We start from the raw sequence: 111,491 nt of genomic DNA, 5'->3' as shown, positions 1-111,491 counted from the left end.
ACCGGACGGGCATCCGTGAGTCCGGTTACCGGCCTGGGCTTCCCCGCTCGGGAGGCAGGGCATAGCGTGACGGCATGGCACCGATTCCGACACCCCCGGCCGAACCCCAGGACAGCCCGGACACCTACGTGGGCCTCGAATCAGGGGCGGCCGAACGGCTCGCCCGGGAGCGCGGCTGGTCGACGGTGCGGTCACTGGCACCGGGAACGGTCATCACCATGGAGTACCGCGTGGGACGCCTCAACTTCGAGGTGAAGGACGGCCGCGTCGCCCGCGCCTGGAAGGGCTGACGCCCGTCAGCTCCCCGACAGGGGGCGCGCGGCCGGGGCCGTGTTGCGCGGGTGGCGGTCGGCGTGCGGTGGCCGGCGGCTGCCGGCCGGCGTCACCGGCGTACGGTCCGAGCGGGTGGTGTGCGGGCCCGGGGCCAGGTGCACGGGCGTCCGGGTCCGGTGCGCGGCGACCGGCTCGCACACCGGGGCCTCCGCCGCCGCGGAGGCGGCCGGCGCGGGGGTCACGGGCACACTGACCGGCTCCTTCGCCGGTACCGGGCGGCGGGGGCGGGCGTACCAGCGGTCGCGCAGGCCGAGGATCCAGGCCTCGGCACGGGTGATCAGCGGCTCGAACCACGGCAGCGCCAGCAGGATCAGCAGCCCCGCCGCCCAGCCGAGGAGCACGTCGCTGAGCCAGTGCGTGCCGAGGTAGACGGTGGACATGCCCACCCCGAGGGAGACGACCGCCGACAGGGCCGACAGCCATCGCCGCGCCCTCGGCGTCGAGGCCAGGTAGGCCAGGATGCCCCAGGTCACGACGGCGTTCGCGGTGTGACCGCTCGGAAATATATCGCCGCCGAGCCACATCTCGTTCGAGCCGATCGTGGTCGCGTAGTGCGGTCCGAGCCGGCCCATGCCGATCTTCGCGGCACCGACCGTGACGTTCAGCAGGAGCAGGGACACCCCGAGCGCGAGCAGGGGGCGCAGGGTGTGCTGCCGCCAGGAGCGCCAGCCGAGCCAGGCCGCCACCATCACCGCGGTGGGGCCGCGCTGGCCCAGGACCACGTAGTAGTCGACGAACGCGTGGATCTCCGGCCACTGCTGGTACGGCCGGAAGAACATGACCTGCCAGTCGAGCCGGACCAGCCACGAGGTGATGAGCACCGCCCACACGATCGCGAGGTAGAACGCGAGGGTTCCGGCGAACAGCGCAATCCGGTGCCGGCTCATCTCCGGCGCGGCAAGGAGGACCGGCCGTTCCGGCTCCCGGTCCAGTCTCGCGAACACCCGGTCCAGACGGGTGTGGCTCCGTTCGATACGCACCCAATCGACGTTACAGCGAGTGAGGAGTGATCCCCGCCGAATCAACGGCTTTGTGATGACGATGTGATGTGGGATTCCTCTCAGGGGGCGGTCTATTTCCGAGGAATCCGCAATCCGGTCCGGCTGCGGACTTCAATTCCTTTGATCGGCCCGGCCGGCGGTTTTATCGTGCTTATGAATTCGTTCACCGAATGCTGGTGCGGAATTGTCCCGGTGGTCACCGTGCGTTTCGGCCGGTCAGGGCGGTCCGGAGCCGTTCAGCCAGAATGCCCCGTACACCGCGGACGCCACCGCCGCACCGCTCACGACCAGCGCCGACCTGGAGGTTCGCAGCCGGGCCAGGGCCAGGGCGAGCGGCAGCAGCAGCGGGAACGCGGGCAGCAGCAGCCGCGGCTTCGAGCCGAAGTAGCTTGACGCGCACAGGGCGAGGGCGACGACGATCCCCGCGTACACCAGCAGCGGGAGCGGCTGGCGCTGCCGTACGCAGACGACGTACAGCCAGAGCAGGAGCGCGACCCCGGCCACCAGGGCGACGCCCGCCAGGGCCGCCGGGAACGAGGTGAACTTGCCGGCCACGAAGCCGGCGAAGGCCACGCCTCCGTCGAAGCCGTTGCGCCAGCCGGCCTGGACGTCGAGATAGCCGAGGGGGCCCTGGCCGGTGCGGTGGCCGACCCACAGCACGTAACCGGCGGCGCCCAGGGGCGCGAGGGTCATGCCGAGCACGCGCCGCGCGCCGTCGCCCAGGGCGCGTTCCGGAACGCGGGCGCCGTCCGGGACGCCGTCGCTCCGGCTCCGTACGAACGCCACGACCGCGGCCGCCCACACCGCCGCCGCCACCGCGAGCCCCACCGGCCGGGTCAGCCCGGCCAGCGAGGCCAGCAGCCCCGCCGTCACCCAGCGCCCGGTCAGCACCGCGTACAGCGACCAGGCGGCCAGCGCCGTGAACAGCGACTCGCTGTACGCCATCGACTGCACGACCCCGACCGGCAGCACGGCCCACAGCAGCACCGCGCACACCCCCGCCCGGCGTCCGTACACGTGCTCCGCGACCGCGAAGATCCCCCAGGCCGCCGCCAGCGAGGCGAGCAGGCTCACCACGAAGCCCGCGTCCGCGTACGACAGCGGCGACACCGCCGCGCCGAGCTGCTCCAGCCAGGGCAGCAGCGGGAAGAACGCCAGGTTGGAGTGCACGTCGCCGTTGGGCAGGCGTACCTCGTACCCGTAGCCCAGCTCGGCGACCCTGGTGTACCAGAGGGAGTCCCAGCGGGCGGTCAGCAGCGTGTACGCGCTCTTGTCGCGCGCGGCGCTCCACAAGGCCAGGACGAGCAGGCCCAGGGCGCGTACGGCCGCGTAGCCGAGGAGCGCCGGGGCGGCCCGGCGCAGGGCACCGGTGCGGCCCTCCGTACGCGTTTCAAGATCGATCACGGGATCGATTATCCGCCGGGCGAGGGCCCGGCCGGACGGCCGGGGCGGACGGGGCCGTGGACGCGGTGGCGCATGCCACACGGGTCACGCGGGATGTGTGAGGCCCACCACGTGTGCGGTGCTCGCTCTCGCGTACCCTGACGAGTCACTCGCGTTCCGTTGCGCGGCCCGGAGACCCCGCTCCTCTCCGGCCGAGCCGCCGGGGAGTCCCCACCCCGCAGCCCGCCGGACGCGAGGGAACATCTTGGAGGTACGTACATGTCCGGGACGACCACGGCTGCCGCCGCGCTGCGCCGTCGGGCGGCCGGGGCCGGTGCCAACCGCTGGGTGGTCCTGGTCGTCCTCTGCGTCAGCCTGCTGCTCGTCGCGGTCGACGCCACCGTGCTGCACGTGGCGGTCCCCGCCGTCACCGAGGACCTCAGGCCCGGCGCGATCGAACTGCTCTGGATCGTCGACGTCTACCCGCTCGTCTGCGCCTCGCTGCTGATCCTCTTCGGCACGCTGGGCGACCGGGTGGGCCGCAGACGGGTCCTGCTCCTCGGCTACGCCCTCTTCGGCGTCGCCTCCGCGCTCGCCGCCCTCGCGGACAACGCCCAGGTCCTCATCCTGGCCCGTGCGCTGCTCGGCGTCGGCGGCGCGATGATCATGCCGGCGACGCTGTCGATCCTGCGGCAGGTCTTCCCCGACCGGCGGGAGCGGGCGCTGGCCATCGGCGTCTGGAGCGCCGTGGCCGCGGTCGGCGCGGCGGTCGGACCGCTGCTCGGCGGCTTCCTGCTGGAGCACTTCTGGTGGGGCTCGGTCTTCCTCGTCAACATCCCGCTGATGCTGGTCAGCCTTCCGGTGGGGCGGCTGCTGCTGCCCGAGTCGAAGGGCGACGGCGCCGGCCCCTGGGACGTGGTCGGCGCGCTGATGGCGGCGGCCGGGCTCTTCGGGCTGGTCCTGGGTGTGAAGCGGCTGGGCGGGGGAGAGCCGGTGGCCAGCGCGTTCACCGTGCTGCCGCTGGTGGTGGGCGCGGGCCTGCTGGCCGCGTTCGTACGGCGGCAGCGGCGGCGTGCGCATCCGCTGGTGGACTTCGCGCTGTTCCGGCGGCCGGCGTTCAGCACGTCGGTGGGGTGCATCGTGCTGGCGATGCTGGCGCTGGTGGGTCTGGAGCTGATCGCGGCGCAGTACTTGCAGCTGGTGCTCGGGCTGTCCCCGCTCCAGACCGGCCTGCGGCTGCTGCCGCTGACCTTCGCGGCGATGGCGGCGGGGCTGGCGGGCGCGCGGATGCTGCGGCGGTTCGGGCCCCGGCGGATGGTGTGCGCGGGGTTCTGCCTGACGGCCTTCGCGGTGCTGCTGCTGACCGCGATGGGACGGACCGACAACTGCGCGCTGCTGGTCTCCGGGTTCGTGCTGCTGGGCTTCGGGCTGGAGACGACGTTGTTCGGGGCGTACGAGTCGATGCTGAGCGAGTCGCCGCAGGAGCAGGCCGGCGGGGCGGCGGCGATCGGCGAGACGTCGTACCAGCTGGGCGCCGGGATCGGGATCGCGCTGCTGGGCAGCGTGATGAACGCGGCGTACGCGCCCGGGCTGACCGGGGGCGTGCCCGGGGTGCCGGCGTCGGCGTCGGCGTCCGCGGGGCATTCGCTGGGGGAGGCGTACGAGGTTGCCGCGCAGCTCGGCGGGCCTGCGGGGGTCGCGCTGCGGCGGGCCGCGGGGGACGCGTTCGTGCACGGGCTGCATGTGACGTTGGTGGTGAGTGCGGGGTTGTTGTTGCTGGGGGCGGTGATGGCGTTGCGGTTGCCGCGGGTGATGCAGTGCGAGGCGGTTGCCGTGCCGGCGCCGCGGGACGCGGTGGAGTCACGCGTCTCGGTGTGACCGCCGGGCGTCTCCCACCCACGCACCACCCGTTCACCGTCTACTGGAGGGTGGACGTCGCCCGTGGGCGGCCGGGCGCCGTCGGCGGCTGCGGGTAGTGGTCCCGATGGGAGGGGCATCCTTGACCACCCCACTCACCGCAAGCCGCCGGCGGTGGATCACCCCCACAGGCGACGTCCATCTCTCTCCTGACGGTGAACGGGTGGTGCGTGGGTGGGAGACGGGCATGGTGGACGTGCGGCACCGCGCGTCGTAACGTCGGCGCGAGAACCGCGACTAGCACCGCTAGTTTTCACAGCCAGCCCCGGAGGGTGTTCCATGGCCGCGTCCCCCAAGTTGCCCGCCTTCGACCCCGCCGACCCCCTCGGCGTCGACGACCTCCTGGAGCCGGAGGACCTGGCCGTCCGGGACACCGTGCGGGACTGGGCCGCCGACCGCGTGCTGCCGCACATCGCGGACTGGTACGAGAAGGGCGAGCTGCCCGGCATCAGGGAGCTCGCCCGCGAACTCGGCTCCATCGGCGCCCTCGGCATGTCGCTCGACGGCTACGGCTGCGCCGGCGCGAGCGCCGTGCAGTACGGGCTCGCCTGCCTGGAGCTGGAGGCGGCCGACTCCGGCATCCGCTCCCTCGTCTCCGTGCAGGGCTCCCTCGCCATGTACGCCATCCACCGCTTCGGCAGCGAGGAGCAGAAGCAGACGTGGCTGCCGCGTATGGCCGCCGGCGAGGTCATCGGGTGCTTCGGGCTCACCGAGCCCGACCACGGCTCCGACCCCGCCGGCATGCGCACCCGAGCCAAGCGCGACGCCGGCGGGGACTGGGTGCTCAACGGGCGCAAGATGTGGATCACCAACGGGTCGGTCGCCGGGGTCGCCGTCGTCTGGGCGCAGACGGAGGAGGGGATCCGCGGCTTCGTCGTGCCCGCCGACTGCCCCGGATTCTCCGCGCCCGAGATCAAGCACAAGTGGTCGCTGCGGGCCAGCGTCACCAGCGAGCTGGTCCTGGACGACGTACGGCTGCCCGCCGACGCCGTGCTGCCGGAGGTCACCGGGCTGCGCGGACCGCTCAGCTGTCTCACCCACGCCCGCTACGGCATCGTGTGGGGGTCCATGGGCGCGGCCCGCAGCTCCTTCGAGGCGGCCGTCGAGTACGCGAAGTCGCGGGAGCAGTTCGGGCGGCCCATCGGCGGCTTCCAGCTCACCCAGGCCAAGCTCGCCGACATGGCGGTCGAACTGCACAAGGGGATTCTGCTCGCCCACCACCTGGGGCGGCGCATGGACGCCGGCCGCCTGCGTCCCGAGCAGGTCAGCTTCGGCAAGCTCAACAACGTGCGCGAGGCCATCGACATCTGCCGGACGGCGCGGACGATCCTCGGCGCCAACGGGATCTCCCTGGAGTACCCGGTGATGCGGCACGCGACGAACCTGGAGTCGGTGCTCACCTACGAGGGCACCGTCGAGATGCACCAGCTGGTGCTGGGCAAGGCGCTCACCGGACTCGACGCCTTCCGCTGAGAGCCCGGCCGGGATGGCGGGGCCGTGGTGTGCGGCCCCGCCTCAGCTCTGGTTGAAGAAACCGTCGGAACGGTGCGCGGCGGGCTCGCCGCTGATGACCTGGGTGTCGGCCGGGCTCAGCAGGAACACCCGGGTGGAGACCCGCTCGATCGAACCGCGCAGGCCGAAGATCAGCCCGGCCGCGAAGTCGACGACGCGCTTGGCGTCGGTCCCCTCCATGGCCGTCAGGTTCACGATGACCGGGACCCCGTCCCGGAACAGCTCGCCGATCGACCGCGCGTCCCGGAAGCTGTCCGGGGTGACGGTCGCGATGCGGCGGCCCCTCTCCTCGGCCACGTCCGAGGCCACCTTGACGCGCGGGTCGGTGACCCAGGCGTCGCCGGGCTCGTTGCCCTCGGAGTAGTCGTCGTCGTAGTAGCGCTCGTCATCGTTGTCGTCGACGAGGCCGAGCCACGCACTCGCCTTGCGTACCGATCCCATGGACGCCTCCTCTCACAGCGGTCTTTCGTGCTTCCGCATCCCTATGGTCATCCATGATGCGGACGTCGCGCCAAGTGGATAGACGCCGCGCGGGGGGTTTGTGACGGTACTGGTGCACAGCGATTCCGTCGAGAGTCCTTGTGTCCCAAGGGTCGTTTCCCAAACGGATGCTGACTGTGAGTGAAATATGATTCTTCTCGGCGGACGGGTGAGAGGGGGTGCGTACGGGTGAACGCGGCAGTCGGTACGATGCCGCAGCTCAGCGTCGTACGCACCACGGGGGAATGTCGTGTTCGGAATCGTCAGGCCGTGCAGGCACCGGCTCGGAGAGAGCCTCACGAGTCAGTGGATGGCGCATTTGTGCGGGCTGTGCCTCGCCCTGCGCAAGGATCACGGACAGTTCGCGCGGATAGTGACGAACTATGACGGGCTGCTCATATCGGTTTTGACGGAGGCTCAGGCGGAGAGGGGCGGCGCGGGCGCCGGCCGGCGTACGGCGGGACCCTGCCCGTTGCGCGGGATGCGCACCGCTTCCGTCGCGCACGGCGAGGGCGCCCGGCTCGCGGCGGCCGTCTCGCTGGTGCTGGCCTCCGCCAAGGTCCGCGACCACGTCGCCGACCGGGACGGGATGCTGGCGCGGCGGCCGGTGGCCCTCGCCGCCCGCCGGATCGCCACCGGCTGGGACGCGGCCGGAGCGCGCGGCGGCAGCGCCGTCGGGTTCGACACCGCCGTACTGGTCGACGCCGTGGACCGGCAGGGCGGCATCGAGGCGCTCGCCGGGCCCGGCACGCCGCTGCTCACCGTCACCGAGCCGACCGAGACCGCGACCGCCGCCGCCTTCGCGCACACCGCGCACCTCGCCGGGCGCCCGCACAACGCCGAACCGCTCGCCGAGGCCGGGCGCCTCTTCGGCCGGCTCGCCCACCTCCTGGACGCCGTGGAGGACAAGGAGGCCGACGCCGCGTCGGGTGCCTGGAACCCGCTCACCGCCACCGGGACGCCGATCGACGAGGCCCGGCGGCTCGCGGACGACGCCGTGCACGGCGTGCGGCTCGCGCTGCGCGAGGCCGAGTTCACCGACGGGCGGCTGGTGCACCGGCTGCTCGTGCACGAGCTGGGCAACTCCGTCGACCGCGCCTTCGGCACCGTCTCCTGCGCGCACGGCGGTCACCCGTACGCCCCTCCCGGGACTCCGGGCGCCCCCCAGGGCCCCGGTGCGCCGCCGCCCCCGGAGCCGCCGCGCGGCAACCGGCGCGGGCTGCTCGCCGGGTGCGCGGTGTGGGCGGGGCTGGCCTGTACGTGCCAGCTGTGCTGCGGCACGTACCACGACCCCTGGAGCGGGGAGCGCAAGGAAGGCACGTGCTCCAACTGCGACTGCAGCAACTGCTGCGACTGCTGCGAGTGCTGCGGCAACTGCGGCGGTGAGGGAGGCTGCTGCGACGGCTGCGGCTGTGACTGCAGCTGCTGAGGCGCCCGGGGAGACCAGAGTTCATTCAAAGATTGACGGCCGAAAGTGCACTCTTGCGCCGACCGGTCGTTCGGCCGAATACTCCAACCTCAGCGCTTGTCAGGGGCACGACGCATTCGGAACCCGGACGTCCGTCCCTGACTGCGCCTCACGGGCCCCCAACCCCACGAGAGGGCCCCCGACTTCCTTTGTGGAGGAACGAAAAGTGAGGATCAAGCGCACCACCCCCCGCAGCGGCATCACGAGACGGACTCGGCTGATCGCCGTATCCACCGGCATCGTGGCCGCAGCCGCGATCGCGATCCCCAGCGCGAACGCGTCCGAGGCTCCCGTCGCCTTCAGCGCCGCCGAGCTGAGCGGCGCCAGTGCCGCCGTGCTCGAGGCGGACGTCCCGGGCACCGCCTGGGCCGTCGACAGCAAGAGCGGCCAGGTGCTGCTCACGATCGACAGCACGGTCTCCCAGGCCGAGCTCGCGAAGATCAAGAAGGAGGTCGGCGACAAGGCCGGCGCCCTGAAGATCGAGCGCACCCCCGGCACGTTCAACAAGCTCATCCAGGGCGGCGACGCCATCTACGCGAGCAGCTGGCGCTGCTCCCTCGGCTTCAACGTCCGCAGCAGCAGCGGCGCCGAGTACTTCCTGACCGCCGGTCACTGCACCGACGGTGCCGGCACCTGGTACGCCAACTCCGGGCGCTCCACGGTCCTCGGCTCGACGGCCGGGTCCAGCTTCCCGGGCAACGACTACGGCATCGTCCGGTACACCAACGGCTCGGTCAGCAAGCCCGGTACCGCGAACGGCGTGGACATCACCCGCGCGGCCACCCCGAGCGTGGGCACCACCGTCATCCGCGACGGTTCCACCACCGGCACCCACAGCGGCCGGGTCACCGCCCTGAACGCCACCGTCAACTACGGCGGCGGCGACATCGTCCGCGGGCTGATCCAGACCACGGTCTGCGCCGAGCCCGGCGACTCCGGCGGCCCGCTCTACGGCAGCAACGGCACCGCGTACGGTCTGACCTCCGGCGGCAGCGGCAACTGCCGCACCGGCGGTACGACGTTCTTCCAGCCGGTCACGGAGGCCCTGAACGCCTACGGCGTCAGCGTCTACTAGACCGTCGGTCCAGGCCGTCGGTCCGTCCACAGAAGCGCAGCCAGCAGCACGACGAGTCCCCGCACACCGGCCGGTGGGCGGGGACTCGGTCTGTGCGCAAGAGGTGAATTCCGGCCAGGCGCGGGCCTGTTCCGCCGGTCACCGGTTACTGGCCCGTAGCGTTTGCTGGAGTGTTCGTCGCGCGAATCCTGCTGGAAGGGACATGAATGGTGAAGGTCGTGTGTGCGCGCTGAACTTGTCGTGCGCACGTCCTGAAGTCGACCTTGTGTGCCCACTGTGAGGTTGGAAGAGTTAGCGCTCGTCAACCAGCCTTCCGGCCCGTGAGGTCCCCACAACCTTCCGGGCCGACCCCCCACAGGAGGACGTGAGTTGAAGCACCGACGCATACCCAGGCGGCGGGCCGCCGTGGTTGGTGCGGGTATCACCGCACTGGTCGCAGCGGGAGTCACCTTCCAGAGTGCGAACGCCAGCGAGGCCCCGAAGGCTTCCGCGCCCGAGACCCTGTCGGTCACGGCGGCCGGAAAGCTCGCCTCCACGCTGCTCGGCGACCTCGGCACCGACGCGGCGGGCACGTACTACGACGCGCAGGCGAAGAGCCTCGTCGTCAACGTGCTCGGCGAGGGCGCCGCGCAGACCGTCGAGGAGGCCGGCGCCGAGGCGAGAATCGTCGAGAACTCGCTCGCCGAACTGAAGAGCGCGCGCACCACCCTCGCCGAGGACGCCACCATCCCGGGCACCTCCTGGGCGACCGACCCGACCACCAACAAGGTCGTCGTCACCGCCGACCGCACGGTCTCGAAGGCCGAGTGGGCCAAGCTGACCAAGGTGGTCGACGGGCTGGGCGCCAAGGCGGAGCTCAAGCGGACCAAGGGCGAGTACAAGCCCTTCGTCGCGGGCGGCGACGCCATCACCGGCAACGGCGGGCGCTGCTCCCTCGGCTTCAACGTGACCAAGGGCGGGGAGCCGTACTTCCTCACCGCGGGTCACTGCACCGAGGGCATCACCACGTGGTCGGACTCCTCCGGGAACGTCATCGGCGAGAACGCGGCCTCCAGCTTCCCGGACGACGACTACGGCCTGGTCAAGTACACCGCCCAGGTGGACCACCCGAGCGAGGTGAACCTCTACGACGGCTCCTCCCAGGCCATCTCCGGCGCCGCCGAGGCCACCGTCGGCATGGAGGTGACCCGCAGCGGCTCCACCACCCAGGTGCACTCGGGCACGGTCACCGGCCTGGACGCCACCGTGAACTACGGCAACGGCGACATCGTCAACGGCCTGATCCAGACCGACGTCTGCGCCGAGCCCGGCGACAGCGGCGGCTCGCTCTTCTCGGGCGACCAGGCCATCGGCCTCACCTCCGGCGGCAGCGGCGACTGCACCTCGGGCGGCGAGACCTTCTTCCAGCCGGTGACGGAGGCCCTGTCGGCCACCGGTACGCAGATCGGCTGAGCATCACCCGCACCTGAGAAGTACCTCCGAGGTACCGCTGAAGTCCCGTCCCGCGCGCGAGGGGCGGGACTTCCGCGTGCGTACGGCGTTGGTTAGCCGGCCTGCGTGGGAAGCTCCGGCTCCTGTCGCCGGACGCGCAGCACGGCCGCCGCGAGTGTGATCAGCGTCCCCGCCACCGCCCACGCCCACAGCACCAGCAGGGGCACGGTCTCGGCGTTGCCCTTGAAGTAGGCGATCGAGCGGGCCGTCCAGGTGCCCGCGCCCGGCGGCAGCCAGGGACCGATCTCCTTCCAGAACGGCGGCAGCATCGGCAGCGGGAAGGCACCGCCCGCGCTCGGGTTGCCCGCGATCACCACCAGCAGGATCGCCAGCCCGATGCCGACGATCCCGAAGACGCCCTGGAGCGCGAGGGTGGCGGCGCCCACCGCGAAGGTGATCAGCGCGCCGAGCCCCCACAGGTCCACCACGCTGCCGGGCAGCGCGCCCAGGACCGGCCCCACGATCACCGCGCCGCCCAGCCCGCCGACGATCGCGACCAGCGCCATCACGATCAGCCGGATCGCCGCGCGGAACGGGTTGGCGGGCCGGGCCCCGGTGCTGATCGCCAGGATCGAGGCGCACAGGTAGCCGCCGACGCACCAGCCCACGACCAGGTAGAAGGACGACAGCCCGTCGAAGTCCCGGGGCGAGGCCGGGGCCACGTCGACGGTCCGCACCGTGCGGCCCTCCGTCCGCTCCACCTCGGAGACCAGTCCCTCCAGGGCGGAGGCGAGGACGGTGCCGCCGCCGGAGGCGACCAGCAGCGTGTCCCTGGTGCCGCCCGGGTTCACGATCAGGGCGCCGTCGATCTCCCGCTCCATGATCTGCCGCCGGGCGCTCTCCTCGCCGGCCACCGTGCGCGGGTCCAGCGGCGCCCCGGGCAGCCGCTCCAGCCTGTCCACCGTCCGCTCGGCCACCGCCGCCGGCGCGACCACCCCGAAGGGCACGTCCTTCGGCTTCGGGTCGTGCAGCGCCCCCACGTAGGAGGCGATGAACAGCAGCTGGAGCGCGAGCACGCCGAGCACGAGCAGGGTGGCCCGCGGGGTGACGGCGTCCTTCACCTCGCCCAGGAAGGAGCCTCTGCGGCGGTCGGTGACCGGGGTGTGCGACATGTCCCCACGGTCCGGGCGGACGGGCGTTTGCGCAGGTGGGGCGGGGCCGAACGGATGTCGCACACGCATTCGAAAAATTGGTCTATGGTGGGGGTGAGGTAGTTGGGAACAGATGTTCGACATGGTGTTCGGCAGGGCATCGGTTCATGAGTTCGGGAGGTGCGTGTGCCGGGTTTCACGCATCTGCACACCGTCTCCGGGTTCTCCGCCCGCTACGGCGCCTCCCACCCGGAGCGGCTGGCCGAGCGCGCCTTCGAACGGGGCATGGACGCCCTCGCCCTCACCGACCGCGACACCCTCGCGGGCACGGTCCGCTTCGCCAAGGCCTGCGCGAAGGCGGGCGTCCGTCCGTTGTTCGGCGCGGAGCTGGCGGTGGCCGCCCCCGAGTCCGGGACCGCCGACCGCACGGAGACCTCCGTACGCCGGGACCGGCGCCGCGCCCCCGTGCGCGGAGGTGCCTTCGTCGACGAGTCGGCCCCACGGGTGACCTTCCTCGCCCGCGACGGCGCCCGCGGCTGGGCCGGCCTGTGCCGCCTGGTCTCCGCCGCCCACACGGCCGAGGACATCCCCCTGCTGTCCTGGGCCGACAACCACGCCGACGGTCTGACCGTGCTGCTCGGCCCCGACTCCGACGTGGGTCGCGCCCTCGCCGCCGGCCGTCCCGACCGCGCGGCGAAGCTCCTCGCCCCCTGGCGGGAGGTGTACGGCGACGCCCTGCGCCTGGAGGCCGTCTGGCACGGCCGTGAGGGCACCGGCCCCGGCTCCCTGCGGCTGGCCGCCCGCACCGTCGGCTTCGCCGCCGAACAGGGCATCCGCCCGGTGCTCTCCAACGCCGCCCGCTACGCCGACCCCGGCCAGGGCCAGGTCGCCGACGTCCTGGACGCCGCCCGCCGCCTGGTCCCCATCGACGCCACCAGGGAACTGGATTCCGGCGAGGCCTGGCTCAAGGACGCCGGCGCCATGCGGCACGCCGCCGAGCGGATCGTCGAGGCGGCCGGCTTCCGGCGTGACACCGCCCACCGCCTGCTGGAGCAGACGCAGGCGACGGCCGCCGAGTGCCTGGTCGACCCCGAGGACGACCTCGGCATGGGCGCCGTCCACTTCCCCGAGCCGCACCTCGTGGGCGCCGGCCGCCGCACCGCCCAGCGGGCGCTCGCCTCCCGGGCGGCGGCGGGCATGGTGCTGCGCGGCTACGACCGGCGGCGCGATCACCGGACCTACTGGGAGCGGATGCACCACGAGCTGGACATCATCGCCCACCACGGCTTCGCCTCGTACTTCCTCACCGTCGCCCAGGTCGTGGACGACGTACGGGACATGGGCATCCGGGTCGCCGCGCGCGGCTCCGGCGCGGGCTCGCTCGTCAACCACCTGCTCGGCATCGCGCACGCCGACCCGGTCGAGCACGGGCTGCTGATGGAGCGCTTCCTGTCCAAGGAACGGGTCGTGCTGCCCGACATCGACATCGACGTGGAGTCCGCCCGGCGCCTGGAGGTCTACCGCGCGATCATCGGCCGGTTCGGCACCGAGCGGGTCGCCACGGTCGCCATGCCGGAGACCTACCGGGTGCGCCACGCCATCCGGGACGTGGGCGCCGCGCTGTCCATGGACCCGGCCGAGATCGACCGCGTCGCCAAGTCCTTCCCGCACATCCGCGCCCGCGACGCCCGCGCGGCGCTGGAGGAGCTGCCCGAGCTGAAGGAGCTGGCGGGGGAGCGGGAGAGGTACGGCAGGCTCTGGGAGCTGGTCGAGGGCCTGGACGCCCTCCCGCGCGGCGTCGCCATGCACCCCTGCGGTGTCCTCCTGTCCGACGCCTCCCTGCTCTCCCGTACGCCGGTCATGCCGACCAGCGGCGAGGGCTTCCCCATGGCCCAGTTCGACAAGGACGACGTGGAGGACCTCGGGCTGCTCAAGCTGGACGTGCTCGGGGTGCGGATGCAGTCGGCGATGGCGCACGCGGTCGCCGAGGTGAAGCGGGCGACCGGCGCCGAGGTCGACCTGGACGCCGTACCCGAGGGCGACCCGGCGACGTACCGGATGATCCGGTCCGCCGAGACGCTGGGCTGCTTCCAGATCGAGTCGCCGGGCCAGCGGGACCTGGTCGGACGGCTCCAGCCGGCGACCTTCCACGACCTCGTGGTCGACATCTCGCTCTTCCGGCCGGGGCCGGTCGCCGCCGACATGGTGCGGCCGTTCATCGAGGCCCGGCACGGGCGGGCGCCGGTGCGCTACCCGCACGAGGACCTGGCGGAGCCGCTGGAGGGCACCTACGGGGTTGTCGTCTTCCACGAGCAGATCATCGACATCGTCGACATCATGACCGGCTGCGGACGCGGCGAGGCGGACCGGGTGCGGCGCGGTCTTTCCGACCCGGAGTCGCAGGGGCGGATCAAGGTGTGGTTCGCCCAGCACGCGACGGCGAACGGGTACGACGCGGAAACGATCCAGCGGACCTGGGAGATCGTCGAGGCCTTCGGGTCGTACGGCTTCTGCAAGGCGCACGCCGTCGCGTTCGCCGTGCCGACCTACCAGTCGGCGTGGCTGAAGGCCCATCACCCGGCCGCCTTCTACGCCGGGTTGCTCACCCACGACCCCGGCATGTACCCGAAGCGGCTGCTGCTGGCGGACGCGCGGCGGCGCGGGGTGCCGATCCTGCCGTTGGACGTGAACAAGTCGGGGGTCGCACACAGGATCGAACTGGTGTCTGAATCACGGCGTTCCGAGGGGACCGTCTGGGGTCTGCGCCTCGCCCTCTCCGACGTGCACGGCATCAGCGATGCCGAGGCGGAACGGATCGCCGAGGGGCAGCCCTACGCCTCCCTGCTCGACTTCTGGGAACGGGCCCGCCCCAGCAGGCCGCTGGCCGGACGGCTCGCCCAGGTCGGCGCGCTGGACGCGTTCGGCGCCAACCGCCGCGACCTGCAACTGCACCTGACCGAACTGCACCGCGGCGCCCGAGCCGGACGCGGCGACCAGCTCCCCCTGTCCGGCGGCCGGAAGACCGCCTCCGCCGGGCTGCCCGACCTCACCTCCGCGGAGAAGCTCAGCGCCGAGCTGGGCGTGCTCTCCATGGACGCCTCGCGCAACCTGATGGACGACCACCGCACCTTCCTGCGCGAGCTGGGCGTGGTGTCGGCCAAGCGGCTGCGCGAGGCCCGGCACGGGGAGACGGTGCTGGTCGCGGGCGCCAAGGCGGCCACCCAGACCCCGCCGGTCCGCTCCGGCCGCCGGGTCATCTTCTCCACCCTCGACGACGGCTCCGGCCTGGTCGACCTCGCCTTCTTCGACGACTCGCACGACGCCTGCGCGCACACCGTCTTCCACTCCTGGCTGCTGCTGGTGCGCGGGGTGGTGCAGCGGCGCGGCCCGCGCAGCCTCAGCGTGGTCGGCTCCGCCGCCTGGAACCTCGCCGACCTGCTGGAGGTCCGCCGGGAGGAGGGCCTGGAAGGCGTCGCGGCCCGGCTGGCCGGAGCGGGCGGAAGCCGGGAGGGCGGCGACCCCGAGGACGGCCCGGCACGCCGTCGTCTCGCCGGTTCGGACGGACAACCCGCGCCGGCCGGTTCCGCGGCCCAGGACCCGATGGAGCGGCAGCGGAAGATCCGCATGTCCACCGGGTACGAGATGCACCCCTGGGCCGATCTGCGCCCCGCGGGCGAAGGGCCCGCGGTCGGAAGGAAGTTGTGGCACCAGAGTCCGGGGAGTGCGGGATGACCATCCTCTGCGTACGTTTCCAGCTGCCGCCCATGTACGAGGCGGCCCTGCCCCAGCTGCTCGGGTTGCTGGAGGAGTTCACGCCGGTCGTCGAGGCGCTGCCCCCCGACGGCGTGCTGGCCGACCTGCGCGGTGCCGAGCGGTACTTCGGGCGGGACGCCGTGGAACTGGCCTCGGTGATCCGCGTCCGCGCCCTCGCGCTGTACGGCGTCGACTGCGTGACCGGCGCCGGTCCGGGCCCGATGCTGGCCCGCATGGCGCTGCGGGACGCCCGGCCGGGGCTGACCCGCGCGGTTCCCGAGGGCGAGGAGCGGGAGTTCCTCGCCGGGAAGCCGGTCGCCGCGCTGCCCGGCGTCGGCACCGCGACCGCCCGCACCCTGTGCGAGTACGGCCTCGACACCCTCGGCCGGGTCGCCGCCGCACCCCTTTCCACGCTCCAGCGACTGGTCGGCGCGAAGGCCGGCCGCGAGCTGCACGAGAAGGCGCAGGGCGTCGACCGCGGCCGGGTGGTCCCCAACGGCGTCTCCCGGTCGCTGGCCGCGGACCGCCCCTTCGACCGCGACGAACTCGACCCCGGCCGCCACCGCCGCGCCCTGCTGTCGGCGGCCGGGGAACTGGGCGCCCGGCTGCGCGCCGTGGACAAGGTCTGCCGCACCCTCACCCTCACCGTGCGCTACGCCGACAGGTCGGCCACCACCCGCAGCCGCACCCTCTCCGAACCGACCGCGCACTCGGCGGCCCTGACCCGGACGGCGTACGACATGTACGAGGCGCTCGGCCTCCAGCGCGCCCGGGTCCGCTCGATCGCCCTGCGCGCCGAGGGGCTGGCCCCCGCCGAACAGGCCTCCCACCAGCTCACCTTCGATCCCGTGGACGAGAAGGTCCGCCGGATCGAGGAGGTCGCGGACCGCGCGCGGGCGAAGTTCGGGCCGCGGGCGGTGATGCCGGGGTCGCTGGCGGCATGAGGCGGCCGGTGCGGGTCAGTTGGCCCACGGGGGAGTGAGCACCGTGCCGTCGGCCAGCTCCGCCGTCAGGCCGACGGAGGTGGTGACCCAGGAGGTCGCGGTCCGGTCGGTGGGGTTCTCGACGGCGAATTCGGCACCGGCGTTGACGATCACCGTGTCCCCCGCGGTGACGCGCTCGGTGCGGCCGTCGAGGGTGACCAGCAGCTCGCCGGTGAGCAGGTGGAAGACCTCCTCCCGGCTGACGGTGTGCGCGGGGGCCTTCGTCCCCGCCGGGATCTCGCCCCGCCAGGCGCAGAGCTCCTTGCCGCCGGTGCGGGGAGCGGCGTACGAGACGAAGCGGGTGCCGTGGATCTCGTGGACGGCGCCTTCGGACGAGCGGACTACGGGCATGACTGTCCCCCAATGCCTATGGTCAAGCAGCTTGACTACATCTCCCGTCCTATGGTCAAGCTGGTTGACCAAAACGTCAAGGGTGTTTCAATGCCACCGTGCAGAACTCCGACGCCATGGCCCTGACCGCCGGCCTGCTCGCCGCGGCCGGCGGTCTCACGCAGCGCATCCACGAGGGTGTCGTCGCCCGCGGCTTCGAAGGGGTGCGCCCCGCGCACGGTTTCGCCTTCACCCGGCTCGCCCCGGACGGTGCGACGGTCACCGACCTCGCCGTGCACCTCGGGGTGACCAAGCAGGCCGCGAGCCAGCTGGTCGAGGAGCTGGACCGCAAGGGATACGTCGAGCGCCGGCCGCATCCCGCCGACGCGCGCGCCCGGCTGGTCGTGCTGACCGAGGCGGGGTGGGCCTGTACGCGGGCCGCCGAGGAGGCGGCGGCGGAGGCCGTGAGCGCCTGGGTCGACGTGCTCGGCGAGGACGGGGTGCGTGCGCTGGCCGACGGTCTGCTGCGGGTGGCGCCGGGCGGGCCGATCCGCCCCGCCTGGTGACGCCGGCCGGCGCTGGTTAGCGCTGCAAGTTTTTACTGACGCGTAACTTCACACCTGCACTACTCGCCCGTAACTTGACGAGTGAACAGCATCCCGTGATCCGGATCACAGGGCGTCCTGCCATCGAAACTCCCCTGCCCCGCAAGGAGATCACCCGATGCTGCCCTGGAGACGCGCGCTACGACCCCTGACCGCCCTGCTGCTGGCCGTCGCGGTCGCCCTGGTCCCCGCCACCACCGCCCACGCCGCCGACGCACGCCCCAGCTCCGGCTGGAACGACTACTCCTGCGAGCCCTCCGCCGCGCACCCCCGCCCCGTCGTCCTGGTCCACGGCACCTTCGGGAACTCCGTGGACAACTGGCTGGGCCTCGCGCCCTACCTGAAGAACCGCGGCTACTGCGTCTTCTCCCTCGACTACGGCCAGCTGCCCGGCGTCCCGTTCTTCCACGGGCTCGGCCCGGTCGACAAGTCGGCGCAGCAGCTCGCCGCCCACGTCGGCAAGGTGCTCGCCGCCACCGGCGCGGCCGAGACCGACATCGTCGGCCACTCACAGGGCGGCATGATGCCCCGGTACTACCTCAAGTTCCTCGGCGGCGCCGCCGAGGTGAACGCCCTGGTGGGGATCGCGCCCAGCAACCACGGCACCACACTGTCCGGCCTCACCAACCTGCTTCCGTACTTCCCCGGCGTCGGGGACCTGCTGAACGAGCACACCCCGGCCCTCGCCGACCAGGTCGCCGGCTCCGACCTCCTCACCAGGCTCAACGAGGGCGGCGACACCGTCCCCGGCGTCCGCTACACCGTCCTCGCCACCCGGTACGACCAGGTGGTCACGCCGTACCGCAGCCAGTTCCTGGACGGGCCCGGGGTGCGCAACGTCCTGTTGCAGGACCTGTGTCCCGTCGACCTGTCCGAGCACCTGGCGATCGGGCTCTTCGACCGGATCGCCTTCCACGAAGTGGCGAACGCCCTGGACCCGGCGCACGCCACGCCCACCACCTGCGCCTCGGTCTTCGACTGACGGCTCACCCGGCGCACCCGGCACACGCTGAACACCACGCGGGGCTCGTCCGGCCTGAGCCGCCGGACGAGCCCCGCGTCCCCCGTCGACCGGGGTCAGCCGCTGTGCCTGCCACCGGCGGCCCGCCGGCGCACGGACGCGAACATCACGGCCGCGCCGACGGCCAGGGCGGCGGCGCCACCGACCGCGATGTAGGGGGTGGTGCTGTCCCCGCCGGTCTCGGCGAGGTTCTCGGTGCCCGCGCCGGCGGCCTTGACCTCGTTGGGCTCACCGGCCGCGGCGGCCTCGGGGGCCGGAGCAGCGGGGTCGGTCGGGTCCGTCGTGGTCTCGGCGTCCTGGTCGCCGTGGCCGTTGTGCTCGATCGTCGACTTGTCGGCGGCGGCCGCGATCTGCTCCTCGGACGGAGCGGACGCCTCGGGGGCCGGAGCGGCGGCGTCCGCGGAGTCACCGGACGCGGAGTCACCGGCCGCCGTGCCGTTGCCGCCGCCGCTTCCGCCTGCGCCGCCGAAGGAGATGTCGGAGCAGGAGTAGAACGCCTCCGGGCTGTCCGAGCGCTGCCACACCGCGTACAGCAGGTGCTTGCCGGAACGCTCGGGCAGCTCGCCGGCGAAGGTGTAGAAACCGCCCGAGGCCGCCGGGTCGGTGGCCGTCGCCACCGGGGCGGACAGGTCCAGGTCGCCCCAGCCCAGCGGCTTGGACGGGTCGTAGCCGGGCTTGGTGATGTACACCTTGAAGGTGCCCTTGTGGGGGGCCGTCACGCGGTACTTGAAGGTGTACGAGCCGCTGCTCACGCTGGTCGCGGGCCAGTCGGCGCGGGCCAGGTCCATGCCCTTGAACGCCGGGTCGTTGGCGCTGCACAGCTTGCCGTCCGGGATCAGTTCCTGGTGCTTGCCGGCGGCGTTGCCGATGCGGATGCCGTTCCAGTCGTAGAGCGCCTGGGTGCCGCCGGCCGCGACGGCCGCCTTGCACGCCGCCGACTTCGGGTTCTCGGGCCCCTCGGCGTGGCACTGCGACACCCGGCTGACCGGGTCGCCCATCGAACCGTGCGCCGACGCGGGGGCGGCGGCCAACGTGGTCAGGACGAGCGGGGCGAGACCGGCGACGGCGACGGCGGCGACCCTGCGGGGCGCGGACGGTGCGGGCATGGGGAACTCCTCGAAACGGTCACTGGGGATGCGGAACTCGGGCCGGAACCCGTGGGGTTGATCAGCAAGCTAGCCCCAAGGAACCGTGAGATCGCCTGTTGGAGGCGGGTGACGGAGATCCTTATGGTCGCGTTAAGGGAGTGCTCAGGCTGGGCTGAGGTAGCTACCGTTCGCGGCATGGAAGAAGAGCCGGTCCGGCAGGCGGTCACCGAGGACGTACCGGCGGTGAAGGCCGTCACCGACGCCGCCTACCGCCCCTACATCGAGCGCATCGGCGTGGTGCCGCAGCCCATGGAGGCGGACCACGCGGCGAACGTGGCCGCGGGCAAGGTGTTCGTCACGGGCGGGCCAGGCGCGGTCGTCGCGGGCCTCGTCGTCGTGGAGGCGTACGCGGACCACCTGTTCCTCGACAGCATCGCCGTCCACCCCGACGCGCGCGGCACGGGCGTGGGGCGGCGGCTGCTGCGGTTCGTGGACGCGCACGCGCGTGCGCTGGGCCTGCCCGAGGTCAGGCTCTACACCAACGCCATGATGTGGGAGAACCAGCAGATCTACCCGAGGTACGGGTACGAGGTCGTGGAGCGGCGGGTGGACGGGCCCTACGACCGCGTCCACTACCGCAAGCGGCTGCTCTGACGCGTCTCACCGCGGCCGGCCGGGTCAGCTGTCCGGCCACCACGTGCGCGCGATGTCCTCGCGGACCTCCGGGCGTCCCGAGGGGCGCTGGTCGGCCTCCTCGCGGACACGGCGGGCGTCGGTCTTCTTCAGGGGCTTCTGCACGGTCAGACGGCGCATGGCTGCCTCCTTACGGATCCACCGGGTTCCGCGTTCTCACGGAGGTAGACCCTTTCCCCGAGACTTGCTCATCGATGCGTCCCTGTCAGTGGCGGTTGTCACGTTCCCGCGCACGGACAACGGCAGTGACGGAGTGAGTGCGTTGAGTAGCGACTCCCGGGTGAGTCGATGAGGTGCTATGCCAGCAGGTCGGGGAAGTCCTTCCCGCGGGCCAGCCGCTCCAGTTCGTCCAGTGCTGCCACGGCGGCGGCAGCGGACTCGGGGTCGCGCTCCGGCAGGCCGCTCTCCGCGAACTCGTCCTCGTCGAGGCGCCGTACGTCCGTGCCGTCCGCGGAGCGCCACAGGTCCAGGTCGAGGTCCTCGACGACCAGTTCGGTGCCGTCGCACACGGCGGGGCGGGTGATGTCGCAGTACCAGCCCTTCACCTCACCGGCCGCCGTCCGGACCTCCTTCACCGCGTACCACCGGTCCCGCCAGTAGTACTCGGTGAAGACGTCGCCGGGCTCGAAGCGCACGAAGCCGAAGTCGCGGACGCCCGCACCGGCCCAGGGGCAGCGGACGGCGAGACGGGTGCCGTCGTCGTGCAGCAGCACGCCCGTGTACCGGATCTTCGTCCGGCCCGCCTTGACGAGCGCGATGCTCAGCTCAGCCGAGTTCGCGGACATGGCGCACCTCCGTCCCGCAGACCTCGTACCCGAGCCACTTGTTGACGGCGAGCATCGGGCCGTTGTCCGTGTCGTTGCCGGTGAACGCCTCCGTGTACCCGGCGGCGCGGGCCCGGCGCAGGGAGTCGGTCTTGGTGAGCTTGGCCAGGCCACGGCCGCGGTGGGCCCGGACCGTGCCGGTCATGGCGGTCGAATAGCGGGTGCCGCCGTCCGTGTGGGCCAGGCTGAAGGCGACGGGGCGGCCGTCGACGACCGCGACCGTGGTCAGCTCGCGGTTCAGCAGCGGGTGCCGCCAGGTGTCCGCCAGCCATGCCTCGTACTCCGTGAGCTCGACGGCGACATCGCTCGGTTCGTCCGCCACCAGTTCCGCGTCCAGCTCGAACAACGGGCGGGGATCGTCGGCGAAGTCGGCGGCGGTGCGGAGTTCGACGCCGCCGGGAGCGGCCGGTGCGCCCGGCAGGGCGGCGCCGGCCAGGTCCAGTCGGAGGAAGTGGGCCGAGCGCCGCCGCTCGTAGCCGTGCCGTTCGGCGAAGGCGAGGTTCGCGGGCTCGTCCAGCACCCACGCGAACAGCTTCGCCGCCCCCTCCGTGGCGAGGTACTCCTCGGACGTGCGCACCAGCAGCCCGCCGGCACCACGGCGGACCCTGTCCGGGCGGACGTAGACGTTGAGGTACGCCTGGCCCGGCTCCGGGCTGTCGTGGGCCAGCCCGAGCTGCGCCGTGCCGATCGTCTCCCCGTCCTCCTCCGCGACGAGGGACCGGCTGCGGCCCTCCGGGGGCGTGTGGACGAGGCGGTGGACGACGGCCTCGGGTGTCCACAGGATGTACGGCAGGGCGAGGTGTCGGACATGCGCGAAGGCGGCGACGTCGGCCGGATCGTCGGGACGCAGGTCGCGTACGAGTACGGTCATGTGGGCGCACGCTACGGCGGGAGGGCTGCCGGGTGCCTCTCATTTTCCGGGACCCCGGGGATACGGGACAATCGCCGGGTGACCTTGCAGATCCACATCGATGACGGCACGCCGCCCTACGAGCAGGTGCGGGCGCAGATCTCCGAACAGGCGCGGTCGGGGGCGCTGCCGGTCGGCTACCGGCTGCCGACCGTGCGCGGACTGGCCGAGTCCCTCGGGCTCGCCGCGAACACGGTCGCCAAGGCGTACCGGGCGCTGGAGGGGGACGGGGTGATCGAGACGCGGGGGCGCAACGGGACGTTCGTCGCTGCCGCGGGGTCGGCGGCGGAGCGGGAGTTGGCCTCCGCGGCCCAGGGGTATGCCGAGCGGGCTCGGCGGCTCGGGGTGGGGGAGGAGGACGCGGTGGCCGCGGTGCGGGATGCGGTGCGGGCGGTTTATGGGGGGTGAGCGTCGTTGGGGTTTCGGCCGGTCGCCGGCTGCGGGTGCGTTGGGGCTGGTCGCGCCCACGCGGCGGAGCCGCACATGTCTCAGCCCCGCGCCCCTAGCGGTGTTCGGGTGACCGTGAGACCAGAAGTACGCGCCAGTCGGGCGAAAGTCTGCGCGTCGCTCACCGCCGCACCGTACGGGTCGTTGTTGAAGTACGCGTAGACGTCCTCTCGGGGCCAGGTGTCCCCGATACGCCGTACCCACGTCGCCAAGGACCGGCGGCCGTAGTGCGGCCAGGCTGCCGCCCGGCCCTGGTGGAAGCGGACGTAGCCCCAGTCGGTGGTGCGCCACAGGGGGGTGACCGGGCGGGCCAGGACGTCCGCCCAGCACAGGGCCGCGCCCCGGGAGAGCAGGACCTCCCGGACCTCGGGTGTCCACCAGGACTCGTGCCGGGGTTCCACCGCCACCCGCGTGCCGGGCGGGAAGCAGGCCAGGCAGGCGTCCAGGAGGGCCGGGTCGGCCCGCAGGGTCGGGGGCAGTTGCAGCAGGACCGGACCGAGGCGGTCGCCGAGGCCCGCCGCGTGGGTCATCAGGCGGTCGACGGGCTCCGCGGGTTCCCGCAGGCGCTTGATGTGGGTGAGGTAGCGGCTGGCCTTGACCGCGACCGTGAAGTCCGCCGGCAGCCGGTCCCGCCACGCCTCGAACATCTCCCGGGACGGCAGCCGGTAGAAGGCGTTGTTGACCTCGACCGTGGCGAAAGCCGCCGCGTACCGCTCCAGCCACAGCCGTACGGGCAGACCGGGCGGGTAGAGCACGTCCCGCCAGTCCCGGTACTGCCAGCCCGACGTGCCGACGAACAGGGGCATATCCCCATCAAAGCAGCTACGGGCTCACAGCAGCTACAGGTAGAGCCCGGCCTCCGCGCCGTCCCGCGGCTCCGGCAGCGTCGTCGGCGAGGTGCCCCGGCGCAGCGCGTACAGCTCCGCCAGCGTGGCGCCCTCGCGGCCGACGCCCTCCTCGGTGCCGAGCCAGCTCACCGCCTCCCGGCGGGTCAGCGGACCGACCTCGATGCGGGCCAGACAGCGGCCCGGGCGGACGACGGCGGGGTGGAGGCGTTCGAGGTCCTCGTTGGTCGTGACGCCGACCAGGACGTTGCGGCCCTGGCCCAGCAGTCCGTCCGTGAGGTTCAGCAGCCGGGAGAGGGCCTGGCCGGCGGTGTGCTTGGCCTCGCCGCGGATCAGTTCGTCGCAGTCCTCCAGCAACAGCAGCCGCCAGCGGCCCTTGCCGGTCGAGTCGTCCTCGCCGATCGCGATGTCCATCAGGTAGCCGACGTCGGAGAAGAGCCGCTCCGGGTCCAGTACGCAGTCGACCTGGCACCAGTCCCGCCAGGAGCGGGCGAGGGTGCGCAGGGCCGAGGTCTTGCCGGTGCCCGGCGGCCCGTGCAGGAGCAGCAGGCGGCCCGCGATGTCCTCGGGTGTCGTCTTCATCAGACCGTCCATCGCGTCCGCGACCGGCGCCGTGTAGTTGGCCCGGACCTCGTCCCAGGTGCCCGCGGAGATCTGCCGGGTGGTGCGGTGCGGGCCGCGGCGCGGGGAGACGTACCAGAAGCCCATCGTCACGTTCTCCGGCTGGGGCTCGGGTTCGTCCGCCGCGCCGTCGGTCGCGTCGGCGAGCACCTTCTCGGCCAGGCCGGCGGTGGTCGCCGTCACCGTGACGTCGGCGCCCCGGTTCCAGCGCGAGACCAGCAGCGTCCAGCCGTCGCCCTCGGCCAGGGTCGCGCTGCGGTCGTCGTCGCGGGCGGTCCGCAGCACGCGCGCGCCGGGCGGCAGCAGCGTCGCCCCCGAGCGCACGCGGTCGATGTTCGCCGCGTGCGCGAAGGGCTGCTCGCCCGTCGCGAAACGGCCGAGGAACAGCGCGTCGACGACGTCGGACGGGGAGTCGCTGTCGTCGACGTTGAGCCGGATCGGCAGGGCGTCGTGCGGGTTCACGGACATGCCGCCATGATCCGGCACCCGGCCGCCGCGTGCACCCTGTTTCCCGGGCACACCCGGCACGGGTGCGGCGCTGTGCGGTGCGGTGCGGAAGGGCCGGGCGGCCGGCGGTTCAGGCGCCGGCCTCCGGCATCCGCCCACGCAGCCGCCCCCGCACCTGCCGCGCCCGGCGGAGTACGGCGTACCCCTTGGTCAGGGCCCGGTCCCGCGCGAACGTGCGGGCGATCGCACGGCCGTCGAGCAGCCGGGCGAACTCCTCCGCCCCCGTCGAACGGCGCACGGTGACCCGGCGCAGGGCGTACGGCCCCTGCGCGCGGCGCGCCAGGCCGTTGCCGACGGCGAGCGCCTGCGCGTACCCCGTCTCGCGCACCGCCCGCCGAACCCGGCGGTCGGAGTAGCCGTACGGGTAGGCGAAGGAGGCGGGCACGGTGCCCAGTTGGTCGGCGACGATCTCCTTGCAGTGGATCAGCTCGAAGCGCAGCCGTTCCTCGTCGAGCTGGTCGAGCTGCGGGTGGGTGTGGCTGTGCCCGCCGATCTCCACACCGGCGGCGGCCAGTTCGCGGACCTGGTCCCAGTCGAGCATGGTGTCCAGGGCGCCCCCGGTGCCGTACGGACCGCGCAGCCAGCCGGTGGAGACGAACAGGGTGGCCGGGAAGCCGTGCTCGGCGAGGGCGGGCAGGGCGTGCCGGTGCACGCCCTCGTAGCCGTCGTCGAAGGTGATGAGGACCGGCCGCTTCGGCAGCGGACGTCCCGAGCGCCAGGCGGCGGCCAGCTCCGCCGTACCGACCGGTGTGAGGTCCCGGCCGGCGATCGCCGCCATCTGCTCGGCGAACGCCCGCGGGGTCACCGACAGGGCGCGGGTGGCGTCGTCCGGGTCGTCCGCGACCGCGTGGTACATCAGGACCGGCACCCGCGCGTCCGCCTGGTACGTCTCAGCCACGCGCGGCCCCCTCGGCCGGCCCGACCGGCGCCACGGAGAAGGAGACCCCGCCCCGCCGCGCCCGTACGCTCCCCACCGCGTAGCCGCCCGCCGCGGTGAGCACCCCGGCGACGATCGCGCCCGCCCGGCCCGCACCGCCCGGCCGGGCCAGCACGGCGTCGCGCAGCCCGCGCACCACACCGGCGGGCAGCACCCGGGTGGCGTACCGGCGTTCGGACTCCAGGCCCTTGTCCGCGCCGACGCTGCGGGCCACCAGGGCCTTGGACAGACCCTCGGCGTAGCTGCGGGTGCGGAAGTAGGCGAAGTGCTCGCGGACCTCGGGCACCCGGTGGTGGATCACCGCGCGGTCGTCGATCAGCAGCACGGCGTCGGGGCGGGCGCGGGCGAGCCGGATGCACAGCTCGGTCTCCTCGCAGCCCAGCGGGCGTTTGTCGCCGTCGCGTCCGATGCCGGTGGCGAAGCCGCCCGCCGCGTCGAACGCCTCCCGCCGGAAGGAGGCGTTGCCGCCGAGCACGTTGCGCACCCGGACCCGGCCGGGCGGCAGCCCCCGGTACGTGCAGCCGACCACCCAGTCGAACTCCTCCGGGAACCAGACCGGCCGGCGCCCGGACGCCCAGACGGGCACCGTGCGCCCGCCGACGGCGACGACCGCCGGGTCGGCGTAGCCCTCGGCGAAGTGCCGCAGCCAGTCCCGTTCGGCCACGGCGTCGTCGTCGAGGAAGGCGATCACCTCGCCGCGCGAGGCGGCGATACCGGTGTTGCGGCCGGCGGACAGCCCGCGGGGGCCCGCGTTGGCGAGCACCCGCACGTCCTGCCCGTCCGGGCTCTCCCCGTACTCCTTCAGCAGCCGTTCCCGCAGCGTCTCGTTGTGGTCGACGACCAGCAGCGTCTCGCGCGCCGGGTGGGACTGCGCCCGCACCGAGGAGACCGCCGCGAGGATGTCCTCCCAGCGGTCCTCGGTGTAGACGCAGATCACGACGGAGATCGTGAGGGAGGCGTCGGTACCGCTCAAGACGCCTTCCTCCGGACCGGGACGACCGGGGCGACCGGGGCCACGGGGGTGGCTGGACCGGCCGAGGCGAGCGTCGGCGGGTGCGTACGGCCCCGCAGCGCACGCCGGTTGGAACGCTCGTCGAGGATGACTCTGAGCACCCGCAGCCCGTCCCGCACGGCGCGCAGGTTGCTGACTCCGTGGATGCGCAGGTACTCGTGGCTGGGTATCTCCTGCACCTTGAGCCCCGCCTTGACGACCCGGATGTTCATCAGGGTCTCCACCTCGAAGCCGGTGCAGTCGAGGTCGATCTTGTCCAGGCAGTGCCGCCAGAACGCGTTGTAGCCGTAGCAGAGGTCGGTGTAGCGGGCGCCGAACTTCCGGTTGACGACCGCGCACAGGGCGCGGTTGCCGAGCTTGCGGATGAAGGTCATGTCGTCGGTGCCGCCGCCGTTGGCGAAGCGGGAGCCCTTGGCGAAGTCGGCGCCGGAGACCAGCGCGGAGACGTACGACACGATCTCCTGGCCGTCGGCCGAGCCGTCGGCGTCGACCATCACGATGATGTCGCCGGTGCACGCCTCGAAACCGGTGATCAGCGCGTCCCCCTTGCCCTTGCCGCGCTGCTCGACCACCTTGACGTCCGGCCACAGCTCCCGGGCGACCCGCACGGTGTCGTCGGTGGAGTTGCCGTCCACGAGGACCACCTCGTGGATCCAGTCGGGCAGCGTCTTGAAGACGTAGGGAAGGTTCTCCGCCTCGTTCATCGCGGGTATCACGACGCTCACCGGCGGCGCTATCGCCAGGTGCGAGGAGACGGGCCGGTACTTCTCGGCGGGAGACGGGTCGGACGACGGATCGTTGCCCGTCGACGCCGGCTGCAGAACTGAGCTCATGAGTCTGGTCCCTCTCGTCCGGCGGACCGCCCGCCCCAGGGGCGGTCCGGCTCTGTATCCGGTTCGAAAGGGGGGTTCTCACCCACGGCGCGACGGGACGGATCTCCGTGCGTGCCAGGTGAGCTGGCGAAGCCTGTCGGCGCCGCGAGAAAAACGACGGCCGACCGCGCGGCACGGCCCGGTCACCGGTGCGGTCACCGAGCACGGCACCCCCCTACCGCGCGTCCCGCCCCGGTCCGCCGCGGCCTCGAGCCCTCCCCTGAGCCGCTTGCCGACGTACCGATGCGGGAGATGTATGACGGTATTGACGTTTGAACCCGTATGGCAAGACCTGGAACCAGGTCTCACGTTTTTGTTGGTTTGCCGTCATCCGTTCTTCTTGTGGGGCGATTTCCCGCGGTACGGGTCTCCCTGACCGTTCCGCTTTGCCCCCCGAAGCCCAAGATGCCGGGCCTCAATGTGACGCAGCTCTCGGGAGGCCGTCAAGACGGCACTGGTGTTCCCGCCGGTTTTCGTCCGATTTTGAACGACCCTCAGCCATTTCTTGGCATGGACACTTCCTGTCAACACGCGTAGCTGCTACCACGGTTGACGGCAGAGATCCTGCTAAAGGAGGTTCCATGAGACGTTCCCGACTTGTCGGCTTCCTGAGTTCACTCCTCCTCGCCGCCGGCACCGCCCTCACCGGGGCCGCGACCGCCGAGGCCGCCCAACACGCCGCCGCCGACGGCTACGTGGCGCTCGGCGACTCCTACTCCTCCGGTGTCGGAGCGGGCAGCTACATCGGCTCCAGCGGCGACTGCAAGCGCAGCACCAAGGCCCACCCCTATCTCTGGGCGGCCGCCAACTCGCCCTCCAGCTTCGACTTCACCGCCTGCTCCGGCGCCCGTACGGGTGATGTTCTCGCCGGACAGCTCGGCCCGCTCAGCACCGCCACCGGTCTCGTGTCGATCAGCGTCGGCGGCAACGACGCCGGCTTCGCCGACGTCATGATGGCCTGCGTCCTCCAGTCCGACAGCTCCTGCCTGTCCCGGATCGCCACCGCGAAGGCGTACGTCGACTCGACGCTCCCCGGCAACCTCGACAACGTCTACTCCGCGATCCGCGACCGGGCCCCCAACGCCCACGTGGTCGTCATCGGCTACCCGCGCTTCTACCGGCTCGGCACCTCCTGCATCGGCCTCTCCGAGACCAAGCGGAAGGCGATCAACGACGCCGCGGACCACCTCAACACCGCGATCGCCAAGCGCGCCGCCGACCACGGCTTCACCTTCGGCGACGTACGGCCCACCTTCACCGGCCACGAGATCTGCTCCGGCAGTTCCTGGCTGCACAGCGTGAACTGGCTCAACATCGGCGAGTCGTACCACCCGACCGCGGCCGGTCAGTCCGGCGGCTACCTGCCGGTCCTCAACGGCGCAGCCTGATCCGGCGGTCCCTCAAGCGGAAGGAGACGGAGAAGAAGAGGGGGAGGCCCCGCCCGTCGGGGTCTCCGTCCCGGGCTCCGTCTCCGCCGCGCACGTCACGGAGAACGCCACCGCGTTCGACGTCGCCTCCACCGGTTCCCGCACCTCCACGCGGACCGCGCCCTCGAACGAGCCGCTCGCCCCGTCCGTCGTCACGACGACCGTGTCCTGCCGCGAGCGTTCACCGCCCGCCGGGAACGACAGCGTCCGCCACCCGGGATCGGAGACCGACCCGTCCTCGGTCACCCAGCGGTAGTCCACCTGCGCCGGCAGCCGCCCCACCGTGAACGTCGCCGTGAAGGCGGGCGCCCGGTCGTGGGGCGGCGGGCAGGCCCCCTCGTACTCGGTGTGCGCGCCGGCCACGGCCACCCGCACCGACTGCGGCGGCGGACTGCTGCGCCGGCTGTGACTCGCGGAGGAGGCCGGCGGACTCGGTTCCGTACCGCTCCCGGTCGGGCTCGGCGCGACCGTGCTCGCCCCCGGGCCCGGACTCCCGCCCGAACCCTCGGTTCCGCCACCGCCACCGCCGCCGGACCGGTCGAGCAGCGCGTACGTGAGTCCGGCCAGCGCCAGCACGAGCACGGCCAGCCCCAGGACCAGCACGGTCCGCGACCGCCGGTCCCGGCCGCCCGGCCCGGCGGGCGCGGTCCCCGCCGTGTCCGGCGTCGTCGAGGACACGGACGCAGGGGGAGCCGGCGCCGGCCCCGGCCCGGGGAAGGCCGCGACCGTCGGGGCGTACGCGCCGGCCGGCACCGCGCCCGCCCGGGGCGTGTCCGCCCCGCCGACGGCGCCCCCGGCGGCCACCGTCCGCAGGTCCCGCTCGGCCCGTTCGGCGGGCAGCCGCTCGGCCGGGTCCTTGCGCAGCAGGCCCTCGATGACGGGCGCGAGCGCCCCGGCCCGGTGCGGCGGCGGCAACTCCTCGTCCACGATGGCCCGCAGGGTGCTCAGCGGGGTGTCCTGGCGGAACGGCGAGGCCCCCTCGACCGCCGCGTACAGCAGCACGCCCAGGGACCAGAGGTCGGACTCGGGGCCGGGCGTGCGGCCCAGGGCCCGTTCGGGCGCCAGGAACTCGGGGGAGCCGACGACCTCGCCGGTCATGGTCAGCGCGGAGCTGCCCTCGACCATGGCGATCCCGAAGTCGGTGAGCACCACCCGGCCGTCGTTCGCCAGCAGCACGTTGGCCGGCTTCACGTCCCGGTGCAGCACCCCCGCCGCGTGCGCGGTCCGCAGCGCGGCCAGCACCTCGGCCCCGACGGCCGCCGCGCGCCGCGGCTCCAGCGGGCCCCCGGCCTCCAGCCGGTCGGCCAGGGACAGCCCGCGCACCAGCTCCATCACGATCCAGGGACGGCCGCCGTCGGTGGCCACGTCGTACACCGTGACCACGTTGTGGTGGGCCACCCGGGCGGCGGCCCACGCCTCCCGCTCCAGCCGCGCGTACATCCGCCGCACGTCGGACTCCGGCAGCCCGGCCGGGGCCCGCACCTCCTTGACGGCGACCTCGCGGTGCAGCACCTCGTCGCGGGCGCGCCACACCGTGCCCATCCCGCCCTCGCCGAGGGGGGACAGGAGGCGGTAGCGACCGGCGATCACGCGCTCACTGCCGGGTTCCTGGGACACCGGCGCCCCCTCGAAGTCTCGCGCGGACATTCCGGGAACGGGCCCGTCGTTCTCCCGCATTCACCCCAAAAGTAGCTCAGCCGAGTGCGGATGCGGCCCCCCTGAACACCAATCCGGCCCCGAGGACCACCACCGCGCACGCCGACCCGAGCGGAGCGACCCGGCGCACCAGCCGGGCCGCCCGGCCCGTCGCCCACCGGGGACGCCGCCGGAGCAGGCGGCTCGCGCCACCGCCGACGCGGACGACCGCGACGCCGGCCGCGGTCAGGGTGAGGGCCAGCCCGGCCCCGAAGGCGGCCACGAGGAGCAGGCCGAACCAGGCCCGCCCGAAGGCCGCCGCACCGACCAGCACGACCACGGCGGACGGGCTGGGCACGAGTCCGCCGGCGAACCCGAGGAGAACCGTGCCGCGGAGGGTGGGGGCGACGGGATGGGTGTGGCCGTGGTCGTGCGCGTGACCATGAGGGGCGTGCCTGTGGGCGTGGTCGGGGGTGCGCGCGGCCCCGGTCGCGCAGCGCCCGGCGTACGAGGCTCGCACCCGCCAGGGTCACCAGGACGCCGCAGGCGGCGCCCAGCCACGCGACCACCGAGCGGGGTTCAGGTCCAGTGCGGCCGTCAGATGGCGGCGGGCGTCCCGCTCAAGGCCCACCGCCCGCTCGATCATGCCCAGGTGGTGGAGGAAGCCGGCGTCGCGGTACTCCGTCGCCGTGGCCCGGCGGGCGTACGGCAGGGCCTCGGCGTCGCGGCCGGCCGCGTGCAGCGCCCAGGCGACGGCGTCCGCCGTGTGCACGGTCCGCCGGCGGTCCCACTCGGCGCGGGCCGCGCGCAGCGCCGCCTCCTCGTCGCCGTGGTCGGCGGCGGCGAGGGCGTACTGCTCGCGGGCCTTCGCCCGCTCGCCGCGCGCCTCGTACAGCTCGCCGAGCGCGACGAGCGGGCCGGGGAGCGGGGCGCGGGCGACGACGTCCTCCAGGTCCCGGACCGCGCCGTCGCACGAGTTCACGGGCGCGCTGGCGTACGCCGACCGGGCCCTGAAGGCGAATCCGTACAACGAACGCGCCCTGTGCTCCCGCATCGACGCCCTCGTCGAACTCGGCCGCTACGACGCCGCCGCGCGGGCCGCCGACACCGCCGACGCCCGGCGGCCCGGCATCCCGGTCTTCACGCGGTACGCGTACGTCCGGGAGCTGCGCGACGAGGTGGGAACCGCGCACCGGGTGCTGGAGCAGGCGCTCGCCGCCGCCTCCTCCCCCGCGGACGTGGCCTACGTCGCCACCCGGCTCGGCGGACTCGCCCGGAGCCGGGGCGAGCACCGGGCCGCCCTGCGCCACTACGCCCGTGCCCTCGCCGCCGACGACGCCCACCTGCCCGCCCTGGAGGGCCGTGCCCGGGCCAGGGCAGCGAGCGGTGACCCGGCCTCGTGCAGCCTGACCAGTTCGAGGTCGTAGGTCTGCGTGATGTTGAGGTCCGGGTCGTCGAGAGCGGTGACCGGGCCCGTGTTGTAGAGGAACGTCGCGTCGTTGTCGACGTTCAGGTCGTACTGGGCGTCCTCGGCGAACGTGAAGAAGTTGGGCCCGCCGGCCGGTTCCTCGAACGGGATCCAGTTCGCGACGAGCGTCGTGGTGTCCGGCCGGTCCGGGCTCACGAAGGCGTACAGGTCCGTGTTGTCGTACTGCGGGGTGCCCGATATCAGCGGTGCCTCCCGGTGGCTGGAGGCGGACGCCGCCCCCGGTTCCAGCGCGGTCACGCCGGCCGCCGCGAGCCCCGAGGCGGCCAGCGCGCCGCAGACCAGAGTGGCGAGGCCCCGGCGCCCCGCGCCACCGCTTCCGGAGTTGGGTGTCATGCCGTCCGTCCTCCGTGCCGAAGTGCCGTTGTCCCTGACGCACCGGCATTCGGAGCGGCGTCCGGGCCGGATTGGCCGGACCCGGAGGACGCCGGAGTCCGACTCGTGCCGGCATCGAGTGCGCGGCCGACCCGCGTTTTCGGCCCGCTGATCCGTAACTCCAGCCGGAGGGCGCACCGTCGCGCGCCCGGCGGTGACGTCGACGGGCCGGTGCGGCCCGCGGAGAGGGGGACGGGGTGGAGGCGGACGAGCTGCTGATGCTCGTGGCGGACGGCGACCAGAAGGCCTTCGAGGACCTGTACGGGCTGGTCTCCGGCCCGGTGTTCGGACTCGTACGGCGCGTGGTGCGCGACCCCGCCCAGGCCGAGGAGGTGGCGCAGGAGGTGCTGCTCGAACTGTGGCGGTCCGCCGCGCGGTTCGACCCGCGCCGGGGGAGCGCCCTGTCCTGGATCCTCACCGTCGCCCACCGCCGCGCCGTCGACCGGGTGCGCAGCGCCCGCGCGGCCGGCGAACGCGAACAGCGCGAGGCCCGGCGCGCCCACCACCCCGCCTTCGACCAGGTCGCGGAGGAGGTCGAGGCGGGCCTCGAACGCGAGTGGGTACGCCGCTGCCTGGACCGCCTGACCGCCCTGCAACGCCAGTCCGTCACCCTCGCCTACTACGACGGCTACACCTACCGGGAGGTCGCCGAGCGCCTCTCCCTCCCCCTGGGCACGGTGAAGACCCGGATGAGAGACGGACTGGGCCGCCTGCGCGACTGCCTGGGAGGCGCCGCATGAGCCTCTTCGGCCGGCGGCCGCGCCGCGGCGGCCTCCACTCGCTCGCCGCCCCCTACGCCCTGGACGCCCTGGAAGGCGCCGAACGGGTCCGGTTCGAACGGCACCTGGAGGGCTGCGACCGCTGCGCCGCCGAGGTCAGGGCGCTGTCCGAGGACGCCGTCCGGCTGGCCTGGTCCACGGCCGCACCGGCCCCGGCCGCCCTGCGCGACCGCGTCCTGGCCGCCGTACGCACCACCGCGCAGGAGCCCGCGCCCGGACGCGGGCCCGTCCGCCGGCTGCCGTCCCACGTGTGGGGAGGCGGGCCGGCGCCGGAGCGTTCCAGCCCGCCCCGGCCGCGTCCCCTGCTGGTGCCCTTCGCCACGGTGACGGCCGCCGCGGCGCTCGTGGTCGCCGCGCTCTTCGCCGTGCAGGCGGACCGGACGCGGGGCGAACTGGACACCGCACGGGACCGGGCACGTGAGATCGCCCACGTTCTCGCCGCTCCGGACGCCCGCGCGACCGGCGGGGAGGACGACCGCGGGCGCAGCATCGGAGTGGTCGCTTCCGCATCCGAGGGGCGCGCGGTCGTCACCCTGAGCGGATACGGCGAGCCGTCCGGCGGCCGCGTGCACCAGCTCTGGCTCGTGCGCCCCGGCGCACAGCCGCGCTCCCTGGGGCTCCTCGACGACGACACGCCCCTGGTCGCCTCCGGCCTGGACCGGTCGGCCGCATCACTCGCGGTGACCGTCGAACCCGGTGGGGGCTCGGACCGGCCGACGAGCAGGCCGGTCGCCCAACTCACCCTGGAACCTGTCGGATTCGGAGAGTAATCGTCAACCCCCTTACGGGGAAGGTGAATCCTGTGACCGCGATACACGCATGCCGTACCGGGGCGATAGGGTTACCCTGCCCGGGCCGGGTGGACTCGTACGGGTGGGGAGTGACATGGATCAGATAACAGTGCGCAGCAGGGCCAGGGTCCCTGCGATCACCTGCGGCAGCAGCGCGACCAGCTCGCGCCTCGACCGCCATCTCGCGGTGCTCGGAGGGCCTGCCCTTCCGCAGCGGGAGACGGTGGAGGCGACGTCGCTGATGCGTGAGCTGACCGCGCGTGAGCCCGCGCACAAGCGCAGCAACCGCGGCGCCAGGGTGCGCCGGGTCTCGCTGTTCGCGCCACTGCGCCGACTGCGCCGTTCGCTGTTCGGCGGCAACTGAGGCCCCGCGCTCCGGCGGTCACACCGTCCCGGCGCGGCGCCGCGCACACGCCCGTCATCCCCACGGCACGCAGCGGCGCCCCGGTGTGACCCCGGTGCGGGTGCCATCCGTACGTCCGGCTCCTCTTCATCACGCCCGTTCCGTACATCCGTCCCGCCGTGTCCCCGCCCGGCGGTGATGACGCCCACCGGCCCGCTCAGCCCTCCCCTCGCGCGTAGCGGCGCACGGCGAGCGGGACGAACACCGCCAGCAGGACCGCGCACCAGGCCAGCGACCCGGCGACGGGATGCGCCACCGGCCAGGCGGCCCCCTCCGGCACCGGAGCGTTGCCGAACAGGTCCCGCAGCGCCGTGGTCACCGCGCTGATCGGATTCCATTCGGCGACCGTGCGCAGCCAGCCCGGCAGCCCCTCGGCCGGGATGTAGGCGTTGGACAGCAGCGGCAGGATGAAGGTCGCGCCGCCCAGTTGACCGGCGGCCTCCTCGTTGCGGGTGAGCAGTCCCAGGAAGACGCCGATCCACGTCGTCGCGAACCGGAACAGCAGCAGCAGCCCCACGGCGCCCGCCGCGCCGAGCGCGCTGCCCTCCATCCGCCAGCCGACCGCCAGCCCGACCAGCAGGAACGGCACCATGCCGGCGGCGGTGACGAGCAGATCGGCGACCGCCTGTCCGAGCGGCACCGCCGCCCGGCTCACGGGGAGTGTCCGCAGGCGGTCCGTCACGCCCCGGTGGGTGTCCTGGGCGGCCTGGAACATGCCTGTCATCAGGCCGTTCGCGGCCGTCGCGACCAGCAGGCCGGGCACCAGGAAGGCCCGGTACTCCTCGCCCGGCATCGCCAGCGCGCTGCCGAAGACGTAGCCGAAGAACAGCAGCATCGTCACCGGCATGGTCTGGGTGAGGATCAGCAGGCCCGGGTTGTTCCGCAGCCGCCGCAGCTGCCGGCCCAGCATCGCGGTGCCGTCGTGGGCCAGGTCGTACGCCACGGTGCTCATGCCACCAGCTCCTTGTTCTGGCCGGTGAGGCGGAGGAAGACGTCGTCGAGGGTCGGTGGACGCAGGCTCGCGTCCAGCAGGGGGACACCCGCTGCGTCCAGCTCGCGCACCAGGCGTGGCAGGGTCAGCGTCGGGTCGGTGCTGACCGCCCCCACCGTGCGCCGGTCGGGGTCGAGGGCCGGCTCCGCTCCCGTGAGCCGGTCGAGGACCGCGGCCGCCCGCGCCATGGCGTCCGCGTCCGTGTCCGCGAGGACGGCCTCCGCGTACGTCCCCACCAGCGCCTTGAGTTCGGCCGGGGACCCGGTGTGGGCGACCCGGCCCCGGTCCATCAGGGCGATGTCGTCGGCGAGACGGTCGGCCTCCTCCAGGTACTGCGTGGTGAGCAGCACGGTCGTGCCCTCCTCCTTCAGGGCGCGCACGGCGTCCCAGATCTGATTGCGGCTGGCCGGGTCGAGCCCCGTCGTCGGCTCGTCCAGGAACAGCACCTCCGGCCGGCGCACCAGGCTCGCGGCCAGGTCGAGACGGCGTCGCATGCCGCCGGAGAGGGTGGCGGCGGGACGGTCGGCGGCCTCCGTCAGCCCGAAGCGGTCGAGCAGCTCGTCCACCCGCGCCGACGCGTCCCGCAGCCGGTGCAGCCGGGCGAACAGCCGCAGGTTCTGGCGGCCGGTGAGGTCCCCGTCGACCGACGCGTACTGCCCGGTGACGCCGATCCGGCGCCGGACGGCGGCGGCCTCGCGCACCAGGTCGTGCCCGGCGATCCGCGCGCTGCCCGCGTCCGGCCGCAGCAGCGTGGTGAGCAGGCGCACGGCCGTCGTCTTGCCCGCCCCGTTCGGCCCGAGCAGCCCGCAGACGGTCCCCTCGGCCACCGCCAGATCCAGGCCCCGCAGCGCGTGCACCTCACCGAAGTGCTTCTCCAGACCCTCACTAAGTACAGCGTACGTAGTAGTCATGGTGCGACCATAGCGCACTACGTACGCCGTACGTAACTAGGATGGTGGCCGAGGTGATGATCCATGGCGGGCCGAGCGGCCGTACCCGAAGTGATCTGGGCGCGCCCCGAGCGCACCGGCCGGGGGCCGAGACCGGCGTACACCCGCGCCGACATCGCCGCCGCCGCGGTGCGGATCGCCGACGCGGAGGGGCTCGACGCGGTCTCGATGCGCCGCGTCGCCGCAGAGCTGGGCTGCGGCACCATGTCGCTCTACAACTACGTCCCCCGCAAGGAGGACCTGTACGAGCTGATGATGGACGCCGCCAGCGCCGAGCACGAGCTGTGGGAGCCGAGCGGCGACTGGCGCGCCGACATGCTCCGGGTGGCCCACCAGACCCGGGCGCTGATGCACCGCCACACCTGGCTGACCCGCCTGATGTCACCCATCTACGGCTTCAGCCCCTACGCCCTGCGCTACCTGGAGCACTGCCTCGCCTGCCTCGACCCCTTCGACGCGCCCTACGGGACCAAGATGGAGCTGGTCGCGATGGTGAACGGCGTCGTGACGACGTACGTCACCAACGAGCTCGCCACCGCCGAGCGCACCCGCTCGCTGCCCTGGTCCGAGGAGCAGGAGAACGCGGTGCGCAGCGCCTACCTGGGCGCCCAGCTGGCCAGCGGCACCTACCCGCGGCTGGCGGCGTCCTTCGGCGAGGACGCCGGGCCCATCGACCTGCAGGCGGTCTTCGAGCGGGCGCTGACGCGGGTGCTGGACGGGTTCGCCTGAGGATCGGGGGGTGGGGGCGCCCGGGCGTCGAGCGCGCCGCGGGGTGTCCAGCGGCCTACAGCAGCGCCAACTGGCCCTCCGGCCCCTCCTCCTGCGCGTCCAGCACGGACGCGGGCCGGCGGGCCGCCGCGGGCACCGGCAGGACGCCCGCCCCACGCAGCTCGGACGCGGTGATGCGGGCCGTCACCTCCAGCTCCCCGCACCGCGGGCGCACCTCGGCGAGCAGCGCGAGGACCGTGACCAGCTCCAGCAGCTCCGACGTCCAGGTCTGCGGCCAGGCCGCCGGGCGGACCGCCTCCAGCGTGCCCGGCTCGCCCTCCGCGGTCCGGGCCGCGAACCACTGCTCCAGCACCCGGACCCCGCCCGCCTCGAAGTCCCAGGCGCCGGGCGGCACGGGGGAGACGCGGCCCTCGTCCAGGTACAGGGCCTCCTCGTCCCGGTCGTAGCGCAGCGTCCGCGGGCGCGCGGGCAGCGGGGCGCGCACGTAGGGGCGGCGGCCGCCGGGCAGTTTGGGGCGTTCGCCGTCGCGGCGCATCAGCCACAGGGCGCGCCGGCCCAGCTCCACCCCGCGCTCCCACAGCGTCGGGTCCGCGGTGAGCGGAACACGGGAGTCCGCCCGTACGGTCGCCACCGCCCACGCCAGGACGTCCGGCGGCTCGGGGCGCCGGCCGAGGCGGGCGCCCAGGTGGTCGAGGAGGCCGGGCGCCAGATTCGGCTCCGCCCCGCCGGGGCGGCGGTACAGCGGGCGGACGCGGGCGGGGCCGAACAGCGGCAGCCGGGAGGTCGCGAGGAGGGGTGGGGGGCCCGGGGTGTCGGGGGCGCCGGAGGTGCCTGGGGCGCCGGGGGTCGCCACGACGAACACCTGCCGTTCGTCCGCCACCCGCCACAGCTCCGGACGGGCCGCGTCGATCAGCCGCTGGTCCGGGATCAGCCACTGCTCGTCGAAGGGCGCGCGCAGCACCCGGACCGGTTCCGGGCACGGTCCCGAGGCGCGCAGCAGCTTCTCCGTGCCGCCGGACGTGCCCGGCAGCCGCCCGACCGCCGTGTGCAGCGTCCGGGAGCGCGTCGGTTCGAACAGGGCCTCGCGGTCGGGGCCCTGGGCCTTCACCAGGGCCTCCCAGCGGGCCTTCAGGGATGCCGCGTCGGGGGCCGCCGGCCACCCCCGGCCGAGCCGAGGCGGTGCGACGGACCACGGCATGAGGTCCGCCAGCGGCGGGGCGTCGTCGTGCGTCACGCCGGGCATCGTACGACGGGACACCACACCCTCATGTGGCGTCCAGGGTGACCGTGAAGGAGAACCGGTCGCCCCGGTAGTGGATGACCGCCACGTCCAGCACCCGGCCCGCCGTGTCGTAGGTGATGCCGGTGTAGTGCAGGATCGGGCTGAGCAGCGGCACTTCGAGCAGCCGCGCTGTCTCCGGGTCGGCGAGCCGGGCCTCCACGGTGTCCGTGATCCGGCTGATGTCCACGCCCAGCACGTCCCGCAGCACCTTGGTCATCGGCCGGCGGACGAGGTCGTCGGGGTCGATGCGGGCGGCCAGCTCCGGACGGACGTAGTTGCGGGCGTGGTTGGTGGGCTCACCGGTCTGCTCGTCGCAGCGCAGCCGGTGGTACGTCCCCACCCGGGGCATGTCAGGGAAGTACTCGGCGACTTCGGGCGGTACGGGGCCGGTTCCGTGGTCCAGCAGCTCGGCCTTCATGCCGGACTGCTGGGCCACGATCGCGTCCACCGAGCCCAGCAGCCGCACCGGTGCGCCCCGCCTGACGTCCGGCTCGATGAACGTGCCGCGCCGTCGGTGGCGGGTGATCAGCCCCTCGTCCTCCAGCTCCTTCAGCGCCTGCCGCATGGTCAGCACGCTCACCCCGTAGTGTCCGGCCAGCTGCTCCTCCGTGGGCAGGCGCAGCGGGTCCCGGGGCGAGCGGCCCAGTATCGAGGCGCGCAGCGACTGCGACACCTGGTACCAGAGCGGCAGCTTGCGGTTCAGGACGATGGAGTCCGGGGCGAAGGAGGTCACGGGCCATCCGTACCGGTAGTGAATCCTCAGTGCAAGGGGCGGAAGTGACGCTCCAGGCCCTGCCAGACGTCGTCGTAGCCCTGCTGCAGGTGCTCGGCGCGGGCCGCCTGGGGCGTGAGCGTCACCGGCCAGCGCGTCTCGAACATGAACGCCAGCCCGTCGTCGATCCGCTGCGGCTTCAGCTCGGCGGCGCTCGCCCGGTCGAAGGTCTCCCGGTCCGGGCCGTGCGCCGACATCATGTTGTGCAGCGAGCCGCCGCCCGGCACAAAGCCCCCCGAACCGGCAGCCTTGGCGTCGTAGGCCCCTTCGATCAGGCCCATGTACTCGCTCATCACGTTCCGGTGGAAGTACGGCGGCCGGAAGGTGTCCTCGCCCACCAGCCAGCGCGGCGCGAACACCACGAAGTCGACGCCCGCGAGGCCCGGAGTGTCCGAGGGGGAGGTGAGCACCGTGAAGATCGACGGGTCCGGGTGGTCGTACGAGATGGTGCCGATGACGTTGAAGCGGCGCAGGTCGTAGACGTACGGCACGTGGTTGCCGTGCCAGGCGACCACGTCGAGCGGGGAGTGGCCGTACGTGGCGGTCCAGAGGTTGCCGCAGAACTTGTTGACCACCTCGACCGGCGCCTCGGCGTCCTCGTACGCGGCGACCGGCGCCAAGAAGTCCCGGGCGTTGGCCAGCCCGTTGGCGCCGATCGGGCCGAGGTCGGGGAGCTGGAAGGGGGCGCCGTAGTTCTCGCAGACGTAGCCGCGGGCGTCGGCGTCCAGCAGTTCCACGCGGAAGCGGACCCCGCGCGGGATCAGCGCCACGTGGCCCGGCTCGGCGTGCAGCAGCCCGAACTCGGTGCGCAGCATCAGGCCGCCGCGCTCCGGGACGATCAGCAGCTCACCGTCGGCGTCGCTGAAGACCCGCTCCATGGACGACGTGGCGTGGTAGAGGTGCACGGCCATGCCGGTGCGCTGCGTCGCGTCGCCGTTGCCGCCCAGCGTCCACAGGCCCGCGAGGAAGTCGGTGCCGGCCTCGGGCTCGGGCAGCGGGTTCCACCGCAGTCGGTTCGGGTCCGGCACCGCCTGGGTGAAGGGGGCGGTGCGGACCGCGCCGTTGCCCGCGCGGGTGAACGCCGGGTGGGCGGCCGACGGGCGGATCCGGTACAGCCACGAACGGCGGTTGTGCGCCCTCGGCTCGGTGAACGCCGTGCCGCTCAGCTGCTCCGCGTACAGACCCAGCGGGGCCCGCTGAGGCGAGTTCCGGCCCTCGGGCAGCGCGCCCGGAACCGCCTCCGAGCTGTGCTCGTTGCCGAAGCCGGACAGGTAGGCCAGCCCCTCCGCGGTCTTCCGCGCGTCCCCACTCATCGATAGCTCCCTCGCAACCCGTGTCCCACCCGATTCCTATGGGACACCGTAGGATTGCGGTTTCCCGGGCGCAAGAGGTCGCGCAAGAGGTCGTACGGGCTTCCCGGCGCACACCCGTCCTCGTGTCTGTAGTACCTGTCCCTCCGCAGGATGATGGCCGGAACCAGACCTCCGGGCGATCCGCACGGTCGGACCGGTGTTCTAGTCTCTCGTTATGTCGTGGACGCGGAGAGTGCTCGCCGTGCTCGCGGTCTGTGTCCTGCTGCTGACCGGATCCGTGGGCTGCGGCTCCAGTGACGTGGGTGAACCGGAGGCCGGTGATTCGGCCACACCGGTCGGCAGGCTGCTCGACGCCACCGACGAGGAGGGCCGGCGCTACCGGGAGGTGGACGCCGAGCACGCGCCCGAGGTCGGCATCGAGGTGCAGCCGGCCGGCGACGACAGCTGGGACGTACGCCTGACCGTGCGCGACTTCAGATTCTCGCCCGCGGGCACGGAGAGCAGGGCGGTGCCCGGCCGAGGCCTCGCCCACCTCTTCCTCGACGGCGACCTCATCGCACGCCTGCGCGGCCCGGACCACCGCCTCGACACGGCCCTCGTCCCACGCGGCACGCACCAGCTCACGGTCCGGCTCTACGCCGACGACGGCACCGTCTGGGCCGTCGACGGCAAGCCCGTCGAGAGCACGGCGGACGTCACGGCGTCGGACGCGGAGCCGACCGAGGCGACGCGGCCGGAGGAGATGCCGGAGATACCGGAGGGCGCGGAGAGCCGGACGCCGGCCGACCCGGTGGCGGCCCGATGAGTACGGACACCGCTCCCGTCCGTACCGGAGGTCACAGTTCACCGGAGCGTGGCGGGAGGGCATCATGAAGACCGTGTCCCAAGCGACCCCGCTCCGCCGTGCCCCCGTGCAGCGGCGCAGCGCCGAACGGCTGACCCGGATCCTCGACGCCTGCGCCGACCTCCTCGACGAGGTCGGCTACGACGCGCTGAGCACCCGGGCCGTGGCGCTGCGCGCGGACGTCCCCATCGGCTCGGTGTACCGCTTCTTCGGCAACAAGCGGCAGATGGCCGACGCGCTGGCCCAGCGCAACCTGGAGCGCTACGCGGAGCGCGTCACCGAACGGCTGACGGAGTCGGCCGACGGCGGCTGGCGCGGGGCGCTCGACGCGGTGCTCGACGAGTACCTGGCGATGAAGCGGACCGCGCCCGGCTTCTCGCTGATCGACTTCGGCAACCAGATCCCGGTCGGCGACCGCCACGCCGTCCCCAACCACCGCGTCGCCGACCGGCTCACCGAGCTGCTCTCCGGCTACGTCGGCCGCAGTCCCGACGACGATCTGCGGCGCGTCTTCCTGGTCGCCGTGGAGACCGCCGACACCCTCGTGCAACTCGCCTTCCGGGTCGCGCCGGACGGGGACGAGAAGATCATCGAGGAGGCCAGGGAGTTGCTCCGGGTGTATCTCGGGCGGGTTCTGGACTGACGGTCCGGCGTCCACGGTCTCTCGGCCGTTCACTCGGCGGTCGGTTCAAGGCCTCCCCAACATGCCTACCGGTCGGTATGCTCACGCCGAGAGGCCAACGCCGCCGCCCTCCCAGGAGGACCCGTGTCCCGCACCGCCCTGCGTATCTGCCCCCTGTGCGAGGCCACCTGCGGCCTGGCCCTCACCGTCGACGGCACCACCGTCACCGCCGCCCGCGGCGACCGCGACGACGTCTTCAGCCGTGGTTTCATCTGTCCCAAAGGCGCCTCCTTCGGGGCCGTCGACTCCGACCCCGACCGGCTGCGCACGCCCCTGGTCCGCAGGGACGGCGAACTGCGCGAGGCCACCTGGGAGGAGGCGTTCGACGCGGTCGCCGCCGGCGTCCGGCCCGTCGTCGAGCGGTACGGACCGCACTCCGTCGGCGTGGTCCTCGGCAACCCCAACGTGCACACCATGGCCGGAGCCCTCTACCCGAACCTCCTGCTCGGCGCCCTCGGCACCCGCAGCCTGTTCACCGCGTCCACGCTCGACCAGATGCCCAAGCACGTCTCCAGCGGGCTGCTCTTCGGCGACGCGAACGCCATCCCGGTGCCCGACCTCGACCGCACCGACCACCTGCTCCTCATCGGCGCCAACCCGCTGGAGTCCAACGGCAGCCTGTGCACCGCGCCCGACTTCCCCGGCCGGCTCAAAGCGCTGAGGGCCCGCGGCGGCACCCTCACCGTCATCGACCCGCGCCGCACCCGCACCGCGAAGCTCGCCGACCGGCACGTGGCGATCCGCCCCGGCACCGACGCGCTGCTGCTGGCCGCGATGGTCCACGTCCTGTACGAGGAGGACGTGGTCGACCTCGGCGTCCTCGCCCCGCACGTCGAGGGGGTCGGCGAAGCCCGGGACGCTCTGCGCGACTTCACCCCCGAGTCCGTCGCCGCCGCCTGCGACGTGGACGCCGGCGTGACCCGCGCCCTCGCCCGCGAACTCGCCGCCGCCCCCACCGCCGCCGTCTACGGCCGCATCGGCAGCTGCACCGTCCCGCACGGCACGCTCGCCAGCTGGCTCGTGGACGTCCTCAACATCCTCACCGGGAACCTGGACCGCCCCGGCGGCGCGCTCTTCCCGCAGGCGGCCACGGACCGGACACCCCGCCCCGCCGGGCCCGGCCACGGCTTCGCGCTCGGCCGCTGGCGCTCCCGGGTGAGCGCTCACCCCGAGGCCAAGGGCGAGCTTCCGCTGTCCGCCCTCGCCGAGGAGATCGACACCGCCACCGACGAGGGTGAGCCGGTCCGCGCGCTGCTGACCGTCGCCGCCAACCCCGTCCTGTCCGCACCCGACGGCGACCGCCTCGACAAGGCGCTGGCCTCGCTCGACTTCATGGTGAGCGTCGACCCGTACCTCAACGAGACCTCGCGCCACGCCCACGTCGTCCTGCCGCCGCCCCCGCCGGCCCAGAGCCCGCACCACGACTTCGCCTTCAACACCCTCGCCGTGCGCAACCAGGTCCGCTACACCCGCCCCGCCGTCCCGCTGGAGCCGGGCCGGATGGCCGAGACCGAGATCCTCGCCCGACTCACCCTGGCCGTCACCGGCGGGCACGGCACCGACCCGGCCGCCGTAGACGCCATGGTGGTCCGGCGGACCCTCGACAAGGCCGTACGGGACCCGCACTCACCCGTCCACGGCCGCGACCCCGGCGAGCTGGCCGGCCGGCTCACCGGCGAGAACGGCCCCGAGCGGCGCCTCGACCTGATGCTGCGCCTCGGCCCCTACGGCGACGGCTTCGGCGCCCGCCCGGACGGGCTGACCCTGGACCGGCTGCTCGCCCACCCCCACGGCATCGACCTCGGCCCGCTGCACCCGCGCCTCCCGCAGCCGCTGAAGACCCGCAGCGGCAAGGTGGAGCTGCTGCCGGGACCGATCGCCGCCGACCTGCCGCGCCTCGGGCGGGCCCTGGCCGAGCGCCCCGCCGGGCTCGTCCTCGTCGGCCGCCGCCACCTGAGGTCCAACAACAGCTGGATGCACAACGTCCCCGCCCTCACCGGCGGCTCCAACCGCTGCACCCTGCACCTGCATCCCGACGACGCCGAACGCCTCGGCGTGCGCGACGGTCAGCCGGTGCGCGTCAAGGGTGCCGGGGGAGAGGTGACCGCGCCCGCCGAGGTCACCGACACCGTCCGGCCCGGCGTGGTGAGCCTCCCGCACGGCTGGGGCCACGACCGCCCCGGCACCCGCCTCACCCACGCGGCCACCGACCCCGGCGTCAACGTCAACCAGCTCCTCGACGGCAGCCTGCTCGACCCGCTCTCGGGCAACGCGGTCCTCAACGGCGTACCCGTAACGCTCACACCGCTGACCGGCGCAAAGCTGTGACCTGGAGTTTTGCGCTTATTGCTCGCATGTCAACGTCTTGTTAACGCGGCTTCACGGCACCTAACGTCGCTCGCACCGCCTGCCCCGGTGGGATGTTCAAGGGCGAACGTTAGGTACTCACTCATGCTGACCATCCTCGGCTTCGCCATGATCGCGACCTTCCTGGTCCTGATCATGATGAAGAAGATGTCGCCGATCGCGGCGCTCGTGCTGATTCCCGCGCTGTTCTGCGTGTTCGTCGGCAAGGGCGCCCACCTCGGCGACTACGTCATCGACGGCGTGTCCAGCCTCGCCCCCACCGCGGCGATGCTCATGTTCGCGATCGTCTACTTCGGGGTGATGATCGACGTCGGGCTCTTCGACCCGATCGTCCGGGCCATCCTGAGGTTCTGCAAGGCCGACCCGATGCGCATCGTCGTCGGGACCGCCCTGCTCGCCGCCATCGTCTCGCTGGACGGCGACGGCTCCACCACCTTCATGATCACGGTCTCGGCGATGTACCCGCTGTACAAGCGGCTGAAGATGAGCCTGGTCGTGATGACCGGTGTCGCCGCGATGGCCAACGGCGTGATGAACACCCTGCCGTGGGGCGGCCCCACCGCTCGCGCCGCCACCGCGCTGAAGGTCGACGCCACCGACATCTTCGTCCCGATGATCCCGGCCCTCGCCGTGGGCCTGCTCGCGGTCGTCGTCCTGGCGTACGTGCTCGGTCTGCGTGAGCGCAGGCGGCTGGGCACGCTGACGCTGGACGAGGCGCTGGTGCGGGAGCCGGAGAGCGAGACGGTGCTGGTCGGGGCGGGTTCGGGCACGAAGTCCAAAACCAAGTCCGGGGCCGGTGCGGGTGCCGACGCGGCCTCCGGCCACGACGGTCCCGGTGGCGACGCCGCCGCGGACGCCGAGCCGGACGACGACTTCCAGGGCCTCGACCCCAACCGCGCCACCCTGCGCCCCAAGCTGTACTGGTTCAACGCGCTGCTCACGGTCGCGCTGCTCACCGCCATGATCATGGAACTGCTGCCGATTCCGGTGCTGTTCCTGATCGGTGCCGCGCTCGCGCTCACCGTCAACTTCCCGCACATCCCCGACCAGAAGGCCCGGATCGCCGCCCACGCCGACAACGTCCTCAACGTCTCCGGCATGGTCTTCGCCGCCGCCGTCTTCACCGGCGTCCTCACCGGCACCGGCATGGTCGACCACATGGCCAACTGGCTCGTGGACACCATCCCCGACGGCATGGGCCCGCACATGGGCCTGGTCACCGGCCTGCTCAGCCTGCCGCTGACGTACTTCATGTCGAACGACGGTTTCTACTTCGGCATCCTCCCGGTGCTCGCCGAGGCCGGTCAGGCGCACGGTGTGTCGACGATCGAGATCGCCCGCGCCTCGATCGTCGGCCAGCCGCTGCACATGTCCAGCCCGCTCGTCCCGGCCGTCTACGTCCTGGTCGGCATGGCCAAGGTCGAGTTCGGCGACCACACCAAGTTCGTCGTGAAGTGGGCGGTCCTGACGAGCCTGGTCATCCTCGCGGCGGGCATCCTGTTCGGCATCATCTGATCATCGGCCCGATTCCCCGGACGGTTCCGTGACGGAGCCGGCCGGGGAACCGGCGGTTCTGAAAGGAAACGATCATGGCGCCCGGTGCGAGCCGCGGCTGGTTGCTCCGCCTCGTCATCGCCTTCGGCTTCGCGCAGGGGGCGGTGTCGATGGCCCGGCCCGCCGTCTCCTACCGGGCCCTCGCGCTGGGCGCCGACGAGCGCGCGGTCGGCGTCATCGCCGGTGTCTACGCGCTGCTGCCGCTGTTCGCCGCCGTCCCGCTCGGCCGCCGCACCGACCACGGCCGCTGCGCGCCGCTGCTGCCCGTCGGCGTGATTCTCATCGCCGGCGGCTGCGCGCTGAGCGGCGTCGCCGGCTCCCTGTGGGCGATGGCCCTGTGGAGCGGCGTCATGGGCCTCGGCCACCTGTGCTTCGTCATCGGCGCCCAGTCGCTGGTCGCCCGCCAGTCCGCGCCGCACGAACAGGACCGCAACTTCGGCCACTTCACCATCGGCGCCTCGCTCGGCCAGCTGGTCGGCCCCATCGCCGCGGGCTCGCTGATCGGCGGCCACGACATGGCGGGCAGCAGCGCGCTGGCCCTGGTGGTGGCGGGCGCGGGTGCGGCGGTCGCGTTCACGTCGCTGTGGCGCATAGAGCACCCGGGGGCCGCCAAGTCCCGTACGGAAGCGGGCGCGCGCGTGCCCGTGGGGAGCATCCTGCGTGCCCGGGGCGTACCCGCGGGCATCCTGATCAGCCTGTCCGTGCTGTCCGCCACCGACATCCTCACCGCCTACCTGCCGGTGGTCGGCGAGCACCGGGGCATCTCCCCGGCCGTGATCGGCGTCCTGCTCAGTCTCCGCGCGGCCGCCACCATCGCCTGCCGGCTGGTGCTGACGCCCCTGCTGCGGCTGCTCGGCCGTACGGCGCTGCTCACCGTCACCTGTCTGCTGGCCGCCCTGCTGTGCGCGGGCGTCGCGCTGCCGGTGCCGGTGTGGGCACTCGCGCTGATGCTGGTCGTCCTCGGCTTCTGCCTCGGCGTCGGCCAGCCGCTGTCCATGACGACCGTCGTCCAGGCGGCCCCCGACGGCGCCCGCTCCACCGCCCTCGCCCTGCGCCTGACCGGCAACCGCCTCGGCCAGGTCGCCGCGCCCGCCGCGGCCGGCCTGATCGCGGGCGTCGCGGGCGTCGCCGCGCCGTTCGTGATGCTCGGCGCCCTGCTGCTCCTGTCCTCGGGCGTCGCCCTGCGCTCCCCGTCCGGCGAGCCGGCCGCCGACGGTGGCGGCCGGTGGCGGACTGGCAAGATGACACGGACCCCGTCGGAAAGCAGGGAGCGAACATGATCCTGGTCCTCTTGTCCGCACTACTCCTCCTGGCCGTGGGCGGCTGCGTCTGCGTGGTGTGGGCGGCCCGGGGCGGCCCCCGCTGGACGCGGGCGGTGGCCAAGGGGACGCTCCTGGCGGGTGAACTGGTGCGCGCGCCGGGCCGCGGCGGCAACGGCCGGAGCAACGACCGCGGCTCGGACGACTGAGGCGCCGCCGCACCCTGAAGCCGCACCCTGAACACGATCGTCCGCTTTCTCACCAGATGGACACCCGCACCGAGATTGGGTCCGGCGTCTTCCCCCGGCCGCGCACATTCCGTTAACTTCCGTGACTCACACGCCCCGTACGACCCGCACGAGGGCGTCCGACCGCGGAGCACCAGCGCTCAGTGAGCCCCCGGGGGACCTCTCATGACACGCGCCATCTCCCTGCACGACGTGAGCAAGACCTACGCGCGAGGCGTCCGCGTGGTGGACCGGCTGTCGCTGGACATCGCGCCCGGCGAGTTCCTCGTCCTGCTCGGCCCCTCCGGCTGCGGCAAGTCCACCGTGCTGCGCATGATCGCCGGTCTGGAGGAGATCACCGAGGGCAGGCTGCTGCTGGACGGGACGTACGCCAACGACCTGCTCCCCTCCGAGCGGAGCATGGCGATGGTCTTCCAGAACTTCGCCCTCTACCCCAACATGACGACCCGCGGGAACATCGGCTTCCCGCTGCGCGTCGAGGACCCGCAGGCCGATCACGGCCCGCGCGTGGACGCCACCGCCCGGCTGCTGGGCATCGAGGACCTCCTCGACCGCTTCCCCGCCGAACTCTCCGGCGGGGAGCGCCAACGCGTCGCCATGGGCCGCGCGATCTCCCGCCGCCCCACCGCCTTCCTGATGGACGAGCCCCTGTCCAACCTCGATGCCAAGCTCCGCAACCACCTGCGCGCCGAGATCACCAAGCTGACCCGCGAGCTGGGCGTCACCACCGTCTACGTCACCCACGATCAGTCCGAGGCGATGTCCCTCGGCGACCGCGTCGCCGTCCTGCGCGGGGGCGTGCTGCAACAGGTGGACAGTCCCCGCGCCGTGTACGCGCTGCCGCGCAACGTCTTCGTCGCCGCCTTCATCGGCACCCCGCGCATCAATCTGCTGCGCGGCCTGGTCCGGGCCCCGCTGGACGGCGCGATGACCATCAGCCTCGGCAAGCAGTACCTGCGCCTGCCCGAACCGCTCTCCCTGGACCACCAGTTGCTCCGGGTGCAGCAGGGCCGCGAGGTCATCGTCGGCCTGCGTTCGGAGGCCGTGCGGATCGCCAAGCCCTCCTCCGCCCGGCCCGGCGAGGTGCTGCTCACCGGCCTCGTGGAGCACGTCGAGTTCCAGGGCCACGAGGTCCTCGTCCACTTCGACACCGGTTCGCACCCGGCCGTCGTCCCCGACCTGGAGGCGCCCCGCCCCGCCGCCCGTCCGGCCCGGCGCCGCCGCGGCGACGGCACGGTCCTGGACCGGCTGAAGGAACGGGCCGGTGCCCTGCGCGCCGGACCGGTCGTCGTCATGGACGAGCCCCTGTCGGACCCCGGCGCCGAACCCGCGGTCGCCGCCCCGGACGGCCGCCTCCCCGGCGACCTGATCGTCCGCACCACCCCCGACATCGACCTGCGCCACGGCATGCAGGTCCCCCTCCTGGTCGACCTCGCCCACCTGTTCGTCTTCGACCAGCACGGCGACCGGATCTGCCCCGCCCCGGCCCGGCTGCCCGACCTGGAGGAGTGACACCGCCGGGATTCCGGTCCTCCGGGAAGGTGACCCGCGCCACCATGGTGGCCGCCCCTGGTGCCGTAAAACTATCGGCGCTAGTTTGGGGCTCGGACGACGAGGCCCGCCCGGAAGGAACCCGATGAAGGCACACGACGGCATGTACATCGACGGCGCCTGGCGAGACGCCGACGGACGGGACACGATCGACGTCGTGAACCCGGCCGACGGGCAGGTCATCGGCCAGGTCCCGGCCGGCACCGCCCTGGACGTCGACACCGCCGTACGGGCCGCCCGCGCCGCCCTGCCGGCCTGGTCAGCCACCCCGCCCGCCGAGCGCGCCGCACGCCTGGCCGCGCTGCGGGACGTGCTGGTGGTCCGCAAGGACGAGATCGCCGGGACCGTCACCGCCGAGCTGGGCTCGCCGCTGAAGTTCTCGCAGGCCGTGCACGCCGCCGCCCCCATCGCGGTGGCCGGTTCCTATGCCGAGCTGGCGGCGACGTACGCCTTCGAGGAGAAGGTGGGCAACTCCGTCGTCCACCACGAGCCGATCGGCGTCGTCGGCGCCATCACGCCCTGGAACTACCCCCTCCACCAGATCGTCGCCAAGGTGGCCCCGGCGCTCGCGGCCGGCTGCACGATCGTGCTGAAGCCCGCCGAGGACACCCCGCTCACCGCCCAGCTCTTCGCCGAGGCGGTGCACGAGGCCGGCGTCCCCGCCGGCGTCTTCAACCTGGTGACCGGCCTCGGCCCGGTCGCCGGACAGGCCCTCGCCGAACACCCCGGCGTCGACCTGGTCTCCTTCACCGGCTCCACCGCCGTGGGCCGACGGATCGGCGCCACCGCGGGCGCCGCGGTCAAGCGGGTCGCCCTGGAACTCGGCGGCAAGTCCGCCAACGTCATCCTCCCCAGCGCCGACCTCGCCAAGGCCGTCAACGTCGGTGTCGCCAACGTCATGTCCAACTCCGGGCAGACGTGCAGCGCCTGGACCCGGATGCTGGTCCACCGCGACCAGTACGACCAGGCCGTGGAGCTGGCCGCCGAGGCCGCCGGCAAGTACGCCGACCGGATCGGTCCCCTGGTCAACGCCAAGCAGCAGGAACGCGTGCGCGGCTACATCGAGAAGGGCGTCGCGGAGGGCGCGCGCCTGGTCGCGGGTGGCCCCGAGGCACCGCGCGAGGAGGGCTGTTTCGTCAGCCCGACGGTCTTCGCCGACGTGAGCGAGGACATGACCATCGCCCAGGAGGAGATCTTCGGGCCGGTCCTGTCCATCCTCCGCTACGACGACGAGGACGACGCCCTGCGCATCGCCAACGGCACGGTCTACGGCCTCGCCGGCGCGGTCTGGGCCGGCGACGAGGCCGAGGCGGTCGCCTTCGCCCGCCGCATGGACACCGGCCAGGTCGACATCAACGGCGGCCGCTTCAACCCGCTGGCCCCCTTCGGCGGCTACAAGCAGTCCGGCGTGGGCCGCGAGCTGGGCCTGCACGGCCTGACCGAGTACCTCCAGACCAAGTCCCTCCAGTTCTAGCCACGGGAGCACTCCACGTCATGGCCGTCCGTACCGCTGTCCGTGCCGCCGTCGTCCCCGCCGTGGGCGCCCCCCTGGAGGTCACCGGGATAGAGCTGCCCGAGCCCGGCCCGGGGCAGATCCGGGTGAAGCTCGCCGCCGCCGGCGTCTGCCACTCCGACCTGTCCCTGTCCAACGGCACCATGCGCGTGCCGCTGCCCGCCGTCCTCGGGCACGAGGGCGCCGGCACGGTCCTCTCCGTCGGCGAGGGCGTCACCCACGTCGCCCCCGGCGACGACGTGGTCCTCAACTGGGCCCCGTCCTGCGGCGCCTGCCACGCCTGCTCCCTCGGCGAGGTCTGGCTCTGCGCCGACGCCCTGACCGGCGCCGCGAACACGCACGCCCGCCGCGCCGACGACGGCACCGACCTCCACCCCGGCCTCAACGTCGCCGCGTTCGCCGAGGAGACCGTGGTGGACGCCGGGTGCGTCCTGCCCTGCCCCGACGGCATCCCGCTCACCGACGCCGCGCTGCTCGGCTGCGCCGTCCTCACCGGCTACGGCGCCGTCCACCACTCGGCGAAGGTCCGCGAGAGCGAGACGGTCGCCGTGTTCGGCGTCGGGGGAGTGGGCCTCGCCACCCTCCAGGCGGCCCGGATCGCGGGCGCCTCGAAGATCGTCGCCGTCGACGTGTCCCCGGAGAAGGAGGAGCTGGCCCGCGCCGCGGGCGCCACCGACTACCTCCTCGCCTCCGACACCACCGCCCGCGAGATCCGCGCCCTCACCGGCAAGCAGGGCGTCGACGTCGCCGTCGAGTGCGTAGGCCGCGCGGTCACCATCCGCACCGCCTGGGAGTCCACCCGGCGCGGCGGCCGCACCACGGTCGTCGGCATCGGCGGCAAGGACCAGCAGGTCACCTTCAACGCCCTGGAGATCTTCCACTGGGGCCGTACCCTCTCCGGCTGCGTCTACGGCAACGCCGACCCCGCCCGAGACCTCCCGGTACTGGCCGAGCACGTCCGCGCCGGCCGCCTGGACCTCGGCGCCCTGGTGACCGAGCGCATCGCCCTGGACGGCATCCCCGCCGCCTTCGAGAACATGCTGGCGGGCAAGGGCGGGCGGGCACTGGTGGTGTTCTAGCGGCCGGCTTCGACAGCAGCGCGGGACACGAGGGTGCCGGGGCCGTCCCGGCACCTCTGCCTCCGTGCCCGCAGCCCCCCGACGGTCGCCCTTCGATAAACATCCCGCACGACCGTTGACCACATACCGTCCGGTCAGTACGTTCCCGGGAACGTCCCACACGTCCCCGACGTCCCCCCGTACCACCGGAGCGTGCACGTATGGACACCACCCCCTCCGCTCAGCCCCTCCCCACCACCGCCCCGCCCGCGGCCCCCAACCGCCGTCGCGTCGCCACCGCCGCGGCCCTCGCCTCGGCTGTCGAGTGGTACGACTACTTCGTCTTCGGCATCGCCGCCGCCCTCGTCCTCGGTGACCTGTACTTCCCGGCCGGCAGCCCCACCGCCGGGGTCCTGGCCGCCTTCGCCACCTTCGCCGTCGGCTTCCTCGCCCGGCCGGTCGGCGGCGTCGTCGCCGGTCAGCTCGGCGACAAGAGGGGCCGCAAGCCGATGCTGGTCCTCGCCCTCACCCTGATGGGCGTGGCCACCACGGGCATCGGCCTGCTGCCCACGTACGAGACCATCGGCGTCGCCGCCCCCATCCTGCTGGTCCTGCTGCGCATCGTGCAGGGCGTCGCCGTCGGCGCCCAGTGGGGCGGCGCGATGCTGCTGGCCACCGAGTACGCCCCCGAGGGCAAGCGCGGCATCTACGGCAGCGTCGTCCAGCTCGGTGTCCCCATCGGCGTGGTCACCGCCAACACCGTCTTCCTGCTGGCCGGTGCGTTCACCTCGGAGTCGGCCTTCGAGGCCTGGGGCTGGCGGGTGCCGTTCGTGGTCGGCCTGCTCGTCCTCGGTCTCGCCTGGTACATCCACACCCGCGTCGAGGAGACCCCCGAGTTCCGGGCGGCCGAGCGGGCGCTGGCCGAGAAGGAGCAAGGCGAGCAGTCCTCACCGCTGCGGACGATCGTGCGCGAGCACCTCGGCACCGTGCTGCTGGCCGGCGGCTCCTTCGCCGTGAACACCGCGACGTTCTACATCCTCATCACCGGCGTCCTCGACTACACCACCCGCGAACTCGACATGGAGCACGGCGCGGTGCTCGCCGTCTCGCTGTGCGTCAGCCTCACCCAGCTCGTGCTGATCCCGGCCGCCGCCGCGCTGTCCGACAAGTTCGGCCGTATCCGGGTCTACACCGCCGGCGCGGTCGGCATCGCCGTGTGGGCGGTCCCGCTGTTCCTGCTCATCGACACCGGCTCGCTGGTGTGGCTGGCGGTCGGCACCTTCGTCGCCAGCTGCTTCCTCAGCATCATGTACGGGCCCCAGGCCGCCCTGTTCGCCGAGCTGTTCACGCCGGAGATGCGCTACACCGGCGCCTCGCTCGGCTACCAGATCGCGGCCGTCGGCGGTGGCGGGCTCGCCCCCTTCGTCATGGTGCTGCTCCTGGAGGGCACGGGCACCTCGATGGCCGTCTCCGGCTACATCATCGCCCTCTCGGTGATCGCCCTGGTGTCCATCAAGGTGCTGGCCGACCGGGCGCGTTCACGCTGACCGCGAGGCGCTTTCGGGCCGCGGCTCCAGGGCTTCGGCCGGGGTCGCGGACCGCGCCCGCTTCCGGGACCGCGAGACGGCCACGCCCGCCAGGCACAGCGCGCCCCCGGCCAGGGTGAGCAGCCCCGGCACCTCGCCGAGGGCCAGCCACGACATCAGGACGACGAGCGCGGGCACCGCGTACGTGGTCGCGCCCATGCGGCCCGCGGTCGTACGGGCCAGGGCGTACGCCCACGTCGTGAACGCCAGCGCGGTCGGGAACACGCCCAGGTAGACCATGTTCAGCGTCGCGGTCAGCGGCGCGTCGGCCGCCTCCGACACCAGCTGCCCGGCGAACGGCAGGCAGAGCACCGCGCCGACGAGGCATCCGTACGTCGTCACCTGGAGCGCGCTCGCGTGGCCCAGCGCGGGCTTCTGCGCCACCACCCCGCCCGCGTACGCCACGGCGGCCAGCAGGCACAGCACCACCCCGAGCAGCGAGGAACCGCCCTCGCCGGACATCGACAGCCCCACGGTCACCGCACCGGCGAACGACACCGCCATCCCCGCCAGCAGCCTCGGCGGCAGCGCGTCCCCGAGCAGCCGGGCGCCGAGCAGGGCGATGAGGATCGGTCCGACGTTCACCACGAGGGCGGCCGTACCGGCGTCCACCTGCTGCTCGCCCCAGTTCAGGACGACCATGTAGAAGCCGAACCAGAGCAGGCCCGATATCGCGATCCCGCGCCAGGCGGGCCGCGGCGGCAGCCCTTCCCTGCGCAGCAGGCAGATGACGCCGAGCGTCAGAACCCCCGACACCAGCCGGCCGAGCGCCAGCGCGCCCGGTGAGTACGCCTCACCCGCGCTGCGGATCGAGACGAAGGCCGAGGCCCACAGGACGACGGTGACCGCGGCCGCGCAGGCGGCGAGGAGGTCCGGACGGCGGGACGGGGTGGTACTCATCATGCTCCCGAGGCTAGGCAGGAAGGGCGGAGGCGACCGGCGGATTCCGGACGGGGACGCGCGTGGCTCAGCGCAGCGAGACCGGGTCGATGCCCAGCAACCCGGACAGCGCCTCCTCGCCCGCCGGCGTCACCTTCACCGCCCGCTCGGAGCCGATGCGCACGCACCAGCCCGACTCCAGGGCGTGCCGGCACAGGGCCGCGCCCGCGACGCCCGCGAGGTGGGGGCGGCGTTCGGTCCAGTCGAGGCAGGCCCGGGCCAGCGGCCGGCGACCGGTGCGCTTCAGGGCGATCCCGGCGGTCCCGAACCAGCCGAGCCCCGCGTCCGTGAGTGCGAAGCCGGTGTCCTGGCGCAGCAGTCCGCGCCCGGTCAGCGCGTCGGTGACCGCGATCCCGAGCCGCCCGGCGAGATGGTCGTAGCAGGTGCGGCCCCGGGCCATCGCCGACCCGGCGCTCGACGCCCGCAGGGTGCGCGGACGCCTTGCCTCGGGCGCCACCTGCGCGGCCAGGTCCTCCACCAGCTGCGCGACCCGCTCGTCGGCCAGCCGCACGTACCGGTGCCGCCCCTGCCGCTCCTCGGCCAGCAGCCCGCCCGCGACGAGCTTGCCCAGGTGCTCGCTGAGCGTGGAGGCGGCCACCCCGGCGTGTCGGGCCAGCTCACCGGCGGTCCACGCCCGCCCGTCGAGCAGGGCCAGCAGGCAGGCGGCCCTGGTCTCGTCGGCGATCAGAGCGGCCAGCCGCGCGAGTCCCGGTGCTCCGGCGTCCTTCTCGGTCATGCGTTCAAGAGTGCGGTACGCACGGTTCGGCGCCCGCCGAAGTGTCCTCAGACACCCCGCGCCACCTGCGCGTACTGCTGCGCCAGCCCGTCCAGCAACGCCGTCAGCCCGGTCTCGAAGGCCCGCTCGTCGATCTTCTCCTGCTGCTCGGCCAGGAGGTGGGCCTTGCCCAGGTGCGGATAGTCGGCCGGGTCGTAGGCGCTCGCGTCGTCCGGGAAGCCCCGGGCGAAGGAGCCGAGCGCGGACCCCATGACGAAGTACCGCATCAGGGCGCCGATGGAGGTGGCCTGGGCCGGCGGCCAGCCCGCCCGGACCATCGCGCCGTAGACGGCGTCCGCGAGGTGCAGCGCGGCCGGCCGGCGGCCGGGGCCGTGGGCCAGGACCGGGACGATGTTCGGATGGTCGCGCAGGGCCGCCCGGTAGGAGACGGCCCAGTCGTGCAGGGCGGTCCGCCAGTTCCGGCCGTCCTCGAACATCGACAGGTCGACCTGGGCGCTCACCGAGTCGGCGACGGCCTCCAGGATCTCGTCCTTGGTGCGGAAGTGGTTGTAGAGCGAGGGGCCGCTGACCCCCAGTTCCGCCGCGAGCCGGCGGGTGGAGACGGCCGCGAGGCCCTCCGCGTCCACCAGCGCGCGGGCCGTCTCGACGATCCGGTCGGTGCTGAGCAGGGGCTTGCGCGGTCGGGCCATGGCGCACATAGTAGGGCTGCGAACAGAAACTAGCAGTGCTAATTTAAATGTACGGCTTTCAATTGGATGGGTGGATGCGGTGAACCTGGAGCTCAGCGAGGAGCAGACCGCCGTACGGCAGCTCGCCCGGGACTTCGTGGAGCGCGAGATCGCCCCCAACGTCGTCGCCTGGGACCGGGCCGAGGAGGTCGACCGGGCGATCGTGAAGAAGCTCGGCGAGGTCGGCTTCCTCGGGCTGACCGTCGACGAGGAGTACGGCGGCTCCGGCGGCGACCACCTCGCCTACTGCCTGGTGACGGAGGAGCTGGGGCGGGGCGACAGCTCCGTGCGCGGCATCGTCTCCGTCTCCCTCGGCCTGGTCGCCAAGACCGTCGCCGCCTGGGGCGACGAGGAGCAGAAGCGGCGGTGGCTGCCGGGGCTCACCAGCGGCGAGTACGTCGGCTGCTTCGGCCTGACCGAGCCCGGCACGGGGTCGGACGCCGGGAACCTGACCACCCGCGCGGTGCGCGACGGCGACGACTACGTCATCAACGGCACCAAGATGTTCATCACCAACGGCACCTGGGCCGACGTCGTCCTGCTCTTCGCCCGGTCCACCGACGCCCCCGGCCACAAGGGCGTCTCCGCCTTCCTGGTGCCCACCGACACGCCCGGCCTGTCCCGCCGCACCATCCACGGCAAGCTCGGGCTGCGCGGCCAGGCCACCGCCGAACTCGTCCTGGAGGACGTCCGCGTCCCCGCCTCCGCGATGCTCGCCCCCGAGGGCAAGGGCTTCTCGGTCGCCATGTCGGCCCTCGCCAAGGGGCGGATGTCGGTCGCGGCGGGCTGCGTCGGCATAGCCCAGGCCGCCCTGGACGCGGCCGTGAAGTACGCGGGCGAGCGCGAGCAGTTCGGGAAGACCATCGCCCACCACCAGCTCGTCCAGGAACTGATCAGCGACATCGCCCTCGACGTGGACGCGGCCCGGCTGCTGACCTGGCGCGTCGCCGACCTGATCGACCGCGGCCGGCCCTTCACCGTCGAGTCCTCCAAGGCCAAGCTGTTCGCCTCGGAGGCCGCCGTCCGCGCCGCCAACAACGCCCTCCAGGTCTTCGGCGGGTACGGCTACATCGACGAGTACCCGGCCGGCAAGCTGCTGCGCGACGCGCGCGTGATGACCCTCTACGAGGGCACCAGCCAGATCCAGAAGCTGGTCATCGGACGGGCGCTGACCGGGGTCTCGGCCTTCTGAGCGCCCGGTGGATGCGCTCTGAGTACGTGAACTGAGTACGTCGGCGGATGTGGCCCGGACCACATCCGCCGATCCTTTCCCCATGAGTGACACACCGGTCAAGCAGCAGAACACGGCGGCCTTCTACGGCCAGGCCGTGGCCTCGTTCGCGGTCGCGATGATCGCCACCGCCGTCGGCATCTACAACCTCCAGGCCGACGCCTGGGTGCGTGCCTTCCTCGCCATCGCCGTCCTCTACCTGGTCACCTCGGCCTTCACGCTGGCCAAGATCATCCGCGACCGCCAGGAGGCCGTCCAGATCGTCAGCCGGGTCGACCAGGCCCGGCTGGACAAGCTCCTCGCCGAGCACGACCCCTTCGAGAAGCTGAGCTGACGTCCCCGCCGTCGCCGCCGCACTAAGCGACCGCTCATACTCGGCGGTATGGTGGTGCTCCTGTCACCGAGAGGGGCGAACAAGCGATGAGTACGGCGGCCGAGACGACGGGCGGCGACATCGAGCCGTGGGAAGAGGTCACCCCGGACGCGGCCCGGCGGCTCCTGGTCGCCGCGGTGGAGGCCTTCGCCGAGCGCGGGTACCACGCGACCACGACCCGCGACATCGCCGGGCGGGCCGGCATGAGTCCGGCCGCGCTGTACATCCACTACAAGACCAAGGAAGAACTGCTCCACCGCATCAGCAGGATCGGTCACGACCGGGCGGTCGCCATCCTGCGGACCGCGGCCCAGGGCGAGGGCGGCGCCGCCGAACGGCTCGCCGACGCCGTGAGCTCCTTCGTGCGCTGGCACGCCGGGCGGCGCACGACCGCGCGGGTGGTGCAGTACGAGCTGGACGCGCTCGGCCCCGAGGCCCGCGACGAGATCCTCGCCCTGCGCCGGCAGTGCGACGCCGCGGTGCGCGGCATCATCGAGGACGGCGTGGCGGCGGGCGAGTTCGACGTGCCGGACGTCAAGGGCACCACGCTGGCCGTGCTGTCGCTCTGCATCGACGTCGCCCGCTGGTTCAACGTGAACGGTCCGCGCACGCCCGACGAGGTCGGCGCCCTCTACGCCGACCTCGTACTGCGCATGGTGGGCGCCGAACCGTCCGGCGCCGCTCAGGGGCGGTAGGTCAGAGGTAGTACCGGGAGAGGGACTCGGCGACGCACACCGGCTTGTCGCCACCCTCGCGCTCCACGGTGAAGGCGACGGCCACCTGGATGCCGCCCTTGACGTCCTCGACCCCGGTGATCGTCGCCGTGGCGCGCAGACGCGAGCCGACGGGGACGGGGGAGGGGAAACGGACCTTGTTGGTGCCGTAGTTGACGCCCATCGTCACGCCCTCGACCCTGATCAGCTGCGGCCCGAAGAGCGGGAGCAGCGACAGCGTCAGGTAGCCGTGGGCGATGGTGGTGCCGAACGGCCCGGCGGCGGCCTTCTCCGGGTCCACGTGGATCCACTGGTGGTCGCCGGTCGCCTCGGCGAACAGGTCGATCCGCTTCTGGTCGACGTCCAGCCAGTCGGTGTACCCCAGCTGCTCGCCCACCGCCGCCTTCACCTCGTCGGCGGATGTGAAGATCCTCGGCTCTGCCATGTCCCGGCCTCTCTGCTCGCTCGACCTGTGTGCCCGACTCTAAGCAACTGCTTAGCATGGTCGCCCGCGGAGCCCCTGTCAACGGACCGGATGCGTCCGGGCGGGTGACCGGGTCGGTAGGGTCTGAGGAGTGCCTCAGATTCCCGAGAAGATCCACGAGCTCACGGTCGGCCAGCTCGCCGCGCGCAGCGGCGCCGCCGTCTCCGCCCTGCACTTCTACGAGTCCAAGGGCCTGATCACCAGTCGCCGCACCTCCGGCAATCAGCGCCGCTTCAGCCGTGACGCGCTGCGCCGGGTCGCCTTCGTGCGCGCGGCCCAGCGCGTGGGCATCCCGCTCGCCACGATCCGCGAGGCGCTCGCCGAACTGCCGGAGGAGCGCACGCCCACCGAGGAGGACTGGGCCCGGCTCTCCGCGTCCTGGCGCTCCGAACTGGACGAACGCATCAAGCAGCTCAACCGCCTGCGCGACCACCTCACCGACTGCATCGGCTGCGGCTGTCTGTCCCTCGACACCTGTGTCCTGTCCAACCCCGACGACGTCTTCGGTGAACGGCTCACCGGTTCCCGTCTGCTGGTGGAGCGCCGCGACACCGCGGCACCCAAGCCCGCGAGCCGTGCCCGGGAACGGGAGACGGAGTGCTGCGACTGACCGCGCGGTGACCTCCGTGCGGCCACGGACGCGTGCCGTCGGGGGTGCGGCATCCCCAGCGCACCCCCGGGCCGGCTACGCCGACATCAGCAACCGTCCCCGCCGGGCGTCCGCCAGCGCGTCGGGGGTGAGGACGGGCCGCGGAACGAGGATCCCGCAGTCCGTGCAGACGGGGCCCGTGGAGGGCTCGTGGTCGAGGTCGTACTTCCAGACGAGGCGCTCCCCGTCGCAGACCGGGCACACCGAGCCCGGTTCACGCTCCAGCGCGGAGATCAGGCCGCGCAGCACCTCCGCCAGTGGGCCGTCGGGGTGGACCCGGGGATCGTCGCACCAGGCGACCCCGAAACCGCCCCAGGTCAGCCGGTGCCAGTCGTCCACGCTGCCCGGCCTGCGCAGCCCGTCGTGCTTCTCCTTCCTGCGCCGCTCGGCGAACTCGACCTCGTAGGCCAGCCACACCGACCGCGCCTCCTCCAGCTCCTCCAGTGCGGCCACGAGCCGCGCCGGGTCCGGGGAGCGGTCCTCCGGGCCGAACCCGGCCCGCGAGCACAGATGGTCCCAGGTCGCCCTGTGCCCGTAAGGGGCGAACCGTTCAAGGCACTTGCGCAGCGAGTAGCGCCGCAGCGCCAGGTCGCACCGTGGATCTCGGACCTGTCTCGCGAGACTCCGGAAACCGGCCATCGCCCTGCACCTCCGTCACACCTGCACCTGTACTTCGGTCACTTCGGCGTCGTCCAGCGGACGTCGCCGAATAGACGTATCGACAGGCGATTCGGCTCCATCCGTTTTCCGATGCCCCTCATAAGCCGATCCACCCGCTCCAAAAAGTGACGCATGTTCATCTTCCAACTCGGGGATACCGGCGGTAACGTCCGGCCAACCCCCAGTCGGGAGGAGCTGCCATGCCACGGCGCACCCCACGCAACGCCCTCGACAGACTGAGAACTCCCCGCGGCTTCCACGGGTTCCTGAAGGGCGCGTCCATATGCGTCCTCGTCGCCGGCCTTTTGTCACCGTTTTCCCCGGCGATGGCCGCCGACCCGGAGACCCCGGCCGCACCCGCGGCGGTGAACGACCACTGCGGCGGCCAGTGTTCGGACATCCTGCCGCCCGGCCAGAACGGCAACGCCACCCTCGCCCAGATCCTCCTCAACCAGGCGTTCGGCACCCAGCCCGCGCACGCCGAGGACCAGCTCGGGCCCTACGCGAACCTCGCCACCGGCTACCCCGGCCTGACCAACGACAAGATCAACACCTTCTTCAACGACGCCTCCTTCGGCGTCCCCGACGGCCAGGTCGCCTCCACCGTCCGACCCGCCGGACGCGACGACGTGACCATCGTCCGCGACAAGAAGACCGGTGTGCCGCACATCACCGGCACCACCCGCTACGGCACCGAGTTCGGCGCCGGTTACGCCGCCGCCCAGGACCGGCTGTGGCTGATGGACCTCTTCCGGCACGTCGGACGCGGTCAGCTGACCCCCTTCGCCGGTGGTGCCCCCGCCAACCAGGGCCTGGAGCAGCAGTTCTGGCGCAACGCCCCCTACACCGAGGCCGACCTGGAGGCGCAGATCGAGAGCGCCGCGGGCAAGGCCGGGGAGCGCGGCAAGCTGGCCCTCGCGGACGTGGACGCCTACATCGACGGCATCAACGCCTACATCGACGCCTCCGACAAGGGCCGCTACTTCCCCGGCGAGTACGTCCTGACCGGCCACAAGAACGCCATCACCAACGCCGGCACCATCGAGCACTTCGAGCGCGCCGACCTGATCGCACTCGCGTCCGTCATCGGCTCCCTCTTCGGCTCCGGAGGCGGCGGCGAGGTCACCAACGCGCTCTCCCTGCTCGCCGCCCAGGAGAAGTACGGCGTCGAAGAGGGCACCGAGGTCTGGGAGTCCTTCCGCCAGCGCAACGACCCCGAGGCGGTCCTCACCCAGCAGGACGGCAGCTTCCCGTACCTGACCCCGCCCGAGAACCCGCGGGGCCGCGCCCTGCCCGATCCCGGTTCGGTCGAGGCGGAACCCCTGGTGTACGACCGTACGGGCAGCGCCGCCGCGTCGAGCGCGGCCGGCGCCTCCGCCACCGCCGCGGACGCCGCCCTCTCCTCGGCCCGCCGCGGTATGTCCAACGCCCTGGTCGTCAGCGGCGAGCACACCGCGAGCGGCCACCCGGTCGCCGTCTTCGGCCCGCAGACCGGATACTTCGCGCCCCAGCTCCTCATGCTCCAGGAGATCCAGGGCCCCGGCATCAGCGCCCGCGGCGCCTCCTTCGCGGGCCTGAGCATGTACGTCGAACTAGGCCGCGGCCAGGACTACGCGTGGAGCGCGACCACCTCCGGCCAGGACATCATCGACACCTACGCGGTCGAGCTCTGCCAGGACGACTACCACTACCTCTACCGCGGCACCTGCACGCCGATGGAGAAGGTCGAGCGCAAGAACGCCTGGAAGCCCACCGTCGCCGACGGCACCAAGGCCGGCTCCTACACGATGCGGGTCTGGCGCACCAAGTACGGCCCGGTCCAGTACCGGGCCACCGTCGACGGCAAGAAGGTCGCCTACACCTCCCTGCGCTCGTCGTACCTGCACGAGGCCGACTCGATCATCGGCTTCCAGATGCTCAACGACCCGGAGTACCTCAACAGCCCCGAGCGCTTCCAGAGCGCGGTGCAGCACATCAACTACACCTTCAACTGGTTCTACGCCGACTCCGAGCACACCGCGTACTACAACAGCGGCGACAACCCGGTACGGGCGGACGGCGTCGACGCCGACTTCCCGGTCCGGGCCGAACCGGCGTACGAGTGGCGGGACTGGGACCCGGCCGCCAACACGGCCCGCTACACCCCGCCCTCCGCCCACCCGCAGTCCCTGGACCAGGACTACTACGTCTCCTGGAACAACAAACAGGCCAGGGACTACACCACCGCCCCCTGGGGCAACGGCTCCGTCCACCGCGGCAACCTGCTCGACGACCGGGTGAAGAAGCTGGTCGCCGACGGCGGCGTCACCCGGGCCGCGCTGGTGAGGGCGATGGCCGAGGCGGGCCTCGCCGACCTGCGGGCCGAGGACGTGGTGCCCGGCCTGCTGAAGGTGATCGAGTCGGCGCCGGTCACCGACCCCGCGGCGCAGACCGCCGTGGACCGGCTCAAGGCGTGGACCGCGGCGGGTTCCCTGCGCACGGAGACGTCGGCCGGCTCGAAGAAGTACGCGCACGCCGACGCCATCCGCACCCTGGACGCCTGGTGGCCGCTGCTGGTGAAGGCCGAGTTCGAGCCGGGCCTCGGCACCGACCTGTACACCGCCTTCACCCGCAACCTGCCCGTCGACGAGTCACCGTCCGCCGCCCACGGCCCGACCGGCGGCCACGCCGGCAGCGCCTTCCAGTACGGCTGGTGGAGCTATGTCGACAAGGACATCCGGTCCGTGCTCGGTGAGCCCGTCGAGGGCCCGCTGGCGCGCGAGTACTGCGGCGGCGGCGACCTGGCCGCCTGCCGGGACACCCTGGTCGCCACCCTGAAGGAGGCGGCGGGCCGGACGCCCGCCCAGGTCTATCCCGGCGACGAGAACTGTTCGGCGGGCGACCAGTGGTGCGCCGACTCGGTGATCCACCGCACCCTCGGCGGCATCAAGCACGGCGGCATCAGCTGGCAGAACCGGCCGACCTACCAGCAGGTCGTGGAGTTCACGTCCCACCGGTAGGGGCGGTACGCCTACTTGTAGAGCAGGTACTGGCGGCGCGTCCTGCGGAACGCCGCCAGTTCCCGCTGCCAGCCGTCCACCACCTCGTCGGTGTCCGCGCCCGCGTCGATCATCGTGCGCACCTGGGTGGAGCCGGTGAGCTTGTCGATCCAGTTGTCCGGCCGCCAGGCGAAGCCGTCCCAGCTCCGCCTGGCGGTCACCAGGAGCGCGACCCCGGTGCGCACCGGGTCGAAGGCGGCCCGGTCGTGCACGTGGAGCTGTACGCCGCCGACGGTCTTCCCCTGGAACTTGGAGAAGGTGGGCGCGAAGTACGCCTCCCGGAAGCGCACACCGGGCAGGCCGAGCTCGTTCGCGGCGGCGGCCCAGCTCCCGTCGATCCCCTCCGCGCCGAGCAGTTCGAACGGGCGGGTGGTGCCGCGCCCCTCCGACAGGTTGGTGCCCTCGAACAGGCAGGTCCCCGAGTACACCAGCGCGCACTCCGGCGTCGGCATGTTCGGGCTCGGCGGCACCCAGGGCAGCCCGGAGGCGTCGTAGAACTCCGAGCGCTTCCAGCCGGACATCGTCACCGTCTCCAGCGGCACCGGCGACCGGAGGAACTCGCCGTTGAAGAGCCGGGCCAGCTCGGCGACCGTCATGCCGTGCGCCTGCGCGATGGGCTTGCGGCCGACGAAGGTGGCGAACTCCTCGTGCAGGACGGGTCCGAGGGCCGCCCGCCCGGTCACCGGGTTCGGCCGGTCCAGGACCACGAACCGCTTCCCGGCCAGCCGGGCCGCCTCCATGCAGTCGAACAGCGTCCAGATGTACGTGTAGAAGCGCGCGCCCACGTCCTGGATGTCGAAGACGACGGTGTCCACGCCGGACGCCGTGAAGATGTCCGCGAGCGGCTGTCCGCTCTTCAGGTACGTGTCGTAGACCGGCAGCCCGGTCGCCGGGTCGTCGTACCGCCCTTCGGAGCCGCCGGCCTGCGCGGTGCCCCGGAAACCGTGCTCGGGGCCGAAGACGGCGATCAGGTCCACGCGGTCGTCGGCGTGCATGACGTCGACGATGTGGCGTACGTCCCTGGTGATGCCGGTCGGGTTGGTCACGACGCCGACCCGCTGCCCGTCGAGCGGGGCGTAGCCGTCGTCGGCGAGGCGCTCGAAGCCGGTGCGCAGCCGGCGGCCGCCGTGGCCCTCCGGCGCCGCCTGTGCCGTGCCGGTCGCGGCGGCCGTGGTGGCCGCGGTGGTGGCCGCGACCGCGGCCGTGGTGGCGAGCAGGGACCGTCTGGACAGCGTCATGCGGTGACCTCCGTGATCGCGGCGGGTGTCATGCGCACGCACGCTAACCCGCACTCCCGGCCGTACGGAATGGAGTAGACCGCGTTTCGCCTCTTCCGTCGTACATACCGACTGGTTAGTCTGGCGCTGCACCGGGCCCACGCAGGTGGCGCCGCAGCCGTGTCGAAGGAGACCGATGGTGGAAGCCGTGCAGGATGCCTCAGTCGTGGTCACCGGAGCGGGAGGCGGCATAGGCGCCGCCCTGGCCCGCCGCTTCGCCGCCGAGGGGGCGCGCGTCGTCGTCAACGACCTGGACGCCGGCCGGGCGAAGGCCGTCGCCGACGAGATCGGCGGCATCGCGGTCCCGGGCGACGCCTCCGCGATCATCGGTGAGGCCCGCGAGGCGCTGGGCGGCACGGTCGACGTGTACTGCGCCAACGCGGGCGTCGGTTCCGGGGGTTCGGAGGCCGCCGAGGAGGCCGTCTGGGCGCTCGCCTGGGACGTCAACGTCATGGCCCACGTCCGCGCGGCCCACGAACTGATCCCCGACTGGCTGGAGCGCGGCAGCGGCCGCTTCGTCTCCACCGTCTCCGCCGCCGGCCTGCTCACCATGATCGGCGCCGCCCCCTACAGCGTCACCAAGCACGGCGCCTACGCCTTCGCCGAGTGGCTGTCCCTGACGTACCGCCACCGCGGCGTCAAGGTGCACGCCATCTGCCCGCAGGGCGTGCGCACCGACATGCTCACCGCGAGCGGCAGCGCGGGCGAACTGGTCCTGAAGCCCACCGCGATCGAGCCCCAGGACGTCGCGGACGCCCTCTTCAAGGGCATCGAGGAGGACCGGTTCCTGATCCTCCCGCACCCCGAGGTCGCCGAGTACTACCGGGCCCGCGCCGCCGAGCCCGACCGCTGGCTGCACGGGATGAACCGGCTCCAGCGGCAGTGGGAGGAGGCGGCGGCCCGATGACCGGCTCCCACTACGCGGCCAAGCCCTGGCTGGACCTGCTGACCGACGCCCAGAGGGCGCCCCTCGACCCCGACGCCTCCCTGGTGCACGCCCTGCGCCGGGCCGCCGCCGAGGCACCCGACCGCGCCTTCCTCGCCTACTTCGACGGCCGTCTCACCTACCGCGAGGTGGACGCACTGAGCGACTCCGTCGCCGGGCACCTCGTCGCGCGGGGGCTGGAGCGCGGGGACCGGGTCGCGGTCCTGCTGCAGAACTCGCCGCCCTTCGTGCTCGCGGTGCTGGGGGCCTGGAAGGCGGGCGCGGTGGTTGTGCCGGTCAACCCGATGTACAAGGCGGGGGAGGTCGGCCACGTCCTGCGGGACAGCGAGGTGGCCGCCCTGATCTGCTCCGACCGGGCCTGGGAGTCGTACCTGCGCGAGACGGCGGCCGACTCGCCGGTGCGGATCGTGCTCACCGGGTGCGAGCTGGACTTCCAGAGCCGCCGGGACGCGCGCGTGCTCACCTTCGAGCGGCTGCCGGCCGCCCCCGACGCCGACGACCTCACGGAGGCGGCCCGCGCCGGGCGCGAGGCCCCGGCCGGACGCGACCCGGAGCCGGGCGACACGGCTCTCATCAGCTACACCTCCGGCACCAGCGGCACCCCCAAGGGCGCCACCAACACGCACCGCAACATCATGTACAACGCCGAGCGCCAGCGCACCGGCCTCGGCCTGCCCGAGGCACCGGTCTACTTCGCGCTGGCGCCGCTGTTCCACATCACCGGCATGGTCTGCGAGCTCGGTGCGTGCCTGAACAGCACGGGCACGCTCGTCCTGGCGTACCGCTTCGAGGCGGGCGTCGTGCTGGACGCGTTCGCCGAGCACCGGCCGCACTACACGGTCGGCCCGTCCACCGCCTTCATGGCCCTGGCCGCCCACCCGTCCGTCACCCGCGAGCACTTCGCCTCCTTCGCGAACATCTCCTCCGGCGGCGCGCCGCTGCCGCCCGCCCTGGTGGAGAAGTTCCGCGCGGGCTTCGGGCCGTACATCCGCAACGGCTACGGGCTCACCGAGTGCACGGCGCCCTGCGCCTCGGTCCCGCCGCACCTGGAGGCGCCCGTCGACCCGGTCTCCGGGACCCTCGCCGTCGGCGTGCCCGGCCCCGAGACCGTCGTCCGGATCGTCGACGACCGGGGCGCGGAGGTGCCCTTCGGGGAGCAGGGCGAGATCGTCGTCAGCGGCCCGCAGGTCGTCCCCGGCTACTGGCGCCGCCCCGACGCGACCGCCGAGACCTTCCCGGGCGGCGAGCTGCGCACCGGCGACATCGGCTTCATGGACGACCGGGGGTGGCTCTACGTCGTCGACCGCAAGAAGGACATGATCAACGCCTCCGGCTTCAAGGTCTGGCCCCGCGAGGTCGAGGACGTCCTCTACACCCACCCGGCCGTGCGCGAGGCCGCGGTCGTCGGAGTCCCCGACGGGTACCGCGGGGAGACCGTCAAGGCGTACATCAGCCTCCGTCCGGGTGCCGACACCGACCCGGACGCCCTCGCCGCGTACTGCGAGGAGAGACTGGCCGCCTACAAATACCCGCGTCAGGTGGAGATCCTGCCCGAACTGCCGAAGACGGCGAGTGGGAAGATCCTCCGTCGGGAACTGCGTTCCCGTACGCGACAGGACGAAGACGCACAGGAACGGCCACTGAACGGCCGCTGAACAGGAAAGGCAGGTGACGGCAGTGCCCAGGACCACGGACGGGGACGGCACTCCGGTGCCGCAGCGGCTCCTGGCCGCCGCCACCCGGCTCTTCGCGGAGCAGGGCTACGACCGCACCTCGGTACAGGAGATCGTGGAGGCGGCTGGCGTCACCAAGGGCGCCCTCTACCACTACTTCGGTTCCAAGGACGACCTCCTGCACGAGGTCTACGCGCGCGTGCTGCGCCTCCAGCAGGAACGCCTGGACGCCTACGCGGACTCCGACGAGCCGGTCGAGAAGCGGGTGCGCGAGGCGGCGGCCGACGTCGTCGTCACCACCATCGACAACCTCGACGACGCGTCGATCTTCTTCCGCTCCATGCACCAGCTGAGCCCGGAGAAGAACAAGCAGGTGCGCGCCGAGCGCCGGCGCTACCACGAACGCTTCCGCGCGCTGATCGAGGAGGGCCAGCGGGCCGGCGTCTTCACCAAGGAGACCCCGGCCGACCTGGTGGTGGACTACCACTTCGGCTCCGTGCACCACCTGTCCACCTGGTACCGCCCCGACGGCCCGCTCGGCCCGCAGGAGGTCGCCGACCACCTGGCCGACCTGCTGCTGCGGGCGCTGCGTCCGTGAGGGGACCCGTGAGGTGATCGGCGAGGGCCGCCGGACCGCCACGCACGGCAGCCCGGTCTGGGTCACGTCACAGGTGATACGGCGCTCCAGGCCGCAGTGCGCCACCAGGCGCCGTACCGCCGTCTCCAGGCCCGCGCCCGCGCGGAAGTCGACGAACGGCTCGTCGGTCAGATCCTCGACGAGTGTGCGCCCCGCGTACGGGGTGAGTCCCTCGGGCGGCGCGCCCGCGTCCGGCACGAGACAGGCGAGGTCCAGCTCGCCCGGCAGGCAGGTCAGCGTCCGGATCGTGCCGATCGCCACCCGGCCGGCCTCCGTGAGGACGACGCGGCGGCCCGTACGGTCGAACAGGTCGGCGCCCAGCTCCCGTTCCAGGTTGCGGACGGAAGTGCTGAGCGCCGACTGCACGATCAGCTCGCGGCGGGCCGCGCCGGTACTGCATCCCCCGGGGGGCCACCCCCGGGCCCCCGGCCGGAGGCGCCGGGCCGGCAAACGGACGGGGGACACAGGCTTCAGTGCCCCCCGGCACAGCGCCCCTGCTGAGGGAGCGCAGCTCAGAGGTACTTCTTGAGCTCCCGGCGCGCCAGCGAGCGCTGGTGGACCTCGTCCGGACCGTCGGCGATCATCAGCGTCCGCGCGCCCGCGTACAGCTCGGCCAGCGGGAAGTCCTGGCTCACGCCGCCCGCGCCGTGCAACTGGATCGCCCGGTCGATGATGTCGACCACCGCGCGGGGCGTGGCGATCTTGATGGCCTGGATCTCGGTGTGGGCGCCCTTGTTGCCGACGGTGTCCATCAGCCAGGCGGTCTTGAGCACCAGCAGCCGCAGCTGCTCGACCGTGACCCGGGCGTCCGCGATCCAGTTGTGGATCACGCCCTGCTGGGCCAGCGCCTTGCCGAAGGCCTCGCGGGACACCGCGCGGCGGCACATCAGCTCGATCGCGCGCTCGGCCATGCCGATCAGCCGCATGCAGTGGTGGATGCGGCCCGGACCCAGACGCGCCTGGGCGATGGCGAAACCGCCGCCCTCCTCGCCGATCAGGTTCGACACCGGCACGCGCGCGTGGTCGAAGGTCACCTCGGCGTGGCCGCCGTGGTAGTGGTCCTCGTAGCCGAAGACCTGCATCGCGCGGTCGACGGTCACGCCGGGCGTGTCGCGCGGAACCAGCACCATGGACTGCTGGCGGCGGATGTCCGCGCCGTCCGGGTCCGTCTTGCCCATCACGATGAAGATCTTGCAGTCCGGGTTCATCGCCCCGGAGATGTACCACTTGCGACCGGTGATGACGTACTCGTCGCCGTCGCGCTCGATGTGCGTGGTGATGTTCGTGGCGTCGGAGGAGGCCACGTCCGGCTCGGTCATCGCGAACGCCGAGCGGATCTCACCGGCGAGCAGCGGCTCCAGCCACTGCTTCTGCTGCGCCTCGTCGGCGAACTGGGCCAGCACCTCCATGTTCCCGGTGTCCGGGGCCGCGCAGTTCGTCGCCGTCGGCGCCAGCTGCGGGCTGCGGCCGGTGATCTCGGCGAGCGGGGCGTACTGGAGGTTGGTGAGGCCGGCGCCGTGCCCGGCGTCGGGGAGGAAGAGGTTCCACAGACCCTGGCGGCGGGCCTCGGCCTTCAGGTCCTCGACGACCTGCGGGGTGTCCCAGGGGGAGGCGAGCCGGGCGCGCTGCTCGTGGGCGACCTGCTCGGCCGGGTAGACGTACTCGTCCATGAAGGCGAGCAGCTTGGCGCGGAGTTCCTCGGTGCGTGCGTCGTACGCGAAGTCCATGGCGGGGTCAGCCCTCCTGAAGGGTGGTCAGGCCGTGCTCGATGAAGACGGGGACTAGGTCGCCGATGCGGTCGAAGCCGCGGCCGACCGTCTGGCCCAGCGTGTAGCGGTAGTGGATGCCCTCCAGGATCACGGCGAGCTTGAACCACGCGAACGCCGTGTACCAGGCGACGGCGGACACGTCGCGCCCCGAGCGGGTGGCGTACCGCTCGATCAGCTCGGCGGGGGCGGGGTGGCCGGGGGCCTGCGCCGTGGTGGAGACGGGGGAGTCGGGCATGCCGAGCGGGCTGCTGTACATCGCCAGCAGGCCGAGGTCGGTGAGCGGGTCGCCGAGGGTGGACATCTCCCAGTCGAGGATCGCCCGAATCTCGTCGTTCTCGCCGCCGATCAGGACGTTGTCGAGGCGGTAGTCGCCGTGCACGACGGTGGGGGCGGGCGAGCGGGGGAGTTCCCGGCCGAGGGTGGCGTGCAGTTCGTCGATGCCGGCCAGGTCGCGGTTGCGGGAGGCGTCCAGCTGCTTGGCCCAGCGGCGCAGCTGGCGGTCCAGGAAGCCCTCGGGGCGGCCGAAGTCGGCGAGGCCCGCCTCCGCGGGGTCCACCGCGTGCAGGCCGACGAGCGTGTCGACGAGATTCAGCACGGCGGCCCGGGTGCGCTCGGGGCCGAGCGGGGCGAGCTGTTCCGCGGTGCGGTACGGAGTCCCCTCCACGAACTCCATGACGTAGAACGACGCCCCGAGGACCTCCTCGTCCTCACAGAGCAGGACCGGGCGCGGCACGGGTACGTCGGTGGGGTGCAGGGCGCTGATCACGCGGTGTTCGCGCTTCATGTCGTGGGCGGTGGCCAGGACATGACCCAACGGGGGTCGTCTCACGACCCAGCGCGCGGTACCGTCCGTAACCGCGTACGTGAGGTTCGACCGTCCGCCCTCGATCAGCCGGCCGGACAGCGGGCCGGTCACCAGTCCGGGACGCTCGCGGTCGAGCAGGCCGCGCAACCGGTCGAGATCGAGTCCGGGCGGGTGGTCGGGGCTCATGCGTCGCTCCTACTGGCAGGTGACAGTACCCGACTCATGATGCCGACCGGTCGGTATGGCGTCCAGAGGGGGAGCGGAACGTGATCGGGGCCACGGGGCCCCGATGCGCGAGCGCCGGTGCCTCTAGTGGTCGTCCCAGTGGCCCTCGTGGGCGGCGTGACGGTGGCCGTCGTGGAGGTAGTCGACGTGGTCGCCGTGGGCCACGCGCGCGTGCCCGCAGTTCTCACCGTGCCGGTGCTCGTGGCTCTCGTGCGCGGTGTGGCCGGCGGGCTCGCACTCGTCCCAGTGGCCGCCGTGCGCGCGGTGCAGGTGCCCGTCGTGGGCGTAGTCGACGTGGTCGCCGTGCGGGACCTCGGTGTGCCCGCAGTCCGGGCCGTGGGCGTGATCGTGGGCGGTGTGTTCCTGGTGGAGAGTGGTCATGGAGCTCACCTTAGGGGTTCATATCGGGATATTCCGCTCGTGTTGGTGTCCAGGTACCCCGGGCTGGAGGAACTAGAGGAACTGGAGGAACTAGAGGAACTGGAGGAGCTAGAGGACGAGAAGCGCGCCGCACAGTGCGAGCGCCACTGTGCACAGGGCTGCCGCCGTGGCGTGCGGCGGGGGCAGGGGGCGGGGCCTGGGCGATGCGGAGAGGGTGCGGATGCGGGCGTGGGCGATACGGAGGAAGGCCAGCCAGAGGGCGGCGCACAGGGCGATGGCGACGACCGAGGCGGGGGTCACGCCGCCGTGCAGCGCGGTCTTCGCGGCGAGTACGGCGACGACGGTGCCGGAGAGGGTGGTGCGGCGCCAGGCGAGGCGGGTGCGTTCGGGCTGGAGACCGGGGTCGCGGTCGACGCTCACGGTCAGCCTTCCCAGCCGAAGAGGACCACGACGACCATCGCGACCGCGACGACGGCGACGGCCAGGCTGAGGAGGGCCGGGAAGCGGGAGACGGGGAGGTCCTCGCCGCGGCGCATGGCGCGTTCGCAGCGCACCCAGTGGTTCACGGCGCGCAGCGAGCACAGGACGCCGGCGGCGAGCAGGGCGAGGGCGAGACCCACGCGCCAGCCCCAGCGCAGGTCGGGCAGGAACTGGTCGACGGCGAACCCGCCGCCGATGAGGGCGAGGGCGGTGCGCAACCAGGCCAGGAAGGTGCGTTCGTTGGCGAGCGAGAACCGGTAGTCGGGGGTGCCGCCGTCCTGCCGGACCTCCTCGGGCGCGAACCAGAGCCGGATGTTCCGCACGAAATCGATCACGCGGGGACCCTATCGGGAGGGTTGCCTCCGGCGGTGGTGCGGTAGCGGGTTCGGTCGTCTGTGGTCGGGGCCGCGCACCCACCCCCGACGCCCACACCCACGCCGGGCCGCGTTCCCTCACCCGCTCACCCCGCCCGCAGCCGCGAATACGCCGCCAACCCGTCCGGCACCCACTCCCACTCCCCGAGCCGTTCCTCCACCTCCGCCTCCGTGAGGAACCCGTGCCACGCCACCTCCTCCACCTGCGGAGCGACCGGCCCTTCGCAGCGCACCTCGTACACCGCCGACCACCAGGTCCGCCCGGCGCCGTCGTCGTACAGGAACTTGAAGAGGAACGACGGGCGTGGCAGCCCGGGCACCCCCAGTTCCTCCTGCGCCTCCCGCAGTGCCGCGTCGTCGTAGGACTCGCCGGCGCCGACCACCCCGCCGACGAACATGTCGTACAGCGAGGGGAAGACCAGTTTCGTCGCCGTGCGGCGGTGGACGAAGACGCGGCCCTCAGGGTCGCGGGCCAGCACGAAGGCGCAACGGTGGCGCAGTCCCCGTGCGTAGGCGTCGCCCCGGCGGGCCTGTCCCACGACGTGGTCGTTCTCGTCGACGACGTCCAGGATCTCGTCAGCAGAGCTCATGGCGCCCATCCAAGCAGGACGGACGGTCAGTGCCGTTCCAGGGCCCGTTCACGGCCGCTCTCGCCCGTGCCCTGCGGCATCGCGGGGTGGAGGCCGAGCAGGACGATGCCCGTCACCACCGCCGTGAGGCCGCCCGCCTCCCAGGCCAGCGCCGCGGTGTCGGTGCGCAGCCGGTCGCCGAGGAAGCCGACGCCGCAGACGATGCCCGCGAGCGGCTGGGACGCCGTCAGGGCCGGCAACGACCTGCGCAGCGGTGCCGTCTCGAAGGCGCTCTGGACCAGGATCAGGCCGGTGATCCCGAGCACCACGACCGCGTACGGCTGCCAGCCGGTCAGCAGTTCCGCCAGGCCGCCCGAGGTGAAGCGCCGGCCGCTGACCCGGGTCAGCGCGTCCTGCACCCCGTAGACGAGGCCGGCGGCCAGCGCGAGCAGGGTCGGGCCCCAGGTCAGGCGGGCGCGCCCGGCGCATGCCGTCAGGAGTACCGCCAGGCCCAGCATGACGCCGATGAGCAGCCAGTGCCGCAGGGGCGAGGTCACCGCGCTGCCGCCCCGCGGCTGGCCCGCGACGATGAACGCCGTGACCCCGCCGGCCAGCAGGGTGAGACCGGCCCAGCCCTGACGGCCCAGCGGCCGGCGGGTCTGCGCGCGGGAGAGGGCGAGCGCGAAGAGCAGGTTCGTCGCCAGGAGGGGTTCGACGAGGGTCAGTTCGCCACCGCCGAGCGCGACCGCTCCCAGCGCCATGCCGGCCACCATCAGGCCCATGCCGGCCAGCCAGCGGGGAACGCGCACCAGGTCCAGCAGGAGGCGGGGGGAGAGGAAGTCGCCCAGCGGGGCGCGCTGGGCCGCGTTCTGCTGGAGGACGAAACCGAAGCCCAGGCAGCAGGCGGCGCTCACGGCGAGGGCGAGAACCAGAACCGACACGCTGCGTACCTCGATCGTCGTCGTCGGGGCATGGGTGCGTCGGGGCCGACTCTATTGCCAGGGACGGGGACGTGCCGGGTGGGTGACGCATACGGGGGGCGCGCTGATCAAGTTGCGTTTTCTACAAGCGAGTTGACGCGTGTAACGCGGAATCCGGCCTTGACGTCAAGCCTTGGCGGCCGGTTTGCTGTGCGTGATCAGTTCATGGCAAACCGGCTACGACGACCCAGCGCGTCGCGTGAGGAAGAACCCGCGGTGTCCCCACCTCCGCCTCCCCTCGGCCGCGGCCGCAGACGCGCCGCCCAGGCCTTCGACGAGGCCCTCGACGACGCCGAACTCGTCGCCGCTCGCGCGGCCCTGGCGCAGGGCCGGTGGCAGTCCGCCCGGTCCCTCCTGGTCCACACGGGTGACGACTGGGACCGGCGGGGGCACCGGGTGACGGTCCTCGCCAAGGAGCCCTACTGCGCCGCCTGGTCCCGCGAGTGGCTGCTCGCCGAGCCCGACTCCGCCGACGCCTCGGTGCTGCTCGCCCTGGCCCTCGTCCACCGCGTCCTGCGCGGCAAGGAGAAACCGGCCCGGGGACGGGAGGTTTGCCAGGACGCCGCGCGGCTGCTGCCGGACGACCCCACGCCCTGGCTCGGGCTCCTCATGCTGGAGCGGTCGCTGGGCGCCGACGACGACGTCGTCCGGGTGTTCGACGCGGTGCGAGGGCGGTACGCAGACCATCACCACGCCCACCATCTGGTCGTGGCCCGGCTCGCCGAGCGGGGCGGTGGCCGCGGATCCGATCCGCTGCACGAGGTGTACGACTTCGCCGCCTGGGCGGCGGAACAGGCTCCCGCCGACTCCCCGCTCGCCATCCTCCCGGTGGTCGCGCACGCCGAGCGCTACCGCGTGCTCGCCGCGGCCGGGCACGAGCCGGCCGACCCGAACGCCTCCGGGCACTGGGTCGGCCGCCGGGCCCGGCTGGTGATGAAGGCCGCCTTCGACTGGTGGCTGGAATGGGAGCAGGACGGTCACCCGCGGCGGCTGATCGACCTCAACTTCCTCGCCCACGCCAAGTCCTGCGAGGGCCGCGGAGCCGAGGCCGCCGCCCTGTTCCACCGCATCGGCGAGCACGCCACGCCCGCCCCCTGGTCCTACCCGGACCGCGATCCGCACTCCGCCTTCCGTGCCGCCCGCGCGCACGCGCTCGGCACGGTCTGACATCCGCCACGAAGACGAGAGAAGGTCGGCCCCGATGACCACGGGCAGTTCGAGGACCACGGGCAGTTCGCGCACGAGCGGCGGCGGCGCCATCAGCACCTTCAAGGGGCAGGAGCGGGCGCTGCGCGCCGACCGGCTGGGCACGGGCGGACTGCTGCTCTCCGTGCTGGCCTCCACGGCGCCGCTCATGGTGGTCGCCGGGGTGATGCCCACGACCTTCGCGGTGATGGGCATCGTGGGGCAGCCGCTGCTCTTCGTCGTGCTGGGCGTGGTGCTCGTCCTCTTCAGCGTCGGGTACGCCGAGATGAGCCGGCACGTGCACAACGCCGGCGCCTTCTACGCGTACATCTCCCGCGGACTGAGCGGCACCGCGGGCGCGAGCGCCGCCCTGGTCGCGCTGGTCGCCTACAACGCCCTCCAGGTCGGCATCTACGGCATCTTCGGCTTCGAGGTCTCCACTCTCCTCGCCACCTACGCCGACCTGGACGTCGCCTGGTGGATACCGGCGCTGCTGGCCCTGCTCGCGGTGGGCACGCTGGGCTGGCTGAAGATCGACGTCAACGCGCGCGTGCTGGGTGTGCTGCTGCTCATCGAGGTCGTACTGGTCGTCGTCTTCGACATCGCCGCCGTCGCCGACCCCGGCGCGCAGGGGCTGTCGCTGCACGCCTTCGACCCGGACACCCTGACGGGGGCGGGCGTGGGAACCGCGCTGTGCTTCTGCATCGCCGCCTTCCTCGGCTTCGAGCAGGCGCCCGTGTACGCCGAGGAGACCAGCCGGCCGCACGTGCTCGTTCCGCGTGTCATGTTCCTGGCGGTGGGTGGGGTCGCGGTCTTCTTCGCGCTCAGCAGCTGGGCCCTGACCGTCGCCACCGGTCCGGACGACATCGTCGGGACCGCCCAGGAGCAGAGCGCCGGGCTGCTGTTCTTCCTCACCGAGTCGCGGCTCGGCGGTGCCTTCACCGACGTACTGCACGTGCTGTTCGTGACCGGCATGTTCGCCGCGCTGCTCAGCTTCCACAACGTCGTCGCCCGGTACGCCTTCGCCATGGGGCGCGAAGGGCTGCTGCCCGCCGCCTTCGGACGGACCAGCGGCTCCAGCGGCGCCCCCGGCACCGGGTCGTTGCTCCAGACCGCCGTGTCCGCCGTCGTCGTCATCGGCTTCGCCGTCGCCGACGACAAGCCGAACGGCGACCCGACCCAGCCCGTGCTGCACCTGTTCACCTGGGGCGGCAACATCGGGGCACTCGGCGTGATCGTGCTCATGGCCGCCGCCTCGTTCTCCGTCGTCGCCTTCTTCGTCCGGCGCGGCGCCGCCGGCACCCAGGGTGTGCGGATCGCGACGTCCACCGTCGCGGGCGTCGCCCTGCTGGTCATCGCCGGCTACACGGTCAAGGACTTCGACGTCCTCGTCGGCGCCGGCCCCGGCTCCGCGCTGAGCTGGGTACTGCCCGGCATCATCGCCCTCGCCGCGGCCGGCGGGCTGGTGCAGGGCCTGGTGCTGCGCGCGCGGGCACCCGAGCGGCACGCCCGCATCGGCCAGGGCAACGAGGCGTTCCAACTGGACAAGGCGGCTTCCTCCTGAGCCTCACCTCGTTCTTGCGGGGATGCCCCAACGAGTCGGTGTCCAGGATGCGATGCCAGTCGGCGTCGGCGAACTCCAGCAGGGGCGCCCGCAGCCGCATGCCCGCGTCGTTCACCAGGATGTCCAGCGGGCCCACCCGCTCCTCGACGTCCGCGAACCAGCCCGATGCCCCGGCTGGAACCGGTCACCAGGGCGGTGCGCCCGCCGATGTCGAGGAGAGGGTGAGCCGTCATCGTCGTACCCCTAAATGACCAGTGAGAGGAGCAGGACCAGGGCGCCGGCGACCACCGAGATGATCGTCTCCATGACGGACCAGGTCTTGATGGTCTGGCCGACGTTCAGGCCGAAGTACTCCTTCACCAGCCAGAAGCCGGCGTCGTTGACGTGACTGAAGAAGAGCGAACCGGCGCCGATCGCCAGGACCAGCAGGGCCGCGTGGGTCGTCGACATGTCGGCCGCCAGCGGCGCCACCAGACCGGCCGCCGAGACGGTCGCCACGGTCGCCGAACCGGTCGCCAGCCGGATCGCCACCGCGATCAGCCAGGCCAGCAGCAGGGCCGGGATCGACCAGTCCTCGGAGATCTCCAGGATCATCTGGCCGACGCCCGAGTCGATCAGCGTCTGCTTGAAGCCGCCGCCCGCGCCGACGATCAGCAGGATGCCCGCGATGGGCGCCAGGCCCTTCTCGACCAGACCGGAGAGGCGGTCCTTGCCGAAGCCGGCCGGACGCAGCAGCGTGAAGATGCCGACGATCACGGCGGCGAGCAGGGCGATCAGCGGGTTGCCGATGACGTCGAAGGTGCGCTGCACCACGTTGTCCGGGTCGTCGATGACGATGTCGACGAGAGCCTTGGCCAGCATCAGCACGACCGGCAGCAGGATCGTCGCCAGGGTGGCGCCGAAACCGGGACGCTTCTCCAGCTCCTCGGAGGCGCGCTGCGGGATCATGCGGTCGGGAGCGGGGACGTCCACCCAGCGGGCCGCGTACTTCGAGAACAGCGGACCGGCGATGATCACCGTCGGGATGGCGATCAGGACGCCCAGCGCGAGCGTCACACCGAGGTTGGCGCCGAGCGCGTCGATCGCGACCAGCGGACCGGGGTGCGGCGGGACGAGACCGTGCATCACGGACAGACCCGCGAGGGCCGGGATGCCGATGCGCATCAGGGAGTAGTTGCCGCGCTTGGCGACCATCAGGACGACCGGGATCAGCAGCACGATGCCGACCTCGAAGAAGAGCGGCAGACCGATCACGGAGGCGATCAGCACCATCGTCCACGGCATCGACCGGGGGGTCGCCTTGGCGAGGATGGTGTCCACGATCTGGTCGGCGCCGCCGGAGTCGGCGAGCATCTTGCCGAGGATCGCACCGAGGGCGATCAGGACGCCGACGCCCGCGACGGTGGAGCCGAGCCCGGCGGTGAAGCTGGTGATGACCTTGTCCAGCGGCGCCCCGGCGAACGCGCCGAGCGCCAGTGACCCGATGGTCAGCGACAGGAAGGCATGCAGCTTGAACTTGGTGATGAGCAGAACGATGACGGCGATGCCCAGGAGGACGGCGATGCCCAGCTGGGCGTGACCGGCCGAGGTGATGGGCTCGACGGTGTCCGCTGCCAGCATCTCGACGCTGAGTCTGGTCACGGTGGTTCCCTTGCGGTGATGGGGATTCGGGGGAAGGTGCCGGGGCCGTGTCCGCGGGTGGCGGCACGACCCCGGGGGCGGGGGTTACGGACTACCGGATCACCGGGTCGGCTCGGGGAGGCCCTTCAGGGCGGCGGCCGCCCGTTCGGCGATCTCCTCCGGGGTGCCGGCGACGTCCACGGCGACTCCCGCCTCGTCCGGCTCCAGGGGCTGGAGCGTGGCGAACTGGGAGTCGAGCAGGGCCGTCGGCATGAAGTGCCCCTGCCGATGCGACATCCGGTCCTCGATCAGCTCGCGGCTGCCCGTGAGGTGCACGAAGACGACACCGGGAGCGGCCGCACGCAGCCGGTCGCGGTACGACCGCTTCAGCGCCGAACTGCTCACCACCCCGCCGAGGCCCGCCCGCCCGTGCGCCCAGCCGCCGATGGCGTCCAGCCATGGCCACCGGTCCTCGTCGGTGAGCGGGGTGCCGGCCGTCATCTTGGCGATGTTGGCCGGCGGGTGGAAGTCGTCGCCCTCGGCGTAGGGAACGCCGAGCCGGGCCGCGAGCAGGGGACCGATGGTGGTCTTCCCGGTGCCCGCCACGCCCATGACCACGACTACGTGGGGGGTGTGCAGTTGCTGCATCGCACTCTCGCTGTCTGCTGTCTTCGTCGACACGTGATGTCGACGTAACTGAAACCCATTAGGTACGACGAATTCAAGAGGCTGTGACATATAAGTCTGACTTTTTGTTCCCGTGACCTGCCCCGTACTCTGAGTGCATGAGCACACCGGGCCGGGGGCTGCACGGCCGCGTACTGGACACCCTTGGCCCCGCGATCACAGCGGGCGAGTACCCTGCGGGCAGCGTTCTGCGCACCGACGAACTCGCACAGCGTTTCGAGGTGTCGCGCTCGGTGATGCGAGAGGCCGTGCGGGTGCTGGAGTCCATGCACCTGGTCGAGTCGCGCCGCCGCGTGGGCGTGACCGTCCTGCCCGAGTGCGAGTGGAACGTCTACGACCCACAGGTCATCCGCTGGCGTCTGGCCGGCTCCGAGCGCCCTCGGCAGCTGCGTTCCCTTACCGTGCTGCGGTCGGCGGTCGAGCCGGTGGCCGCGGGTCTCGCGGCGCGGCTCGCCACGCCGGAGCAGTGCGCCGAGCTGACCGAGTGCGCGCTGGGCATGGTCGCGAACTCGAGCGGTCACCGGTTGGAGCAGTACCTCTTCCACGACGTGGCCTTCCACCGCGTCATCCTGACCGCTTCCGGCAACGAGATGTTCGCCCGCCTCGGCGGTGTCGTCGCCGAGGTGCTGGCCGGCCGCACGCACCACGACGTGATGTTCGAGGACCCCGACCCGGCCGCCGTCACCCTGCACGTCCAGGTCGCCGAGGCGGTCCGCGCCCGTGACGCCGAGCGCGCCGAGCGGCTGACCCGTGAGATCACGGTGGGGGCGCTGCAGGAGCTGGACATCCTGGCGCCCTGACCCGCGAGCCGGTCAGTCGAGGAACTCCCCGTCGACGTACGCCCACGCCCCGTCGACCCGCTCGAACCGGCTCCGCTCGTGCAGCGAGCCGCCGCGGTAGGAGGCGCGGAAGGTGACCGTCCCGGTGGCGTGGAAGGCGGAGCCGTCGGTCGTGTCCAGGATCTCCAGCCCCGTCCAGCGCATTCCCGGGTCCAGGTCCAGGCGGGCCGGCCGGGTCGTCGGGTGCCAGGTTCGCAGGAGGTAGCCCGCGTCGCCCTTCACGAAGGCGCTGTAGCGGGAGCGCATCAGGGCCTCGGCGGTCGGCGCGGACGCCGTCCCCGCGTGGAGACGGCCGCAGCACTTCGCGTAGGGCTCGGACAGGCCGCACGGGCAGGAAGGCGTGGTCATGGCGGCCATTGTGCCCGCTGCGCGCATCGCCGGGAAAGCAGAAGACCCCTGCTCGGCAGGGGTCTCAACTGGTGTCCGAGGGGGGACTTGAACCCCCACGCCCGATAAAGGGCACTAGCACCTCAAGCTAGCGCGTCTGCCATTCCGCCACCCGGACAAGGTGTCTGTCGTGCGGTTCGTTTCCCGCGGCGACGACGTAAACATTACCAGGCTTTCCGGGGTGGCCGATCACCCCCTCCTTGGGCGCGGACGGCGGGAGGGGGAGGATGAGGGGGACCGACCAGCACTGACAGCAGCAGTGACTTCAGCAGCGACCGCGGGAGGAAGCACGTGAGCGACTCGGGCACGGCCAGGAGCGTCACCGGCGAGGACGAGGTCGTCGACCTCTGCCGCGAGCTGATCCGGATCGACACCAGCAACTACGGCGACCACTCGGGTCCAGGCGAGCGCAAGGCGGCCGAGTACGTCGCCGAGAAGCTCGCCGAGGTGGGGCTCGAACCGCAGATCTTCGAATCGCACCCCGGCCGAGCCTCCACGGTGGCCCGCATCGAGGGCGAGGACCCGTCCCGGCCCGCGCTGCTCATCCACGGCCACACCGACGTCGTCCCGGCCAACGCGGACGACTGGACCCACCACCCGTTCTCCGGTGAGATCGCCGACGGGTGCGTGTGGGGGCGCGGGGCCGTCGACATGAAGGACATGGACGCGATGACCCTCGCGGTCGTCCGCGACCGGCTGCGCACCGGACGCAAGCCCCCGCGCGACATCGTGCTCGCGTTCCTCGCCGACGAGGAGGCCGGCGGGACCTACGGCGCCAAGCACCTGGTGCGCGAGCACCCGGAGCTGTTCGAGGGCGTCAGCGAGGCGATCGGCGAGGTCGGCGGCTTCTCGTTCACCGTCAACGAGAAGCTGCGGCTCTACCTCGTCGAGACCGCCGAGAAGGGCATGCACTGGATGCGGCTCACCGTCGACGGCACGGCCGGCCACGGCTCGATGACCAACGACGACAACGCGATCACGGAGCTCTGCGAGGCCGTGGCGCGGCTCGGCCGGCACAAGTGGCCGGTCCGGGTCACCAAGACCGTACGGGCCTTCCTCGACGAACTGTCCGACGCGCTCGGCACCGAACTCGACCCCGAGAACATGGAGGAGACCCTCGCCAAACTCGGCGGCATCGCCCGGATGATCGGCACGACCCTGCGCAACTCGGCGGCGCCCACCCAGCTCGGCGCCGGCTACAAGGTCAACGTCATCCCCGGGCAGGCAACCGCGCACGTCGACGGACGCTTCCTGCCCGGCTACGAGGAGGAGTTCCTCGCCGACCTCGACCGCATCCTCGGCCCGCGCGTGCGGCGCGAGGACGTGCATGCCGACAAGGCGCTGGAGACCGACTTCGACGGCCGGCTCGTCGACGCCATGCAGACCGCCCTGCGCGCCGAGGACCCGATCGCGCGCGCGGTGCCCTACATGCTCTCCGGCGGGACCGACGCCAAGTCCTTCGACGATCTCGGCATCCGCTGCTTCGGTTTCGCGCCGCTCAAGCTGCCGCCCGAGCTGGACTTCGCGGGCATGTTCCACGGGGTGGACGAGCGGGTGCCGGTGGAGGGACTGCAGTTCGGCGTGCGGGTGCTCGACCGCTTCATCGACGCGTCCTGATCGATGTGCGCGAATGTTCGGGGTCTATTCGGTCGCGCGTGCGGGATGGGACCGGGAAGGGTGAATACGCTCATAGGCTCGTAGCCTCATTACTCCCTCCTCGTTACAGGTGATGCGATCAGCAACCTGGATCGCTTTTGCCAACTAGGAGGAATAATGCTCAAGAAGGTCGTCGCCGCCGCTGCCGCCACCGGTGGTCTGGTTCTCGCTGGTGCCGGCATGGCCGTCGCCGACTCCGGTGCCCAGGGTGCCGCCGTGCACTCGCCCGGCGTCCTCTCCGGCAACGTCGTTCAGGTGCCCGTTCACGTCCCGGTGAACGTCTGCGGCAACACGGTCTCCGTGATCGGCCTGCTGAACCCCGCCTTCGGCAACGTCTGCATCAACAAGTGACGTTGTGCCTCGCCCCGTGAGGGTCTGAGTCCGTCGGCCCCGGAGCGCCCGCCATGCGCTCCGGGGCCGACGGACTTTGAGAGATTCTCGGGGACGGGAACACGGCAACGGCGGAATTCTCGGCATTCTCGGTGTCACGGGACTAGGGCAAGGCAGGGATTCAGGAAATGCGACAGGTCACCCGCAAGGGCCTGATGACTATGGCGGCGGCCACCGGTGTGATCGCCGCCGCGGGCGGCACCGCCCACGCGGACTCGGGGGCGCACGGCTCCAGTTCGGGTTCGCCCGGCGTGCTGTCCGGCAACACCGTGCAGGCTCCGGTGCACGTGCCGGTGAACGTCTGCGGCAACACGGTCGACGTCGTCGGCATCCTCAACCCGGCGATGGGCAACTCGTGCGCCAACCAGGGCGGCGGGGCGGCCTCCGGCGGATACGGGGACTCCAAGGACCAGTCGGGCACGCACGGGGGCTCGCACGCCGACGGGCACGCCACCGACTCGCCGGGCGTCGGCTCCGGCAACACCGTGCAGGTGCCGGTGCACGTGCCGGTGAACGTGTGCGGCAACAGCGTCGACGTCGTCGGCGCCCTCAACCCGACCACCGGCAACGACTGCGACAACGGGGGTGGCGGAGACCACTCCACGCCGCCCGGGGAGCCGGGTGACCCCGGTGATCCTGGAAACCCGGGTGATCCTGGGGATCCGGGTGACCCTGGGGACCCGAGTAACCCCGGTGACCCGGGCGAAGAAACTCCCGGCGGGTCCTCGGACGGCAACCAGCCGGACACCCAGACCGTCACCCAGCCGCAGGGTGACGCGCAGCTCGCCGAGACCGGCAGTGACCTGCCGCTGGGCCTCGCCCTCCCGGTGGGCGCGGGTGCGCTGCTCGCGGGCACGGTGCTGTACCGCAAGGCGCGCGCCTCGGCGTGACGTGAACCGTGGGCGCGGGGCCGGGTGGCCCGCACGCACGGCGGGCCCCGCACGGCGGGGCCCGCTCCGTTTCCGTCACCCGTGCCCGGCCGAGCCCGGTCACCGGGCTCACCAGGTGGCGCGTACCTGGCGGATGATCCGGCGCCGCAGCCGCACCCTGCGGCTGCCGTCGCGCAGCAGGCTCAGGCGGTACAACTCCCAGTGTCCGTACTCGGCGTGGTCGGTCAGCAGACGCGCGGTCTCCTTGCGGGAAACCCCGCGCGGCACGTACACGTCGACAAATTCGTATTCCGGCATCGAATCTATTGTGCGGGCTGGGGCCCGGTACGGATAGCGTCTGCACTATGTCTGATGCTGCGCAGCCCACCGCTGCCGAGGTACGCGCCGCCGCCGAGGCGGTCAAGACCGCGCTCGACCGCCACCTGGCCGCGGTCGAACGCCGGTCGGGGGAGGACGACCCGGCCGTCTACGACGCGTTCAACCAACTGGCCGCGGCCGCGGAGGCGTACGACGAACTGCTCTACGACCGTTACGACGAGGTCACCCCCTTCGAGATTCCCGGCGCCGACGACTCCCTGCCGCCGTACGACGGACCCGAGGAACCGAGCGCGCTGAGCGTCCTGATCCGCCGTGACTACGCGGTGGCCGAGCCGCAGCGGCTGATGGCCCAGGCACGCCGGGTCGAGGCGGCGGACGACGAGGGGGAGGGCGTGGCGGCCTCCGGCACGGTGCACGGGGCGCTGGGCCTCCTGTTCGGCGAGTTCGAGCCGGACGAGATCGCCTCCCGGCACAAGGAGTTCGGCCTGGAGGAAGGTGACTCCACGCTCTGGGTGACGGCCTCGGACGAGCCGGCGGAACCGGGGGAGTGGCTGGAAGCCCCGTTCGAACAGGTCGACCCGCAACGCGTGGTGTGCCGGTTCGACGTCAGCGCGGTCTTCGACGACGAGTTCGACGACGACCTCGAGGACGAAGAGGAAGAAGACGAAGAGGACGAACTCGACACCGATCTGGACGGGGACGGCGACCTCGACACGGACGAGGACGGCGAGACCGGGCGGCTGGAGGTGGACCGCCGAGGGCCGTGAGCCGCGAGCGGGCGGCCCGGGACGGCGGCGGTCGACGGAGGATGTCCGTCGACCGCCGCCGCCGTCCCGCTCGACCGGGTCAGCCGGACACCGGAACCTGCGGCGCGAGGAGCACCGGCAGGCGGGTCGTGCGCGGCTTGGCCGGAACCTCGGCCACGGCGCGGGGCAGCGCCTGCTCAACGCCCTGCACCACGGACAGATGACGGGCGGCCCGGCCGAACGCCGTGTAGATCCAGGGGCGGCTGAGCGCCTGCACGGCGTCGCCCGGCAGGACCACGACCACCGCGGGCCACCGCCCGCCCACCGCCTGGTGCGCCGTCAGCGCCCAACCGTGCCGTACGGACCGCTCCACCCGCTCCTGCGGTACGACCACGGACTCACCCGCGCACGACAGGTGCAGCCCGTCGGCGTCGGCCTTCACCACCCGGCCCGGCAGCGTACGGCCCGGCACGGGGGAGTGGACGACGCGGTCGCCGGGGTCGAAGCCGCCGAAGCGGCCGGGGCCGGGATTCAGGCGTTGCTTCAGTGCCGCGTTGAGCGCCCGGGTGCCCGCCGCGCCGCCGTGGCCCGGCGTGATCACCTGCGTGTCCTCGGCGGGCACGCCGATCGCACGCGGTACGGAGTCCGCGACGAGCTGGACGGTGCGGTGCACGGCCTCGCCCGCGTCCCGCACCGGCACGATCACGACCTCCTTGTCGGGCGCCTCCACCTGGCCGAGTTCACCGATGCCGATGCCGGAGACCAGTTCGCCGAGCGGGCCGGGGTCCGGAAGCCGGGAGGCGATCTGCGGACAGGCCCGCGCCGCCAGCAGGTCCGCGAAGATCCGTCCCGGCCCCACGGACCACAGCACCGCCGGGTCGCCGGCCAGCACCAGCCGCGCCCCGTCCGGCAGGGATTCCACCAGCAGGGCGCCGGCCTCGACGTCCAGCTGCGGCGCGTCCACCACGACGAGCAGATCGAGGTCCAGCGCGCCGTCGGCGTCCCGCCCCGGCCCCTCGGTGCCGGCCAGCAGCCCGGCCACCGTGACGGCGGGGGCGGGACCGGCGGGGTCGGAGCCCTCCGGGCCGTGGGGTGCGGAGCGGGCGCCGTCGCCCAGGTGGGCGGCGAAGCGGTCGCGGCCGAGCGGACCGGGCGCGGCGGCCCAGGAGCGCAGGCCGAGCGCATGGGCGGCGCGCAGCAGGGCGGCCGGCTCGGCCAGGGACGCCTCGCCGCCGGTGTGCAGGACCAGTCCGTGCCCCGCGACGGCGCGGACGAGGTCGGCGGCGGCACCCTGCGCCGCGTCGGCGGCCCGCTCCCAGTCCGCGGCGGAACCGTCCTCCTTGGGCGCGGAGTTGACCAGCCGAGCCAGGCCGTCCGCGAGGCTCTCCTCGGCGAGCGCGAACCGCTCTAGGCCGATCAGCACCCGGACCGGGCGCTCCTCGTCCTCGTCCGGTGCGTCCGCCTCATCGGGGCCGTCGGTCCCGGCCCCGCCCGGTGCGGTCCCCGCGCGGACGCCGGGCTCGTCCAGCGGGTCCTGGAAGGCCAGCGCCTCGCCCTCGGCGAGCGTGCTCTGCACGGCGGCGTCCGGGTCCGGCACACCTCGCTGGGCCAGCGTGGCCGTCAGCCGCGGCAGCTCCAGGGCCGTGTGTCCGGCCAGGGCCGCCTGCTCCAGCAGCCACACGGTGACCGCACGGCCGCGGCGCTCGTCGTCCGGGCCGCACGCCGCGCCGAGCAGCGACCGGGCGAACCCGTCGGCCTGCTCCGGCCGCACCCCGCCGACCCGCAGCAACTGCCACGGGTCCGCGCGCAGCGCGTCCTGCGCACCCTCGCCGAGCAGAGCCGCGGTCTGCGGTGCGAGCGCCTCGGGAGCGCCGCCCTCGGCCAGTACCCGCCGCACGGCCTGGACGGCGTCCGGCGCGGGAGCAGCGGGCCCGGTGACCTGCCCGGCCTGCACCGGCCGGGGCCGTGGCGCCGGCTCGGGGGCGGGCCGGCGCGGCGCGGGAGCGGGCTCGCCGAAGACCGTGGCCGCGGGCTTCTCGCCGCTCTCCACGGCCCGTACGGCGGCGAGCAGGTCGGCCGCCGTGCCGCTGAGCTTGGCCCCGGCGTCGATCGGCGCCTGCTTCTCGGCCTTCCGTCGCGCGATCCGTTCCCGCTCGACCCGCTGGGCCGCAAGCTCGGCCTCGGCCTCGGAGGCCCGAGCGGCCTCCCCGTCGCCGGCCACCGCTCCGTCCACCGCTCCGTCCACGGCTCCGTCCGGCGCCCCGGAGGCGTCCGTGTCACCCGCCCTCTCGCCGCCGGCCACCGCTCCGTCCACCGCTCCGTCCACGGCTCCGTCCGGCGCCCCGGAGGCGTCCGTGTCACCCGCCCTCTCGCCGCCGGCCTGCCCGGCCTCTGCCGTCGTGCCCGGCGTCTCCGGCCCGGCGTCCACGGTGGCCGTGGGATCCTCGGAGGTGGGCTCGGGCTCCGTGCTCACAGCGTGCTCCAGTCGTGATCGGGATAGCGGTGCACGGGCGCCGACACGTCGTCGAGCGCCCGGCAGATCTCGTCAGGAAGACTAAGGGTCTCCACTGACAACGCCGCCGTGAGCTGCCGCGCGTTGCGCGCACCGATGATCGGGGCGACCACACCGGGCCGGTCCCGCACCCACGCCAGCGCCACCTGGAGCGGCGTCACGGCGAGCCCGTCCGCAGCCGTCGCCACCGCGTCCACGATGTGGCCGGCCGTGTCGTCGAGGTAAGGGGCGACGAAGGGGGCCAGGTGCTCCGAGGCGCCCCGCGAGTCCGGCGGCGTCGCGTCCTTGCGGTACTTGCCCGTGAGGACCCCGCGGCCCAGCGGCGAGGAGGGCAGCAGCCCGATGCCCAGGTCCAGGGCGGCCGGCAGAACCTCGCGCTCGATGCCGCGCTGGAGCAGCGAGTACTCCATCTGCGTGCTCGCGAGCCGGTTCCGCACGCCCGGCGCCGCGAGCTGCCAGGTCGCCGCCTTCGCCAGCTGCCAGCCGCAGAAGTTCGACACGCCCGCGTACCGGGCGCGGCCGCTGCTCACCGCCACGTCGAGGGCGTGCAGCGTCTCCTCCAGCGGAGTGTCCGGGTCGAAGGCGTGCAGGTGCCACACGTCGACGTGGTCCGTGCCCAGGCGGGCCAGCGAGGCGTCCAGCGCGGAGAGCAGGTGGGCGCGCGAACCGTCGAAGCGGCGGTCGGGATCCGGCACGCTGCCCGCCTTGGTCGAGATGACCAGGTCCCGGCGCGGCACCAGGCCCTCCATGAGCCGGCCGAGCAGGTACTCGGCCTCGCCGTCCCCGTACACGTCCGCCGTGTCGACGAGGGTCCCGCCCGCTTCCCAGAAGGTCTTCAAGAGGTCCGCGGCGTCATGCTCGTCCGTGTCCCGGCCCCAGGTCAGGGTGCCGAGACCGATGCGGGACACGCGCAGGCCGGTGCGGCCGAGATGCCTCTGCTCCATGAACGCCGACATTACTGGCCACGGCTTGCGCTGTGGGGGCCTGTGGACAACCGAATTCGCGCGCTAAGGTCGGGGCACAGAACACGTTACTGATCGGTAAGGGGAATCGGCCATGCAGCTCGGGATCAACCTCGGCTACTGGGGTGCCGGAATGGACGCGGACAACCTGGCCGTCGCCCAGGAGGCCGACCGGCTCGGCTACGCCGTCTGCTGGGCCGCCGAGGCCTACGGCTCCGACGCGGCCACCGTGCTCACCTGGGTCGCCGCCCAGACCGAGCGCATCGACGTGGGCTCGGCCATCTTCCAGATCCCGGCCCGCCAGCCCGCGATGACCGCGATGACGGCCGCCACCCTGGACTCCCTCTCCAGGGGCCGCTTCCGGCTCGGCCTCGGCGTCTCCGGCCCGCAGGTCTCCGAGGGCTGGTACGGCGTCAAGTTCGACAGGCCACTCGCCCGCACCCGCGAGTACGTCGAGATCGTGCGCAAGGCGATGACCCGGGAACGGCTCTCCTACGAGGGGCAGCACTGGACGCTGCCGCTGCCCGGCGGCCCCGGCAAGCCGATCAAGCTCACCGTGCACCCGCAGCGCGAGCACATCCCCCTGTACATCGCCGCGATCGGCCCGAAGAACCTGGAGCAGACCGGCGAGATCGCCGACGGCGCCCTGCTGATCTTCCCCTCCGCCGACCACCTGGAGGAGACCGCGGTCAAGCACCTGCGCGCCGGGCGCGAGAAGGCCGGCAAGACCCTCGACGGCTTCGACATCTGCCCGACGCTGCCGCTCGCCCTGGGCGACGACAAGGACGTCACCACGCTCGCCGACACCTTCCGCCCCTACACCGCGCTCTACGTCGGCGGCATGGGCAGCCGCAAGCAGAACTTCTACAACCAGCTCGCCCAGCGCATGGGCTACGAGGCCGAGGCGGCCGAGATCCAGGACCAGTACCTGTCCGGCGACAAGGAGGGCGCCGCCGCGGCCGTACCGCACGAGCTGATCGACCAGACCACCCTCCTCGGCTCCGTCGACCGCATCGCGGACCGGATGAAGGCCTACGCCGCCGCTGGCGTCACCACCCTGACGCTCGCCCCCGCGGGCTTCACCCTGGACGAGCGGCTCGCCGCGCTCCGCGCCGGCACGGAGGCCCTGGAGCGGGCCGGGCTGGCGTAGCGACTCAGGGAAGTTCTGCGGCCGTGGTGGGGGCTCGGGGGTCTTCCCCGCCACGGCCGTCACGGAGAACAACGCGCCCACGCGCGCGTGGTTACGCCTCCTCGCTTCCCGGCGGTCCTTCTTTTGGCTGAGTTGCCCGCCGCACCTGTTGCCGCGCCTCATCTCCCGCACTTGACTCGGTCTTTGCGGAGTCTGCGGAACCTGCGCAACCTTGCAGAGGCAGAGAGGTGCCACCGATGCTTTCGGCCAAGAGTCTTTTCCAGGAGATCCTCGACAACGACGAGTCGTTCCGTCTCTTCTGCTCCATCGCGGCCAGCGGTGAGTCGCAGGGCGGCTGGGAGAACGCGCGCATCGCGGCGCTGGTGCCGGAGAGCGAGCGCGCCCTCGCACCCAAGATCACCCGGCACGGCGCGGACGAGGACAAACACGGGCGGATCTTCAACGCCCTGCTGAAGAAGCGCGGCCTCGAGCCCGTCGAGGTGCCGCCGGAGACCGACTACACCATGCTCCTGGAACGGCACGGCATCGGCCTCGCCCACGAGAAGCTCAAGGCCGACCAGCCGCTGACCGTCCGCGACATCATCACCTACCTGGCGCACAGCAGGGTCACCGAGCAGCGCGCGGCCGAGCAGATGGCGATGCTCCTCAAGCACTTCGGCGACCACCCGGACCTGGGCCGGGCCGTCCGGATGATCTCCGCCGACGAGGACAACCACCTCGCCTACTCCCACGAGGAACTGCTGCGCTACGCCGCCGCCGGACACGGCCGCCACATCCACGCGACGCTGCGCGAGTGCGCGCTCGCCGAGATCCGCGTCCACCGGGACGTCAGTCTCGGCGTCATGGCCCGCATGGGGCGCCTCCTCGGCTGGTCCCGGGCCAGGTCCGCGCTGCTCGCGGCGGGCATCCACGCGGTGTACGCCTACGAGCGGCTGGCCGGCTGGCGCCGCATGGTGACCCTGCGCGCGCCCGAGCGGCGCGACGCGCTCGGCGGACCGGCCACCGCCGCCCCCGAGGTCGCCTGACCGGCACGGCTCCCTCAGAGCCAGCCCCGCCGCTTGAACAGCCGGAAGAGCAGCACCTCCAGCCCGGCCATCAGCACGATCACCGCCGGATAACCCCACTCCCAGCGCAGCTCCGGCATGTGCTCGAAGTTCATGCCGTAGACCCCCGCGACCATCGTGGGGACCGCCGCCATGGCCGCCCACGCGGAGATCTTCCGCATGTCGTCGTTCTGCCGGACGCTGGTCTGCGCCAGGTGCGCCGACAGGATGTCGGAGACCAGCCGGTCCAGGCTCTCCACCGACTCGTTGACGCGCGAGAGGTGGTCGCTGACGTCCCGGAAGAAGGGCCGTGCCTTCTCGTTCACGTACGGCACCCCGGCGCCGAACGCCCCCGTCCCGGCCAGCCGGGCCAGCGGCGGCGCCAGCGGACCCGTCGCCCGGCGGAACTCCAGGATCTGCCGCTTGAAGGTGTAGATCCGCGACGCGGTGTGCCGCGAGCCGCCGCCGTCCGGCGAGAACACCTCCGCCTCCAGCTCCTCCAGGTCGTTCTGCAGCTCCACCGCCACGTCCAGGTAGTGGTCGACGGCGGCGTCCGCTATCGCGTACAGCACCGAGGTGGGCCCCTTGCCGAGCAGCTCGGGCTCGTGCTCCAGACGCTGCCGCACGGCCTTCAGCGGGGAGCCCTCGCCGTGCCGGACGACGACCACGAACGCGTCGCCCAGGAAGATCATGAGTTCGCCGGTGGACACCGCGTCGCTCTCCGGCTCGTACACCACCGGCTTCAGGACGGCGAAGAGCGAGTCCTCGTAGACCTCCAGCTTCGGCCGCTGGTGCGCCTTGAGGGCGTCCTCCACCGCCAGCGGATGCAGCGCGAACTCCTCGGTGACCAGGTCGAACTCCTCCTCGGACGGCTCGTGCAGCCCGATCCAGACGAAGCCGCCCCCGGAGCGCGCCTCACCGAGCGCGTCGGAGAAGTCCTCGGGCCCGTCCGTGCGGTGCCCGTCCCGGTAGATGGCGCAGTCGACGATCACCGAACGCATTCTCCCTCCGCCCCGGCGCCCGCGCACCGGGTCGTATGCCTACCCTGTCCGCATGCCCACGCTGATCCTGGTCAGGCACGGACGTTCCACCGCCAACACCGAGGGGCTGCTCGCCGGCTGGACGCCCGGCGTCGCCCTCGACGAACGCGGGGCCGCGCAGGCCGCCGCGCTGCCCGGCCGCCTCGCCGGCCTGCCCCTGTCCGAGATCGTCACCAGCCCCCTGCAGCGCTGCCAGGAGACGGTCCGGCCCCTGCTCGACGCCCGGCCCGGGCTGCGGGCGCACACCGACGAACGGATCGGGGAGTGCCACTACGGCGACTGGTCCGGCCGCAAGCTCGCCGAACTCAAGGACGAGCCGCTGATGGAGGTGGTCCAGGCGCACCCCTCCGCCGCCGCGTTCCCCGGCGGCGAGTCGATGCGCGCCATGCAGACCCGCGCCGCCGAGGCGGTCCGCGAGTGGAACGCGCGCGTGGAGCGCGACCACGGCGCCGACGCCGTCTACCTCATGTGCTCCCACGGCGACATCATCAAGTCCCTCGTCGCGGAGGCGCTGGGCCTGCACCTCGACCTCTTCCAGCGGATCTCCGTCGAGCCCTGCTCCGTCACCGCGATCCGTTACACCCGGCTGCGCCCGTTCCTCGTCCGCCTCGGCGACACCGGCGACTTCGGCTCGCTGGCCCCGCGCGAGGAGCCGCCCGGCGACGAGGCCACCGTCGGTGGCAGTGCGGGCGCACCGTGATCGTCGGCCGCAGTAGGGTGAAGCGACCGCAGCAGTGACCCACCCCGCCCTTCCCGCTCTTACGACTTCTCATGGAGACAGGACGTGTCCCGTCAGGTGTTCCTCTACGACCAACCGGAACGTTTCGTGGCCGGCACGGTCGGACTGCCCGGGCGCCGTACCTTCTTCCTCCAGGCCTCCGCCGGCTCCCGGGTGACCAGCGTGGCCCTGGAGAAGACCCAGGTGGCCGCTCTCGCCGAGCGCATGGACGAACTCCTCGACGAGGTCGTACGGCGCAGCGGCGGCAGCACCGAGGTCCCCGCCATGGCCCCCACCGGCCCCGCCGACACGGCGCCGCTGGACACCCCCGTCGAGGAGGAGTTCCGGGTCGGCACCATGGCGCTCGCCTGGGACGGCGACGACCAGCGCATGATCGTCGAGGCGCAGGCCCTCGTGGAGCTGGACGCCGAGTCCGAGGAGGACCTGGCGGAGGCCGAGGAGCGGCTCCTCCAGGACGAGGAGAACGGCCCCCCGATGCTCCGGGTCCGCCTCACCGGCGCGCAGGCCAGGGCCTTCGCCAAGCGCGCCCTCGACGTCGTCAACGCCGGGCGGCCGCCGTGCCCGCTGTGCAGCCTCCCGCTCGACCCGGAAGGACACGTATGTCCGCGCCAGAACGGATACCGCCGCGGAGCGTGACCACCGACACGGCGGCCGCCGAGCTGCTCGCCCTGGGCGAGCTGACCGTGCGCGGACGCATCCGGGACGCCTCCAACGCGGCGCTGTACTGCACGGTGACGCACGAGGGGCGCGAGGCGGCCTGCGTCTACAAGCCGGTCGCCGGGGAGCGGCCCCTGTGGGACTTCCCCGACGGCACCCTCGCCCAGCGCGAGGTCGCCGCCTACGAGGTCTCCGAGGCGACCGGCTGGGGCCTGGTCCCGCCGACCGTGCTGCGCGACGGGCCCTACGGCGAGGGCATGGTCCAGCTGTGGATCGAGGCCGTCCCGGAGACGGAACTGCTCGCCCTGGTGGACACCGAGGAGCCCGGCCCCGGCTGGAAGGCGGTCGCCCTGGCCGAGGTCGGCGAGGGACGCACCGCCCTTCTCGTGCACGCCGACGACGAGCGGCTGCGCCGGCTCGCCGTCCTGGACGCCGTGATCAACAACGCCGACCGCAAGGGCGGCCACCTGCTGCCCGCGGCCGGGGAGCGGCTGTACGGCATCGACCACGGCGTCACCTTCCACGCCGAGGACAAGCTGCGCACCCTGCTGTGGGGCTGGGCGGGCGACCCGCTCACCGGGGAGGCCCTGGCGGCGCTCGACGGCCTCAGGGAGGCCCTCAGGGACGGCGGAACCCTGGCGAGCCGTCTCGGCGCCCTCATCACCCTCGCCGAACTCGCCGCCACCCGCGCGCGGGTCGACGCCCTGCTCACGTCCGGCAAGCACCCGGAACCGGGCGGTGAGTGGCCGGCCATCCCGTGGCCCCCCGTGTAGCACCCGACACCGACCCTCCCCTCGGCCACTGCGGCCCCGACACCGCGTCCGGCACGGCCCCAGCGTCTCGGCGCCTGTGCGCCGGCGGCCGAGGGCCCGCGCTTCCGCCGGTGCGGGCCCTGGACGTGCGCCGCCGTGACACACCGGCCGGTGTCGCGCAAGAGTGCCTTACCGGCCATCCGGCCCGGTCCGGTTCGTGTACGGAACATCCGTCCGGTTAGGCTCATGACATGCATGCCTGGCCCGCTTCCGAGGTCCCCGCCCTGCCTGGTCAGGGCCGCGACCTGAGGATCCACGACACCGCGACCGGAGGCCTGGTCACCCTCGACCCCGGTCCCGTCGCCCGCATCTACGTCTGCGGCATCACGCCGTACGACGCCACCCACATGGGGCACGCGGCGACCTACAACGCGTTCGACCTCGTGCAGCGCGTGTGGCTCGACACCAAGCGGCAGGTCCACTACGTCCAGAACGTCACCGACGTCGACGATCCGCTGCTGGAGCGGGCCGTGCGCGACGGCGTCGACTGGACCGCCCTCGCCGAGAAGGAGACCGCCCTCTTCCGCGAGGACATGACGGCGCTGCGGATGCTGCCGCCCCGGCACTACATAGGCGCCGTCGAGGCCATACCCGGGATCGTGCCGCTCGTCGAGCGGCTGCGGGACGCGGGCGCGGCCTACGAGCTCGAGGGCGACACCTACTTCTCGGTCGAGTCCGACCCGCACTTCGGCCAGGTCTCCCACCTGGACGCCGCCGCCATGCGGCTGCTCTCCGCCGAGCGGGGCGGCGACCCGGACCGGCCGGGCAAGAAGAACCCGCTCGACCCGATGCTGTGGATGGCGGCCCGCGAGGGCGAGCCCAGCTGGGACGGCGGCTCGCTCGGCCGCGGGCGCCCCGGCTGGCACATCGAGTGCGTGGCCATCGCCCTCGACCACCTCGGCATGGGCTTCGACGTCCAGGGCGGCGGCTCCGACCTCGCCTTCCCGCACCACGAGATGGGCGCCTCGCACGCCCAGGCCCTCACCGGCGAGTTCCCCATGGCCAAGGCGTACGTCCACGCCGGCATGGTCGGGCTGGACGGCGAGAAGATGTCCAAGTCCAAGGGCAACCTGGTCTTCGTCTCGCAGCTGCGCCGCGAGGGCGTCGACCCCGCCGCCATCCGCCTCACGCTGCTCGCCCACCACTACCGCTCCGACTGGGAGTGGACCGACCAGGTACTGGAGGACGCCCTCGCGCGGGTCGACCGCTGGCGCGCCGCCGTCTCCCGGCCCGACGGCCCGCCCGCCGAGGCGCTGGTCGAGGAGATCCGCGCCGCTCTCGCGAACGACCTGGACTCCCCGGCGGCACTCGACGCCGTCGACCGCTGGGCCGCCCTCCAGCAGGAGAGCGGCGGCACGGACACCGGAGCACCCGGCGTGGTGTCCCGCGCCGTCGACGCGCTGCTCGGCGTCGCCCTGTAGGCACCGGCCGCACACGCGAAGGGGGCGCCTCCCACCGGGAAGCGCCCCCTGTCACGTCGGTTCAGTCCTCCGACGACTCCTCGTCGTCCCCGCTCGCCTTCGGCGGCCGCGGCGGGCGGGTCCGCCCGCTCGGGTTGTCCCGCAGATACGGCGCCCCGGGTGACGCATCCCCGTCCGCCGTGGCGTGACCGCCCGGCTGGCCCGGCCCGGAGCCGTCCCGGCGGCGCAGGTACCGCTCGAACTCGCGGGCGATCGCCTCGCCCGACGCCTCCGGCAGCTCCGCGGTGTCCCGGGCCTCCTCCAGCGACTGGACGTACTCGGCGACCTCGCTGTCCTCGGCGGCCAGCTGATCCACACCCACCTGCCAGGCACGCGCGTCCTCGGGCAGCTCGCCCAGCGGGATGCGCACGTCGATCAGGTCCTCCAGCCGGTTCAGCAGGGCCAGCGTGGCCTTCGGGTTCGGCGGCTGCGACACGTAGTGCGGCACCGCCGCCCACAGCGACACGGCCGGTACGCCCGCGTGCGTGCACGCCTCCTGGAGGATGCCGACGATGCCCGTGGGCCCCTCGTACTTGGTCTCCTCCAGCTCCATGCGCCGCGCCAGGTCGGCGTCGGACGTGGTCCCGCTCACCGGCACCGGACGGGTGTGCGGGGTGTCGCCCAGCAGGGCGCCCAGGACGACCACCAGCTCGACGCCCAGCTCGTGGGCGAAGCCCAGCAGTTCGTTGCAGAACGAGCGCCAGCGCATGGACGGTTCGATGCCGCGGACCAGGACCAGGTCGCGCGGTTTGTCGCCGCCGACCCGGACCACCGACAGCCTGGTCGTCGGCCAGGTGACCTTGCGGACGCCGTCCTCGATGAACACCGTGGGCCGGTTGACCTGGAAGTCGTAGTAGTCCTCCGCGTCCAGCGCCGCGAACACCTCGCCCTTCCACTCCCGGTCGAGATGCGCGACCGCGGTGGAGGCGGCGTCGCCGGCGTCGTTCCAGCCCTCGAACGCGGCCACCATGACCGGGTCGACCAGCTCGGGAACCCCCTCGAGCTCGATCACCCAGCGCCTCCTTCCGACGTGCCCTCGCGTACCCCCCAACCTTACGGCGTGCCGAGGGACCGCCCGCAGCCCCCGTGCACGGGGGAGTGAACGGATCACTGCCCCGTTCCGGCGGGCCGGACACCCCCGCTCAACCGCGCACCCGGCGTGTCCCGTTCGCGGCCGTCCGGACGCCTCACCTGCGTCACGGAACGACCGCGCCCGGCCCCGGGACGACCGGGACCGGGCGCGAACGGCGCGGCGGGGCCTACTTCTTGTCGAGCAGGTCCTGCACCTTCGCCCGCACGTCGTCCGTGGCCAGGCCGCGGATCGTCAGCGTGGTGCGGCGGCGCAGCACGTCGTCGGGCGTCTCGGCCCACTCCTGGTCCCGCGCCCACACGACCTGCGCCCAGATCTCCGGGGCGTCCGGGTGGACACGCTCCGCCAGCTCCGGGGACTCGTTGGCGAGCCGGGCGATGTCGAAGGCCAGCGAACCGTAGTGCGTGGCCAGGTGCCTGGCGGTGTCCGCCGCCATCCGCGGACCGGGCGCCGGGCCGTCCACCAGCAGCCGGTGGGCGACCGCGCGCGGGTTGGCGACGCCGGGCAGCGGCAGCTTCTTCGGCAGCGTGGAGACCGGCTCGAAGTCGTCGCCGAGGGGGTGGCCCGGCAGCGCCTCCAGCTTCTTCATCACCGTACGGCCGATGTGGCGGAAGGTGGTCCACTTGCCGCCCGCGACGGACAGCATGCCGCCCCGGCCCTCGCTGACCACCGTCTCGCGCTTGGCCTTCGCGGTGTCACCGGGGCCGCCCGGCAGCACCCGCAGACCCGCGAAGGAGTACGTGATCAGGTCCCGGTCGAGCTGCTGGTCGCGGATGGAGAACGCGGCCTCGTCGAGGATCTGAGCGGTGTCCTTCTCGTTGACCGCGACGTCCGCCGGGTCGCCCTCGAACTCCTCGTCGGTCGTGCCGAGCAGCAGCATGTCCTCCCAGGGGAGGGCGAAGGTGATGCGGTACTTGTCGATGGGGGTCGCCAGCGCCGCCCGCCAGGGCGCCGTGCGCTTGAGCACCAGGTGCGCGCCCTTGGACAGGCGGATGGACGGCGCCGCGTTCGGGTCCTCCATGCGGCGCAGGTGGTCGACCCAGGGGCCGGTGGCGTTGAGCACCAGGCGCGCGTTCACGCCGAACTCGTCGCCGGTCAGCCGGTCCTTCAGCTCGGCGCCGGTCACCCGGCCCTTGGTGAAGCGCAGACCGGTGACCTCGGCGTGGTTGAGGACGACCGCGCCCGAGTCGACCGCCGCGCGGACGGTCATCAGCGCCATGCGGGCGTCGTTCATCTGGTCGTCGCCGTACACGGCCACGGCCTTCAGGTTGTCGGTGCGCAGCTCCGGCACGTCCTGCGCGGCCTTGGCCGGGGAGAGCAGGTGGCCGACGCCGTCGCCGAAGGCGGACAGCGCCGAGTACGCGAAGACACCCGCGCCCAGCTTCGCCGCGCCGTGCGGCCCGCCCTTGTACACGGGGAGGTAGAAGGTGAGCGGGTTCGCCAGGTGGGGGGCCACCTGGCGGGAGACCGCACGGCGCTCGAAGTGGTTCTCCGCCACCAGCTTCACCGCGCCGGTCTGCAGGTAGCGCAGACCGCCGTGGAGCAGCTTGGAGGAGGCGGAGGAGGTGGCGCCGGCGAAGTCGCCGGCGTCGACCACGGCCACCCTGAGGCCGGACTGCGCGGCGTGCCAGGCGGTGGAGATGCCCAGGATGCCGCCGCCGATCACGAGGAGGTCGTACGACGCCTTGGAGAGCTGCTCCCGGGTCTCGGCCCGGCCCGGGTTCGAGCCGGAGGCCGGGTGCGTCCCCAGGGCAGGCACGGACTGCAGGGTGGACTGCGTGGTCATGGTGGTTCTTACTCCTCGTCCTCGAGCCAGCCCATGGTCCGCTCGACGGCCTTGAGCCAGCTCTTGTACTCACGGTCGCGGGTCTCCGCGTCCATGCGGGGGGTCCACTCGGCGGCCCGGCGCCAGTTGGCGCGCAGGTCGTCGGTGCTGTTCCAGAAGCCGACGGCCAGGCCGGCGGCGTAGGCGGCGCCGAGGCAGGTGGTCTCGGCGACCATCGGGCGCACCACGGGGGCGTCCACGAAGTCGGCGAGGGTCTGCATCAGCAGGTTGTTGGAGGTCATGCCGCCGTCGACCTTGAGGGCGGTCAGCTCCACACCGGAGTCCTTCGTCATGGCGTCCGCGATCTCCCGCGTCTGCCAGGCGGTGGCCTCCAGGACGGCGCGCGCGAGGTGCGCCTTGGTGACGTACCGGGTCAGGCCGGCGATCACACCGCGGGCGTCGGAGCGCCAGTACGGGGCGAACAGGCCGGAGAAGGCCGGCACGAAGTAGGCGCCGCCGTTGTCCTCGACCTGCATCGCCAGGGTCTCGATCTCGGCGGCGGTGGAGATCAGGCCCATCTGGTCGCGCATCCACTGCACCAGCGAACCGGTGACCGCGATCGAGCCTTCCAGGGCGTAGACCGTGTCCTGGTCGCCGATCTTGTAGCCGACCGTGGTCAGCAGGCCCGAGTAGGAGTTGATGAGCTTGTCACCGGTGTTCATCACCATGAAGGTGCCGGTGCCGTACGTCGACTTCGTCTCGCCCTCGGAGAAGCAGGTCTGGCCGAACAGGGCCGCCTGCTGGTCGCCGAGCGCGGACGCGACGGGGATGCCGCCGAGCAGCTCGCCGAGCCTGCCGCCCGTGATCTCGCCGTAGACCTCGGCGGAGGAGCGGATCTCGGGGAGCATCTGCGTCGGCACGCCGATGGACTCGGCGATCTTCTCGTCCCACTGCATGGTGTGCAGGTTCATCAGCATGGTGCGGGAGGCGTTGGTGACGTCGGTGACGTGCTTGCCGCCGTTCACCCCGCCGGTCAGGTTCCAGATGACCCAGGTGTCCATGGTGCCGAAGAGCAGGTCGCCCGCCTCGGCGCGCTCGCGCAGACCGTCGACGTTGTCGAGCAGCCAGCGGGCCTTGGGGCCGGCGAAGTAGGAGGCGAGGGGCAGGCCGGTCTCGCGGCGGAAGCGGTCCTGGCCGACGTTGCGGCCGAGCTCCTTGCACAGGGCGTCGGTGCGGGTGTCCTGCCAGACGATGGCGTTGTGGACGGGCTCACCGGTGTTCTTGTCCCAGACGAGGGTGGTCTCGCGCTGGTTGGTGATGCCGATGGCCTTGATGTCGTCGCGGGTGATGCCGGCCTTCTCGACCGCTGAGGCGACGACCTCCTGGACGTTGGTCCAGATCTCGGTCGCGTCGTGCTCGACCCAGCCCGGCTTCGGGAAGATCTGCTCGTGCTCCTTCTGGTCGACGGAGACGATGCGCCCGTCCCGGTCGAAGACGATGCAGCGGGAGGAGGTCGTGCCCTGGTCGATGGCGGCGATGAAGGGGCCTGCGGTGTGGGCGTCGGTCACTGTGTGCTCCTGGGTTTCCGTGGTGTGGCGGCCGGTGCGTACGGCGCGTGTGCTGCGGCTCGATGATGGCCGAGCGGAGGCCCGCTCAGGCGAACGCGACGTTGTAGACACCTCCGGCGAGCGCACCGCCGATCAGCGGACCGGCGACCGGGATCCAGGCGTAGGCCCAGTCGGAGCCGCCCTTGTTGGGCAGCGGCAGCAGCGCGTGCACGATGCGCGGGCCGAGGTCGCGGACCGGGTTGATCGCGTAGCCCGTCGGGCCACCGAGCGACAGACCGATCGAGACCACGACGAACGCGGTGATCAGGGCACCCAGGACACCGAGGCCGTTGCCCGCGTCGTTCAGGCCCTGGGTCAGGATGGCGAGCAGCAGGACGAAGGTGCCGATGATCTCCGTGGCGAGGTTCTGGACCGTGTGCCGGATCTCCGGGCCGGTGGAGAAGACGCCCAGGACCGGGCCGGCGCCCTTCTCCTGCGCCTCGACGGACTTGGCCGCCGTGTCCTGCGCGCCGGGGCCGCCGACGATCTCGCGGTCGGTGAGGTGGGCCTGGAACTGGCCGTAGTAGGCGATCCAGACCAGGACCGCGCCGATCATGGCGCCGAGGAGCTGACCCGCGAAATAGGTCGGCGTGTTGCCCCAGTCGCCGTCCTTGACCGCGATGCCGACCGTCACGGCGGGGTTGAGGTGGGCGCCGGAGAGCGGACCCGATATGTACGCCGCCGTCATGACCGCGAAGCCCCACCCGAAGGCGATGGCGAGCCAGCCGGCGTTGCGGGCCTTGGAGGCCTTGAGCGTCACGGCGGCACAGACACCGCCGCCGAGCAGGATGAGTATGGCGGTACCGATGGTCTCGCCGATGAAGATGTCGGAGCTGGACACCCGCGACTCCTTTGTCCTTCGTCCAGGGGAAGCCGAACCCCGGGTCCCTCCGGGTGTTCCGGCGCCCTCGGTGTGAGAGCGATGGCGGCCCTTGGCGTTGTCACACTCTAACGCGTATTGCCGGTAGGTGTTCGACAATGCCGACCGATGGACGCGAGTCTCGCCGTGGCGTCACGCATGCGTCAAGAGCTGTGTTATCGAAAGCACGATCGTTATTGATCGTCGCGGGCTATCGATCACGCCGCGGGACGGTCACCCGGGAAACACCAGGGGCCGGAACGCCCTCTGGCGTCCCGGCCCCTGCCCGTACCCTGCTAGAACCGCCCGGCGCCCAGGTCCCGCGACACCGCGCGGGCGCAGTCCCGTACCGCCGCGACCAGCTCGGGGCGCAGCTCGCCCTCCCGGCACAGCCGTTCCACGGCGCCCGTGATGCCGACCGCGCCGACCGGCATGCGCCTGCGGTCGTGGATGGGGGCGGCGATGGACGCGACGCCCTCCCAGGTCTCCTCCACGTCCGCCGCGTAGCCCCGCGCGCGCGTGATGTCGAGGATGTGCTCGAACCCGTCCGGCTCGCACACGGTCCGGTCGGTGTACGCCTTGCGGTCGGCCTCCAGCGCCTCGCTGTGCGCGACCGGGTCGTACGCCGAGAGCACCTTGCCCAGCGCCGTGGAGTGCAGCGGCTGCATGGCGCCGATCTCCAGCACCTGCCGGCTGTCGTCGGGACGGAAGACGTGGTGCACGATCAGTACGCCCTGCTGGTGCAGGACCCCGAGGTGGACGCTCTCCCCGCTGGAGCGCGCCAGGTCGTCCGTCCACACCAGGGCGCGCGCCCGCAGTTCGTGCACGTCGAGGTAGGTCGTCCCCAGGCGCAGCAGCTCGGCGCCCAGCTGATAGCGCCCGGAAGCCCCGTCCTGCTCCACGAAGCCCTCCTGCTGGAGGGTGCGCAGGATGCCGTGCGCGGTGCCCTTGGCCAGACCCAGCGACGAGGCGATGTCCGACAGGCCGAGCCGCCGCTCACCGCCCGCGAGCAGGCGCAGCATCGCGGCCGCTCGTTCGAGCGACTGGATGTTCCGTGCCATCGACGTACTGCCTCCGTCCCCTTCGACTGCCGACCTCGGCGTCGCTGACGTCGTTCGGCAATGCCGAACACTACCGGTCCATGCCGACCTCCCGCTAATGGTCGGCGGGCAACTGTTGCACTCCGGCCGGATCCGGTCGCCCGGACCACCCGTCCGATGGCCGCTCCAGGAGGGCCGCCGGGCCGTTCACCGGCACATCCCCCGGGGCCGGAAAGTCACCCCTTCGGCGGGGTCCCGACCCGCCATCCTCGTCCGTCACGTGGACTCCTCGACCACCGGCCTCCGGTCCCGGCTACCCTGGCGGCGTGCGTTCTCTCCCGGGGACGTTCCCCATGGACGGAACCGGGCAGCGCAAAGCCGACAGCCGTCGCATCCTAGGGAGCCCTTTCATGGCCTCGTCGCCATCCACCCCGCCCGCCGACACCCGGACCCGCGTGTCCGCCCTCCGAGAGGCCCTCGCCACCCGCGTGGTGGTCGCCGACGGCGCGATGGGCACCATGCTCCAGGAGCAGAACCCGACGCTGGACGACTTCCAGCAGCTGGAGGGCTGCAACGAGGTCCTCAACGTCACCCGCCCGGACATCGTGCGCTCGGTGCACGAGGAGTACTTCGCCGCCGGCGTGGACTGCGTGGGCACCAACACCTTCGGCGCGAACCACTCCGCGCTCGGCGAGTACGACATCCCCGAGCGCGTCCACGAGCTGTCCGAGGCCGGTGCCCGGGTGGCCCGCGAGGCAGCCGACGCGTTCGCCGCCCGAGACGGACGGCAACGCTGGGTCCTCGGCTCGATCGGCCCCGGCACCAAACTGCCCACCCTCGGCCACGCCCCGTACACCGTCCTGCGCGACGCCTACCAGCGCAACGCCGAGGGCCTGGTCGCGGGCGGCGCGGACGCGCTGCTGGTGGAGACCACGCAGGACCTCCTGCAGACCAAGGCTTCCGTGCTCGGCGCCCGGCGCGCCCTGGACGCCCTCGGTCTCGACCTGCCCGTCATCGTGTCCGTGACCGTCGAGACCACCGGCACCATGCTGCTGGGCTCGGAGATCGGCGCCGCGCTGACCGCGCTGGAGCCGCTCGGCATCGACATGATCGGCATGAACTGCGCGACCGGCCCGGCGGAGATGAGCGAGCACCTGCGCTACCTCGCCCGCCACTCCCGCGTCCCGCTGTCGTGCATGCCCAACGCCGGTCTGCCCGTCCTCGGCAAGGACGGCGCGCACTACCCGCTGACCGCGCCGGAGCTGGCGGACGCGCAGGAGACGTTCGTGCGGGAGTACGGGCTGTCGCTGGTGGGCGGCTGCTGCGGCACCACGCCCGAGCACCTGCGCCAGGTCGTCGAGCGGGTCCGGGGCACCGCCCCCGCTGAGCGGCACCCGCGCCCCGAGCCCGGCGCCGCCTCGCTGTACCAGACCGTGCCGTTCCGGCAGGACACCTCCTACCTGGCGATCGGTGAGCGGACGAACGCGAACGGCTCGAAGAAGTTCCGTGAGGCCATGCTGGAGGGCCGCTGGGACGACTGCGTGGAGATGGCCCGCGACCAGATCCGCGAGGGCGCGCACATGCTGGACCTGTGCGTGGACTACGTGGGCCGCGACGGCGTGGCCGACATGGAGGAGCTGGCGGGCCGGTTCGCGACGGCCTCGACGCTGCCGGTCGTGCTGGACTCCACCGAGGTCGACGTCATCCAGGCCGGTCTGGAGAAGCTCGGCGGCCGCGCGGTGATCAACTCGGTGAACTACGAGGACGGCGCGGGTCCGGAGTCCCGGTTCGCGCGTGTCACCACGCTGGCGCGTGAGCACGGTGCGGCGCTGATCGCGCTGACGATCGACGAGGAGGGGCAGGCGCGGACGGCGGAGAAGAAGGTCGAGATCGCCGAACGGTTGATCGACGACCTGACCGGCAACTGGGGCATCCACGAGTCGGACATCCTCGTGGACTGTCTGACCTTCACCATCTGCACCGGCCAGGAGGAGTCCCGCAAGGACGGACTCGCCACCATTGAGGGCATCCGCGAGCTGAAGAGGCGGCACCCGGACGTGCAGACCACGCTCGGTCTGTCGAACATCTCCTTCGGCCTGAATCCGGCCGCCCGGATCCTGTTGAACTCGGTCTTCCTGGACGAGTGCGTGAAGGCGGGCCTGGACTCGGCGATCGTGCACGCCTCGAAGATCCTGCCGATCGCCCGGTTCGACGAGGAGCAGGTCACCACCGCCCTCGACCTGATCTACGACCGCCGCCGCGAGGGCTACGACCCCCTCCAGAAGCTGATGCAGCTCTTCGAGGGCGCCACCGCCAAGTCCCTGAAGGCGTCCAAGGCCGAGGAACTGGCCGCGCTGCCGCTGGAGGAGCGGCTCAAGCGCCGCATCATCGACGGCGAGAAGAACGGCCTGGAGGCCGACCTGGACGAGGCTCTGACCGAGCGTCCGGCCCTGGACATCGTCAACGACACGCTGCTCGACGGCATGAAGGTCGTCGGTGAGCTGTTCGGCTCCGGGCAGATGCAGCTGCCGTTCGTGCTCCAGTCCGCCGAGGTCATGAAGAGCGCGGTGGCCCATCTGGAGCCGCACATGGAGAAGACCGACGACGACGGCAAGGGCACCATCGTGCTGGCCACCGTCCGCGGCGACGTCCACGACATCGGCAAGAACCTCGTCGACATCATCCTGTCCAACAACGGCTACAACGTCGTCAACCTCGGCATCAAGCAGCCGGTCTCCGCGATCCTGGAAGCGGCCGGCGAGCACAAGGCCGACGTCATCGGCATGTCCGGCCTCCTGGTCAAGTCCACGGTGATCATGAAGGAGAACCTGGAGGAGCTCAACCAGCGGGGACTGGCCGCCGACTACCCCGTCATCCTCGGCGGCGCCGCCCTCACCCGCGCCTACGTCGAACAGGACCTCCACGAGGTCTACGACGGCGAGGTCCGCTACGCCCGCGACGCCTTCGAGGGCCTGCGCCTGATGGACGCCCTGATCGGCATCAAGCGCGGCGTGCCCGGCGCCAAGCTCCCAGAGCTCAAGCAGCGCCGGGTCAGGGCGGCCACCGTCGAGATCGAGGAGCGGCCCGAGGAAGGGCACGTGCGCTCGGACGTGGCCACCGACAACCCCGTCCCCGAGCCGCCCTTCTGGGGCACGCGCGTGATCAAGGGCATCCAGCTCAAGGAGTACGCCTCCTGGCTCGACGAGGGCGCACTCTTCAAGGGCCAGTGGGGCCTCAAGCAGGCCCGCACCGGCGAGGGCCCCTCGTACGAGGAACTGGTCGAGACCGAGGGACGGCCGCGGCTGCGCGGTCTCCTGGACCGCCTCCAGACGGACAACCTCCTGGAGGCGGCCGTCGTCCACGGCTACTTCCCCTGCGTCTCCAAGGACGACGACCTGATCGTCCTCGACGACGACGGCAACGAGCGCACCCGCTTCACCTTCCCGCGCCAGCGCCGCGGCCGGCGGCTGTGCCTGGCCGACTTCTTCCGCCCGGAGGAGTCCGGCGAGACCGACGTCGTCGGCTTCCAGGTCGTCACCGTCGGCTCCCGCATCGGCGAGGAGACGGCCCGCATGTTCGAGGCCAACGCCTACCGCGACTACCTCGAACTCCACGGCCTGTCCGTCCAGCTCGCCGAGGCCCTCGCCGAGTACTGGCACGCCCGCGTCCGCGCCGAACTCGGCTTCGGCGGTGAGGACCCGGCCCAGATGGAGGACATGTTCGCCCTGAAGTACCGGGGCGCCCGCTTCTCCCTCGGCTACGGAGCCTGCCCGGACCTGGAGGACCGCGCCAAGATCGCCGACCTGCTCCAGCCGGAACGCATCGGCGTCCACCTGTCGGAGGAGTTCCAGCTCCACCCCGAGCAGTCCACCGACGCCATCGTGATCCACCACCCGGAGGCCAAGTACTTCAACGCCCGCTAGGAGCTCGGCACGGTCTCAGCACAGCTCCACGGGCCACACCAGGCGATCCCGTCCCGCACGACGTACACTGGTCGGTCCACTGCAGGCCGGTTCCCCTCGTGGGAACCGGCCTGATCGTCCCTTCAAGGAGGTACGTGGATGACCAGTACGGTCCCCGCGCTCGGAACCCGTACGGCCGAAGGCTCCGCCCTGCAGGCCGTGCTCCTCGACATGGACGGCACCCTGGTGGACACCGAGGGCTTCTGGTGGGACGTCGAGGTCGAGGTCTTCGCCTCCCTCGGTCACACCCTGGACGACTCCTGGCGACACGTGGTCGTCGGCGGCCCCATGAGCCGCAGCGCCGGATTCCTGATCGAGGCCACCGGGGCCGACATCACACTCGCCGAACTCAGCGTGCTGCTCAACGACGGCTTCGAGGAACGCATCGGCCGCACCCTGCCGCTCATGCCGGGAGCCGCCCGGCTGCTCGGCGAGCTGTCCGCGCACGAGATCCCCACGGCCCTGGTCTCCGCCTCCCACCGGCGCATCATCGACCGCGTGCTGACCTCGCTGGGCCCCCAGCACTTCGGCCTGACCGTGGCCGGCGACGAGGTACCGCGGACCAAACCCCACCCGGACCCGTACCTGGCCGCCGCGGCCGGACTCGGCGTGGACCCGGCCCGGTGCGCCGTCGTCGAGGACACCGCGACGGGCGTCGCCGCCGCGGAGGCCGCGGGCTGCCACGTCGTGGCCGTGCCCTCGGTGGCCCCCATCACGCCGGGCGTCCGGCGCACGGTGGTCGGCTCGCTGGAAGAAGTCGACCTGACATTTCTGCGCGGTCTGATGACACAAATGCGCTAGGCGTTCACGGGGAAATACCACCGCTCCGGATGGCCGAATCACGAGCCCGTCAGCCATCCCGTATCTGTGACGTTCACCACGCCGTCAGGGGTCGACAGGAAGGGTTGGCTGTGCTGCCCGACGCTTGGCGAACGTTGTCGAGGCGCCTTTGTGTCCCGATTGGTGAAACCCTGCACTAATCCTTCCACTGTCGGGTTTTCGGTGCGTCCACACCCGGTTTCGCTCCGTGATGAGCCCCCAACTCCGGTGGCTGCGAACCCCCCTGCGGGCGCGGACTAACCTCGTCGCGAGAACATCGGCCACTACCCCCGTGATCCGCCGCGACACCCCTGCATGCCGGATACACGGACCGACAGCTCTGGAGAAACTCGAGCATGAACCGCAAGACTTTGGTGCTGCCGGCCGCCGTCGGCCTGCTCGCGCCGGTACTCGCCGCCTGTGGCGGGTCCGACAGCGGCAGCGGCGGCGGGGACGCGATCGTCGTCGGCACCACGGACCGGTTCACCGCCTCGAAGGACGCGCCCGCGCCCCTCGACCCGGCGTTCGCCTACGATGTCGGCACCTGGAACGTCCTGCGTCAGACCACGCAGACCCTGATGATCCAGCCCCGGGGCGACGGCGAACCCGTGCCCGAGGCCGCCGAGAAGTGCGGATTCACCGACACCGGCAACGAGCGCTACGCCTGCACCCTGCGTGACGGCCTGAAGTTCGCCAACGGCGACGCCATCACCGCGGAGGACGTGAAGTACTCCATCGAACGCGCCCTGTCCATCAAGGCCGACAGCCAGGTGTACGGCCTGCTGTCGACCGTCGACACCGTCGAGACACAGGGCGACCGCGAGGTCATCTTCCACCTCAACACCGCGGACGCCACCTTCCCGTACAAGCTGTCGACCCCGGTCGCCGGCATCGTCAACAAGGACGTCTACGAGAAGGACAAGCTGCGCGAGGGCTTCGAACTGGACGGCTCCGGGCCGTACACGATGAAGGCCGAGACCGACGGCGACGTGATGACGAAGGCCGTGTTCACCAAGAACCCCAATTACAAGGGGAGCCTCGAGGTGAACAACGAGAAGGTCGAGATCGTGTCCTTCGAGGACGCCGAGGCCATGGGCACCGCGATCGACAAGGGCGACATCGACGTGATGGCCCGCACGATGACGCCGGACCAGATCCGGAAGCTCTCCACCTCCACGGACAGCAAGGTCGACCTGATCGAGGTCGCCGGTCTGGAGATCCGCTACCTGGGCTTCAACACGGACGCGCCGACGGTGAAGGACAAGGCCGTCCGCCAGGCGATGGCCCAGCTCATCGACCGCAGCGCCCTCGTCTCCCAGGTCTACGGCTCCCAGGCCGAGCCGCTGTACTCGATGGTGCCCGCCACCGTCACCGGTCACTCCAACTCGTTCTTCAACAAGTACGGTGACCCCAGTGTGCCCAAGGCCAAGGCCTTGCTGGAGGACGCGGGCATCGAGACGCCGGTGAAGCTGACGATGCACTACACGACGGACCACTACGGAGCCGCGACCAAGCAGGAGTTCGAGGTGCTGCAGAAGCAGCTCAACGACAGCGGTCTCTTCGACGTCGACATCGAGGGCCTGCCCTGGGACAAGTTCCGCCCGGCGGAACTGAAGGGCGAGTACGACGTCTTCGGCATGGGCTGGTTCCCCGACTTCCCGGACGCCGACAACTTCATCGCGCCGTTCCTCGACAAGGACAACACCCTCAACTCGCCGTACGCGAACCCGGAGATCCGCAACACGCTGATCCCCGAGTCCCGTCGCGAGGCCGACCGGCTCTCCGCCGTGGACAGCCTCACCGATATCCAGAACATCACCGCGGACGACGCGCCGGTGATCCCGCTGTGGCAGGGCAAGCAGTACGTCGCCGCCCGCGACGACATCACGGGCACGGCCTACCTCCTCAACTCCTCCTCCACGCTGCAGGTGTGGGAGCTGGGCCGGGGTGTGAGCGGCTGACCCGCCGGACGAAACCACGAAGGGCGCCCCTCCTGGCCGGAGGGGCGCCCTTCGTGGTTCGTGGTTCGCGTCGTGAGCGACGGGCTACTGCGCGCCGGGGCGCACCAGACCGCTCTCGTAGGCGTACACGGCGGCCTGCACCCGGTCGCGCAGGCCCAGCTTGGTCAGCACATGACCCACGTGCGTCTTGACGGTGGTCTCGCTGACGAAGAGGTCGGCGGCGATCTCCGCGTTGGACAGACCGCGGGCCACCAGCTTCAGCACCTCCACCTCACGCTCGGTCAGCGTGTGCAAGGTGTCCGGAACCGGCTCCTCCCCGGAGGGCAGATGCGTGGCGTACTTGTCGAGCAGCCGCCTGGTGATGCTCGGCGCGAGCATCGCCTCGCCGTTCGCCACCACACGGATCGCCTGCACCAGTTCGCCCGCCGGGGCGTCCTTCAGCAGGAACCCGCTGGCGCCCGCCTTCAACGCCTCCACCACATACTCGTCGAGGTCGAAGGTGGTCAGCACCAGCACCTTCGCCGGACCGTCCCGCTCGGGGCCGGTGATCTGCCGGGTCGCCTCCACACCGTCCATCCGCGGCATGCGGATGTCCATCAGCACGACATCGGGCTGCAGCGCCCGTACCTGGTCGAGGGCCTGGAGGCCGTCTCCGGCCTCGCCGACGACCGCGAGGTCCTGCTCCGCCTCCAGAATCATGCGGAAGCCCGTGCGCAGCAGCGGCTGGTCGTCGACCAGTAGGACGCGGATGGCCACGTAAGTCTCCTTCGCTAGTCCGGCCCCATTCTGCCCTGCTCGGTGCCGCCGGACTCGGCCGCCCTCACCGGCAGCGGGTAGGGCGGGGGGGTGCCGCCGAACTCCGGGCAGTGCGCCTGGTGATCGCACCAGCCGCACAGCTTGGTCGGACGCGGCCGCCAGTCGCCGGTCTCGGTCGCCAGCCGGATGGCCTCCCACAGCGCCAGCAGCTTGCGCTCGACCCGCTCCAGGTCGGCCGGGACCGGGTCGTAGGTGAGCACGTCACCACTGCCGAGGTAGACGAGCTGCAGCCGCCGCGGGACGACCTTCTTCAGCCGCCAGACGACCAGCGCGTAGAACTTCATCTGGAACAGGGCGCCCTCGGCGTACTGAGGGCGGGGCGCCTTGCCCGTCTTGTAGTCGACGATGCGCACCTCGCCGGTGGGGGCGACGTCGACCCGGTCGATGATGCCGCGCAGCCGCAACCCGGAGTCCAGCTCGGTCTCGACGAACAGCTCCCGCTCCGCGGGCTCCAGCCGGCTCGGGTCCTCAAGGGTGAACCAGCGCTCGACGAGCCGCTCCGCCTCGCTCAGCCACTGCGCCAGACGCTCGCCCTCCGGGTCGTCCGCGAACAGCTCGCCGAGCTCCGGCCTGCTCTCCCGCAGCCGGTCCCACTGGCCCGGGACCAGCGACCTCGCCCGCGGCGCGGTGCGCTCGACCGCCGGGGCGTCGAAGAGCCGCTCCAGCACCGCGTGCACCAGCGTGCCCCGCGTCGCCGCCTCGCTCGGCTTCTCCGGGAGCCGGTCGATGACCCGGAACCGGTACAACAGCGGGCACTGCATGAAATCGCCGGCCCGGGAAGGGGAGAGCGAGGCGGGTGCCGTGGGCACGCGGGCCTGCGCCGCCGCGTCCGTGTGCTCCGCCGCTGCCGCCGGCACCGCCGGTCGGGCGGGTGCGCCGGCGTCCTCGGCGACATCCTCGATGCTCGTCTCCATGCCCACAGACCTTACGGCCCGCCACTGACAGTGACCCACTCCGCGGTCGTGACCCGTGCGACGGAAGGGAACCAGAGGGGTGCCGGGGCGGAGTGGGCCGCGGCGGACGCATACCATCGACACGAGTACCCTCCCGCCCGGCAGGCGCGGGAGACGCTTCGAACGAGGGGACACCGTGGACGTGAGCGGCGGGAGCGGGCAGCCGCGCCCCGGCAACGACGAGTCGGCCGAACCCCAGGCAGGACCCACTGCCCCGGCCACCGGCTCCGCCCGCCCGGAGCCCGCGGATTCCGGGCCGCCCCGGGACCGGCCCGCGGACGGGCCCCGGACGCCGGGGGAGGCCCACGGCGACCCCGCCCGAACGCCCGCCGACCGCTCACCGACGGCGGGCCCGGACGAAACCCCCGCTACGCCGACTGCGAACACACCCGGCTCCAGCACACCGGACTCCCCGACGCCTGCCTCCGGGACGCACGCCCAGGACGCCGACCCCGAGCCGTCGGGGTCCGAGCCGTCCGGTGCCGGTGTGCCGGGCCCGGAGTCGCCCGGGCCCGCAGGTCCGGCGCTGCGGCCTCCGGGCGTCGGGACGCCGGGCCCTGCAACGCCTGCCTCCAGGACGCACGCCGAGGGCGCCGGCTCCGAGTCGTCGGGGCCCGAGCCGTCCTCTGCCGGTGTGCCGGGCCCGGAGTCGTCGCCCGGTTCCGCCGGGCCGGCTCCGGAGCACGCGGGTGCCGGAACGCCGCCACGCGGAGCCGCGACTCCCGAGACGCCTGCTCGCGGAACGCCGCTCCGGAAGGCGCCGGGCCCCGGGGCTCAGGGGGAGACCGCCGAAGGAGCTGCCCTCGCACACGGCGAGCCCGGTCGAGAGACCCCTGACGACGTCACCCCGGAACGGACCCCGAATCCGGCCCCGGCCACCGACCCGCGGACCGCACAGCCCCCAGCCGAGGACGGCCCCGCCCACGCGCCCGCGCACCACGGTCACGGTGACCGCGACACCCACCCCGGCCATCCCCGCGCCCATTCCCACCCCGGCGACGGTCCCACCACCGCCCAGCACCACCGCCCCGACGGCGGCACCGGCCCGGCCAGGCCCCCGCAGCGCAAGCCCGAACCCGGTGGTGGCCTGCTCATGGGCCGGCCCTTCGGCGTACCCGTGTACGTCGCGCCCAGCTGGTTCCTGGTCGCCGCCCTGATCACCTGGGTCTTCGGCGGACAGCTCGACCGCGTACTGCCCGAACTCGGCGCCGCCCGCTACCTGGTCTCCCTCTTCTTCGCCGTCGCCTTCTACGCCTCCGTCCTCGTCCACGAGCTCGCCCACACCGTCGCCGCCCTCCGCTTCAAGCTCCCGGTGCGCCGCATCCAGCTCCAGTTCTTCGGCGGCGTCTCCGAGATCGAGAAGGAGGCCGAGACCCCCGGCCGCGAGTTCGTGCTGGCCTTCGTCGGCCCCCTGCTCTCCCTTGTCCTCGCCGGCGTCTTCTACGCCGCCCTCCTGCCCGTCGAACCCGACTCGGTCCCCGGCGTCCTCCTGGCCGGCCTGATGATCTCCAACCTCCTCGTGGCCGCCTTCAACCTGCTGCCCGGCCTCCCGCTCGACGGCGGCCGGATGCTCCGCGCCGTCGTCTGGAAGATCACCGGCAAGCCCATGAGCGGCACCATCGCCGCCGCCTGGGTCGGCCGGGCGCTCGCCATCGCCGTCCTGATCGGCCTGCCGCTGCTCACCCAGTCCCTCGGCTCCGGCGCCGCCGACGACGTCGGCATGGACACCGTCATGGACGCCCTGCTCGCCGCGATCCTCGCCGCGATCATCTGGACCGGCGCCGGAAACAGCCTCCGCATGGCCCGCCTGCGCGAGCACCTGCCCGAACTGCGCGCCCGCGCCCTCACCCGGCGCGCTGTCCCCGTCCCCGGCGACACCCCGCTCTCCGAGGCGCTGCGCCGCGCCAACGCCTCCGGAGCCCGCGCCCTGGTCGTCGTCGACGCCGACGGCGCGCCCGTCTCACTGGTCCGCGAGGCCGCCATCGTCGGCGTACCCGAGCACCGCCGGCCCTGGGTCCCGGTGAGCACCCTCGCCCAGGACCTCACCGACGGCATGCGCGTCTCGGCCGAGCTGTCCGGCGAAGAGCTCCTGGACGCCCTGCGCGCCAACCCGGCGACCGAGTACCTGGTGGTCGAGGAGACCGGCGAGATCTACGGCGTCCTCTCCGCCGCCGACGTCGAGCGCGCCTTCGTCAAGGCGATGGCCCGCCCGTCCTGAGAACCGCCCTCCCGAAGCAGTGGTCGGCGGCCCCGCCAGGGACCGGTAGGCTGGTCACATGTCCGAACCGACCGGTGCCGCCCGCAGGCGCGGGCCCTTCAAGGTCGGGGACCAGGTTCAGCTGACCGACCCCAAGGGCCGCCACTACACGTTCACGCTCGAGGCAGGGAAGAACTTCCACACCCACAAGGGTTCCTTCCCCCACGACGAACTGATCGGCGCTCCCGAGGGCAGCGTTGTCCGCACCACCGGGAACGTCGCCTACCTCGCGCTGCGCCCCCTGCTCCCCGACTACGTCCTGTCCATGCCCCGCGGGGCAGCCGTCGTCTACCCGAAGGACGCGGGGCAGATCCTCGCCTTCGCCGACATCTTCCCCGGCGCACGCGTCGTGGAGGCCGGCGTCGGCTCCGGCTCCCTCAGCAGCTTCCTGCTGCGCGCCATCGGCGACCAGGGCATGCTGCACTCCTACGAGCGCCGCGAGGACTTCGCCGACATCGCGAAGCAGAACGTCGAACGCTACTTCGGCGGCCCGCACCCCGCCTGGCAGCTCACCGTCGGCGACCTCCAGGACAACCTGTCCGACACCGACGTCGACCGCGTCATCCTCGACATGCTCGCCCCCTGGGAGTGCCTGGACGTCGTCAAGAAGGCGCTCGTGCCCGGCGGCATCCTGTGCTGCTACGTGGCCACCACCACCCAGCTCGCCCGGACCGTCGAGTCCATCCGCGAGATCGGCTGCTTCAACGAGCCGACCTCGTGGGAGACCATGATCCGCAACTGGCACGTCGAGGGCCTCGCCGTCCGCCCCGACCACCGCATGATCGGCCACACCGGCTTCCTGCTCACCGCCCGCCGCCTCGCCGACGGCGTCGAGCCGCCCATGCGCCGCCGCCGCCCCGCCAAGGGCGCCTACGGCGAGGACTACGACGGCCCCAACGCCGGCGGAGGCTCCGGCCGCTGACCCGGCCCGCTCCCCGTACAACGCACCGACGCCGTGGTGGAGTTCCCGGACCGCACCGGGAACTCCACCACGGCGTCACCGTATTGACCTACGCGGCGGCAGCAGACGGAGCCACGGGGCCACGGAAACCCCCCCAGTACCCACCCCGCCGTTCCCCCGCACTGTGACGTGTGGCACGATGCTGGCCACCCCCCGCCGGCACAGCCCTCACAGGAGACACTCCTCGTGCAGCACCCCGCCGTTCCGGACCTGTCCCACACGCACACCCGCCCGATCCACTGGGTCGCCACCGCCACGGCCCTCGCCGCGGTCGTCGCCCTCT

General features: G+C 72.5%; 101 protein-coding genes, 1 tRNA gene and 6 pseudogenes (1 of these 108 cut by a window edge). 55 read left to right on the top strand and 53 right to left on the bottom strand.

Annotated features, from left to right (window positions below; translation table 11 throughout):
* Positions 1-74 precede the first annotated feature (74 nt).
* Positions 75-290 carry an I78 family peptidase inhibitor gene (locus AMK11_RS29035; protein ID WP_030402832.1) on the top strand — a complete coding sequence of 72 codons (216 nt, stop codon included), beginning with the start codon at positions 75-77 and terminating at the stop codon, positions 288-290.
* A 6-nt stretch (positions 291-296) separates the two neighbouring features.
* Here the strand turns inward: AMK11_RS29035 and AMK11_RS29030 are convergent, their stop codons facing one another.
* Positions 297-1,313: a phosphatase PAP2 family protein gene (locus AMK11_RS29030; protein WP_073731035.1), complete on the bottom strand. Its 1,017-nt coding sequence runs from the start codon at positions 1,311-1,313 to the stop codon at positions 297-299.
* Positions 1,314-1,550: 237 nt separating this feature from the next.
* Positions 1,551-2,738 carry a glycosyltransferase family 39 protein gene (locus tag AMK11_RS29025; RefSeq protein ID WP_073731034.1) on the bottom strand — a complete coding sequence of 396 codons (1,188 nt, stop codon included), beginning with the start codon at positions 2,736-2,738 and terminating at the stop codon, positions 1,551-1,553.
* 258 nt (positions 2,739-2,996) lie between these two features.
* Here AMK11_RS29025 and AMK11_RS29020 point away from each other — a divergent pair, with 258 nt between their 5' ends.
* Both AMK11_RS29020 and AMK11_RS29015 read left to right on the top strand, forming a co-directional pair.
* On the top strand, positions 2,997-4,595 hold the full coding sequence (locus AMK11_RS29020; RefSeq protein WP_073731033.1) for an MFS transporter: 1,599 nt from the start codon (positions 2,997-2,999) through the stop codon (positions 4,593-4,595).
* A gap of 318 nt (positions 4,596-4,913) precedes the next feature.
* Positions 4,914-6,107 (top strand): acyl-CoA dehydrogenase family protein, encoded by a 1,194-nt coding sequence (locus AMK11_RS29015; RefSeq protein ID WP_073731032.1) that lies wholly within the window; start codon positions 4,914-4,916, stop codon positions 6,105-6,107.
* A 42-nt stretch (positions 6,108-6,149) separates the two neighbouring features.
* On the opposite strand, the gene AMK11_RS29010 is transcribed toward AMK11_RS29015, so the two are convergent.
* The gene (locus AMK11_RS29010; RefSeq protein ID WP_073731031.1) at positions 6,150-6,587 is read right to left on the bottom strand and encodes a cell division protein SepF; all 438 of its coding nucleotides are present in this window, start codon (positions 6,585-6,587) and stop codon (positions 6,150-6,152) included.
* A gap of 289 nt (positions 6,588-6,876) precedes the next feature.
* Here AMK11_RS29010 and AMK11_RS29005 point away from each other — a divergent pair, with 289 nt between their 5' ends.
* The 3 genes from AMK11_RS29005 to AMK11_RS28995 all read left to right on the top strand — a co-directional run bounded on the left by AMK11_RS29005 (position 6,877) and on the right by AMK11_RS28995 (position 10,621).
* The gene (locus AMK11_RS29005; protein WP_198941481.1) at positions 6,877-8,055 is read left to right on the top strand and encodes a DUF5685 family protein; all 1,179 of its coding nucleotides are present in this window, start codon (positions 6,877-6,879) and stop codon (positions 8,053-8,055) included.
* 205 nt (positions 8,056-8,260) lie between these two features.
* Positions 8,261-9,169: a S1 family peptidase gene (locus tag AMK11_RS29000; protein ID WP_073731029.1), complete on the top strand. Its 909-nt coding sequence runs from the start codon at positions 8,261-8,263 to the stop codon at positions 9,167-9,169.
* A gap of 369 nt (positions 9,170-9,538) precedes the next feature.
* Complete coding sequence (locus tag AMK11_RS28995) at positions 9,539-10,621, top strand: S1 family peptidase (RefSeq protein WP_073731028.1); 1,083 nt, start codon at positions 9,539-9,541, stop codon at positions 10,619-10,621.
* Between the two features lie 92 nt (positions 10,622-10,713).
* On the opposite strand, the gene AMK11_RS28990 is transcribed toward AMK11_RS28995, so the two are convergent.
* Positions 10,714-11,772, bottom strand: a complete 1,059-nt coding sequence (locus tag AMK11_RS28990; RefSeq protein ID WP_073731027.1) for a DUF3533 domain-containing protein — start codon at positions 11,770-11,772, stop codon at positions 10,714-10,716.
* A gap of 165 nt (positions 11,773-11,937) precedes the next feature.
* On the opposite strand from AMK11_RS28990, the gene AMK11_RS28985 reads away from it, so the two are divergent.
* Positions 11,938-15,483 carry a DNA polymerase III subunit alpha gene (locus tag AMK11_RS28985; protein ID WP_073731091.1) on the top strand — a complete coding sequence of 1,182 codons (3,546 nt, stop codon included), beginning with the start codon at positions 11,938-11,940 and terminating at the stop codon, positions 15,481-15,483.
* Complete coding sequence (locus AMK11_RS28980; protein WP_073731026.1) at positions 15,480-16,448, top strand: DNA polymerase Y family protein; 969 nt, start codon at positions 15,480-15,482, stop codon at positions 16,446-16,448. The genes AMK11_RS28985 and AMK11_RS28980 overlap by 4 nt, the downstream gene beginning before the upstream one ends.
* A gap of 15 nt (positions 16,449-16,463) precedes the next feature.
* Here AMK11_RS28980 and AMK11_RS28975 read toward each other — a convergent pair whose 3' ends face one another.
* Positions 16,464-16,838 carry a cupin domain-containing protein gene (locus AMK11_RS28975; RefSeq protein ID WP_073731025.1) on the bottom strand — a complete coding sequence of 125 codons (375 nt, stop codon included), beginning with the start codon at positions 16,836-16,838 and terminating at the stop codon, positions 16,464-16,466.
* Positions 16,839-16,936: 98 nt separating this feature from the next.
* On the opposite strand from AMK11_RS28975, the gene AMK11_RS28970 reads away from it, so the two are divergent.
* Both AMK11_RS28970 and AMK11_RS28965 read left to right on the top strand, forming a co-directional pair.
* Positions 16,937-17,383, top strand: a complete 447-nt coding sequence (locus AMK11_RS28970; RefSeq protein ID WP_073731024.1) for a MarR family winged helix-turn-helix transcriptional regulator — start codon at positions 16,937-16,939, stop codon at positions 17,381-17,383.
* Between the two features lie 157 nt (positions 17,384-17,540).
* Entirely contained in the window at positions 17,541-18,404 is an 864-nt protein-coding gene (locus AMK11_RS28965) for an esterase/lipase family protein (protein WP_073731023.1), read from the top strand.
* Between the two features lie 95 nt (positions 18,405-18,499).
* Here AMK11_RS28965 and AMK11_RS28960 read toward each other — a convergent pair whose 3' ends face one another.
* Positions 18,500-19,549, bottom strand: a complete 1,050-nt coding sequence (locus AMK11_RS28960; protein WP_073731022.1) for a lytic polysaccharide monooxygenase auxiliary activity family 9 protein — start codon at positions 19,547-19,549, stop codon at positions 18,500-18,502.
* Positions 19,550-19,726: 177 nt separating this feature from the next.
* On the opposite strand from AMK11_RS28960, the gene AMK11_RS28955 reads away from it, so the two are divergent.
* Positions 19,727-20,185 carry a GNAT family N-acetyltransferase gene (locus AMK11_RS28955; RefSeq protein ID WP_073731021.1) on the top strand — a complete coding sequence of 153 codons (459 nt, stop codon included), beginning with the start codon at positions 19,727-19,729 and terminating at the stop codon, positions 20,183-20,185.
* A gap of 24 nt (positions 20,186-20,209) precedes the next feature.
* Here the strand turns inward: AMK11_RS28955 and AMK11_RS39020 are convergent, their stop codons facing one another.
* The 3 genes from AMK11_RS39020 to AMK11_RS28945 form a co-directional block, all read right to left on the bottom strand.
* A complete protein-coding gene (locus AMK11_RS39020; protein ID WP_079187757.1) occupies positions 20,210-20,344 on the bottom strand; it encodes a hypothetical protein in 135 nt (44 codons plus the stop codon).
* Between the two features lie 176 nt (positions 20,345-20,520).
* On the bottom strand, positions 20,521-21,009 hold the full coding sequence (locus tag AMK11_RS28950) for a DUF402 domain-containing protein (protein WP_073731020.1): 489 nt from the start codon (positions 21,007-21,009) through the stop codon (positions 20,521-20,523).
* Positions 20,990-21,919 carry a GNAT family N-acetyltransferase gene (locus AMK11_RS28945; protein WP_073731019.1) on the bottom strand — a complete coding sequence of 310 codons (930 nt, stop codon included), beginning with the start codon at positions 21,917-21,919 and terminating at the stop codon, positions 20,990-20,992. Before AMK11_RS28945 ends, AMK11_RS28950 begins: the two co-directional genes overlap by 20 nt.
* Before the next feature lie 78 nt (positions 21,920-21,997).
* Here AMK11_RS28945 and AMK11_RS28940 point away from each other — a divergent pair, with 78 nt between their 5' ends.
* On the top strand, positions 21,998-22,366 hold the full coding sequence (locus tag AMK11_RS28940) for a GntR family transcriptional regulator (RefSeq protein ID WP_073731090.1): 369 nt from the start codon (positions 21,998-22,000) through the stop codon (positions 22,364-22,366).
* An 80-nt stretch (positions 22,367-22,446) separates the two neighbouring features.
* On the opposite strand, the gene AMK11_RS28935 is transcribed toward AMK11_RS28940, so the two are convergent.
* The 5 genes from AMK11_RS28935 to AMK11_RS28915 all read right to left on the bottom strand — a co-directional run bounded on the left by AMK11_RS28935 (position 22,447) and on the right by AMK11_RS28915 (position 27,160).
* Positions 22,447-23,211: a DUF72 domain-containing protein gene (locus tag AMK11_RS28935; RefSeq protein WP_073731018.1), complete on the bottom strand. Its 765-nt coding sequence runs from the start codon at positions 23,209-23,211 to the stop codon at positions 22,447-22,449.
* A gap of 33 nt (positions 23,212-23,244) precedes the next feature.
* Positions 23,245-24,339 carry a DUF5925 domain-containing protein gene (locus AMK11_RS28930; protein WP_073731017.1) on the bottom strand — a complete coding sequence of 365 codons (1,095 nt, stop codon included), beginning with the start codon at positions 24,337-24,339 and terminating at the stop codon, positions 23,245-23,247.
* A 109-nt stretch (positions 24,340-24,448) separates the two neighbouring features.
* Positions 24,449-25,234 (bottom strand): polysaccharide deacetylase family protein, encoded by a 786-nt coding sequence (locus tag AMK11_RS28925; RefSeq protein ID WP_198941488.1) that lies wholly within the window; start codon positions 25,232-25,234, stop codon positions 24,449-24,451.
* A 34-nt stretch (positions 25,235-25,268) separates the two neighbouring features.
* The gene (locus tag AMK11_RS28920) at positions 25,269-26,288 is read right to left on the bottom strand and encodes a glycosyltransferase family 2 protein (protein WP_073731016.1); all 1,020 of its coding nucleotides are present in this window, start codon (positions 26,286-26,288) and stop codon (positions 25,269-25,271) included.
* Positions 26,285-27,160, bottom strand: a complete 876-nt coding sequence (locus AMK11_RS28915) for a glycosyltransferase family 2 protein (RefSeq protein ID WP_073731015.1) — start codon at positions 27,158-27,160, stop codon at positions 26,285-26,287. Before AMK11_RS28915 ends, AMK11_RS28920 begins: the two co-directional genes overlap by 4 nt.
* A gap of 620 nt (positions 27,161-27,780) precedes the next feature.
* Between AMK11_RS28915 and AMK11_RS28910 the strand changes: the two genes are divergently transcribed.
* Positions 27,781-28,587 (top strand): SGNH/GDSL hydrolase family protein, encoded by an 807-nt coding sequence (locus AMK11_RS28910; protein ID WP_073731014.1) that lies wholly within the window; start codon positions 27,781-27,783, stop codon positions 28,585-28,587.
* Positions 28,588-28,599: 12 nt separating this feature from the next.
* On the opposite strand, the gene AMK11_RS28905 is transcribed toward AMK11_RS28910, so the two are convergent.
* From AMK11_RS28905 to AMK11_RS39270, 3 genes and pseudogenes are all read right to left on the bottom strand, one after another.
* Positions 28,600-30,273 carry a serine/threonine-protein kinase gene (locus AMK11_RS28905; RefSeq protein ID WP_198941480.1) on the bottom strand — a complete coding sequence of 558 codons (1,674 nt, stop codon included), beginning with the start codon at positions 30,271-30,273 and terminating at the stop codon, positions 28,600-28,602.
* Between the two features lie 46 nt (positions 30,274-30,319).
* Positions 30,320-30,833: pseudogene (locus AMK11_RS28900) on the bottom strand (urease accessory protein UreH domain-containing protein); the annotation flags it as partial.
* Between the two features lie 2 nt (positions 30,834-30,835).
* Positions 30,836-31,225, bottom strand: a pseudogene (locus tag AMK11_RS39270) (hypothetical protein); the annotation flags it as partial.
* A gap of 13 nt (positions 31,226-31,238) precedes the next feature.
* Between AMK11_RS39270 and AMK11_RS38795 the strand changes: the two are divergent.
* Positions 31,239-31,658, top strand: a pseudogene (locus AMK11_RS38795) (tetratricopeptide repeat protein); the annotation flags it as partial.
* On the opposite strand, the pseudogene AMK11_RS28890 reads toward AMK11_RS38795, so the two are convergent.
* Positions 31,604-32,083: pseudogene (locus AMK11_RS28890) on the bottom strand (DUF4331 family protein); the annotation flags it as partial. The pseudogenes AMK11_RS38795 and AMK11_RS28890 overlap by 55 nt on opposite strands.
* A 236-nt stretch (positions 32,084-32,319) precedes the next feature.
* Between AMK11_RS28890 and AMK11_RS28885 the strand changes: the two are divergent.
* The 3 genes from AMK11_RS28885 to AMK11_RS28875 all read left to right on the top strand — a co-directional run bounded on the left by AMK11_RS28885 (position 32,320) and on the right by AMK11_RS28875 (position 34,056).
* Positions 32,320-32,862: a sigma-70 family RNA polymerase sigma factor gene (locus AMK11_RS28885; RefSeq protein ID WP_073731012.1), complete on the top strand. Its 543-nt coding sequence runs from the start codon at positions 32,320-32,322 to the stop codon at positions 32,860-32,862.
* Positions 32,859-33,671, top strand: coding sequence for an anti-sigma factor (locus tag AMK11_RS28880; RefSeq protein WP_073731011.1), 813 nt, complete (start codon positions 32,859-32,861; stop codon positions 33,669-33,671). Before AMK11_RS28885 ends, AMK11_RS28880 begins: the two co-directional genes overlap by 4 nt.
* Before the next feature lie 115 nt (positions 33,672-33,786).
* Positions 33,787-34,056, top strand: coding sequence for a hypothetical protein (locus tag AMK11_RS28875; RefSeq protein WP_073731010.1), 270 nt, complete (start codon positions 33,787-33,789; stop codon positions 34,054-34,056).
* Positions 34,057-34,252: 196 nt separating this feature from the next.
* Here AMK11_RS28875 and AMK11_RS28870 read toward each other — a convergent pair whose 3' ends face one another.
* Both AMK11_RS28870 and AMK11_RS28865 read right to left on the bottom strand, forming a co-directional pair.
* Complete coding sequence (locus AMK11_RS28870) at positions 34,253-35,047, bottom strand: ABC transporter permease (RefSeq protein ID WP_073731009.1); 795 nt, start codon at positions 35,045-35,047, stop codon at positions 34,253-34,255.
* On the bottom strand, positions 35,044-35,997 hold the full coding sequence (locus tag AMK11_RS28865) for an ATP-binding cassette domain-containing protein (protein WP_073731008.1): 954 nt from the start codon (positions 35,995-35,997) through the stop codon (positions 35,044-35,046). Before AMK11_RS28865 ends, AMK11_RS28870 begins: the two co-directional genes overlap by 4 nt.
* Before the next feature lie 63 nt (positions 35,998-36,060).
* Between AMK11_RS28865 and AMK11_RS28860 the strand changes: the two genes are divergently transcribed.
* Positions 36,061-36,765, top strand: a complete 705-nt coding sequence (locus tag AMK11_RS28860; protein WP_073731007.1) for a TetR/AcrR family transcriptional regulator — start codon at positions 36,061-36,063, stop codon at positions 36,763-36,765.
* A 55-nt stretch (positions 36,766-36,820) separates the two neighbouring features.
* On the opposite strand, the gene AMK11_RS28855 is transcribed toward AMK11_RS28860, so the two are convergent.
* Genes AMK11_RS28855 through hmgA form a run of 3 tightly spaced genes read right to left on the bottom strand, consistent with a single transcriptional unit; the run spans position 36,821 to position 40,132 of the window.
* A complete protein-coding gene (locus AMK11_RS28855; protein WP_073731006.1) occupies positions 36,821-38,008 on the bottom strand; it encodes a type ISP restriction/modification enzyme in 1,188 nt (395 codons plus the stop codon).
* Between the two features lie 22 nt (positions 38,009-38,030).
* The gene (locus AMK11_RS28850) at positions 38,031-38,780 is read right to left on the bottom strand and encodes a GntR family transcriptional regulator (RefSeq protein WP_073731005.1); all 750 of its coding nucleotides are present in this window, start codon (positions 38,778-38,780) and stop codon (positions 38,031-38,033) included.
* A 26-nt stretch (positions 38,781-38,806) separates the two neighbouring features.
* Positions 38,807-40,132 carry a homogentisate 1,2-dioxygenase gene (gene hmgA / locus AMK11_RS28845; protein ID WP_073731004.1) on the bottom strand — a complete coding sequence of 442 codons (1,326 nt, stop codon included), beginning with the start codon at positions 40,130-40,132 and terminating at the stop codon, positions 38,807-38,809.
* Positions 40,133-40,346: 214 nt separating this feature from the next.
* Between hmgA and AMK11_RS28840 the strand changes: the two genes are divergently transcribed.
* The 10 genes from AMK11_RS28840 to AMK11_RS28795 all read left to right on the top strand — a co-directional run bounded on the left by AMK11_RS28840 (position 40,347) and on the right by AMK11_RS28795 (position 52,755).
* Positions 40,347-40,937: a hypothetical protein gene (locus tag AMK11_RS28840; protein WP_073731003.1), complete on the top strand. Its 591-nt coding sequence runs from the start codon at positions 40,347-40,349 to the stop codon at positions 40,935-40,937.
* A 64-nt stretch (positions 40,938-41,001) separates the two neighbouring features.
* Positions 41,002-41,619: a TetR/AcrR family transcriptional regulator gene (locus AMK11_RS28835; protein ID WP_073731002.1), complete on the top strand. Its 618-nt coding sequence runs from the start codon at positions 41,002-41,004 to the stop codon at positions 41,617-41,619.
* A 123-nt stretch (positions 41,620-41,742) separates the two neighbouring features.
* Complete coding sequence (locus tag AMK11_RS28830) at positions 41,743-43,986, top strand: molybdopterin oxidoreductase family protein (RefSeq protein ID WP_073731001.1); 2,244 nt, start codon at positions 41,743-41,745, stop codon at positions 43,984-43,986.
* Positions 43,987-44,109: 123 nt separating this feature from the next.
* Entirely contained in the window at positions 44,110-45,540 is a 1,431-nt protein-coding gene (locus AMK11_RS28825; protein ID WP_073731000.1) for a CitMHS family transporter, read from the top strand.
* A 74-nt stretch (positions 45,541-45,614) separates the two neighbouring features.
* Positions 45,615-46,859, top strand: a complete 1,245-nt coding sequence (locus tag AMK11_RS28820) for an MFS transporter (protein ID WP_073730999.1) — start codon at positions 45,615-45,617, stop codon at positions 46,857-46,859.
* Positions 46,856-47,047 (top strand): hypothetical protein, encoded by a 192-nt coding sequence (locus tag AMK11_RS28815; protein WP_073730998.1) that lies wholly within the window; start codon positions 46,856-46,858, stop codon positions 47,045-47,047. The genes AMK11_RS28820 and AMK11_RS28815 overlap by 4 nt, the downstream gene beginning before the upstream one ends.
* 204 nt (positions 47,048-47,251) lie before the next feature.
* Positions 47,252-48,598, top strand: a complete 1,347-nt coding sequence (locus AMK11_RS28810; protein WP_073730997.1) for an ABC transporter ATP-binding protein — start codon at positions 47,252-47,254, stop codon at positions 48,596-48,598.
* A 124-nt stretch (positions 48,599-48,722) separates the two neighbouring features.
* The gene (locus AMK11_RS28805; RefSeq protein ID WP_073730996.1) at positions 48,723-50,111 is read left to right on the top strand and encodes an aldehyde dehydrogenase family protein; all 1,389 of its coding nucleotides are present in this window, start codon (positions 48,723-48,725) and stop codon (positions 50,109-50,111) included.
* A gap of 20 nt (positions 50,112-50,131) precedes the next feature.
* On the top strand, positions 50,132-51,229 hold the full coding sequence (locus AMK11_RS28800; RefSeq protein ID WP_073730995.1) for a zinc-binding dehydrogenase: 1,098 nt from the start codon (positions 50,132-50,134) through the stop codon (positions 51,227-51,229).
* Positions 51,230-51,429: 200 nt separating this feature from the next.
* Entirely contained in the window at positions 51,430-52,755 is a 1,326-nt protein-coding gene (locus tag AMK11_RS28795; protein WP_073730994.1) for an MFS transporter, read from the top strand.
* Here AMK11_RS28795 and AMK11_RS28790 read toward each other — a convergent pair.
* The 3 genes from AMK11_RS28790 to AMK11_RS28780 all read right to left on the bottom strand — a co-directional run bounded on the left by AMK11_RS28790 (position 52,747) and on the right by AMK11_RS28780 (position 55,158).
* Positions 52,747-53,694 carry a DMT family transporter gene (locus tag AMK11_RS28790; protein ID WP_198941487.1) on the bottom strand — a complete coding sequence of 316 codons (948 nt, stop codon included), beginning with the start codon at positions 53,692-53,694 and terminating at the stop codon, positions 52,747-52,749. The two genes, AMK11_RS28795 and AMK11_RS28790, sit on opposite strands and share 9 nt — an antisense overlap.
* A gap of 67 nt (positions 53,695-53,761) precedes the next feature.
* Positions 53,762-54,469, bottom strand: a complete 708-nt coding sequence (locus AMK11_RS28785; protein WP_073730992.1) for an ArsR/SmtB family transcription factor — start codon at positions 54,467-54,469, stop codon at positions 53,762-53,764.
* A gap of 47 nt (positions 54,470-54,516) precedes the next feature.
* On the bottom strand, positions 54,517-55,158 hold the full coding sequence (locus AMK11_RS28780) for a TetR/AcrR family transcriptional regulator (protein WP_073730991.1): 642 nt from the start codon (positions 55,156-55,158) through the stop codon (positions 54,517-54,519).
* 79 nt (positions 55,159-55,237) lie between these two features.
* Between AMK11_RS28780 and AMK11_RS28775 the strand changes: the two genes are divergently transcribed.
* The 3 genes from AMK11_RS28775 (at position 55,238) to AMK11_RS28765 (ending at position 57,496) form a co-directional block, all read left to right on the top strand.
* Entirely contained in the window at positions 55,238-56,389 is a 1,152-nt protein-coding gene (locus AMK11_RS28775; protein WP_073730990.1) for an acyl-CoA dehydrogenase family protein, read from the top strand.
* Positions 56,390-56,471: 82 nt separating this feature from the next.
* Entirely contained in the window at positions 56,472-56,762 is a 291-nt protein-coding gene (locus tag AMK11_RS28770; RefSeq protein WP_073730989.1) for a YiaA/YiaB family inner membrane protein, read from the top strand.
* A gap of 86 nt (positions 56,763-56,848) precedes the next feature.
* On the top strand, positions 56,849-57,496 hold the full coding sequence (locus AMK11_RS28765; protein ID WP_073730988.1) for a TetR/AcrR family transcriptional regulator: 648 nt from the start codon (positions 56,849-56,851) through the stop codon (positions 57,494-57,496).
* A 1-nt stretch (position 57,497) separates the two neighbouring features.
* On the opposite strand, the gene AMK11_RS28760 is transcribed toward AMK11_RS28765, so the two are convergent.
* Positions 57,498-57,959 (bottom strand): MaoC family dehydratase, encoded by a 462-nt coding sequence (locus tag AMK11_RS28760; RefSeq protein WP_073730987.1) that lies wholly within the window; start codon positions 57,957-57,959, stop codon positions 57,498-57,500.
* Between the two features lie 130 nt (positions 57,960-58,089).
* Here AMK11_RS28760 and soxR point away from each other — a divergent pair, with 130 nt between their 5' ends.
* The gene (gene soxR / locus AMK11_RS28755) at positions 58,090-58,608 is read left to right on the top strand and encodes a redox-sensitive transcriptional activator SoxR (RefSeq protein ID WP_073730986.1); all 519 of its coding nucleotides are present in this window, start codon (positions 58,090-58,092) and stop codon (positions 58,606-58,608) included.
* Positions 58,609-58,683: 75 nt separating this feature from the next.
* On the opposite strand, the gene AMK11_RS28750 is transcribed toward soxR, so the two are convergent.
* Complete coding sequence (locus tag AMK11_RS28750) at positions 58,684-59,286, bottom strand: hypothetical protein (protein ID WP_073730985.1); 603 nt, start codon at positions 59,284-59,286, stop codon at positions 58,684-58,686.
* Between the two features lie 221 nt (positions 59,287-59,507).
* Here AMK11_RS28750 and AMK11_RS28740 point away from each other — a divergent pair, with 221 nt between their 5' ends.
* Complete coding sequence (locus tag AMK11_RS28740; protein WP_073730983.1) at positions 59,508-62,306, top strand: penicillin acylase family protein; 2,799 nt, start codon at positions 59,508-59,510, stop codon at positions 62,304-62,306.
* 11 nt (positions 62,307-62,317) lie between these two features.
* On the opposite strand, the gene AMK11_RS28735 is transcribed toward AMK11_RS28740, so the two are convergent.
* A complete protein-coding gene (locus AMK11_RS28735; RefSeq protein WP_198941479.1) occupies positions 62,318-63,583 on the bottom strand; it encodes an exo-beta-N-acetylmuramidase NamZ family protein in 1,266 nt (421 codons plus the stop codon).
* 175 nt (positions 63,584-63,758) lie between these two features.
* Between AMK11_RS28735 and AMK11_RS28730 the strand changes: the two genes are divergently transcribed.
* The 3 genes from AMK11_RS28730 to AMK11_RS28720 are packed head-to-tail and all read left to right on the top strand — an operon-like array spanning position 63,759 to position 66,839.
* Positions 63,759-64,529 carry an SDR family oxidoreductase gene (locus AMK11_RS28730; RefSeq protein WP_073730981.1) on the top strand — a complete coding sequence of 257 codons (771 nt, stop codon included), beginning with the start codon at positions 63,759-63,761 and terminating at the stop codon, positions 64,527-64,529.
* The gene (locus AMK11_RS28725; RefSeq protein WP_073730980.1) at positions 64,526-66,223 is read left to right on the top strand and encodes a class I adenylate-forming enzyme family protein; all 1,698 of its coding nucleotides are present in this window, start codon (positions 64,526-64,528) and stop codon (positions 66,221-66,223) included. Before AMK11_RS28730 ends, AMK11_RS28725 begins: the two co-directional genes overlap by 4 nt.
* Positions 66,224-66,245: 22 nt before the next feature.
* Positions 66,246-66,839 (top strand): TetR/AcrR family transcriptional regulator, encoded by a 594-nt coding sequence (locus AMK11_RS28720; protein WP_073730979.1) that lies wholly within the window; start codon positions 66,246-66,248, stop codon positions 66,837-66,839.
* A gap of 360 nt (positions 66,840-67,199) precedes the next feature.
* On the opposite strand, the pseudogene AMK11_RS39015 reads toward AMK11_RS28720, so the two are convergent.
* From AMK11_RS39015 to AMK11_RS28680, 8 genes and pseudogenes are all read right to left on the bottom strand, one after another.
* Positions 67,200-67,244: pseudogene (locus AMK11_RS39015) on the bottom strand (hypothetical protein); the annotation flags it as partial.
* Positions 67,245-67,390: 146 nt separating this feature from the next.
* The gene (locus tag AMK11_RS28710; RefSeq protein ID WP_073730978.1) at positions 67,391-68,605 is read right to left on the bottom strand and encodes an acyl-CoA dehydrogenase; all 1,215 of its coding nucleotides are present in this window, start codon (positions 68,603-68,605) and stop codon (positions 67,391-67,393) included.
* A gap of 7 nt (positions 68,606-68,612) precedes the next feature.
* Positions 68,613-69,638, bottom strand: coding sequence for a phosphotransferase family protein (locus AMK11_RS28705; RefSeq protein ID WP_073730977.1), 1,026 nt, complete (start codon positions 69,636-69,638; stop codon positions 68,613-68,615).
* Positions 69,639-69,761: 123 nt separating this feature from the next.
* Positions 69,762-70,058: a hypothetical protein gene (locus AMK11_RS28700; RefSeq protein ID WP_073730976.1), complete on the bottom strand. Its 297-nt coding sequence runs from the start codon at positions 70,056-70,058 to the stop codon at positions 69,762-69,764.
* A 108-nt stretch (positions 70,059-70,166) separates the two neighbouring features.
* Positions 70,167-70,478 carry a DUF202 domain-containing protein gene (locus AMK11_RS28695; RefSeq protein WP_198941478.1) on the bottom strand — a complete coding sequence of 104 codons (312 nt, stop codon included), beginning with the start codon at positions 70,476-70,478 and terminating at the stop codon, positions 70,167-70,169.
* Positions 70,479-70,480: 2 nt separating this feature from the next.
* Positions 70,481-70,873, bottom strand: coding sequence for a YidH family protein (locus AMK11_RS28690; protein WP_073730975.1), 393 nt, complete (start codon positions 70,871-70,873; stop codon positions 70,481-70,483).
* Positions 70,874-70,998: 125 nt separating this feature from the next.
* Complete coding sequence (locus tag AMK11_RS28685) at positions 70,999-71,502, bottom strand: NUDIX hydrolase (RefSeq protein WP_073731086.1); 504 nt, start codon at positions 71,500-71,502, stop codon at positions 70,999-71,001.
* Positions 71,503-71,528: 26 nt separating this feature from the next.
* Positions 71,529-72,422 carry a DMT family transporter gene (locus AMK11_RS28680; RefSeq protein WP_073730974.1) on the bottom strand — a complete coding sequence of 298 codons (894 nt, stop codon included), beginning with the start codon at positions 72,420-72,422 and terminating at the stop codon, positions 71,529-71,531.
* Between the two features lie 255 nt (positions 72,423-72,677).
* On the opposite strand from AMK11_RS28680, the gene AMK11_RS28675 reads away from it, so the two are divergent.
* Positions 72,678-73,628, top strand: a complete 951-nt coding sequence (locus tag AMK11_RS28675) for a hypothetical protein (RefSeq protein WP_073730973.1) — start codon at positions 72,678-72,680, stop codon at positions 73,626-73,628.
* A gap of 34 nt (positions 73,629-73,662) precedes the next feature.
* Positions 73,663-75,210 carry an APC family permease gene (locus AMK11_RS28670; RefSeq protein ID WP_073730972.1) on the top strand — a complete coding sequence of 516 codons (1,548 nt, stop codon included), beginning with the start codon at positions 73,663-73,665 and terminating at the stop codon, positions 75,208-75,210.
* Positions 75,211-75,244: 34 nt separating this feature from the next.
* Here the strand turns inward: AMK11_RS28670 and AMK11_RS37070 are convergent.
* The 3 genes and pseudogenes from AMK11_RS37070 to AMK11_RS28660 all read right to left on the bottom strand — a co-directional run.
* Positions 75,245-75,443: pseudogene (locus tag AMK11_RS37070) on the bottom strand (SDR family NAD(P)-dependent oxidoreductase); the annotation flags it as partial.
* 10 nt (positions 75,444-75,453) lie between these two features.
* Positions 75,454-76,851, bottom strand: coding sequence for a GntP family permease (locus AMK11_RS28665; RefSeq protein WP_073730971.1), 1,398 nt, complete (start codon positions 76,849-76,851; stop codon positions 75,454-75,456).
* A gap of 99 nt (positions 76,852-76,950) precedes the next feature.
* Positions 76,951-77,478 (bottom strand): gluconokinase, encoded by a 528-nt coding sequence (locus tag AMK11_RS28660; RefSeq protein ID WP_079187754.1) that lies wholly within the window; start codon positions 77,476-77,478, stop codon positions 76,951-76,953.
* Positions 77,479-77,615: 137 nt separating this feature from the next.
* Here AMK11_RS28660 and AMK11_RS28655 point away from each other — a divergent pair, with 137 nt between their 5' ends.
* Positions 77,616-78,317: a FadR/GntR family transcriptional regulator gene (locus AMK11_RS28655; protein ID WP_053128367.1), complete on the top strand. Its 702-nt coding sequence runs from the start codon at positions 77,616-77,618 to the stop codon at positions 78,315-78,317.
* A gap of 12 nt (positions 78,318-78,329) precedes the next feature.
* Here AMK11_RS28655 and AMK11_RS28650 read toward each other — a convergent pair whose 3' ends face one another.
* Together AMK11_RS28650 and AMK11_RS28645 are read right to left on the bottom strand one after the other, a co-directional pair.
* On the bottom strand, positions 78,330-78,704 hold the full coding sequence (locus tag AMK11_RS28650; RefSeq protein WP_079187773.1) for a YchJ family protein: 375 nt from the start codon (positions 78,702-78,704) through the stop codon (positions 78,330-78,332).
* A 69-nt stretch (positions 78,705-78,773) separates the two neighbouring features.
* Positions 78,774-78,861 (bottom strand) — tRNA-Leu (locus AMK11_RS28645).
* A 173-nt stretch (positions 78,862-79,034) separates the two neighbouring features.
* Between AMK11_RS28645 and AMK11_RS28640 the strand changes: the two genes are divergently transcribed.
* From AMK11_RS28640 to AMK11_RS28630, 3 genes are all read left to right on the top strand, one after another.
* On the top strand, positions 79,035-80,360 hold the full coding sequence (locus tag AMK11_RS28640; RefSeq protein ID WP_073730969.1) for a M20/M25/M40 family metallo-hydrolase: 1,326 nt from the start codon (positions 79,035-79,037) through the stop codon (positions 80,358-80,360).
* 156 nt (positions 80,361-80,516) lie between these two features.
* Positions 80,517-80,750 (top strand): chaplin ChpH, encoded by a 234-nt coding sequence (chpH, locus tag AMK11_RS28635; RefSeq protein ID WP_055416097.1) that lies wholly within the window; start codon positions 80,517-80,519, stop codon positions 80,748-80,750.
* 167 nt (positions 80,751-80,917) lie between these two features.
* Positions 80,918-81,679, top strand: coding sequence for a chaplin (locus AMK11_RS28630; protein ID WP_073730968.1), 762 nt, complete (start codon positions 80,918-80,920; stop codon positions 81,677-81,679).
* A 108-nt stretch (positions 81,680-81,787) separates the two neighbouring features.
* Here AMK11_RS28630 and AMK11_RS28625 read toward each other — a convergent pair whose 3' ends face one another.
* The gene (locus AMK11_RS28625) at positions 81,788-81,976 is read right to left on the bottom strand and encodes a DUF5703 family protein (RefSeq protein ID WP_030244084.1); all 189 of its coding nucleotides are present in this window, start codon (positions 81,974-81,976) and stop codon (positions 81,788-81,790) included.
* Between the two features lie 47 nt (positions 81,977-82,023).
* Between AMK11_RS28625 and AMK11_RS28620 the strand changes: the two genes are divergently transcribed.
* Positions 82,024-82,764: a hypothetical protein gene (locus AMK11_RS28620; protein ID WP_073730967.1), complete on the top strand. Its 741-nt coding sequence runs from the start codon at positions 82,024-82,026 to the stop codon at positions 82,762-82,764.
* Positions 82,765-82,843: 79 nt separating this feature from the next.
* Here AMK11_RS28620 and AMK11_RS28615 read toward each other — a convergent pair whose 3' ends face one another.
* Positions 82,844-85,216 (bottom strand): helix-hairpin-helix domain-containing protein, encoded by a 2,373-nt coding sequence (locus AMK11_RS28615; RefSeq protein ID WP_073730966.1) that lies wholly within the window; start codon positions 85,214-85,216, stop codon positions 82,844-82,846.
* Positions 85,213-86,199, bottom strand: coding sequence for an aldo/keto reductase (locus AMK11_RS28610; protein ID WP_073731084.1), 987 nt, complete (start codon positions 86,197-86,199; stop codon positions 85,213-85,215). Before AMK11_RS28610 ends, AMK11_RS28615 begins: the two co-directional genes overlap by 4 nt.
* A gap of 112 nt (positions 86,200-86,311) precedes the next feature.
* Here AMK11_RS28610 and AMK11_RS28605 point away from each other — a divergent pair, with 112 nt between their 5' ends.
* Both AMK11_RS28605 and AMK11_RS28600 read left to right on the top strand, forming a co-directional pair.
* Positions 86,312-87,367: an LLM class F420-dependent oxidoreductase gene (locus AMK11_RS28605; RefSeq protein ID WP_073730965.1), complete on the top strand. Its 1,056-nt coding sequence runs from the start codon at positions 86,312-86,314 to the stop codon at positions 87,365-87,367.
* A gap of 236 nt (positions 87,368-87,603) precedes the next feature.
* Positions 87,604-88,392: a hypothetical protein gene (locus tag AMK11_RS28600; protein WP_073730964.1), complete on the top strand. Its 789-nt coding sequence runs from the start codon at positions 87,604-87,606 to the stop codon at positions 88,390-88,392.
* Positions 88,393-88,406: 14 nt separating this feature from the next.
* Here the strand turns inward: AMK11_RS28600 and corA are convergent, their stop codons facing one another.
* Positions 88,407-89,402 carry a magnesium/cobalt transporter CorA gene (gene corA, locus AMK11_RS28595; protein ID WP_073731083.1) on the bottom strand — a complete coding sequence of 332 codons (996 nt, stop codon included), beginning with the start codon at positions 89,400-89,402 and terminating at the stop codon, positions 88,407-88,409.
* Positions 89,403-89,463: 61 nt separating this feature from the next.
* Between corA and AMK11_RS28590 the strand changes: the two genes are divergently transcribed.
* From AMK11_RS28590 to mshC, 4 genes are all read left to right on the top strand, one after another.
* Entirely contained in the window at positions 89,464-90,150 is a 687-nt protein-coding gene (locus AMK11_RS28590) for a histidine phosphatase family protein (RefSeq protein ID WP_073730963.1), read from the top strand.
* 84 nt (positions 90,151-90,234) lie between these two features.
* Entirely contained in the window at positions 90,235-90,825 is a 591-nt protein-coding gene (locus AMK11_RS28585) for a DUF3090 domain-containing protein (protein ID WP_073730962.1), read from the top strand.
* On the top strand, positions 90,789-91,619 hold the full coding sequence (locus AMK11_RS28580) for an SCO1664 family protein (protein WP_073730961.1): 831 nt from the start codon (positions 90,789-90,791) through the stop codon (positions 91,617-91,619). Before AMK11_RS28585 ends, AMK11_RS28580 begins: the two co-directional genes overlap by 37 nt.
* Positions 91,620-91,849: 230 nt before the next feature.
* Positions 91,850-93,079 carry a cysteine--1-D-myo-inosityl 2-amino-2-deoxy-alpha-D-glucopyranoside ligase gene (gene mshC / locus AMK11_RS28575; protein ID WP_073730960.1) on the top strand — a complete coding sequence of 410 codons (1,230 nt, stop codon included), beginning with the start codon at positions 91,850-91,852 and terminating at the stop codon, positions 93,077-93,079.
* A gap of 61 nt (positions 93,080-93,140) precedes the next feature.
* Here mshC and AMK11_RS28570 read toward each other — a convergent pair whose 3' ends face one another.
* From AMK11_RS28570 to AMK11_RS28550, 5 genes are all read right to left on the bottom strand, one after another.
* Positions 93,141-94,130: a PAC2 family protein gene (locus tag AMK11_RS28570; RefSeq protein ID WP_073730959.1), complete on the bottom strand. Its 990-nt coding sequence runs from the start codon at positions 94,128-94,130 to the stop codon at positions 93,141-93,143.
* 247 nt (positions 94,131-94,377) lie between these two features.
* Positions 94,378-95,994 carry a glycerol-3-phosphate dehydrogenase/oxidase gene (locus AMK11_RS28565; protein WP_073730958.1) on the bottom strand — a complete coding sequence of 539 codons (1,617 nt, stop codon included), beginning with the start codon at positions 95,992-95,994 and terminating at the stop codon, positions 94,378-94,380.
* Between the two features lie 8 nt (positions 95,995-96,002).
* Complete coding sequence (glpK, locus tag AMK11_RS28560) at positions 96,003-97,541, bottom strand: glycerol kinase GlpK (protein WP_073730957.1); 1,539 nt, start codon at positions 97,539-97,541, stop codon at positions 96,003-96,005.
* 85 nt (positions 97,542-97,626) lie between these two features.
* Positions 97,627-98,421: an MIP/aquaporin family protein gene (locus tag AMK11_RS28555; RefSeq protein WP_073730956.1), complete on the bottom strand. Its 795-nt coding sequence runs from the start codon at positions 98,419-98,421 to the stop codon at positions 97,627-97,629.
* 314 nt (positions 98,422-98,735) lie between these two features.
* Positions 98,736-99,500, bottom strand: a complete 765-nt coding sequence (locus AMK11_RS28550) for an IclR family transcriptional regulator (protein ID WP_073730955.1) — start codon at positions 99,498-99,500, stop codon at positions 98,736-98,738.
* A gap of 389 nt (positions 99,501-99,889) precedes the next feature.
* Between AMK11_RS28550 and metH the strand changes: the two genes are divergently transcribed.
* The 3 genes from metH to AMK11_RS28530 all read left to right on the top strand — a co-directional run bounded on the left by metH (position 99,890) and on the right by AMK11_RS28530 (position 106,221).
* The gene (gene metH / locus AMK11_RS28545; RefSeq protein ID WP_073730954.1) at positions 99,890-103,402 is read left to right on the top strand and encodes a methionine synthase; all 3,513 of its coding nucleotides are present in this window, start codon (positions 99,890-99,892) and stop codon (positions 103,400-103,402) included.
* Between the two features lie 138 nt (positions 103,403-103,540).
* Positions 103,541-104,242 carry an HAD family hydrolase gene (locus tag AMK11_RS28540; protein ID WP_073730953.1) on the top strand — a complete coding sequence of 234 codons (702 nt, stop codon included), beginning with the start codon at positions 103,541-103,543 and terminating at the stop codon, positions 104,240-104,242.
* Positions 104,243-104,616: 374 nt separating this feature from the next.
* Complete coding sequence (locus AMK11_RS28530; protein WP_073730951.1) at positions 104,617-106,221, top strand: ABC transporter substrate-binding protein; 1,605 nt, start codon at positions 104,617-104,619, stop codon at positions 106,219-106,221.
* 84 nt (positions 106,222-106,305) lie between these two features.
* Here AMK11_RS28530 and AMK11_RS28525 read toward each other — a convergent pair whose 3' ends face one another.
* Both AMK11_RS28525 and AMK11_RS28520 read right to left on the bottom strand, forming a co-directional pair.
* Complete coding sequence (locus tag AMK11_RS28525) at positions 106,306-106,977, bottom strand: response regulator (RefSeq protein WP_019325237.1); 672 nt, start codon at positions 106,975-106,977, stop codon at positions 106,306-106,308.
* A gap of 14 nt (positions 106,978-106,991) precedes the next feature.
* Positions 106,992-107,951 (bottom strand): RecB family exonuclease, encoded by a 960-nt coding sequence (locus AMK11_RS28520; RefSeq protein ID WP_073730950.1) that lies wholly within the window; start codon positions 107,949-107,951, stop codon positions 106,992-106,994.
* Between the two features lie 175 nt (positions 107,952-108,126).
* Here AMK11_RS28520 and AMK11_RS37860 point away from each other — a divergent pair, with 175 nt between their 5' ends.
* The 3 genes from AMK11_RS37860 to AMK11_RS28505 all read left to right on the top strand — a co-directional run.
* Complete coding sequence (locus AMK11_RS37860; RefSeq protein WP_073730949.1) at positions 108,127-110,208, top strand: site-2 protease family protein; 2,082 nt, start codon at positions 108,127-108,129, stop codon at positions 110,206-110,208.
* A gap of 58 nt (positions 110,209-110,266) precedes the next feature.
* Positions 110,267-111,169 carry a tRNA (adenine-N1)-methyltransferase gene (locus AMK11_RS28510; protein ID WP_043374834.1) on the top strand — a complete coding sequence of 301 codons (903 nt, stop codon included), beginning with the start codon at positions 110,267-110,269 and terminating at the stop codon, positions 111,167-111,169.
* A 225-nt stretch (positions 111,170-111,394) separates the two neighbouring features.
* On the top strand, positions 111,395-111,491 hold the beginning of the coding sequence (locus AMK11_RS28505; RefSeq protein ID WP_073730948.1) for a hypothetical protein. The gene runs 482 nt beyond the window's last position; only the first 97 of its 579 coding nucleotides appear in the window; it begins with the start codon at positions 111,395-111,397; its stop codon lies off the right edge, out of view.

The sequence above is a fragment of the Streptomyces sp. CB02414 genome, from assembly GCF_001905385.1.
Lineage (GTDB): Bacteria > Actinomycetota > Actinomycetes > Streptomycetales > Streptomycetaceae > Streptomyces.
The sequence above is the reverse complement of the archived record's forward strand: the minus strand, read 5'-3'. Positions and strand labels throughout refer to the sequence as shown.

What these genes read in the sequence shown, in the direction of transcription:
- AMK11_RS28805 (WP_073730996.1), top strand. Translation starts at nt 48,723, where the DNA reads ATGAAGGCACACGACGGCATGTACATCGACGGCGCCTGGCGAGACGCC.
- AMK11_RS28735 (WP_198941479.1), bottom strand. Translation starts at nt 63,583, where the DNA reads ATGACGCTGTCCAGACGGTCCCTGCTCGCCACCACGGCCGCGGTCGCG.
- AMK11_RS28930 (WP_073731017.1), bottom strand. Translation starts at nt 24,339, where the DNA reads ATGTCCGTGAACCCGCACGACGCCCTGCCGATCCGGCTCAACGTCGAC.
- AMK11_RS28800 (WP_073730995.1), top strand. Translation starts at nt 50,132, where the DNA reads ATGGCCGTCCGTACCGCTGTCCGTGCCGCCGTCGTCCCCGCCGTGGGC.
- AMK11_RS28865 (WP_073731008.1), bottom strand. Translation starts at nt 35,997, where the DNA reads ATGACTACTACGTACGCTGTACTTAGTGAGGGTCTGGAGAAGCACTTC.
- AMK11_RS28510 (WP_043374834.1), top strand. Translation starts at nt 110,267, where the DNA reads ATGTCCGAACCGACCGGTGCCGCCCGCAGGCGCGGGCCCTTCAAGGTC.
- AMK11_RS28870 (WP_073731009.1), bottom strand. Translation starts at nt 35,047, where the DNA reads ATGAGCACCGTGGCGTACGACCTGGCCCACGACGGCACCGCGATGCTG.
- AMK11_RS28605 (WP_073730965.1), top strand. Translation starts at nt 86,312, where the DNA reads ATGCAGCTCGGGATCAACCTCGGCTACTGGGGTGCCGGAATGGACGCG.
- metH (WP_073730954.1), top strand. Translation starts at nt 99,890, where the DNA reads ATGGCCTCGTCGCCATCCACCCCGCCCGCCGACACCCGGACCCGCGTG.
- AMK11_RS28710 (WP_073730978.1), bottom strand. Translation starts at nt 68,605, where the DNA reads ATGGACTTCGCGTACGACGCACGCACCGAGGAACTCCGCGCCAAGCTG.
- AMK11_RS28650 (WP_079187773.1), bottom strand. Translation starts at nt 78,704, where the DNA reads ATGACCACGCCTTCCTGCCCGTGCGGCCTGTCCGAGCCCTACGCGAAG.
- AMK11_RS28950 (WP_073731020.1), bottom strand. Translation starts at nt 21,009, where the DNA reads ATGTCCGCGAACTCGGCTGAGCTGAGCATCGCGCTCGTCAAGGCGGGC.
- AMK11_RS28520 (WP_073730950.1), bottom strand. Translation starts at nt 107,951, where the DNA reads ATGGAGACGAGCATCGAGGATGTCGCCGAGGACGCCGGCGCACCCGCC.
- AMK11_RS28610 (WP_073731084.1), bottom strand. Translation starts at nt 86,199, where the DNA reads ATGGAGCAGAGGCATCTCGGCCGCACCGGCCTGCGCGTGTCCCGCATC.
- AMK11_RS28700 (WP_073730976.1), bottom strand. Translation starts at nt 70,058, where the DNA reads ATGACCACTCTCCACCAGGAACACACCGCCCACGATCACGCCCACGGC.
- AMK11_RS28935 (WP_073731018.1), bottom strand. Translation starts at nt 23,211, where the DNA reads ATGCCCCTGTTCGTCGGCACGTCGGGCTGGCAGTACCGGGACTGGCGG.
- AMK11_RS28750 (WP_073730985.1), bottom strand. Translation starts at nt 59,286, where the DNA reads ATGGCCGGTTTCCGGAGTCTCGCGAGACAGGTCCGAGATCCACGGTGC.
- AMK11_RS28785 (WP_073730992.1), bottom strand. Translation starts at nt 54,469, where the DNA reads ATGACCGAGAAGGACGCCGGAGCACCGGGACTCGCGCGGCTGGCCGCT.
- AMK11_RS28815 (WP_073730998.1), top strand. Translation starts at nt 46,856, where the DNA reads ATGATCCTGGTCCTCTTGTCCGCACTACTCCTCCTGGCCGTGGGCGGC.
- AMK11_RS28620 (WP_073730967.1), top strand. Translation starts at nt 82,024, where the DNA reads ATGTCTGATGCTGCGCAGCCCACCGCTGCCGAGGTACGCGCCGCCGCC.
- AMK11_RS28925 (WP_198941488.1), bottom strand. Translation starts at nt 25,234, where the DNA reads ATGTACCACGCGGTCGCGGACGACCCGGACGACGCCACCCGCGCCCTG.
- AMK11_RS28855 (WP_073731006.1), bottom strand. Translation starts at nt 38,008, where the DNA reads ATGCCCGGCGTGACGCACGACGACGCCCCGCCGCTGGCGGACCTCATG.
- AMK11_RS28765 (WP_073730988.1), top strand. Translation starts at nt 56,849, where the DNA reads ATGAGTACGGCGGCCGAGACGACGGGCGGCGACATCGAGCCGTGGGAA.
- AMK11_RS29020 (WP_073731033.1), top strand. Translation starts at nt 2,997, where the DNA reads ATGTCCGGGACGACCACGGCTGCCGCCGCGCTGCGCCGTCGGGCGGCC.
- AMK11_RS28945 (WP_073731019.1), bottom strand. Translation starts at nt 21,919, where the DNA reads ATGACCGTACTCGTACGCGACCTGCGTCCCGACGATCCGGCCGACGTC.
- AMK11_RS28880 (WP_073731011.1), top strand. Translation starts at nt 32,859, where the DNA reads ATGAGCCTCTTCGGCCGGCGGCCGCGCCGCGGCGGCCTCCACTCGCTC.
- AMK11_RS28840 (WP_073731003.1), top strand. Translation starts at nt 40,347, where the DNA reads ATGTCGTGGACGCGGAGAGTGCTCGCCGTGCTCGCGGTCTGTGTCCTG.
- AMK11_RS28825 (WP_073731000.1), top strand. Translation starts at nt 44,110, where the DNA reads ATGCTGACCATCCTCGGCTTCGCCATGATCGCGACCTTCCTGGTCCTG.
- AMK11_RS28780 (WP_073730991.1), bottom strand. Translation starts at nt 55,158, where the DNA reads ATGGCCCGACCGCGCAAGCCCCTGCTCAGCACCGACCGGATCGTCGAG.
- AMK11_RS28795 (WP_073730994.1), top strand. Translation starts at nt 51,430, where the DNA reads ATGGACACCACCCCCTCCGCTCAGCCCCTCCCCACCACCGCCCCGCCC.
- AMK11_RS39020 (WP_079187757.1), bottom strand. Translation starts at nt 20,344, where the DNA reads ATGCGCCGTCTGACCGTGCAGAAGCCCCTGAAGAAGACCGACGCCCGC.
- AMK11_RS28565 (WP_073730958.1), bottom strand. Translation starts at nt 95,994, where the DNA reads ATGACCACGCAGTCCACCCTGCAGTCCGTGCCTGCCCTGGGGACGCAC.
- AMK11_RS28725 (WP_073730980.1), top strand. Translation starts at nt 64,526, where the DNA reads ATGACCGGCTCCCACTACGCGGCCAAGCCCTGGCTGGACCTGCTGACC.
- AMK11_RS29010 (WP_073731031.1), bottom strand. Translation starts at nt 6,587, where the DNA reads ATGGGATCGGTACGCAAGGCGAGTGCGTGGCTCGGCCTCGTCGACGAC.
- AMK11_RS28860 (WP_073731007.1), top strand. Translation starts at nt 36,061, where the DNA reads ATGGCGGGCCGAGCGGCCGTACCCGAAGTGATCTGGGCGCGCCCCGAG.
- AMK11_RS28670 (WP_073730972.1), top strand. Translation starts at nt 73,663, where the DNA reads ATGACCACGGGCAGTTCGAGGACCACGGGCAGTTCGCGCACGAGCGGC.
- AMK11_RS28835 (WP_073731002.1), top strand. Translation starts at nt 41,002, where the DNA reads ATGAAGACCGTGTCCCAAGCGACCCCGCTCCGCCGTGCCCCCGTGCAG.
- AMK11_RS28965 (WP_073731023.1), top strand. Translation starts at nt 17,541, where the DNA reads ATGCTGCCCTGGAGACGCGCGCTACGACCCCTGACCGCCCTGCTGCTG.
- AMK11_RS28990 (WP_073731027.1), bottom strand. Translation starts at nt 11,772, where the DNA reads ATGTCGCACACCCCGGTCACCGACCGCCGCAGAGGCTCCTTCCTGGGC.
- AMK11_RS28975 (WP_073731025.1), bottom strand. Translation starts at nt 16,838, where the DNA reads ATGCCCGTAGTCCGCTCGTCCGAAGGCGCCGTCCACGAGATCCACGGC.
- AMK11_RS28760 (WP_073730987.1), bottom strand. Translation starts at nt 57,959, where the DNA reads ATGGCAGAGCCGAGGATCTTCACATCCGCCGACGAGGTGAAGGCGGCG.
- AMK11_RS28810 (WP_073730997.1), top strand. Translation starts at nt 47,252, where the DNA reads ATGACACGCGCCATCTCCCTGCACGACGTGAGCAAGACCTACGCGCGA.
- AMK11_RS28915 (WP_073731015.1), bottom strand. Translation starts at nt 27,160, where the DNA reads ATGAGCTCAGTTCTGCAGCCGGCGTCGACGGGCAACGATCCGTCGTCC.
- hmgA (WP_073731004.1), bottom strand. Translation starts at nt 40,132, where the DNA reads ATGAGTGGGGACGCGCGGAAGACCGCGGAGGGGCTGGCCTACCTGTCC.
- AMK11_RS28660 (WP_079187754.1), bottom strand. Translation starts at nt 77,478, where the DNA reads ATGCAGCAACTGCACACCCCCCACGTAGTCGTGGTCATGGGCGTGGCG.
- mshC (WP_073730960.1), top strand. Translation starts at nt 91,850, where the DNA reads ATGCATGCCTGGCCCGCTTCCGAGGTCCCCGCCCTGCCTGGTCAGGGC.
- AMK11_RS28550 (WP_073730955.1), bottom strand. Translation starts at nt 99,500, where the DNA reads ATGGCACGGAACATCCAGTCGCTCGAACGAGCGGCCGCGATGCTGCGC.
- AMK11_RS28820 (WP_073730999.1), top strand. Translation starts at nt 45,615, where the DNA reads ATGGCGCCCGGTGCGAGCCGCGGCTGGTTGCTCCGCCTCGTCATCGCC.
- AMK11_RS28625 (WP_030244084.1), bottom strand. Translation starts at nt 81,976, where the DNA reads ATGCCGGAATACGAATTTGTCGACGTGTACGTGCCGCGCGGGGTTTCC.
- AMK11_RS28740 (WP_073730983.1), top strand. Translation starts at nt 59,508, where the DNA reads ATGCCACGGCGCACCCCACGCAACGCCCTCGACAGACTGAGAACTCCC.
- AMK11_RS28580 (WP_073730961.1), top strand. Translation starts at nt 90,789, where the DNA reads ATGTCCGCGCCAGAACGGATACCGCCGCGGAGCGTGACCACCGACACG.
- AMK11_RS28705 (WP_073730977.1), bottom strand. Translation starts at nt 69,638, where the DNA reads ATGAGCCCCGACCACCCGCCCGGACTCGATCTCGACCGGTTGCGCGGC.
- AMK11_RS28875 (WP_073731010.1), top strand. Translation starts at nt 33,787, where the DNA reads ATGGATCAGATAACAGTGCGCAGCAGGGCCAGGGTCCCTGCGATCACC.
- AMK11_RS28630 (WP_073730968.1), top strand. Translation starts at nt 80,918, where the DNA reads ATGCGACAGGTCACCCGCAAGGGCCTGATGACTATGGCGGCGGCCACC.
- AMK11_RS29035 (WP_030402832.1), top strand. Translation starts at nt 75, where the DNA reads ATGGCACCGATTCCGACACCCCCGGCCGAACCCCAGGACAGCCCGGAC.
- AMK11_RS29015 (WP_073731032.1), top strand. Translation starts at nt 4,914, where the DNA reads ATGGCCGCGTCCCCCAAGTTGCCCGCCTTCGACCCCGCCGACCCCCTC.
- AMK11_RS28685 (WP_073731086.1), bottom strand. Translation starts at nt 71,502, where the DNA reads ATGAGCTCTGCTGACGAGATCCTGGACGTCGTCGACGAGAACGACCAC.
- AMK11_RS28530 (WP_073730951.1), top strand. Translation starts at nt 104,617, where the DNA reads ATGAACCGCAAGACTTTGGTGCTGCCGGCCGCCGTCGGCCTGCTCGCG.
- chpH (WP_055416097.1), top strand. Translation starts at nt 80,517, where the DNA reads ATGCTCAAGAAGGTCGTCGCCGCCGCTGCCGCCACCGGTGGTCTGGTT.
- AMK11_RS28910 (WP_073731014.1), top strand. Translation starts at nt 27,781, where the DNA reads ATGAGACGTTCCCGACTTGTCGGCTTCCTGAGTTCACTCCTCCTCGCC.
- AMK11_RS28730 (WP_073730981.1), top strand. Translation starts at nt 63,759, where the DNA reads ATGGTGGAAGCCGTGCAGGATGCCTCAGTCGTGGTCACCGGAGCGGGA.
- AMK11_RS28590 (WP_073730963.1), top strand. Translation starts at nt 89,464, where the DNA reads ATGCCCACGCTGATCCTGGTCAGGCACGGACGTTCCACCGCCAACACC.
- AMK11_RS28790 (WP_198941487.1), bottom strand. Translation starts at nt 53,694, where the DNA reads ATGAGTACCACCCCGTCCCGCCGTCCGGACCTCCTCGCCGCCTGCGCG.
- AMK11_RS28980 (WP_073731026.1), top strand. Translation starts at nt 15,480, where the DNA reads ATGACCATCCTCTGCGTACGTTTCCAGCTGCCGCCCATGTACGAGGCG.
- AMK11_RS28955 (WP_073731021.1), top strand. Translation starts at nt 19,727, where the DNA reads ATGGAAGAAGAGCCGGTCCGGCAGGCGGTCACCGAGGACGTACCGGCG.
- AMK11_RS28770 (WP_073730989.1), top strand. Translation starts at nt 56,472, where the DNA reads ATGAGTGACACACCGGTCAAGCAGCAGAACACGGCGGCCTTCTACGGC.
- AMK11_RS28960 (WP_073731022.1), bottom strand. Translation starts at nt 19,549, where the DNA reads ATGCCCGCACCGTCCGCGCCCCGCAGGGTCGCCGCCGTCGCCGTCGCC.
- AMK11_RS28540 (WP_073730953.1), top strand. Translation starts at nt 103,541, where the DNA reads ATGACCAGTACGGTCCCCGCGCTCGGAACCCGTACGGCCGAAGGCTCC.
- AMK11_RS28600 (WP_073730964.1), top strand. Translation starts at nt 87,604, where the DNA reads ATGCTTTCGGCCAAGAGTCTTTTCCAGGAGATCCTCGACAACGACGAG.
- AMK11_RS28905 (WP_198941480.1), bottom strand. Translation starts at nt 30,273, where the DNA reads ATGTCCGCGCGAGACTTCGAGGGGGCGCCGGTGTCCCAGGAACCCGGC.
- AMK11_RS28655 (WP_053128367.1), top strand. Translation starts at nt 77,616, where the DNA reads ATGAGCACACCGGGCCGGGGGCTGCACGGCCGCGTACTGGACACCCTT.